The organism is Aeromicrobium sp. Leaf291 (assembly GCF_001423365.1).
Lineage (GTDB): Bacteria > Actinomycetota > Actinomycetes > Propionibacteriales > Nocardioidaceae > Aeromicrobium.
Window position 1 is genome coordinate 1 of record NZ_LMNM01000001.1, and the last position, 113,416, is coordinate 113,416.

The following is a 113,416-nucleotide window of genomic DNA, read 5'->3' on the forward strand; positions in this document are numbered from 1 at the left end:
GAAATGCAGCGAGGCCGCTCCCTGAAGGGAGCGGCCTCGCGCTAATGATTGTCCGGCGGCGTCCTACTCTCCCACGCAGTCTCCCACGCAGTACCATCGGCGCTGAAGGGCTTGACTTCCGGGTTCGGAATGTCACCGGGTATTTCCCCTTCGCCATGGCCGCCGAAACTCTATGGAGATATCAATCGATCTACCCGAACAAGCCCCGGCGGGGACCTGATCGAGCATGTTCCCGACTCATATCTCGGGAACCTCACAGTGGACGCGCAGTAATCTTGTAAGAAACAAGCCCTCGGCCTATTAGTACCGGTCAGCTCCATGCATTGCTGCACTTCTACTTCCGGCCTATCAACCCAGTGGTCTGCTGGGGGCCTTACCTGGATAAACCAGTGGGAAACCTCATCTTGAAACGTGCTTCCCGCTTAGATGCTTTCAGCGGTTATCACTTCCGAACGTAGCCAACCAGCCGTGCTCTTGGCAGAACAACTGGCACACCAGAGGTTCGTCCATCCCGGTCCTCTCGTACTAGGGACAGCCTTTCTCAAGTTTCCTACGCGCGCGGCGGATAGGGACCGAACTGTCTCACGACGTTCTAAACCCAGCTCGCGTGCCGCTTTAATGGGCGAACAGCCCAACCCTTGGGACCTGCTACGGCCCCAGGATGCGACGAGCCGACATCGAGGTGCCAAACCATCCCGTCGATATGGACTCTTGGGGAAGATCAGCCTGTTATCCCCGGGGTACCTTTTATCCGTTGAGCGACGCCGCTTCCACATGCCAGCGCCGGATCACTAGTCCCGACTTTCGTCCCTGCTCGACTTGTCAGTCTCACAGTCAAGCTCCCTTGTGCACTTACACTCGAAACCTGATTGCCAACCAGGCTGAGGGAACCTTTGGGCGCCTCCGTTACATTTTAGGAGGCAACCGCCCCAGTTAAACTACCCATCAGGCACTGTCCCTGATCCAGATAATGGACCTAGGTTAGATATCTAGTTCAATCAGAGTGGTATTTCAACGATGACTCCACCCGAACTGGCGTCCGGGCTTCACAGTCTCCCACCTATCCTACACAAATTGAACCAAACACCAATACCAAACTATAGTAAAGGTCCCGGGGTCTTTCCGTCCTGCCGCGCGTAACGAGCATCTTTACTCGTAGTGCAATTTCGCCGAGTTCATGGTTGAGACAGCGCCCAAGTCGTTACTCCATTCGTGCAGGTCGGAACTTACCCGACAAGGAATTTCGCTACCTTAGGATGGTTATAGTTACCACCGCCGTTTACTGGGGCTTAAGTTCTGTGCTTCGCTTGCGCTAACACGTCCCCTTAACCTTCCAGCACCGGGCAGGAGTCAGTCCGTATACGGCGTCTTTCGACTTAGCACGGACCTGTGTTTTTAGTAAACAGTCGCTTGGGCCTGGTCTCTGCGGCCTTCAACGCTTCGTGGAGCAAGTCCACTCACGAATCCGGCCCCCCTTCTCCCGAAGTTACGGGGGCATTTTGCCGAGTTCCTTAACCATGATTCACTCGATCACCTTAGTATTCTCTACCTGACCACCTGAGTCGGTTTGGGGTACGGGCGGCTCTGAAACATCGCTAGATGCTTTTCTCGGCAGCATAGGATCACTCACTTCGACTAAATCGTCTCCCCATCAGCTCTCAGGCACATGAACGGCGGATTTGCCTACCGTTCGCCCTACGACCTTGGCCGCGGTCTACCATCGCCGCGGTTGAGCTACCTTCCTGCGTCACACCATTGCTTGCCTAGTACCAGTTCGGGTCATGCGCTCTGCTAGCCAATGCTCCCGAAGGAGCTGGAGGCTAGTTTCGGGCACTTAGCATCACTGGATTCAGCAGGGTCGCTTCAGTGCCGGTACGGGAATATCAGCCCGTTGTCCATCGACTACGCCTGTCGGCCTCGCCTTAGGTCCCGACTTACCCAGGGAAGATTAGCTTGACCCTGGAACCCTTGGTCATTCGGTGGAGGAGTTTCTCACTCCTCATTCGCTACTCATGCCTGCATTCTCACTCGTGTGGCGTCCACGGCTGGGTCACCCCGCCGCTTCGCTCGCCACACGACGCTCCCCTACCCATCCGCACACCTGGACCCCAAAGGGCCGGGTACATGTACGAATGCCATAGCTTCGGTGGATTGCTTGAGCCCCGCTAAATTGTCGGCGCGAAATCACTTGACCAGTGAGCTATTACGCACTCTTTCAAGGGTGGCTGCTTCTAAGCCAACCTCCTGGTTGTCTCTGCGACTTCACATCCTTTTCCACTTAGCAATCTCTTTGGGACCTTAGCTGATGGTCTGGGCTGTTTCCCTCTCGACTACGGAGCTTATCCCCCGCAGTCTCACTGCTGCGCTCTCACTTACCGGCATTCGGAGTTTGGCTGAGTTCAGTAAGCTTGTAGGCCCCCTAGCCCATCCAGTGCTCTACCTCCGGCAAGAAACACGCAACGCTGCACCTAAATGCATTTCGGGGAGAACCAGCTATCACGGAGTTTGATTGGCCTTTCACCCCTATCCACAGGTCATCCCCCCAGTTTTTAACCTAGGTGGGTTCGGTCCTCCACGCGGTCTTACCCGCGCTTCAACCTGCCCATGGATAGATCACTCCGCTTCGGGTCTAGATGGTGCAACTCAAACGCCCTATTCGGACTCGCTTTCGCTACGGCTACGGCCCTCGCCTTAACCTCGCTACACCACGCTAACTCGCAGGCTCATTCTTCAAAAGGCACGCTGTCACCCTTCACAAGGAAGAGCTCCAACGGATTGTATGCACATGGTTTCAGGTACTCTTTCACTCCCCTCCCGGGGTACTTTTCACCTTTCCCTCACGGTACTAGTCCGCTATCGGTCATCGAGGAGTATTTAGGCTTAACGGGTGGTCCCGCTAGATTCACACCGAATTTCAGGGGTTCGGTGTTACTCGGGGTAACGCAAAAGAGCCATGAGCTTACGTGTACGGGGGTCTCACCCTCTACGCCACGACTTTCCAGTCGGTTTCCACTTCACTCATGGTTTGTGACTCTTCGCTGATTCGGCAGAACCAGCATTGCGGCCCCACGACCCCCCAGTGACAACGCCTGCCGGCTATCACATCACTGAGGTTTAGCCTCTTCCGGTTTCGCTCGCCACTACTTCCGGAATCACGGTTGTTTTCTCTTCCTGCGGGTACTGAGATGTTTCACTTCCCCGCGTTCCCTCCAGCTGCCCTATGTGTTCAGGCAGAGGTACCTGGACTTTCCTCCAGGTGGGTTTCCCCATTCGGACATCCCCGGATCACAGGTCGGTTGTCACCTTCCCGGGGCTTTTCGCAGACTCCAACGTCCTTCATCGGCTCTCGATGCCAAGGCATCCACCATGTGCACTTAGTAGCTTGTTGTTGCTACAAGATGCTCGCGTCCACTGTGAAGTTCTCAAGATACGTTCGGTCCCGCACCCGANTGCCAAGGCATCCACCATGTGCACTTAGTAGCTTGTTGTTGCTACAAGATGCTCGCGTCCACTGTGAAGTTCTCAAGATACGTTCGGTCCCGCACCCGATCCGACGCCTACCCGCCCCAAGAGGCGAATGGTTCATCGGGATGTGCGGTCCAAGAGGTCAAGCCGAAGCCTGATCCCTCAGGACCCAACAGTGCGCCAAGCCAAACTGCGTCCTCACGTCGAGGTTCCGTTCTCCCAAGGGAGATGTACTGACGACGATCGATCCACAGCCGGCCAAATAGTCGACGTCCACTAGTGAGCTGCACTGCGCAGAACATTCGCCTGCGAACAGTGCAATGGACTCCCCGGACAAGCCGGACAGCCAAATGCTCCTTAGAAAGGAGGTGATCCAGCCGCACCTTCCGGTACGGCTACCTTGTTACGACTTCGTCCCAATCGCCAGCCCCACCTTCGACGGCTCCCTCCACAAGGGTTGGCCACCGGCTTCGGGTGTTGCCGACTTTCATGACGTGACGGGCGGNTGCTCCTTAGAAAGGAGGTGATCCAGCCGCACCTTCCGGTACGGCTACCTTGTTACGACTTCGTCCCAATCGCCAGCCCCACCTTCGACGGCTCCCTCCACAAGGGTTGGGCCACCGGCTTCGGGTGTTGCCGACTTTCATGACGTGACGGGCGGTGTGTACAAGGCCCGGGAACGTATTCACCGCAGCGTTGCTGATCTGCGATTACTAGCGACTCCGACTTCATGGGGTCGAGTTGCAGACCCCAATCCGAACTGAGACCGGCTTTTTGGGATTCGCTCCACCTTACGGTTTCGCAGCCCTTTGTACCGGCCATTGTAGCATGCTTGAAGCCCTGGACATAAGGGGCATGAAGACTTGACGTCATCCCCACCTTCCTCCGAGTTGACCCCGGCAGTCTCCTATGAGTCCCCACCATRACGTGCTGGCAACATAGGACGAGGGTTGCGCTCGTTGCGGGACTTAACCCAACATCTCACGACACGAGCTGACGACAGCCATGCACCACCTGTATACCGACCACAAGGGGGGCTACATCTCTGCAGCTTTCCGGTATATGTCAAACCCAGGTAAGGTTCTTCGCGTTGCATCGAATTAATCAGCATGCTCCGCCGCTTGTGCGGGCCCCCGTCAATTCCTTTGAGTTTTAGCCTTGCGGCCGTACTCCCCAGGCGGGGCGCTTAATGCGTTAGCTGCGGCACGGAGACCGTGGAAGGTCCCCACACCTAGCGCCCAACGTTTACGGCATGGACTACCAGGGTATCTAATCCTGTTCGCTCCCCATGCTTTCGCTCCTCAGCGTCAGGTAATGCCCAGAGAACCGCCTTCGCCACCGGTGTTCCTCCTGATATCTGCGCATTCCACCGCTACACCAGGAATTCCGTTCTCCCCTGCATACCTCTAGTCTGCCCGTATCGGAAGCACGCTCAGGGTTGAGCCCTGAGTTTTCACTCCCGACGCGACAGACCGCCTACGAGCCCTTTACGCCCAATAATTCCGGACAACGCTCGGACCCTACGTATTACCGCGGCTGCTGGCACGTAGTTGGCCGGTCCTTCTTCTGCGGGTACCGTCACTTTCGCTTCGTCCCCGCTGAAAGAGGTTTACAACCCGAAGGCCGTCATCCCTCACGCGGCGTTGCTGGATCAGGCTTTCGCCCATTGTCCAATATTCCCCACTGCTGCCTCCCGTAGGAGTCTGGGCCGTGTCTCAGTCCCAGTGTGGCCGGTCACCCTCTCAGGCCGGCTACCCGTCGTCGCCTTGGTGGGCCATTACCCACACCAACTAGCTGATAGGCCGCGAGCCCATCCCTCTCCGCCGGAGCTTTCCACTTCCAATCATGCAAAAGGAAGTCATATTCGGCATTAGACGTCGTTTCCAACGCTTATTCCGAAGAGAAGGGCAGGTTGCTCACGTGTTACTCACCCGTTCGCCGCTCGTGTACCACCGAAGTGGCCTTACCGCTCGACTTGCATGTGTTAAGCACGCCGCCAGCGTTCGTCCTGAGCCAGGATCAAACTCTCCGTTGAAAATGCACCCNGTTCGCCGCTCGTGTACCACCGAAGTGGCCTTACCGCTCGACTTGCATGTGTTAAGCACGCCGCCAGCGTTCGTCCTGAGCCAGGATCAAACTCTCCGTTGAAAATGCACCCGTAAGACGGGCTACATCACTACATGGTTTGATTCCTGAGAACTGACTGCTGACAGTCAATTGTCGGAATTTCAAAACTCGCCACAGCATCAAGACCACAAGGGCCCCGACACCACAGACGAGGGTTACTACTGATTATCTCGTCGACTTTTGGCACACTGTTGAGTTCTCAAGGATCAGACGCACATCTGTCACGACACACCGTGAGGTGGGCCNCAAAACTCGCCACAGCATCAAGACCACAAGGGCCCCGACACCACAGACGAGGGTTACTACTGATTATCTCGTCGACTTTTGGCACACTGTTGAGTTCTCAAGGATCAGACGCACATCTGTCACGACCACACCGTGAGGTGGGCCAGCCAGAGGCTTCCTGGTGGACGGAGAAGCGATGCTGCTGCTGTCTCCATCCGACGCCTGCCGTTGTCAGCGGTCCGTCTCCGGGCGAAAGCCCTGGCGTTGACCGTTTCGGTACAAGCTCTGCGCGCTCCGATCACGCGGCCTTTCGGCCTCGTGCTCCGGCGAGCGGCGCAACAAGAAGAACATTACAGACCCCTCCCCGGTCCGGTCAAACCGCCCCCCTCGTGACGTCTCGACCGCGGGCCAGTTCCCTGCAATTGCAGGGCTCGGCACGTCGGGGCATTCGATCCGGCGCCCGTCGGGGGCTTCTCAGAGCTCGCCGACGTCGCGCAACCACACCTCTGTCCGGCGCATCCCCTCGTCCAGGTCGACGGCGGGGTCGTAGCCGAGCATCGACCGAGCCTTGTCGATCGAGTAGGTGCCCGTCCGGCAGAAGTAGCGGACCGCGGTCGTGTTCGTCTCGTCGTCGGCACGACGGACCCGGTTCACCTTGGCCGCGGCCGATGCCAGCGCCAGGGCCGCCGCCGTGGGCATCACGACGGGGCCCCGCCTGCCCAGCATCCGGTAGTAGTGGCCGAAGAACTCCCGGCACTCCACGCCCACGCCACCGCTGAGCGTGAACACCTGGCCGGCCGCCTCCCCACGGTCGGCGGCCAGCACCAGCCCCGAGACCAGGTCGTCGACGAAGACCGGGCTGAAGATCCCTCGCCCCATCGCGGGAAGCAGGAACCGGTTGGCCTTGATCATCCGCACGGGCAGCAGGGTCCACGGGCGCGACCCCGGACCGTACACGTCGCCGGGGCGGACGACCGTCACCTCGATCTCGCCCGCCGCGTGCGCCTGCATCGCCGCCTGCTCCGCGGCGATGCGCGTGTCGACGTAGGGGTTGCCGTCGGGCCTCAGGGGATGGTCCTCGGTGACGCCGTCGGGGAAGCCGAGGTCCGAGAACGCGCGGACCGACGAGAGGTAGACGACGCGCGCGGCCCCACGCGAGACCGCCGCGTCGAGGACCCGCCGCGTGCCGAGCGTGTTGACCCGCCACGCCTCCTCCAGCGTCGGCAGGTTGGACACGAGCGCGGCCGTGTGCACGACCGTCGCCCCCGGGGTGATCACGTCGCTCCACGACTCCGGGTCCGTGACGTCCCCGGCGACCACGTCGTGCGCGGGGTCGGCGTGCAGGTCCATGCCACGCACGGCGTCGCCCCGGGCACGCAGTCGCTCCGTGAGCGAACGGCCGATGAAGCCGGACGCGCCGGTGATGACGTAGTCGGCCATCGGTACGTGCTCCTCCGCGATCGGTGACCCAGGGTGTTCGCACCCTCGCACATCGGGAGGTCGAGCGGCAGCGCTACGCGGACTCCCACGGGTAGGCGTGCGCGAGGAAGGCCTCGCGCACCTGGTCCCGCGGCGCCTCGAGGGTCTCGTCGAACAGCACCCGACCGTGGTCGCCGTCGATCACGAGGCGCTTGCCGTCGCGGTGGACGCCGACGACCTGCTCGCGGCGCAGGATGCGCTGATCGCTGCCGTGCACGACGACGAGCTGGTCGTCGCCCAGGAGGATCCGGTGCTCGTCGGCGATCGCGAACGCCGCCAGCGCCGAGCCGAGCAGACCGCCGACGGCGAGCCGCGCCGCCCACGCCCAGGGCTCGTCGAAGCCGGCCACCCACTCCGCCACCGCTTCGAACGGCACGAGGGGGAACCCGCTGACCAGGTCCAGCAGCCAGGGCAGCACGAGCAGCAGCGCCCCGCCGCCACCCCCGAGCAACACGAACGTCCACACGCGGTCGGTGTCGGTCATGCGCAGCTCGGTGACGGACGGATCAGTCATGACTGCACGCTAGGCGCGGGCAGAGGCTGCCACGTCGGCCGAAAGGCTCGACCCCTCGGCCGAAGGTCGCGGCTCAGCCGGGCTGTCGGGCGCTCCTCACCGCGACCACCGACTCGTGGCTGACGAGCAGCTCGCACCGCCCGGAGCAGGCCAGCTGGTGATCGAGACGCCCGGTGGCGATGAGCCGGTGGACCTCGGCCGTCGAGACCTCGAGCAGGCCGGCGGCCTCGGCGACGGTCAGCTGCGACGACATGCCCGAAGCCTAGCCGCGGCGCCCTGTGCCGCGGCGCCGACGAGCACGGTCAGCCCATCGACCTGCGACCGTCGATGCTCTCGCGCAGGACGTCGGCGTGACCGGCGTGCTGGGAGGTCTCGGCGACCAGGTGCAGGAACACCCGGCGTGCCGTCCACGACGCGCCCGCCTCGAACCACGGGGCGTCGGGCAAGGGCTGCCGCGCGTCGAGGTCGACGGAGGCGACCAGATCGTCGGTGGCGAGCGCCGTGCGCTCGTAGAGCGCGACGACGCCGGCCAGGGTCTCGTGCTCGAGCAGTCGGAACTCGTCCTGCCGGTCGAGCACGGCCTGCGGCGGGTCGCTCCAGTCGATGCTGTCCCAGTCGACGTCGGGCTGGGGCGCGGGGCCGTCGACCACGAAGCGCGCCCACTCCCCCTCCGTGGCGGCCACGTGCTTGACCAGCCCGCCGAGGCACAGCTCGCTGGCCGTGGGCGTGAGACGGGCCTGCTCGTCGGACAGCCCGGCGACGGTGCCGAGGAACAGTGCCCGGTGCTTGCGCAGCGAGTCGAGCAGGTCGGCGCGTTCGCCCCCAGGTGCGTCCATGCCGTCACGGTAGGGCGGCGTGCCGACACTTCGGCACCGCCGAGCCGGGCCTCCGGGCGACCGTCGGCCCGCGTACGTCGGTCATCTCACGTGCCCTCGCCCTGCGGACCTTCCCGCGCCTGCCTAGCGTGGACTCCATGACCACCACCGTTGCCGCACTGTCCGTCCCCGAGGCCGGGAAGCCGTTCGAGACCGTCGACCTCGAGCGCCGCGACCTCAAGCCGAACGACGTCCGGATCAAGATCCGCTACGCCGGCATCTGCCACTCCGACATCCACCAGGCCCGCGACGAGTGGGGCGGCGGGATCTTCCCCATGACGCCCGGGCACGAGATCATCGGCACCGTCGAGGAGACCGGCTCCGACGTCACCGCGCACGCCGTCGGCGACACCGTGGGCGTCGGCTGCTTCGTCGACTCCTGCCTCGACTGCGACGCCTGCCGCGACGGCGAGGAGCAGTTCTGCAGCCGCGGCGTCGTGCAGACGTACTCCGCGAAGGACTACGACGGCGCCATCACGTACGGCGGCTACAGCGAGCAGGTCGTCGTGCGCGACCACTTCGCCGTGAAGATCCCCGACGGCGTCGACCTCGCCGCCACCACCCCGCTGCTGTGCGCGGGCATCACCACCTACGCGCCGCTCGTGCGGCACGGTGTCACCGAGGGCACCCGCGTCGGCGTGATCGGCATGGGCGGTCTCGGCCACGTGGCCGTCAAGATCGCCGCCGCCCTCGGTGCCGACGTGACCGTCCTCAGCCGCACCGACGCGAAGAAGGACGACGGCCTCGAGTTCGGCGCCAAGGCCTACGTCGCCACCGAGGAGAAGGGCGCGCTGCGGAAGCTGCGCGGCTCCTTCGACGTCATCCTCAACACCGTCGGCGCGGCCGTCCCGCTCGATCAGTACCTGGGTCTGCTCGACCGCGGTGGCCGCATGGTCAACCTCGGCGCCCCGACCGAGAGCCTGGAGATGGGCGCGTTCTCGCTGCTCTCGTTCCGCCGTGCGCTCGAGGGCTCGATGGTCGGCGGCCTCCCCCAGACCCAGGAGATGCTCGACTTCTGCGCCGAGCACGGCATCACCGCCACCGTCGAGGTCATCGACGCCGACCAGGTGGGCGACTACTACGACAAGGTCGTCGACGGCAAGGTGCGCTACCGCGCCGTCATCGACGTCGCCTCGATCGCCCGGTGAACCGCACCAGCCTGCGGGTCGGTGACGAGGGCGTCCAGCCCTACCCGCTCATGACCGCGCTCGTCGTGCCCCGACCGATCGCGTGGATCAGCACCGTCGACGGCGAGGGCCGGGGGAACCTGGCCCCGCACTCGTTCTTCACCGTCGCGTGCGCGAACCCGCCGATCCTGGCGTTCACCTCCGTCGGCCGCAAGGACACGCTGCGCAACGTCCTGGAGACGAAGGAGCTGGTGGTCAACCTGGCCACCCAGCCGCTCACCGAGGCGGTCAACGGCAGCAGTGCGCCCTACGAGCACGGGGTCGACGAGGCCGAGGCGCTGGGCCTGGAGACGGAGCCGAGCGAGCTCGTGACGCCGCGTCGGGTCCGCGACTCGCCCGCGGCGATCGAGTGCCGCCTGCACTCGACCACCGAGCTGGGTGACTCGACCCTCGTGCTGGCGGAGGTGCTGCTGTTCAGCGTCGCCGACCACGTGCTCGTCGAGGGCCACCCCGCCTTCGACCTGCTGGCGCCCATGACCCGACTCGGCAAGGAGGAGTGGGCGCCGCCCAGCGTGCCGTTCACCCTGCCCCGGCCGACCGAGGCGCCGTAGCGACCGACGATCGCCTAGCGGCTCGGGTCGACGAGGATCTTCGCGTGCTGCTCGGGGTCGGCGAGCCAGCCGAACGCGTCGGCGACCTCGTCGAGCCCGACCGTCCCGGTGATCAGGGGTGAGGGGTCGACCTTCCCGTCGGCGATCATCTGCAGCGTGGCGTGGAACTCGGCCGGGTCGTAGCAGAAGGCGAACCGCAGCTCGACCTCCTTGTTGATCGCCATCGAGGGGCGGAAGGTGTCGGGCTCCATGCACACGCCGACGACGACGATGCGCGACTGCAGCGGCGCCGCGGTGATGATCTGCTCGAGGATCCCGGGGACGCCCACGCACTCGAACACCACCGGTCCCGTGGGCAGGGCACCCAGCTTCTCGGCGGCCTGGAACACCCGGGGCCAGGGCAGGAACGGGACAGCGCGCAGCTTCTTCATGGTGCTCAGGCCGAGGTCCATGAAGTCCGGGGCCGACGTGAGGTAGCGCTTGTCGGACTCGAAGCGGTCCCACGGCGACTCGACGGCGGGGTCGACCACCACGTCGGCGCCGCAGCGCTCGGCGAGCGCACGGCGTCCGGCGGAGAAGTCGCTGGCCACCACGGTCCGCACGCCGGAGGCCTTGAGCATGAGGATGACCGCGAGGCCGATGGGCCCGCAGCCGATGACGACGGCCACGTCCTTGCGGCCGACCTGGCCCTTGCGCACGGCGTGCCAGGCCACGGCGAGCGGCTCGGTCGTGGCGGCGTGCTCGACGTCGACACCGTCGGGCACCTCGAAGGTGACGGCCTCGGACACGAGGATCTGCTCGGCGTAGCCTCCCGGGGCGTGCTCGCTCAGGCCGGTCATGTGCAGGCCGTCGACGGTCTCCAGCAGTGGCAGCGCGACGACGCGCGTCCCGGGCTTCCAGCGCCCGTGGGTGCGCGGGCCGTACGAGACGACCTCGCCGACGAACTCGTGGCCCATGACCACCGACGACGTGGACCGCATGAAGTGGTCGTACCCCACCTCCCCGGCCATGTCGGCGGTCGCGTCGCCGTGCACGCGGGCGTGCAGGTCGGAACCGCAGATGCCGGACCGGAGCACCTTCAGGAGCACCTGGCCGGGACCGGGGACGGGATCGGGGACGTCGGTGAGCTGGAGCTGCTGCTGGTGGCAGACGACGGCACGCATGAGCACAGTGTGCTGCCTCGACGGGGTCGACGTGTGCACCCACGACAGGCGCACACTGAGTAGACACAGGGGGATCAGTGAAACCGGGAGGAGTGGAGAGCATGCAGCACGGAGACCTGAGGCCGATCGACGCGGCGGAGTGCCTCGAGCTGCTGGCGGTGCGCACGGTGGGCATGGTCGCGTTCGTGGACGACGACGGGCAGCAGCTGGTGCCCGTCAACTACGTGGTGCGCGACGGTGACGTCATCTTCCGCACGTCCGCCGACAGCTTCCTCGCCCAGCTGGCCGACGGTCACGAGGACGTCGCGTTCGCCACGTCGCACCAGGCCGAGCTGGACCAGCACGGCTGGAACGTGACCGTGCGGGGCCGCACGAGCCCGCAGGACGCCACCGACCTGGTGGGCGCGCCCCCACGCACCTGGGCCGGCGGCGTGCGCGACGTGCTGGTGCGGCTGCACCCCGAGCACGTGTCCGGCCGCCGGGTGCACCTGCACTGAGCCGCGGTCAGCGGGGGCGGTCGATCCGCAGCACCACGTGGTCGGGCGGGTCCACCGGGTTGTCGGGCTCGAGCCGCGCCGTGCCCACGTGGCGGAAGCCGGCCTTCTCCAGTGCCCGCCACGACGGCCGGTTGCCCGCGGCGACCGGCACGACCACGGCGGGGCAGTCCGCGTACGAGGCCCACGTGTCGGCGACGAGCGCCGCGATCACGGCAGGCCCGATGCCGCGTCCGGTGTCGGCGGGGTCGCCGATGAGGTAGTCGACGGTCACGGCGCCGGACGGGAGGTCGAGGAACGGCGCGAGCTCGGCCTCGTCGTCGGGGTAGTCGTCCCAGCGGGCGCGCTGGCAGAGGCCGACGTCACGTCCGTCGACGGTGGCCACGAGGTCCTCGGCCGGCTCCTCGCCGCGCATGACCGCACCGAAGTCGCGCTCCAGCGCCTCGGGCGTGGACTCCTGGAACCACCACCGGTGCACGTGCGGGGCAGCGAGCCAGCGCGCGAGAACCGGCAGGTCGCCCGGCTGGAGCCTGCGGAACGTGACCTGCATGGCCCGACCCTAGAACGTGCGCCTCTAGGCTGTGCTGCGATGCGCACTCCTGGGCTGCTGGTCGCCGGCACGACGTCCGACGCCGGCAAGAGCGTGGTGACGACGGGGATCTGCCGGGCCTTCGCGCGGCGCGGTCTGCGCGTGGCGCCCTACAAGGCGCAGAACATGTCGAACAACTCGATGGTCGTGCCGCTGGGCGGCGAGTCCACCGACGGGTTCGGGGAGATCGGTCGGGCGCAGTGGGTGCAGGCGCTCGCGGCCCGGGCGACGCCCGAGGTCGCGATGAACCCGGTGCTGCTGAAGCCGGGCAGCGACCGGCGCAGCCACGCCGTGGTCATGGGGCGTCCCGGCGGCACCGTCGACGCGACGGACTTCGTGGAGGGGCGGCGGCACCTCGCCGCGGCCGCGCACGCGGCGTTCGACGACCTGGCGGGGCGGTTCGACGTCGTGGTGGCCGAGGGTGCGGGCTCCCCCACCGAGATCAACCTCCGGTCGTCGGACTACGTGAACCTGGGGCTCGCGCAGCACGCGGAGCTGCCGGTGGTGGTCGTGGGCGACATCGACCGCGGCGGCCTGTTCGCCGCCCTGCACGGCACCGTCGCACTGCTCGACGCCGACGACCAGCGGCTGGTGGCCGGCTACGTCGTCAACAAGTTCCGCGGCGAGGTCTCGCTGCTCGATCCGGGCCTCGAGCGGCTGACCTCGCTGACCGGGCGCCCGTTCTACGGCGTGCTGCCCTGGGACCCGTCGCTGTGGCTCGACTCCGAGGACGCGCTCGACCTGGACGGACGGCGATCGGGAGCCGCAGGCGCGCTGCGCGTGGCCGTGGTGCGCCTGCCCCGCATCAGCAACTTCACCGACGTCGACGCACTGGGGGTCGAGCCCGGCGTCGACGTCGTGTTCGTCTCCGACCCGCGCGACGTCGCCGACGCCGACCTGGTCGTCCTGCCCGGTACCCGGGCCACGATCGACGACCTGGTGTGGCTGCGGTCCCGCGGGCTCGACCGGGCCGTGGTGGCGCACGCCCGCGCGGGCCGGCCCGTGCTCGGCATCTGCGGTGGCTTCCAGATGCTGGGCCGCCACGTGCACGACCCCGACGCGGTGGAGGCGTCGACGGCGCGCAGCGTCGAGGGCCTGGGCCTGCTCGACGTCGAGACGACGTTCGGCGCCGAGAAGGTGCTGCGCCTGCCGACCGGCGAGGCGCTGGGGGCGCCGACGTCGGGCTACGAGATCCACCATGGACGGATCGCCCGGGGGACGGGCGAGGAGTTCCTGGGCGGCGCACGCAGCGGCGCGGTGATGGGCACGATGTGGCACGGCAGCCTGGAGGGCGACGCGTTCCGCCGGGCGCTGCTGGCCGACGTAGCAGCTGCGGCGGGCACGGTGCTGCCGCCGTCGGACGTGTCGTTCGGGGGCCTGCGCGAGGCGCGGCTCGACCGACTGGGCGACCTGGTGGAGACCCACCTCGACGTCGACGCCCTGGAGCGGCTGGCCCGCGACGGCGCCCCGTCCGACCTGCCCCTGCTCCCGCCGGGGGCGGGCGCATGATCCTGTTGCTCGGCGGCACCGCGGAGGCGCGCGCCCTCGCGGCACGACTGGACGACGCCGGCGTCACGCTCACGTCGTCGCTGGCCGGACGGGTGGCCCGACCACGGCTGCCCGTCGGCGAGACACGGATCGGCGGGTTCGGTGGCGTGACCGGCCTCCGGTCCTACCTGCGCGAGGAGCGGGTGAGGGCGGTGGTCGACGCGACCCACCCCTTCGCGGCGGGCATCAGCGCGAACGCGGCGGCGGCGTGCGACGCCGAAGGCGTCCCGCTGCTGCGGCTCGCGCGGCCGGGCTGGGGCGAGCACCCCGACGCCGACCGGTGGCACTGGGTGGACTCCCACGCGGACGCCGCGGCGCTGACCGTCGGACTCGGCAGCCGCCCCTTCCTCAGCATCGGGCGGCAGGGACTCGCGCCGTTCGTGGAGCCGCTGCGCGAGGTCCCCGCGCTCGTGCGGGTGGTCGACGAGCCGGAGGTCGAGCTGCCGCCGGGCTGGACGCTGCTGCACAGCCGCGGCCCCTACGACCTGGCGTCGGAGCGGGCGCTGCTGTCCGAGCACGGTGTGGACGTGGTGGTCACGAAGGACTCCGGCGGCAGCCACACGGTCGCCAAGCTCGACGCGGCGGGCGAGCGGGGCGCGGCCGTGGTGGTCGTGCGCCGGCCCCCGAGCCCGCCCGGGGTGGAGACGGTCAGCGACGTCCGCACTGCCGCCGAGTGGGCAGCCGACCGCGCCGCCGACCGGGCGTGAGGGACCTGGGTCCCAGCACGCAGACGAGCAGCGCGCCCACGTCGACCGCACGCGCCAGCCTCGTCGCGCGGGCGACGTCGTCGGGGTGGACGGGTCGGCCGTCACCGAGCGTGTGACGGTCCTCGGTGCGTCCGGCGTAGACGTTCACGCCGCCGAGCCGCACCCCGAGCGCACCGGCGAAGGCGGCCTCGACCGGCCCGGCGTTGGGGCTGGGGTGATGGCGGGCGTCGCGGCGCCACGCGCGAGCGGCCGCGACGGGGCTCCCGTCGACGAGCGGGGCGGTGACGACGGCCAGGGTCGCGGAAAGTCGCGCGGGGACGAGGTTGAGCACGTCGTCGAGGCGGGCGGCGGCCCAGCCGAAGCGTTCGAGTCGAGGGGTGCGATGGCCCACCATGGCGTCGAGGGTGTTGGCGGCGCGGTAGGCCAGGAGCCCGGGAACCCCCGCGACGGCACCGGCCACCAGGGGCGCGACGACGGCGTCGGACGTGTTCTCGGCGACGGACTCGACCGTCGCACGGGCCACGCCCTCGACGTCGAGGGTGCTGGGGTCGCGGCCCACGAGATGGGTCACGCGGCGTCGGGCGCCGTCCAGGTCGTCGGCGTCGAGCAGGGCGTGCACGGCGAGCGCCTCGCGCTCCAGCGAACGCCCCCCGAGCACGGCCCACGTGCATGCCGCGGTCAGCACCGCCTCGGCCACGGGTCCTCGGCGGCGCGCGACGGAGCGGGCGACCACACCGACCGCGCCCGCGCCCCCGACGAGCGCGCCCACGTGGAGCACGCCCGCACCACGTCGGTCGGCGTACGTGCGGCGCTCGAGCGCCGCGGCCACCTGCCCGAAGCCCGCCACCGGGTGCAGCCGGCGGGGGTCACCGAGGAGGCGGTCGGCCACGAACCCGAGCACCAGACCTGCAGAGGCCGGTCTCACGAGAGGACCACGAGCACGGTGGCGAGGGTGAGCTCGATGCCGGCGCCCATCACGTCGCCCGTCACGCCCCCGATGCGACGGTGGGCGCGACGCAGCAGCAGGCCGAGGACGACCAGGGCGGCCGCCGCTGCGGCCAGCCCGTGCCACCACGGCACGTCCGCGAGCACGCAGGCCCCGACGAGCAGCACGCACCAGCCCGCGTGGGCGACGACCGCGACGGGCAGCGGGACGCTCCGCGCCACGGTGGCGCCCAGGCCCGAGCCGTCCCCGGCAGGCACCGCTCGTGAGCACACGACCACCAGGCCGGACCGCGACAGCAGGACCGCGGCACCGACCAGCACCGCGTCGCCCGCGGCCACGAGCGAGGCCGCCCCCGCGGCCTGGAGGCCGAGCACGAGCACGAGGGCCGCCGCGCCGGCCGGCCCCACGTCACCCGATCGCATGACTGCCAGCGTGCGGTCGCGGTCGTAGGAGGAGGTGAGTCCGTCCGCGGTGTCGGCCAGGCCGTCGAGGTGGAAGGCCCGGGTGCCGAGCGCGAGCAGGCCGACGACGAGCAGGCCCGTGGCCAGCGGCGAGAGCCCCAGCTCCTGGCCCCCCAGCGCAAGGGCGGTCGCCCCGATCGCGAGCGGCAGCACGGCGACGGGAGCGAGCACCATGGCCCGGCCGGCCGTCAGGTGGTCGACCGTCCGGGGCGGCCGCACCGGCCACGCGGTGAGCGTGCCCACGGCGAGCCGCCAGGCGTCGACGGTCGAGGCGGCGGTCATGGACGCATCATCGCGGATCGGGACGGGCTCAGAGCGCCGCGGCTCGAGCTCGACGCAGCTCGTCGGCCTGGCGGGCCCGCCACGTGCGAGCGGTGAGGCCGGTGAGCACGAGCGCCACCCCCGCCCACATCGCCGTCGACGTGGCGAGCGCGCCGACCCGGAAGGAGTAGAGCGTGTTCGCCGGGAAGCTGTCGGGCACCTCGTCGATCGGCGCGAGCACCACGGCCGCCACGCCGACGACCACGAGGTAGAGCGCGACGCCGGAGACCACGGCGAGCCACGGTCCGCGCGCCAGGAGAGCCCGCACCAGCAGGACGGCCGCCACCACGGCGAGCAACGACACGGCCACGAAGCCGAAGTAGAGCGCGGTCCGCTCCCCGATCGTGTCGCCCGAGCCGACCGCGGGCGGGTTCGGCGGGTACTTCACCCACGGGACGACGGTGTAGGCGAGGTAGGCCAAGGCCACGACGACACCGGTCGACGCGACGGGGCGCAGCCCGCCGAGCCGCCCGACCGCGAAGGCCGAGGCGATGCCGGCGACGCCACCGGCCACGAGGCCGAACAGGACCGTCGCCGTGAGCAGGCCGGGCCCGGCCTGCTGGCCTCGGGTGATGCCGCCCGCCTCGTCGTCACCGTGCGAGTGCGCCGCGCCTTCCTCCTCGCCGTGCGAGTGCGCCGCGCCTTCCTCGTGGGAGTGCGCGCCGGCCTCGGCCGGGGCGGACGCGGACTCCTCGAGGGCGATCGCGTCGTCGATGGGCGGCTCGCCGACGGCGAACGCGACGACGAAGGCCAGGATGCCGCCGACGAGGCCGGCGACGAGGCCGTGGACCAGGAAGGTGCGGGGGGTCAGGGACGTGGACATGCAGGGTTCCGTTCTCGCGTGGGGGCCGCGCCGGGCGCAGGCAGGGAGGACGGGTCGCGCACCGGGGCTCGGTGCGGCGCCGTCAGACGTCGGGCTGGTCAGCGACAGGGCTGATCAGTAACAGTGCTGATCAGTGGCAGGGGAAGCCGAGCAGGTGGCGTCCGTCGTGGACCCACTCGTGCACGGTGTCGCCCGCGAGCAGGGAGGTCGCTCCCTGCTCGGCACCGACGAAGTACAGCGCCAGGACGGCGAACAGGGCGACGAACAGCGCCCAGGGGGCGAGCTCGCGCACGGAGATGGGCGTGGCCACACCGACGAGGTCGACGGAGCGGGCTGGGGAGAGCTGCGACATGGCAGGCCTTTCCTGAGGGATGAGTGCGTCCCGTGGATGGATGGCTGTCGTCGGCTTGGGTCTGGCTCCGCCCCGTCGTGCTGAGGCGTCACAGTAGCGCTACTGCGCCGGATTCCCACCGGCTTCCGCACCGTCGATCGTTCGTCATCGTAGGGCAGTCGAGGGGTCCTGCGCGAGGGTCTCCCACGATCGATTCCTACGACTGCGTCACGCGGACCTCGGCGTTGGCGGGCAGGGACGGTGCCGTGCCGTCGAGAGCCGCGACGACGTAGGCGATCACGTCGCCGTGGGTCACCACGAGCGTGTCGTCGGCCGGGCCCGACGCCAGGAAGTCCGCGAGGCGCCCGAGCACGTCGTCGAGCGTCTCGTCGTGACCGCGCTCGACCAGCCGCGTGTCCTCCACGACCTCGAGCCCGAGCCGCGCCGCCACCAGGTCGGCACTCTGGCGGGCACGGACCAGGGGCGAGCACACCACGGCGGCGACGTCGGCGTCGGCCAGCTGATCGGCGGCAGCGAGCACCTGGCGCCGCCCCAGGTCCGTGAGCGGCGGGTGGGCCGTGCGGCCCTGCTCGCGGCCGGCGACGTTCCAGGTGGACTCGCCGTGGCGCATCCACAGCAGACGGGTCACCGGCTCACACCACTGGTGCCGGCTCGAGCGGCAGCGCCTCGACCACGCGGCCGACGACCGTGACCGCCGGAGCGCCGATGCCGGCGTCGGCAGCGACGCGCGCGATCGTGGCGACGGTGCCGTCGACCCGACGCTGGCTGGGCAGGCCGGCGTCGGCGACCACCGCGGCCGGCGTGTCGGGGTCGAGGCCACCGCCCACCAGCGCCTCGGCGATGGCGGCGAGGGTGCGCACGCCCATGAGCACGACGATCGTGGTGCCCGTCGACGCGAGCGCCTTCCAGTCGACCGTGGAGTCTGGGTGGTCGGGCGGCACGTGGCCCGAGACCACGGTGAAGCCCTGCGTGAGCCCCCGGTGGGTGACCGGGATGCCCGCGAGGGCCGGGCCGGAGACCGACGACGTGACGCCGGGCAGCACCCGCACCGGCACACCCGCGCGGGCGCAGGCGATCGCCTCCTCGCCGCCGCGGCCGAACACGAACGGGTCGCCTCCCTTCAGCCGGACCACGCGCCGGCCGGCCAGGGCGTGCTCCACGAGCAGCGCGTCGATCGCGTCCTGTCCGGTGGACCGGCCGCCCGGGATCTTCGCGACGTCGACGACCTGGGCGTCGGGCCGCACCGCGTCGAGCGCGGCGAGCGGGACGAGCCGATCGGTCACCACGACGTCGGCCTCGGCCAGGGCGCGCAGGCCACCCACGGTCATGAGGTCGGGGTCGCCCGGCCCGGCGCCGACGAGGACGACGTCACCCGGGGCACCGGCGGGGGTGCCGGGCGACGGGCGGCGATGGGCACCGTCGGCCGGCACCCGCAGCACCACGTCGGCCGCGAGCACGTCGTCGAGCGACAGCTCGCCGCGCCGCCAGGAGACGAGGCCGCGGTGGACGAGGTCCTCGAGCGTGGCCACGAGGTCGGGAGCCACGACCGTGACGGTGTCGCCCTCGGCCAGGGCCGACGACGCTGCCGCTGCGGCGCGCAGGCCGCCGCCGGCCACGAGCACGCGCCGACTCACGACCGCACCTGCGCGAGCGCGGCGAGGAAGCGACGGGTGACGTCAGGGGCGCGCACGGCGACGCGGATCCAGGCGTCGTCGAGTCCCGGGAAGGTGTCGGCGCGCCGCACCGCCCACCCGGCGTCGCGCAGCGCACCGTGGACCCCTGGCCCCACCCGAGCCAGGACGAACGGCGCGGACGACGGCAGATGGTGGACGCCCAGCTCGTCGAGGCCGTCGGTGAGCACGGCGCGGTGCCGGCCCACGTCGGCGGCACGACGGGTCGCCTCGGCACGGGCGTCGTCGGACGTGCACGCGACGATGGCGGCGGCGGCGTGGGTCGACACCGACCACGGCGGCTGCTGGGCGCGCAGGTCGGCCAGCAGGTCGGGGTCGCCGAGGACGTAGCCCGCGCGCACGCCGGGGATGCTCCAGAGCTTCGTCAGGCTGCGCACGACCAGCACCCCGGGAAGGGGCGAGCCTGCGAACGAGTGCTGCTCCCCGGGCACGGCGTCCATGAACGCCTCGTCGACCACGACCACGCGGCCGGGCCGCGCGAGGGCACGGATCGCCCAGGCGGGGTGCAGCACACCGGTGGGGTTGGTGGGGTTGCCGACGACCACGAGGTCGGCGTCGTCGGGGACGCGGTCGGGCTCGAGCGCGAAGTCGTGGCCGAGCCGCACGTGCTGCGGGTCGTGGCCGGCCTGGCGCAGCGCGACGTCGGGCTCGGTGAACTGCGGGTGCACCACCACGGGGTGCTGCCAGTCGCGGGCGCGGGCCAGCAGCGTGAACGCCTCCGCCGCACCGGCGGTCGCGAGGACCTCGTCGTCGGCGCGCAGGTGACGACGAGCCACGGCCGCCTCGGCCTCGCGGGCGTCGGGGTAGCGGCCGACGTCGTCGAGCGCGGAGCTCAGGGCATGGTCGAGCCACGTCGGACGCGGCCCGTCGTGCACGTTGACCGCGAGGTCGACGAGCCCGTCGGTGGCCTCCGCGTCGCCGTGGTGGCGGAGCGGGTCGGGCGGGGAGACGGCCTCGACACGCGGCCGGCGGTTGTCACCCGCCGCTGGTCGCGTGGCCGCCGAGGCGACGAAGGAGCTCTCGGGGGCGGATCGAGACCGCTCGGGCGCGGCGTGGACCGCCGCGGCGAAGCGCGCCGCCATGCGGGGGTGACCCGCCCAGTGCGTGTGCAGGTACGAGGCGTGGAGCGTCGCGCTCGCGAAGCCGGCCTCGCCGTGGGCGCTCGTCCAGGCGACACCGAGCGCGTCGTCGGCGCCGGCCGACGGCGTGACGTGGGTGCGGTGGAACTCGTGGCCGGTCACGCGGCCGCCGACGGGGGCGAGCAGGTGCTCGACCGGGGCCACCGCCGTGCGGTAGCCGAGGGTCAGGCGCGGTGTCATGGCGGCGTCGGCCGGGAGCGCACCCACCATGGGCGCGCCGTCGAGCGAGCGGCAGAGGTACAGCAGGCCCGCGCACTCGGCCACGGTCGGCACCCCGGCGGCCACGGCGTCCGCGATGGCGTGGCGCAGGGGCTCGTTGGCCGAGATCGTCGCCGCGTGCACCTCGGGGAAGCCGCCACCCAGGTAGAGCCCCGACGTGCCCTCCGGCAGGGACTCGTCGTGCAGGGGGTCGAACACCCGCACGTCGCAGCCGAGGGCGTCGAGCAGCTCGACCGTCTCGGCGTAGCGGAACGTGAACGAGCGGCCGCCGGCCACGGCGACCACCCGCCGCGGCCCGGCGGGCGGAGGGCCGACCTCGTCGGCGGCGTTCCATGCCGCGCCCTGCAGGGTCGGCGCCGACCGGGCGATGCGCACGACCTCCTCCAGGTCGACGGCCTTCGCGACCCGGGTGGCGAGCCGGTCGAGCGCGGCCGCCGCGTCCTCCCGCTCGGCCGCGGGCACCAGGCCCAGGTGGCGCGACGGGGCCACGACGCCGTCGTCGCGGTGCACGATGCCGAGCACCGGCACCCCGGTGCTCTCGAGCGCGCGCACCACCTCGTCGGCGTGCCGCGTGGACCCGACCTTGTTGAGGACGACGCCGGCCACCCGCACCGACGTGTCGAAGGCGACCATGCCCTGGACGAGCGCCGCGATGGAGCGCGACGCCGAGGACACGTCGACCACGAGCACCACCGGGCTGTCGGTCACGCGGGCCACGTGGGCGGTGGAGGCGTAGCCGTCGGTGCCGAGCATGCCGTCGTGCAGACCCATGACGCCCTCGACGACCGCGAGGTCCGCACCGGCAGAACCGTGCAGCAGCAGCGGGACGAGACGCTCCTCCCCCACCAGGTGGGGGTCGAGGTTGCGGCCGGGCAGACCGGTGGCCAGCGCGTGGTAGCCGGGGTCGATGTAGTCCGGTCCCACCTTGTGGCCCGAGACCCGCAGCCCGGTGCGGGCGAGCGCCGCCATGAGGCCCGTGGCGATCGTCGTCTTGCCGTGGCCCGACGCGGGCGCGGCGACGACCAGGCGCGGGATGGTCACCACTCGATCCCTCGCTGACCCTTCTGGCCGGCGTCCATGGGGTGCTTGACCTTCGTCATCTCCGTGACGAGGTCGGCCACCTCCAGGAGCCGGGGGGCGGCATCGCGTCCGGTGATCACCACGTGCTGGCGACCGGGCCGCGACGCGAGGGTGTCGGCGACGTCGTCGACGTCGACCCAGCCCCACTTCATGGGGTAGGTGAACTCGTCGAGCACGTAGAGGTCGTGGGTCTCGGCGGCGAGACGGCGCTTGATCTCGGCCCAGCCCTCGGCGGCCGCGACGGCGTGGTCGTCGTCGGTGCCGGACTTGCGCGACCACGACCAGCCCGAGCCCATCTTGTGCCACTCGACGGGCCCGCCGAGGCCCTCGGTCTCGTGCAGGCGGCCCAGGTGCTCGAGCACGGACTGCTCGCCGACGCGCCACTTGGCGGACTTGACGAACTGGAACACGCCGACCTTCCAGCCCTGGTTCCAGGCGCGCATGGCCAGGCCGAACGCGGCGGTGGACTTCCCCTTGCCGGGGCCGGTGTGCACCATGACGAGCGGACGGTTGCGGCGCTGGCGGGTGGTGAGGCCGTCGTCGGGGACGACCAGCGGCTGACCCTGGGGCATCAGGCCACCTCCCTCACCGTGCGGACGGCGGAGGTCAGGCTCTCGGCGCTCACCTCGCCGAGCGGGAGGTGCTGGGCGCCGAGCCGGTCGGCCAGCACCGACGCGAGCCCCAGCCGGAACCCGCCGGTCTCGCAGTCGACGACCACCGACGCCACGCCGGAGCGGTGGAGGTGGTCGGCCGCCCGGTGGGCGCGGGCCAGGGCGTCAGGGCCCGACGTGGCCCGACCGTCGGTGACGACCACGAGCAGCGGTCGGCGCAGCGGGTCGCGGATGCGCTCGAGACGCAGCGCGTCCGCGGCAGCGGCGAGGCCCTCGGCCAGCGGGGTGCGGCCGCCTGCCGGCAGCTCCTCGAGCCGGCGCGCGGCGACGTCGACCGACGACGTGGGTGGCAGGTCGAGCGTGGCGCCGGCGCCGCGGAAGGTGACCAGCCCGACCTTGTCGCGGCGCTGGTAGGCGTCGAGCAGCAGCGAGAGCACGGCGGTCTTGACCTGCTCCATCCGGCGCCGGGCCGCCATGGAGCCCGAGGCGTCGACGCAGAGCAGCACCAGGTTGGACTCGCGTCCCTCGCGCACGGCGACGCGCAGGTCGGCCGGACGCAGCAGCACGCGGCCTCCGTCGGCGCGTCCGCGCGCGTGCTGGTGCGGCGCGGCGGCACGGACCGTCTCGACGAGGTGCAAGGAGCCGCTGCGGCCGGCCGGGGTGCGCGCACCGATGCGTCGGCCGTCGTCGGTCACCGCGCGCGAGCGACGACCCGAGACGCCGGCACCCACGCCGTCGACCTGCAGCAGGCGGGCCCGCACCGGCTGTCCGGCGCCGACCGTGGACTCCGCGGCCTGGCCGGAGCCCTCGCCGCTGTCGCCGCCGGACGGAGCGGGCGCCTCACCGGGCGCGGGAGCGTCGGCCGGGGTGTCGCTGCCGCCGCCGGGGCCACCACCGTCGGGACCCCCGTCGTCAGGGCCCTCGTCGTCAGGACCGTCGGAGCCCCCGTCGTCGGGGCCGCCCGCGGGCGGCTCGTCCGGGCCGAGCAGGTCGTCGAGCTCGGACTCGTCGAGCCCGGTCTCGTCGAAGGGGTTGCGCCGACGACGGTGCGGCAGCGCGAGGCGGGCGGCCGCGCGCACGTCGTCACGGGTGATGGTGGTGCGCCCGTGCCACGCCGCGTGGGCGGCAGCGGTGCGTGCCGTCACGATGTCGGCACGCAGGCCGTCGACCCCGAACGCCGAGCACAGCTCCGCGATGGAGACCAGGGTCGCGTCGTCGAGCGGCACCTGGGTCACGAGGTCCTGCGCGGCACTGATCCTGGCGGTGAGCGCAGCCTCGGCGTCGGCGAAGCGCGCCGCGAAGCCGGTCGGGTCGGCGTCGAAGGCCAGCCGGCGACGCACGACCTCGGCGCGGGTGGCCGGCTCGCGCGGCGCGGCCACCTCCACGGCGAGGCCGAAGCGGTCCAGCAGCTGGGGCCGCAGCTCGCCCTCCTCGGGGTTCATCGTGCCGATCAGGACGAACCGGGCAGCGTGCTCCACGGACACGCCGTCGCGCTCCACCGTGGAGCGGCCCATCGCGGCCGCGTCGAGCAGGAGGTCGACCAGGTGGTCGTGCAGCAGGTTGACCTCGTCCACGTAGAGCACGCCGCGGTGCGCGCGAGCCAGCAGGCCGGGCTCGTAGCGGGTGACGCCGCTGCCGAGGGCCTGCTCGAGGTCGAGGGAGCCGAGCACGCGGTCCTCGGTGGCGCCGACGGGCAGCTCGACGAGCCGCACGGGGCGGGACTCGACCGGTGCGTCCGGCCGGAACGGACCGTCGGGCGACAGGGCGGAGTCGGCAGGATCGCTGGAGAACCGGTCGCCCGCGACCACCTCGATCGGCGGCAGCACGGCCGCGAGGGCACGCACGAGGGTCGACTTGGCCGTGCCCTTCTCCCCTCGTACGAGCACGCCGCCGATGGCGGGCGAGATCGTCGTGAGGACGAGGGCGAGGGCCATGTCGTCGAGCTGGTCGGGCTCGGCTCCGACGACGGCCGTGAAGGGGTAGTGCTGTGGCATGAGGGCTCCCGCTCGATCGCCATGGCTGGTTTGAGCGCGAGGCCGGTCTTCGGACTTCCACCCTCAGGTGGTCACCGCAGCGGACCCTGTGCCGGACTTGCACCGGCTTCCCGATTCTCCCCAGGTTCTGGGGCACCTCGCGTCATGTGAAGTTTGGTCGGGCGCCAGGCTACCGGGGCGCCGCCGTGCTGCGGCAACCCACTAGCCTCGCGAGACATGACCTCCGCTCGCTCCCCCCTCCTCGTCGTCGGGATCGGTGCCGATGGCTGGCCCGGGCTCGATGCCGCCCGCCGGGCCGTGGTCGAGTCGGCCGACGTCCTCCTGGGGGGCGAGCGGCACTTGGCGATGGTCCCCGTGGACGTGCCGGCCGAGCGCGTGCCGTGGCCGTCGCCCCTGCGCGACGGGCTTCCGGACCTGGTCTCCGGGTTCGAGGGGCGGCGCGTGGTCGCGCTCGCGTCGGGCGACCCGCTGGTCTCAGGCATCGGCACCACGCTCGTCGGCCTGCTCGGTGCCGACGCCGTCGAGGTGCTGCCGGGCGTCTCGTCCGTCGCCCTGGCGCGGGCACGGATGCGCTGGTCCGCGGAGTCGTCGGACGTCGTGACCGTGGTGGGCCGCGACGTGCACCGACTCGTGACCGCCTTCGCCCCGGGGGCCCGTCTGCTGGTGCTGTGCTCGGACGCGTCGACGCCCGCGGCCGTGGCCGCGCTGCTCGCGTCGCACGGCTACGGCATGAGCACGCTGACCGCACTCACCGACCTGGGTGCGGAGACCGAGTCCCGCACCGAGGGTGTCGCGACCACCTGGACGGACGACGTCGGCGCGCTGACCGTGCTGGCCGTCGAGGTCCGCGACGCGGGTGCGCGTGCGCTGCCGCTCGTGCCCGGCCTGCCCGACGACGCCTTCGAGCACGACGGCCAGGTCACCAAGCGCGACGTGCGGGCCAGCGCCCTCGCGCGCCTGGCCCCGACGCCCGGCGCCCTGCTGTGGGACGTCGGCGCGGGCGCCGGGTCGGTGTCAGTGGAGTGGGCGCGCACCCACCCGAGGTGCCGGGCCGTCGCCGTCGAGCGGGACGCCGAGCGTGCCGAGCGGATCGTCCGCAACACCCGCACCCTCGGCGTGCCCGAGGTGCAGGTGGTCACGGGCGCAGCGCCCGATGCGCTCGCCGACCTGGACACCCCCGACGCGGTGTTCGTCGGTGGCGGTGCGACGGTCCGCGGCGTGCTCGACGCCTGCTGGGGGGCGCTGCGCCCGGGTGGACGCCTGGTGGTGCACGGCGTCACGCTCGAGACCGAGCAGCTGCTCGTCGCGTGGCACGCCGAGCACGGCGGCGAGCTGGTGCGGCTGCTCGTCGAGACGGCCGCACCCCTCGGGTCGTTCACGTCGTGGACCCCGGCCCGTGCGGTGACGCAGTGGTCGGTCGTGAAGGAAGGACGCGCATGACCGTGCACGTGGTGGGCGCCGGACCCGGTGCCGCGGACCTCCTGACGGTGCGGGCCGTCCGGCTCCTCGAGCACGCCGACGTCGTGCTGTACGCCGGCACCTACGTCGACGCCGTGCTCGAGCACTGCCGACCCGACGCACGCCTCGTCGACACCCAGGACCTCGACCTCGACGCGATCACGGCCACGTGCGTCGACGGGCACGCGGCGGGACTCGAGGTGGTGCGGCTGTCGTCGGGCGACCCGTCGGTGTACTCGGCGCTGCACGAGCTGACGCGTCGGCTCGACGCCGCCGGCGTGCCGTGGGACGTCACCCCTGGAGTACCCGCCTACGCCGCGGCCGCGGCCCGCTTGGGGGTCGAGCTGACCGTGCCCGAGGTGGTGCAGTCGGTGGTTCTCACCCGCACCCAGGCGCGCTCCACCGCGATGCCGTCGAGCGAGGAGCTGGAGACCTTCGCGGCGACGGGTGCCACGTTGTGCCTGCACCTGGCCATCACCCGCACCCGTGACCTGGCCGACCGGCTCGCGGCCGTGCTCGGTGCCGAGACGCCCGTGGCGGTCGTCGCGAACGCGTCGCAGGACGCCGAGGTGGTGCTGCGCGGCACCCTCGCCGACGTGGCGGACCAGGTGGAGGCCGCGGGCCTGCGCCAGGCCGCCGTCATCCTCGTCGGGCCGGCGGTCTCGCGACCGGAGGGCGCTGAGTCCTACCTCTACTCCCCCACCCGCGACCGGTCCACCAAGCGCGGCTAGTCACTCCGTTTCGGACAGTGGGGACTAGGCGGGAACCTCGTCGAGCAGACGGGTCAGCACGTCGGCGAGGGTCACCACACCGACACCCCGCGCCGTGCGGACCACCGCGAGATGCTGGCTGGTGTCCCGCATCGCGGTCAACGCCTCGTGCACCGGGGTGGCTGCGTCGAGGAAGAACGGATCGCGCACCAGGTCGGCCACGCCCTCGTCACGGTCGCGCACGAGCGTCTCGCGCACGTGCACCACCCCGTGCACCTCGTCTCCGTCGACCACGAGGATCCGCAGGTGCCCGCTGCGCTCGGCCGCGGCCTGCACGTCGGCCACGGTGACCCCCGGAGCCACTGACGTCGGCCCGGCCCCGGGTCGCAGCAGGTCGCCGACGGTGAGGTCGCGCAGCGCGAGCACCCGCGACAGCGACCTGGAGTACCCGGCCTCGAGCGCCCCGGCCTCGGCAGAGTGCTTCACGAGGTGACGCAGGTCGTCGGGGTCGGAGCCGGCGGCCACGGTGTCGACCGGATCGACGCCGACGATCACCAGGCACCGGTTCGCCGCGTTGTTGAGCAACGTGAGCACCGGACGCGTGAACCACATGAAGGCGCGCATCGGGATGGCGAGCAGGGTGGCGGAGCGCTCGGGGTGGGCGATCGCCCACGACTTCGGCATCATCTCGCCGACCACGAGGTGCAGGAACGTCATGACGACGAGCGCGAGCACGAAGCCCGTGGCGTCGGCCACCCAGTACGGCATGCCCCAGTCCTCGAAGACGGGCGTGAGGGCGTAGTGCACCGCGGGCTTGGCGGTGGCGCCGAGCGCGAGAACGCAGAGCGTGATGCCCAGCTGGGAACCAGCCAGCAGCACGGTGAGCTCCGACGACGAGCGCAGGGCGGCGCGCGCGGCCCGGCTGTGGGGTGCAGCGTCCTCGAGGCGGTGTCGCTTGGCCGCGAGCAGCGCGAACTCGACGGCGACGAAGAAGGCGCTCGCCGCGATGATGAGGACGGTGACCGCGAGGACCACCCAGGGGTTGCTCATCACTTCACCTCTCCGTCGTGCGTGGACTCGTCGCGGGAGGGCTCGGGCTCGTAGGGCCTGACCACCCAGCTCACCCGCACCGACGACGGCACGTAGTGCTCGACCTCGAGCACCTCGAGCCGCAGGCGTGGAGCGTCGGGCTGGTCGTCGAGCACGAGCGTGGCGGCGTCGGGCGGCAGGTCGACCTCGATGCTCGCGCCCACCTCGGGCAGGGCCCCGGCCTCCGCGATGACGAGGCCCGCCAGGGTCTCGACATCGTCGAGCTCGGGCAGGTCGTGCTCGAGCACGCGCTCCACCTCGTCGAGATGCGCGTCGCCGGAGAACAGCCACGCGTCGTCGCCCTGGGGCACGGCGAGGGGACGTTCGTCGTCGTGCTCGTCGGTGATCTCGCCGACCAGCTCCTCGGCCAGGTCCTCGAGGGTGAGGACCCCGGCCAGGCCACCGTGCTCGTCGATGACGCACGCCAGCTGCGACCGCGTCTCCTCCAACGTCCGGCGGGCGGCCGGCAGCAGCATGATGTCGGGCACCACGACGGCGTCCCGGGCGAGGTCGGCGGCGGTGCTGCTGGTCGGGCCGCTCGTGGCGGTCATGACGTCGATGAGGTGCACCACGCCGACGAGGCGCTCGTCGTCGTCGAGCACCGGGTAACGCGAGTGGCCGGTGGCCATCTCTTCGCGCAGGCGCGCGACCGTGTCGTCGGAGCGCACGACGTCGACACGGCTGCGCGGGATCATCGCGTGCTCGACGTCGCGCCGCGGGAAGTCGATCGCCCGGTCGAGCAGGAACGACAGGTCACGCGGCAGGTCGCCGCTGTCGCGCGACTCGGCCACGATGTGCTCGAGGTCGCGGGCGGTGGCGGTGCTGTCGACGTCGTGGACGGGCTCGATGCGCAGCGCGCGCAGCAGCACGTTGGCCGACTGGTCGAAGAACCAGATGAGCCAGCCGAAGAGCTTGAGGTACAGGGTGGTGGAGACGGCGAGCCAGCGGGCCACGGGCTCCGGGCGGGCGATGGCCAGGTTCTTCGGGAACAGCTCGCCGAAGATCATCTGCACGAAGGTGGCGAACACGAGCGCGAGCACCGTGCCGATGCCGATGCCGACGGCGGTCGGGACGCCGACCCCGCCGAGGATGTCCCCGAACGCCCGTCCGATGAGTGGTTCGGCGACGTAGCCCACGAGCAGTCCCGTGATCGTGATGCCCAGCTGGGCGCCGGACAGCATGAACGACGTCCGGTCGGTGACCGCGAGGGCACGTTGCGCGCCCTTGTCGCCCTGCGCCGCGCGGGCGTTGAGCCGCGACCGGTCGACGGTCATGTACGCGAACTCCTGGGCGACGAAGTAGCCCGTCGCGGCGGTGATGGCGAGCACCACCAGGAGGCCGAGGAGGAGGGAGAGGACCGTGATCACCGCACGCACCCTTCCGGGTCACGGGTGGTCACGGTCTGGGGACTTCGACTGGGGTCCATGGCTCTCTCGTCGAGGGTGGGGAACGTCAGGTCAACGTGCCACGGGTACGGAGAGTTCCACGCCGTTCATCGTCGGCCGTGGAGTCCCACCCTCTGCTCCCCCACCCGCGACCGGTCCACCAAGCGCCGCTAGGCCGTCCGTTGTGGACAGTTCCGGGGCACTGGAGACGTCCCGAGTGCCCCGGAAGTGTCCGAAACGTGGGGATCAGGCGGTCAGGGCTCGACGGAGCGGGGGGTCCAGACGGCGCCGGTGGGGCTGACGCGGGTGGTCGAGGAGCCGACGACCAGCAGGCACTTCATGTCGATCGACTCCGGGTCCAGCTCGTGCAGGGTGGTCACGACGAGGGACTCCTCGGCGCGGCCGACGTCGCGGCCCACGACCACCACGGTGCCGGGATCGCGGTGCTCGAGCAGGATGCGCCGCATGTCCGCGACCTGGGTGGTGCGCGAGCGGGACCGCGGGTTGTAGACGGCCAGCACGAGGTCGGCGTCGGCCACGGCGCGCAGCCGCCTCTCGACGACCGACCACGGCTTCAGCCGGTCCGACAGGCTCATGACCGCGAAGTCACCGCCGATCGGTGCCCCCGCCCGCGCCGCCACGGCCTGGACGGCGGAGACGCCCGGCACCACCCGGACCACGACGTCGTGCAGGTCCGAGCGCGCCTCCTGCGCCTCCAGCACCGCGGTGGCCATGCCGAACACGCCCGCGTCGCCGCCCGACACGACGGCCACCCGCTCACCCGCCCGAGCGAGCTCCAGCGCGTGGGTGGCGCGGTCGATCTCGACCGTGTTCCCCGACGCGTGCCGGACGAGCCCGAGCCGCTGCGGCACCCTCGCCACGTACGGCGCGTAGCCCACCACGTGCCCCACGCGCGACAGCTCGTCGGACGCCTCGGGCGTGAGCCAGCCGTCGGGCCCGGGTCCCAGCCCGACCACGACGACCTCTCCCTGAGCGGCCTCGGCCGCACCCGCGGACGGCTCCGGGGCGTCGTAGCGCCGGCCGTGGCCGTCGCCCGGGACCACGACGAGCGAGAAGTACGGCACCGACGACGGGTCGACGTCGGCGACGGGCATCCACCGCTGCTCGGGCATGGAGGCGCGCTCGACGTAGAGCGCCGCGTCGAGCCGTCCGGCCTGCTCCAGCGCGGAGCGGACGGCCGGGAACGTGCGGCCGAGCTTCATGATGATCGCGCCGTCGGTGTCGGCGAGCCGTCGGGCCAGCTCGGCCTCCGGGAGCGTCCCGGGCAGCACGGTCAGCACGTCGGTCTGGCGCACCAACGGGGTGGCGGCCAGCGCCGTGGCGGCGGCGAACGCCGGGACCCCGGCCACCACCTCCGTCTCGAAGTCGCCGGACAGCCGGTCGTGCAGGTACATGAACGAGCCGTAGAACATCGGGTCGCCCTCGGCGAGCACCACGACGTCGCGGCCCGCAGCCAGGTGGGCACGCAGGCGCTCGGCGCACTCCTCGTAGAAGTCGGCCATCGCGCCCGCGTAGCCACCGGGGTGCTGCACCTCTCCCGTGGTGACCGGGTACTGCAGCACCTCCTCGGTGACGCCCTCGGGCACCAGGTCGTCGACGATCCGCCGCGCGTTCGAGCGCTTGCCGACGCCCTGGTGGTAGGCGACGACGTCCGCGTCGCGGATGAGCCGAGCGGTCTTGAGCGTCACCAGCTCCGGGTCGCCGGGACCGACCCCGACGCCGAACAGTCGTCCAGACATGGGCTACTCCTCCTCCTGCGCCAGCGCGTTGAGGGCCGACGCCGCCATGGCCGAGCCACCCCGACGCCCGCGCACGGTCACGAACGGCACGTCGATGCCGTGGGTGTCGGCGAACGACGCGAGCGCGTCCTTCGACTCGGCAGCACCGATGAAGCCCACTGGCACCCCCACGACGGCCGCCGGTCTGGGCGCACCGTCGGCCAGCAGCTCCAGCAGGTGGAACAGGGCCGTGGGCGCGTTGCCGATCGCCACGACCGCACCGTCGAGCCGGTCGCCCCACAACGAGAGCGCGGCCGCCGACCGGGTGGTCCCCCACTCCCGCGCCAGGTCCGGCACCCGCTCGTCGCGCAGCAGGCACAGCACGTCGTTGTCCTGCGGGAGCCGCGCCCGGGTGACTCCGGAGGCCACCATCGTCGCGTCGCACAGGATCGGTGCGCCCGACCGCAGCGCCGCTCGCGCCGACGACACCAGCCGCGGGTGGACCACGAGGTCGTCGACCAGGTCCGTCTGCCCGGTGCCGTGGATCATCCGCACCGCCACCTTCTCGGCGTCGGCGGGGATGCGCGACAGGTCGGTCTCCCGCCGGATCGTCGCGAAGGAGTCGACGTAGATGGCAGCGCCGCTGCCCTCGTAGTCGAAGCGTCGGGTGGGGGCTCTCATGCGGTCTCCGGAGGTCGTGCGGGCAGATCGGGCAGGACGACGCTGCGCCACGGCGTGACCACCAGCTCGGCGCCGGCGCGGGCGAGCAGCGCGTCGACGTCGGGACGGCGCAGCACGCCGCCGGGCACGGTGACGTGCTCGTAGGCGAGCCCGTCGTCCTGGCGGCCGACGCCCTCGGGCAGGGGCAGGGCGCGCACCTGGGTGCGCAGGTCGCGGGCGTGCAGGTCGCCCATGACCGCGGCGCCGTGCTCCGGCAGGTCGTCGACGTGCCAGGTGCCGACGTCCGGACGGACCCGCTGGAACCGGTGGGCCAGTGCCATGAGCACGTCCGGCAGGACGTCGAGCGGCACGACCTCGCCCCAGTGCCGACCGGCCCGGACCTGCGCGTGGCCTGCGTCGACCGCCACGGCTCCGAGGTCGAGGGTCCGGTCGACGAGGTCGCCGCGGCCGTCGTCGAGGACGACGAGGAACCGCGCGGACAGCTCGGCCAGGGCGTCGTCACCGCGCAGCAGCGCGTCGTACCGCTCGGCGACGGGGCGAAGGTCGGCGAGCCCGCCGCTGCGTCCCGACAGCGGGGACACCATGACGTTGCGCACCAGCTCGTGGGTGCGGCTCGGCAGGAGGCCGGTGGACTCGAGTTCGGCCACCACGACCGGGGGGACGAGACCGTCGGGGGCAGCCAGCCCACGGACCTGCAGGTTCGCCCGCCGGGTCAGCGCGACGGTCCCGTCGCCGTGCCGCTCGGCCACGTCGACGAGCCGCGCGAGCGCACGCGACGGCAGCCGCCCGCCGACCAGCCTGAGCCGCACGAGCGCGCCGTCGTCGGCGATCCAGGGACGCAGCACACCGGGGCATCGGTCGGCGCGGTCGCGAGCGCTGCCGTCAGGGCCGGGGCTCATGGCTCCATCCTCGTTCGACGATGGCGGGGAGTGACGTTCGTCGCCGATGCGTGGACGGACGGGTCGCGACGACCGCGACGTGGATCACCCCACACCAGGGGTGTCGTTTCGTCTTCAACCACGTTGTACGCAGTGACGGCGCGCGTGCACCACTCCCAACGCCGCGTGCCGGGTGGGCCGGGTCGACGCCTTCTCCCAGGGCGGTACGACCCGGCCCCACAGGGAAGCTCCCCGGACGTCATGCGCCGGTCACCCCGGTGAACCTCACGTGCGGCACCTCGTCCACGACGGTCACGACCGCCTGCACGTCGTAGACGTCGGCCACGAGCTCGGCGGTGAGCACCTCGGCGGGTGGCCCCGCGACCCGGACCCGACCGTCGGCCAGCACGACGAGGGCGTCGCAGTACGTGGCCGCCAGGTTGAGGTCGTGCAGCGCCATCACGGTGGTGGTGCGTGCCGCCCGCACCAGCTCCAGGAGCTCCAGCTGGTGGCGGACGTCGAGGTGGTTGGTGGGCTCGTCGAGCAGCAGCTCGGTCGGCTCCTGGGCCAGCGCCCTGGCGATCTGCACCCGCTGGCGCTCGCCCCCGGAGAGCGTCGAGTAGGCGCGGTCGAGCACGTGCGACGTGCGCGTGGTGCGGGCGGCCCGCTCGACGACGGCCCGGTCCGCGGCGGACGTGGGAGCCCACGTCGAGCGGTGCGGCAGCCGACCGAGACCGATGACGTCGCGCACGGTCGGCTGGGTGTCGGTGGTGACGTCCTGGTCGACCACGGCGAGACGACGCGCCACCTGCCGTCGGCTCAGCTGCGTCACGTCGTCCTCACCCAGACGCACGACCCCCGAGGAGGCCGGTCGCAGACCGGCGAGGAGTCGCAGCAGCGACGACTTGCCGGACCCGTTGGGACCGAGCAGGCCGACGGTGCTGCCGGGCCGGACGTCGAGGTCCACGCCGTCGACGATCAGCCGGTCGCGCACCCCCCACGAGACGGTGCGGGCGCTGATGCTCATGAGCGCTGCCTCCGCCGCAGGAGGATCACGACGAACGCCGGCACGCCCACGAGCGCCGTGGCCACGCCGACCGGCAGCTCCTGCGGAGCGATGACCGTGCGCGCGCCGACGTCGACCCACACCAGGAAGATCGCGCCCAGCACGGCGGAGACGGGCACGAGCACCCGGTGCCGCGCCCCCACCACGGCTCGTGCGGCGTGCGGCAGCACGAGCCCGACGAACCCGATGGCGCCGGACGTCGACACGATGACGGCGGTCATGAGGGCCGTGACCACGAGGAGCAGCAGCCGGATGCGCAGCACGGAGACCCCGAGCGCGGCCGCCGCGTCCTCGCCGAACGTGAACGCGTCGAGCGCCCCGGCCGCGAGCCAGCAGACCACCAGGCCCGCCAGCACCAGCCCCCCGCACACCAGGACGTCGCGCCACGACGCGGTGCCGAGCGAGCCGAGCAGCCAGAACAGCACGCCCCGGGTCTGCTCGGCGTCGGCGGCGGTGAACACGATGAACGAGGTGAGCGCGGCGAACAGCTGGGTGGCCGCGACGCCCGCGAGGATCATCCGGTCGGTCGTCCCGCCGGAGGCCATGCCCAGGACGAGCACGAGCCCGAAGGCCAGCAGCGCCCCGACGAACGCCCCGGAGGCCAGCGTGGCCGAGCCGGCTCCGACACCCAGCACCACGATGGCCACGGCACCGGTGGATGCGCCCGAGGAGATGCCGAGCACGAACGGGTCGGCCAGCGGGTTGCGCAGCAGCGACTGCAGCACCACGCCGCACAGGGCCAGCCCGGCGCCGCAGGCTGCGGCCAGCACCGCCCGCGGGAGGCGCAGGTCCCATACGATCGCCTCCTGGATGCCGGTGAGGCCCGACGACCCGAGCCCGACCTTGGCCAGCGCGACCGCCACGGCGTCGCGCGGGCCGAGGTCCGACGGCCCGATCGTGGTGGCGACCGCGATCGACACCGCGAGCGCGGCGAGGGTCACCACGCCCAGCACCAGACCGCGTCGGGAGCCCCGAGCCCCCCGGTCGGGCGGTGTCTCGGCGTCGCCCGGCGCCTCGCGCTCGTCGACCAGCAGGGAGGTCACGACGGCGAGATCCCCAGGTCGCGCAGGCCCGCGGCGACCTTCTCGACGGCGTCGACCGTGCGGATCGACGGGTTGAGCTCGGCGCCGGCCAGCAGCACGTAGCGCTTCTCCTTGACCGCGGTCATCTCCCGCGTGACCGGGTTGGACTCCAGGAACGCGATCTTGGCCTTGCCGCTCTCCGCGGTCTGGCTCCTGCGGGTCAGGTCCCCGATGACGAGGACGTCGGGATCGGTGGCCGCGATCGACTCCCACCCGATCTGCGGCCACTCGTCCTGCTCGCCCTCGAACACGTTGTCCAGGCCCAGCGCTCGCGTGATGATGCCCGGCCCCCCGCAGCAGCCCGCGGCGTAGGGCGCCTCGGAGTTGGCGAACCAGTAGAAGACCGACGTGCCGTCGAAGTCGGCCGCGGCGGCGTCGGCCATGCGCTCCTCGAGCGAGGCGACGAGGTCCTCGCCGGCCTGCTCCTCGCCCACGAGCGCGGCGAGGTCGCGGACCTCCGTGTAGATCGACTCCATCTCGAGCGGCTCGTCACGGGTGCCGTCACCGGCGCCGAAGTCGGACTTCTCGCACTCGACGGCCGACAGGTAGGCGGGGACGCCCAGGCCGGCCAGCTTCTCGGGCGTGGTCACGCCGCCCTCGCTGAGGGTGTTCGCGAACGACGCGGTCACGAGGTCGGGCTCGGTCGCGAGCAGGTCCTCGTACGACGGCGCCTGGTCCGCGAGACGCTCGACCGTCGCGTTCTCCTCGGCCAGCGACGGCAGGATCGGGTCGGTCCAGCCCGCGGCACCCGCCATGCGGTCGGCCACGCCGAGGCTCAGCAGGATCTCGGTGCTGCCCTGGTTCAGGGACACGATGCGCTGCGGCGGGCTCTCGACGGTGACGTCACGGTCGCAGCGTTCGACCGTGACCGGGAAGCCGCTCGTGGACGCGGCCGACGTCGAGGACCCTGAGTCGGTCGACGAGCCGCACGCGGCGAGGAGCGTAGCCGCCAGCAGGGCGGCGGAGAGGGAGGGGCTGAAGCGTGGTCGCATCGCGATCCTTCGCTCGGGGGTCCGTTGCGCGAGACCCGGTGGAGCCCCACGGCGAGTGCCGCGGGTCGCCAGCGGGTGTCGGACTCAGGCGTCGCCGCCCATACCGTTGCGCGTCAGTCCCGGACTCTCACCGGGTTCCCTCGCGTGGCAGCCGCACCGTAGCACTCCCGTTCGACGCCCGGCCGACTCAGCCGCCCAGGACCTCCGACAGCAGCGCGACGTCGCGCAGGAGCAGCGCCGCGGAGCGCACCAGCGGCACGGCGGCGACGGCGCCGCTGCCCTCACCGAGCCGCATACCGAGGTCGAGCAGGGGCTCCAGGCCGAGCTTCTCGAGGGCGAAGCCCTGCGCCGGCTCGGTGGAGCGGTGGCCGGCGGCGAACCAGGCGGCTGCACCGGGTGCGAGGTCGTCGGCGGTCAGGGCGCAGGCCACGGAGATGAGTCCGTCGAGCAGCACGGGGACACCCGCCTCGGCCGCGGCGACGAGGAAGCCGACGGTCGCGGCGAGGTCGGCACTGCCGAGCGCGGTGAGCCGGTCCACGGGGTCGGCCACACGCTCGCCGGCACGGTCCAGCGCGGTCTGGACGACCTCGGCCTTGCGGGCCAGACCTGCGTCGTCGATGCCGGTCCCGCGACCCACGACCTCGACGCCGGGGAGGCCGAGCGACGCGGCCACGAGCGCGGCCGACGGGGTCGTGTTGCCGATGCCCATGTCGCCGGTGACCAGCAGCTGCGCACCCGACGCGATCTCCTGCGCCGCGATCGTGCGACCGTGCTCGATCGCCAGACCCGTCTCCTCGGACGTGAGCGCGTCCTCGACGTCGATGGAGCCGCAGCCGCGCCGCACCTTGAAGACGCGGACCTCGTCGGGCAGGCCGTCGAGGTCGTCGTCAACGCCGAGGTCGAGCACGCGCAGGCTCACGCCGTGCTGGGCGGCGAGCACGCTCACGCCGGCCCGGCCGGACGCGAAGGTCCGGACCATGGCGGGGGTGACGGCGCTCGGGAACGCGGAGACGCCCGAGCCGACCACGCCGTGGTCGCCGGCGAGCACGACGGCCCGAACGTTCTCGACCGGACGCGGCGGCACCTCGCCCTGCGTGGCGGCGATCCAGCAGGCCAGGTCGCCGAGACGTCCGAGCGCGCCGGGGGGCGTGGCGAGGTCGGCCAGTCGGGCGGCGGCAGCGGCGTGGGCCGCGGCGTCCGGCGGGCGCACGGAGGTGGGGGACGTCAGGTCAGGCACGCTGTGGTCGGGCGCAGTGTGGTCAGGCACGGGGGAACCGTACCGAGTGCCCAGCGGACCTCATCAGTGCCAGCCGTGCTCGGCGAGACGTCGCGCGACCATCACCGGGACGCCGGGCAGCCGCGCCGAGAGGTTGCAGGCCTCCCCCACCGCATACCGAACGGGGTGCGACGCTCCCAGTACCAGCAGGTCCTGCCCCGACGACGGCGGCACCACGAGGTCGAAGGCCTGGACGGTGCCGCGAGCGGCCCAGAGCCGCAGCACCCGTCCGTCGAGGACCACGGCGACCTTCTCGTGGTCGTAGAGCTGGGTGTAGCCCATCGGGACGTGCCTCAGGACGGCCCCGTCGTGCGGGCGACCGGCCGTGTAGGCGTGGGTGAGACCGCGACTCGTGCGGTGGAACCGGGCGACGTCGTCGTGGTCGATGCCGAACAGGTCCACCCGGCCGGCCCCGATCTCGGCGTCCGGCGGGTGCGTGCACGTCGGCACCTCGACGGCGGGCAGGCGCGGCGGAGCCGGGTCGCGCCAGCTGGTGCTGTCGGTCACCTCGCGCAGGTCCATGGCGGTCATGCTGGCACGGGGGTGCGAGCCGCGTCACGACGTCGCACCTTCCCTCGGTGCGAGCACGTGCACGCGAGTAGCCTCCCCTGCATGTCCCGAGCCCTCACCGTCAGCGACACCGTGGTCGTCGGCGTCGACCCGGAGACCGCCTACGCCGCGGTCAGCGACGTGCGGCAGATGGGGCGCTGGAGTCCCGAGAACACCGGCGCGACGCTTGCCGATCCCGACGCTCCCGTGGTCAAGGGCACGGTGTTCGTCGGCGACAACAAGCGCGGTCGCGGCCGGTGGCGGACCCGCTGCGTCGTGACCATCGCCGAGCCCGGCCGACGGTTCGCCTTCGACGTGCGTGCGTGGGGCCTGGGCGAGCGGCTGCTGCCGGTGCGCGTCGCCACGTGGGAGTACGCCTTCGAGCCGGCCGTGGGAGGCACGCTCGTCACGGAGACCTGGGTCGACGGCCGCAAGGGCTGGCCCGACTGGACGGCCTCGGTGTTCGACCGCGTGGCCACCGGGCGGGACTCCTTCGCCACGTTCCAGCGCGGCAACATCCGGCGCACGCTCGACCGGCTCAAGCGCGAGCTGGAGGCGGACCGGGAGCGTGAGCCCGGGTCACCCGAGTGACCGCGCTCGCCCGGCTGGGCGAGTTCTTCGCCGTCGAGCAGACCGTGACGGGCGAGGGCTGGCACCCCCTCGCGGAGCTGCTCGACGGCCCGTTCCCGGACCACCGCGTCGTCGCGGCGCACCTGGTCCTCCGGTCCCGCTCGAATGCCGAGGTGGAACCCCGTGTGGCCGCCTCGATCGCGTCGCTCGGTCTCTTCGCCCGGCTGCTGTCGCCGACGATCGGGGCCCTGCTGCTCGACGTCGACGCCCCGGCCGACCTCCACTGGCGTGAGCAGCCCACCGGGACCTTCCCTCTCGCGGCCGGCGCCTGGGGTCCGGCCGACCTGCACGCCGTCCTGTCCGACGTGGTCGAGCCCCTCGCCCGTCGTCTGCACGCCGCCCATGGCCTGTCGGAGCAGGTGCTGGCGGGCAACGCGTCGTCCGCGGCGTTCGGTGCGCTGAGGATGGCCACGCTCGCCCGGCCCGACCTGCGCGACGCGGCGCTCGACGTCGGCGCCGCCGCGCTCACCCACCCCTACCTCGCGGGCACCGGCGACGTGGGACCGCCGTACGTGCGCCGCTCCTGCTGCCTCTACTACCGGATCCCCGGCGGCGGGTACTGCGGCGACTGCGTGATCCCGGCGCGAGGCCGCTAGGCTGACCGCGATCCGTCGCCGCGGATCAGGGAAGCCGGTGCGAGTCCGGCGCGGTTCCGCCACTGTGACGCCTGCCTGCAGGCCAGCCAGACACCTTCCGCGGCGACTCCCACCGCACGGGGCGAGAACCCCGAGGAGGAACCCTGATGACGCGTATCGCGCTGCTCTCGACGTCCGACACCGACCTGCTCTCGGCCCGCGCGAGCGGCGCCGACTACGTCTACGCCAACCCGGCGAAGCCCGGCCACCAGGACATGGCCGCCGCGATCGAGGCGGCCGACCTCGTGGTCGCGCGCATCCTCGGCTCGCCGCAGGACCTCTGCTCGGGCTTCGCGCGCATCCGCGCCACGGGCAAGCCGATGGTGGTGCTCGGCGGCGAGCAGTCGCCCAGCGCCGAGCTGATGGAGCAGTCGACCGTCCCGATCGGCGTCTGCGCCGACGCCCACGTGTACCTCGCGGAGGGCGGCCCCGAGAACCTCGCCCAGCTGCACGCCTTCCTCTCCGACACCGTGATGCTGACCGGCGAGGGGTTCGAGCCCCCGAAGGTCCTGCCGGAATGGGGTCTTGCTCCTCGCCCGCAGGGCGACGACGAGACGGGCAAGGCCAGGATCGGCGTGCTGTACTACCGCGCCCACGAGGCCAGCGGCAACGCCGGCTTCGCGCACGCGTTGGCCGACGCGATCGACGACACCGGCGACGCCGTCGGCGTCCCGATCTTCAGCTCGTCGCTGCGCGCCGCCCCCGACGCGCTGTTCGAGGAGATGGCGAACCTCGACGCCCTCATCGTCACGGTGCTCGCGGCCGGCGGCACGAAGCCGGGCACCGTCAGCGCCGGCGGCGACGACGAGTCGTGGGACGTCGCGCGTCTCAAGGCCCTCGACATCCCGATCCTCCAGGGCCTCAGCCTCACCTCGAGCCGCGCCGAGTGGGAGGCCTCCGACGACGGCGTCTCGCCGCTCGACTCGGCCAACCAGATCGCGATCCCGGAGTTCGACGGTCGGATCATCACCGCCCCGTTCTCCTTCAAGGAGGTCGACGAGGACGGTCTCCCCCGCTACGTGGCCGACCCCGAGCGCAGCGCGCGCGTGGCCGGCATCGCCGCCGCCCACGCCCGCCTGCGCCACACCCCGCCGGCCGAGCGCAAGGTCGTGCTCATGCTGTCGGCCTACCCGACGAAGCACAGCCGGGTGGGCAACGCCGTCGGCCTCGACACCCCCGCCTCCACCATCCGGCTGCTGCGCGCGATGCGCGACGCCGGCTACGACCTCGGCGAGCCCGGACAGATCCCCGGTCTGGAGCTCGACGACCTCACCGAGGCCGGCGACGCCCTCATCCACGCGCTCATCGACGCCGGCGGCCAGGACGAGGAGTGGCTCACGCACACCCAGCTCACCGAGAGCCACGTGCGCATCCCCGCCGCCCGGTACCGCGAGTGGTTCGACGGCTTCCACCCCGACCTGCGCGACGGCATGCTCGAGGCGTGGGGCCCGGCACCGGGCAAGCTGTTCGTCAACGGTGAGCAGGAGATCGTGCTCGCCACGATCCGCGCCGGCAACGTCGTGCTGATGATCCAGCCGCCCCGCGGCTACGGCGAGAACCCGGTCGCGATCTACCACGACCCCGACATGGCGCCCTCGCACCACTACCTCGCCGCGTACCGCTGGGTCGAGGAGGAGCTCGGGGCGCACGCCGTCGTGCACCTCGGCAAGCACGGCTCGATGGAGTGGCTGCCGGGCAAGAACGCGGCGCTGTCGGCGTCGTGCGGCACCGATGCCGCGATCGGCAACCTGCCCCTGATCTACCCGTTCCTCGTCAACGACCCGGGCGAGGGCGCGCAGGCCAAGCGTCGCGCCCACGCCACGATCGTCGACCACCTCATCCCGCCGATGGCGCGGGCCGAGAGCTACGGCGACATCGCCAAGCTGGAGCAGCTGCTCGACGAGTACGCCAACATCGCCGCGATGGACCCGGCCAAGCTGCCGGCCATCCGCTCGCAGATCTGGACGCACATGCGCGCGGCCGAGATGCACCGCGACCTCGGCCTGGACGACATCCCGGACGAGGACGACTTCGACGACTTCATCTTCAACGTCGACGGCTGGCTCTGCGAGATCAAGGACGCCCAGATCCGCGACGGCCTGCACGTCCTCGGTCAGGCTCCGGCGGGCGAGGCGCGCGTGAACCTCGTGCTCTCGATCCTGCGCGCCAGCCAGATCTGGGGCGGCGAGACCGGGGCCGTGCCCGGCCTGCGGTCGGCCCTGGGGCTCAAGGAGGGGGAGGACGCCCTGCGCGCCATCGACGAGATCGAGCAGCAGGCGCACGCCCTGGTGCAGGGCATGGAGGAGGCCGGTTGGGACCCCTCCGCCGTCGACGGCCTGCACGACGACCCCGTCGTCCGCGACGTCCTGCACTTCGCCGCCACGCAGGTGGTCCCGCGCCTCGCGCAGACCACCGACGAGCTCGACCACGTGCTGCACGCGCTCGACGGCGGCTTCATCCCCGCCGGTCCGTCCGGCTCCCCGCTGCGCGGACTCGTCAACGTGCTGCCGACCGGTCGCAACTTCTACACCGTCGACCCGAAGGCCGTCCCGTCGCGACTGGCCTGGGAGACCGGCCGCTCGATGGCCGAGTCGCTCGTGGAGCGGCACCTCGCCGACACCGACGAGTACCCGCGCTCCGTGGGCCTGTCGGTCTGGGGCACGTCGGCCATGCGCACGTCGGGCGACGACATCGCCGAGGTGCTGGCCCTCATCGGCGTCGAGCCCGAGTGGGACCCGGCCTCGCGCCGGGTCAACGGCCTGCGCGTCGTCCCGCTGGAGGAGCTGGGTCGTCCGCGCATCGACGTCACGGTCCGCATCTCCGGCTTCTTCCGCGACGCGTTCCCGCACGTCATCGGCATCCTCGACGACGCCATCCGCCAGGTGGCCGAGCTCGACGAGCCGCTCGAGCAGAACTTCGTGCGTGCCCACGCCCAGGCCGACCTCGCCGAGCACGGCGACGAGCGTCGGGCCACGACCCGGATCTACGGCTCGAAGCCGGGCTCCTACGGTGCCGGGATCCTGCAGGTCATCGAGGCCGGCAACTGGAAGACCGACGACGACCTCGCCGAGGTCTACACGGCGTGGGGCGGCTTCGCCTACGGACGCGACCTCGACGGCGCCCCGGCCTCGGAGGACATGCGCGCCAACTACCGCCGCATCGCGGTGGCGGCGAAGAACATCGACACCCGCGAGCACGACATCGCGGACTCCGACGACTACTTCCAGTACCACGGCGGCATGATCGCGACGGTCCGCGCGCTGACCGGCGCCGAGCCGAAGGCGTACGTCGGCGACTCGACGTCGCCCGACGCGGTGCGCACGCGCACGCTGCAGGAGGAGACCAACCGGGTGTTCCGCGCCCGCGTGGTCAACCCGCGCTGGATCGGCGCGATGCAGCGGCACGGCTACAAGGGTGCGTTCGAGCTGGCCGCCACGGTGGACTACCTGTTCGGCTTCGACGCCACCGCCGGCGTCGTGCACGACTGGATGTACGAGTCGCTCGCCAAGGAGTACGTCCTCGACGAGACCAACCAGGAGTTCATGCGGAAGTCGAACCCCTGGGCGCTGCGCGGCATCGTCGAGCGACTGGGCGAGGCGGCCGAGCGCGGCCTCTGGGCCGAGCCCGACCCCGAGGTCGTCGCCGCGATGCAGCAGGTCTACCTCGACCTCGAGGGAGACCTCGAGGACCGCCACGCGTGACGCGGCGAGTGACCCTGGTCGGGATCGGTCTCGGCCACCCCGACCACCTGACCGTCGAGGCGGTCGCGGCGCTGCGGTCGGCGTCGGTCGCGCTGGTGACGGTGAAGCGGGCCGGTGACCCGCTCGCCGCCGCGCGCCGGGAGCTGCTGGCCCACCACGCGCCCGACCTGCGGGTGGTCGAGGTCGTCGATCCACCGCGGGACAGGACAGCCCTCGACTACGAGTCCGCGGTCGGCGACTGGCACGAGGCACGGGCCGAGGCCTGGGAGTCGGCGCTCATCGCACATCCGGGCGACGCCGTCCTGCTCGTGTGGGGCGACCCCGCCTTCTACGACTCGACGATCCGCGTGGTCGAACGCGTGCTTGCGCGCGACAACCTGACGTTCGACTGGGACGTGCTGCCCGGCATCTCCGCGCTGCAGCTGCTCGCCGCCCGGCACCGGATCGTGCTGCACGAGGTCGGGCAGCCGATCCACGTGACCACCGAGCGCCGGCTCCGCGAGGCCCTCGAGCAGGGGCAGGACAACGTCGTCGTCTTCCTGACGTCGGGAACCGACCTGAGCGGCCTCGACGACTGGCACGTCTGGTGGGGCGCGAACCTCGGATCGCCGTCCGAACGCCTCGTCTCCGGTGCCGTCAAGGACGTCGCGGCCGAGATCACCGCGGAGCGTGCCGCAGCGAAGGCCGAGGCCGGCTGGGTGATGGATCTCTTCCTGCTCCGCCAGCTCTGATCCATCAGTGCTGAGCGATCCTCGTCCACCGGCGCAGCGACCCCGGTCATGCGGTCGCCGGCTCCTCCTCGGTGGCTCGGGAGTCCGTCAACGTGCTCGCCCCGTAGGCCGCGATCCCGCCGGCCAGCACGGCGAGCACCAGGAAGACGACCCGCTCCCCGTCGAAGTACGACTGCACGAGCTCGGCGCCCCACGCCCCGGTCGGCAGGACCTGCACCACCAGGGCGGCGAGCAGCGTGCCGACGAGGGCGGTGCCGAGACTGGTGCCGACCTCCTGCGCGGTGTCGTTCAGCGCGGCGCCGAGCGAGGTGCGGTTGCCGGGCATGGCCCCGATGAGCGCGACGGCGCAGGTCATCATCACCGTGCGCAGGCCGACGAACATCACGACCATGCCGACGACGATCGCCAGGTAGCCGTGCTCCACGGCGAACGCCATCCACACGAGGCCGGCGGCGAGCAGGCCGGCACCCACGAGGCAGGCGATGCGGTGGCCGAGCCGCCGGACCATCACCTCGGTGAGCGGGTTGGACGCGAGCATGGTGGCGATCATCGGCAGGTTCGCCAGACCGGCGCGCACCGGGCTCCAGCCGTAGGCGTACTGGAAGTGCAGCACGAGCGCGAACAGGACGCCCGTCATCGCGACCGACGTGCCCACCTGGGCGATCGTCGCGCCCCGCACCGTGCCACGCGAGAAGATCCGCAGATCGAGCATCGGTGACGTGGTACGGCGCTCGTGCCGGACGAACGTGGCCGCGGCGGCGAGCGATCCCAGGACGCAGGCGAGGGTGACGGCCGAGAGCCAGCCGCGCTCCACCCCGCTCGTCAGGGCGTAGGCCCCGAGGCCGATGGTCATCACGCTGAGGAACGCGCCGGGCAGGTCGAGGGCGTCGTCGGTGAGGTCGTCGGGGTGGTCGGCCGAGACTCCGATCCGGACACCGATCCATGCGACGAGGGCGATGGGGGCGTTCACGGCCAGCAGCCACTCCCACCCGACGTGCTCGAGCGCGGAGCCGCCCAGCACCGGTCCGAGGACGAACCCGGCCATGCCGACCATCATCATGAGCGGGAACGCGCGCCGCCGCAGGTCCTCGTCGTCGAACAGCCGGAACACGAGCGAGTTGGTGATCGGCGCCATCGCGGCGGCGCACAGGCCGAGCGCGGCACGCAGGGCGATCAGCTCGGCCGTCGACTCGACGAGCAGGGCGCCGAGGCTGATGGTGCCGAAGGCGACGAGGCCGACGAGCAGGACGCGGCGTCGACCGAAGCGGTCGGCCACCGAGCCCGCGGTGAGCATGAGCCCGCCGAAGGTGAGCGCGTAGGCGCCGGTGACCCACTGCAGGGACGTGGTGGTGCCGTGCAGGTCGCGGCCGATCGTGGGCAGCGCGATCGACAGCAGCGTGTTGTCGACCATCTCGACGAAGAAGGCGAGACAGAGGGCGGTCAGGGGTATCCAGGCGGCACGCAGCGAGGTGTAGGTGCGGGTCGTCGGGGACGCGGTGTCGTGGCTCATGGCGCACCTCCGGAGGCATCGAACGCCGTTCGGTTCTCGAACGACGTTCGATACGATAGAACAACGTTCGGTACGATGCAAGGCATGAGGAGACGCCGATCGTGACGCCGCCGCGCAACCGAGGTCCGGACGACCGCCTCAAGCAGCGCCGCCGCGCCTCGCACTCCATGGAGTCGGTCATGACCGAGGCCGTGCGACTGCTCGACGAGGCCGGCGACTCCGCCCTCACGTTCCGCGCCCTCGCCGCACGCATGGGCGGCGGCGTGGGCAGCATCTACTGGTACGTCTCTAGTCGCGACGAGCTGCTCGAGCGGGCCGCCGACTTCGTCCTCGAGGGCGTGCTCGAGGCCACCGAGGACTTCGTCGACGGCGACCCGATCGACGACCTGCGCAGCACGGCCATCGCGCTCTTCGAGGCCGTGGTCGACCGGCCGTGGCTCGGCGCCTACTTCATGCGCAACACCGGGTCCCAGCCCAACTCGCTCCGCTACTACGAGCGCGTGGGCCAGCAGGTCCTGCGGCTCGGACTGGGTCCCCTCGAGACCTTCAACGCGGCGTCGGCCGTGGTCGGCTACGTCGTCGGGATCGCCGCCGACCTCGGACAGCAGCCGCCCGAGGAGGTCATCGACGGCAGCACCACCCGCGCGGAGTACATGAGCCGCACGGTGGACGAGTGGAGAGGCCTCGATCCTGCGACGTGGCCGTTCCTCCACACGATCCTGGACGTGTTCGCCGACCACGACGACAGCGCACAGTTCGTCGCCGGCCTGGACCTCCTGCTCGCAGGCCTGCGCCTGCAGGCGGGCGACTAGGCCGGGACGAGGTCGGCGACGCTCGTCCGCGCCAGGGTCTCCTCGGTGGCGCGCGCGACCGCCGCGTCGACGTCGTGCAGGCCGTCCTGGATGCTGCGTCCGACGGGGCACCTCGGACTCGGCAGGTGGATCGCCAGCACCGGCTCGTCCCCGCGCACGAGGCGCCACACGGTGTCGAGCGTGATCCGCTCGGGCTCCACGAGCAGGCGCCAACCGCCGTGGGCGCCGGGCGTGGACGCCAGGATGCCGGCCTCCCTCAGGGGAGCGAGCACACGTCGCACGTGCACGGGCGTCACCTGCGTGCTGGCCGCGAGCTCCGTCGCACCCACGGTGCGAGGATGCGGCGACGACGGCCCCGCCCCGCTTCCTGCGAGGTAGGTGAGGACGTGCACGGCCACGGCGAACTGGGTGCTCTGCGGGCTGGCCATGCCCCCATGATGCCATACCGCCACCAGTGTGGTTATAGTTGTGACCAACAGCAACCAGACTGATGACAGTAAGGAACCTTCATGACCACCTACGGCATCACCGGCGCGACCGGACAGCTCGGCTCGCTCGCTGCGGAGCTCCTCCTCCAGAAGGTCGCCCCCGCCGACGTCGTCCTCCTCAGCCGCTCCCCCGAGAAGATCGCCGCCGCAGGCGCCACCACCCGCGCGGCCGACTTCGACAGCCCCGAGGGCCTCGTGGAGGCGTTCACCGGCATCGATGAGCTCCTCCTCGTCTCCACCGACGTCGTCGGCTCCCGACTGGAGGGCCAGCGCGCCGCCGTGGAGGCCGCCACGAAGGCCGGCGTCCGCCGCGTGCTCTACACGTCCGTGCCCGACCCGAGCGAGGACAACCCCGCGCTCGTGACGCCCGACCACCTCGGCACCGAGCAGGCACTGCGTGACAGCGGCCTGCGCTGGACCTTCCTGCGCAACAACCTCTACGCCGACATGCAGTCCGACGTGGTGGCGCAGGCCGCGGCGTCCGGCACCTACGTGACCAACACGGGCGAGGCCGGCGCCGCGTACGTGACGAGGGCCGACTGCGCGGCCGCCGCAGTGGGCGCCCTCCTGAGCACCGACGTCGACGACACGGCACTCGATGTCACGGGACCCACGTCGGTGACGGCCGCCGACATCGCCGCCCTCGCCGCCGAGCGCCGGGGTGAGCCGGTCCAGGTCGTCCAGGTCGACGACGCCGCCTACGTCGCAGGACTGGAGCAGGCCGGACTGCCCACCTTCGTGGCCGAGCTCCTCGCCTCGTTCGGCACCGCCATCCGCGAGGGTCGCCTCGCCGAGGTCACCTCCGCGGTGGAGGACCTCACCGGACGGCCCGCGACGCCGCTGGCGGCCGCGCTGGCCTGAGCGCCCGCACGACGACGTCGGGGCCCGCTGCGGTGCGGACCCCGACGTCGTGCCACCCCGATCAGCAGGGGCGGGTGAAGCTCGGCCCGGGCGTGGCCGGGTACGTGGCGGCGCGACCACCCATGACCGCCCGCTGCACCGCACCGTTGAGCTTCTGCTCGTAGTGCAGGTGGGAGGTGAAGTCCCCGCCGGAGCTGCCCACCTTGCCCACCTGCGTGGTCGCCGTCACCCGCTGACCCTCCGAGACGTTGATGCTGCCCTCCTGCAGGTGCGCGTAGAGCGTCGACCAGCCGCCGCCGTGGGAGATCTCGACGTAGTGGCCGTAGCTGGTCGTCAGCCGACGCACCTTCGTCACGGTGCCGGCCGCGCTCGCCACCGCGGGCAGTCCGAGGTCGTCGTTGCCACCACCACGGTTGAAGTCGATCGCGTACCTCGACGGGCTGTGCCCGTCGCGGGTGTCGGCTCGCCAGGTCTGGCCGCAGCGGAACGGCACCTTGAAGGCCGGACGGGCCTGAGCCGACGCCTCGGCCTCCGTCGAGACCGTGGAGGCGGTGGCCGTTCCGGTGGCCAGTGATCCGGCGAGCAGGGCGGCCGAGGCCATCGAGCTGGCCGCGGCGGCCACGAGGGTGCGTCGTGTGTTCATGGGTCCTCCGATGTCGGGGCGCAGCCTCTGCCGCGCCAACCCCACCAGGCTGTCGACCGGCGCTGCGATCCTGCTCCGCGTCGTTCGCAGCGTCCTCGCAGCGGCGTCCGCGACGATCGAGGACGTGGACGACCTAGGAGGAGCCGGACGGGACCGCACGAGGGGTCGGTCCCGTGGGATCCACCCGTGAACGGTGCAGGCGCGCCGCGGCGCGCGCCTCACGCTCGCGCCGCGACGCCTCCCCGGCGTCGTCGGGTCTGCCCATCAGCTCCAGCAGCACGGCGAGGTCGCGCAGCGACGCAGCGGCGCTGAGCGTCCGGCCGAGGGCGGTGAGCTCCTCCACGCTGGCCACCAGCTCGGACTCGGCCTCCTCGAGGCGGCCGAGCAGGCGCAGCGCGCCGGCGAGCGAGCGGCGCGACCGGGCCGCCAGGAAGGCGTCGCGAGCACGCCGGGCCCACGCCCGCGCCTCCTGCGCCCGCTCGAACGCCTCCGTCGCCTGGCCGTGGGCGACGGCGACCTCGGCGCGGGCGTCGACGACGTAGCCGTGGACGTGGTCGTCGACCCCGCCGTCGAAGAGCTCCAGCGCCTCGACGATCAGCGCCTCGGCGGCGTCGATCGAGCCCCGCCGCCGGCAGGTGCGCGACAGCTCGAGAGTGGCCTGGCGGAACGCGCCGCGCGCCGCGGTGGCGGCCAGGAGCTCGCGGGCGCGGGTGAAGGCACCCGCTGCGGCGTCGAGCTCGTCGTAGTCGTGGTGGACGGTGCCACGCATGATCTCGACCCAGCCCGCGAGCACCGCGTCGTCGAGGTGGTCCAGCGACTCGTCGGCCCCGGCGAGGTCGGCCTCCGCCAGGTCGCGCCGACCCACGGAGAGCGCCGACGACGCCGCCACGACGGCTGCGGCGGTCGCAGGTGCGTGCGCCCCCTGCTCGACGAGCCGCCGACGTGCGGCGTCGGCGAGTGCCCGCGCCGGCTCCGAGGAGGAGGCCCGGGACTGCAGGTGCCACGCACGGCACAGGTCGAGGTGGGCCGCACCGAGTCGACGGTCGCCGTCCATGGCGTCGAGGTGCTTCTCGACCACGTCGAGGGCGTCGAGCCAGTCGCCCTCGGACGGCGACACGTGGTGCGCCGGGGCCGTGATCGCCAGCAGCCTCCACGCGAGGTCGGCCCGCACCGGCGCGAGCGTCCTCGCGAGGGTCCGCGCCGTGGCGTTCTCCGTCGCGAAGAACGCCACGGCCGACTCGCGCTCCTGGAGGGCCGGCGTGCCCCGCCGAGGACCGTCGCCGACGGCCCGACCCGGTGCCGGCGGGACGGGGACGAGCTGGGTCGGATGGTCCCGGTACGGCACCACCGCACGCGCCAGCAGCTGCTCGGCGACGAGTGCCACGTCGGCCACGTCGACATCGTCGTCGTGCGAGCCCACGAGGAACCGGGCCACGACGTCGTGGAGCCGGAACTGGGGGGTCTGGCCGCTGCGGCGCACCGGCTCCACGAGGTGCGCCGCGCACAGCGCGTCGATCGCGTGCTCCCCTGCCGCGTCGTCGCCGAGCAGCGCGCCAGGGACCCAGGCGCTGAAGGTCGCCACCGGCAGTCGCGCGACCCGTCGGGCCACCTCCTGCACGCTCTCGGGCACGCGCTCCCACACGTCGGAGAGGCTCATCGCCAGTGCGGCGGCCACGTCGTCGGTGCCCAGTCCCCCGGACGACAGCCGTTCGGCCAGGCGTGAGAGCCCCACGTCCGGACGCTGCCGCGCGCGTCCGGCGGCGAGGCGCAGCGCGAGCGGCATGCCGCCCAGCGTGGAGACGAGCCGGTCGGCGCCGTCATGGTCCGCACGGACCCGGTCGTCCCCCAGCACCCCGGCCAGGAGCGCTCGGCCGGAGGTGCCGGACAGCGGCCCCACCTGCACGTGGAGGTCCGGCTGCAACCAGGCGAGGTCGTAGCGCGAGCACACGATCGCCATCGACCCCGGCGACGCCGGAAGCAGGAGCGACAGCTCGCTCGACGTCGCCCCGGCGTGTGCGTCGACGCCGTCGAGCACCACGAGGACGCGCCGCTCGTCGAGCAGCGACCGGTAGAGGGCGGCCCGTTCGGCGGTGCCGCCAGGGACGGCGTCGGGGTGCACCCCGAGCAGGCGCAGGAAGGTGGCGAGGACCGCACCGACCTCGAGCGCGGGCGCGCTGCCGGCCTCGAGGTGCAGAGAGCCGTCCGGGAAGTCGTCGCGCAGGCGCTGGCCGACCTCCACGGCCAGCGCGCTCTTGCCCATGCCGGCCAGACCGGTGAGGTGGACGACGAGGGGCGCGTCGTCGACCTGGGCGACGGCCCCGACGATGCGGTCGATCTCCTCGTCTCGACCGACGAAGCCGGGCGCCCGCCGCGGCAGGGTGCGCGGGACGTGGGCGACCCGACCGGCCGGCGCGGGCACCTGAGGCCCCCGCAGCACCTCGGCGTGCGCCTCCCGGAGCCGCGCGGAGGGCTCGACCCCGAGCTCGCTGTCGAGCCGGTCGTAGGCCTCGCGGTAGACCCCGAGAGCACGCTCCTGCTGCCCCGTCGACGCCAGGACGAGCACGTACTGGGCGAGCAACGCCTCGTGGAACGGGTGCCGGGCCGTCAGCGTGGCGAGGTCGGCGACCACCTGGTCGGCGCGGCCCAGCGCGAGCGCGGCGGCGGCGTGCTCCTCCCACAGGGCGAGCCGCTCGGCGTCGAGCCGGGACCGCTCGATCTCGACGGCGGCCGTGGACGGCACGTCCTGCAACGACTCGTCACCCAGGAGCGTCGACGCCTCGCGGAAGGACCGCAGGCAGGCCGGGTCCGCGACCGCCGCCAGCTCACGGGCGCGGTCCCGCAGCACCGCCAGCCGCTCGACGTCGACCTGCACGTCGGGGACGAGGCGGTACCCGCCCGGCGTGGTCTCGATCACCGGGGCAGAGCACTTGCGTCGGATCCCCGAGATCAACGCCTGCACGCGGTTCGGCGCCGACGCCGGCGGGTCCTCGCCGTACAGCCACGTCAGCAGGGAGGCGGCGGTGGCCGACCTCGTCAGGGCGATGCGCGCCAGGACCGCTCGCTCGAGACCGGACAGCCGGACGGGTTCGTCGTCGACGTGCAGGACAACGGTCGCGAGCACGGCCACCTCGACCCGACGCCCCCGTGTCACGCTGCCGACAGTAGTGCCTGTCCCGGGACCCGGCAGACCTCGCCCGGGCCGTCGTCCAGTCGGTGGACACGACGCTCCCAGTACCGACACAGCCCCTGTGGTACTGCGCCGGGTATCCTGGTGCGATGGTCCGTCCGACGAGCGTCGCCGCCCGCGACGACGCACGCCGCGGCGCCCTCCTCGACGAGCTCATCCCACTGTTCCACGCCGAGGGCTTCCTGGCCTTCAGCCTCGAGGACCTCGCCCGCCGTCTCGGCTGCTCCAAGTCCACGCTCTACGTGGTCGCCGCGAGCAAGGAGCAGATCATCCAGGCGACCGTGCGCGAGTCGTTCCGCCGCTCCACCGAGGCGGTCGAGCGTCGCGTGGCCGCCGAGCCCGACACCGGCCGGCGCATCAGCGTGTACCTCGACGCGATCGCCGAGGAGCTCGCCCCCGCCGGTCCCACCTACTTCGCCGACCTCGACGCCTACGAGCCCGCCCGCGACGTCTACCGCACCAACGTGCGCCTGGCGGCACAGCGGGTCAAGGAGCTCGTCGAGGCCTCGGGGCGGCGACGCCTCGACCCACGCTTCGTCGGCGCGGTCGCCGGGCTCGTGCTGGAGGCGATCCACCGCGGTGCCGTGGAGGCCGACACGGGCCTCGACGACGCGGCCGCCTTCCATCAGCTGGCCGTGCTGGTCGACCACGCCACCCGCTCCGACTGACCGCTCGTCCCCGCGTTTCGGACACTTCCGGGGCACCTCGACGCCCCGAACCGCCCCGGAAGTGTCCGAAACGGGGAGACGAGCCGGGTCGTCAGCGGACGCCGGTGAGGTCCGGGAGCAGGACGGGGCCGGTCTTGCGGTCGAGGTTGGCCGCGTGCTGCTCGATGCGGCCGATCGAGGCGACCAGCTGGTCGACGACGTCCACGAGCGACGCGATGGCCGTCGCCGCCGTGGTGAGCTGCTCGAGCTGGCCGGGGAGCGGCTCGGCCGACGCCGCGAGGGAGTCGAGCGGCTCACCGAGCGCCTCGAGCTTGCCCAGCTGCGTCTCCAGGCCGTCGAGCCGCTCCTGCAGCGCGCGGATGTCGGTGCCGACGGCGGCCAACGGTTCGGCCGCGGCGACGACGCCGTCGGCGGCGGACCCGAGGGAGCGTGCGACCCCGAGCAGCTCGGTGAGCTGCTCCCCGACCTCCGGCAGCACCGCCACGGCCTCGAGCACCGGGGGCACCACCTTCTCGACGTTGCCGTCGATGCGCTCCACCTGGTCGAGGGTCGTCGGCGACCGCTCGGCCGACTCGGTGATCTGGGGCAGCGCCGCGCCGGCAGCCGCGAGCCGCGGAAGGTAGGGCAGCAGGACGACCAGGCCGATCGCGATCATCGTCAGCACCGCGATGATCTGCACGGCGATGACGCGGGCGGCCCAGGTGGGCATGGCGGCGAGAGGGGACACGACGACCTCCGGGAGAGTGACTGCTACAGAACGTAACAGTTACACGTCGTCACAGCATCGCGAATAGGGTGTGTCCATGACCACGCCACCCGTCCCGCCCGACGGCCGCGCGAGCCGCTGGGTCGGGCACCGGGAGCGCCGGCGCGAGGAGATCACCGGGACGGCGATCGAGGTGCTTGATCGCGAGGGCCCCGACGCCCCCGTGGAGTCCATCGCCCGCGCCTGCGGCGTGACGCGGCAGGTGCTCTACCGCCAGTTCGAGAACCGGCACGACCTCGACGTCGCGATCGCCGACCGCGTGGTGTCGATGCTGCTCGAGCACGTGATCGCCCGCATGACCGCGGACCACGGCATCGAGGCGGGCCTGCGGGGGACGCTCGACGCCTACCTCGACTTCGTCCTCGAGCACCGCCCGCTCTACGACTTCGTGCGCGCGCTCCCGTCGGCTCCCGGGTCCGGCAGCCCGGTCGATCGCATCACCGACGTGGTCGTCACCGTCGTGGCGTCCATCGCCGGCGAGCTCCTCGGTCCCGACGCCTCCGGCCGGCTGCCCCTGCGCGACGTCTACGCCACCGGGCTCGTGGGACTCGCCGACGCTGTCGTGTCGCGCTGGCTCGCCGACCCGGGCGCGCGCTCCCGCGAGGACCTGGTCGACGCCCTGGTCGACGTGCTCCAGCTGTGCATCGAGCCCGTGCTCGGCGGGGCCGCCGCCGGCGGGGTCGTCAGCGACGGGGTGACAGGAACCGCGTGATCAGCGCAGCGCTCTCGGGCTCGGCCACCGAGGCCGCGATGGTGCGCGCCTCAACGTCGAGCCGGTCCGACAGCCCGGTGTCGTAGGAGCTGCGCAGCAGGCGTCGCGCCCGGCCGAACGCCGCGGCCGGACCGTCGGCCAGACGTCGAGCGAGCGCGTGCGCCTCGTCGGCCACCGCCTCGTCCTCCACGACGCGCCCGACGATGCCCCACTCCTGGGCCTCGTCGGCCGAGAGCCGACGCGGCGTGAGGGTGAGCTCGAGCGCACGCTGGAGCCCGACCACCCGGGGCAGCAGCCAAGACTGCCCTCCGTCGGGCGTCAGGCCGACCGACGTGTAGGCGGTGACGAAGGACGCCGACCGACCGGCCACGACCAGGTCGCCGCCGAGCACGAGCGACAGGCCCGCGCCCGCCGCAGCGCCGTGCACGCCGACGACCACCGGCTTGTCGAGGCCGTCGAGCAGACGCACCCCCACGTGCAGAGCGTCGGCCAGCTCCTGCAGGTACGCCGACCGGTCGGGCGCCGCGTCCATGGCGCCGAGGTCGCCCCCGGCGCAGAACATGCGGCCCCGACCGGTGAGCAGCACGACACGCACGGTGTCGTCGTCGCTCACCTGCTGCAGCGCGCTCGTGAACGCCTCGGTCCACGGCAGGTCGATCGTGTTCGAGGCGTCGGGCCGGTTCAGCTCGACGTGCGCGACGCCGTCGGCGACGCTCAGCAGGACGGGGGCCCCACCGTCCACGGCCCCACTCATCGCGGCGCCATCCGCAGTGAGCCGTCCATGCGGATGGTCTCGCCGTTCAGGTAGTCGTGCTCCACGATCATGCGCACCAGCTGGGCGTACTCCTCGGGACGACCGAGTCGCTGCGGGAAGGGGACGCCCTTGGCCAGCGCCGCGCGGATGTCGTCGCCCACCGAGGCGAGCATGGGGGTGTCGATGATGCCGGGGGCGATGGTGTTGACGCGGATCCCGTACTGCGCGAGGTCGCGCGCGACCGGCAGGGTCATGCCCACGACGCCGCCCTTGCTGGCGGAGTAGGCGGCCTGCCCGATCTGGCCGTCGAAGGCCGCGATCGACGCGGTGTTCACCACCACGCCACGCTGGCCGTGCTCGAGGGGTTCGGTGGCGGCCATCGCCTCGGCGGCGACGGCCAGCACGGTGAACGACCCGACGAGGTTGACGTTGATCGTCCGCGCGAACGCGGCGAGGTCGTGGATGCCCTGACCGCCCTTGCCGAGCACGCGCCCGGCGGTGCCGATGCCGGCGCAGTTGACGGCCACGCGCAGCGGACCGTGCTCACCGGCGGCGGCCACGGCGTTGCGCACCTGGCCCTCGTCGGTCACGTCGGCCTCGACGTAGACAACGCCGTCCACGTCGGGCGCCTTCTCGATGGACTGCGCCAGGTCGATCGCGACGACGGTGGCGCCGGCGGCGGCCAGCTCGGCGGCGGTGGCCGCGCCGAGGCCCGAGGCACCGCCGGTGACGACGGCAGACGTTCCGGTGAGCTGCATGGGGGTGTCCTTCTCTCTCTACTTCAGGTGACGACTGATGACGAGCCGCTGGATCTGGTTGGTGCCCTCGAAGATCTGCATGACCTTGGTCTCGCGCATGTAGCGCTCGACCGGGAAGTCCTTCGTGTAGCCGGCGCCGCCAAGCACCTGGACGGCGTCGGTGGTGACCTTCATGGCGTTGTCGGTGGCCACGAGCTTGGCCACCGACGCCGCGCGACCGTAGGGACGGCCGGCGTCCTTGAGGCGGGCGGCGTGCAGGTAGGTGGCACGGGCCGAGTCGACGGCCGCGGCCATGTCGGCCAGCACGAACCCGAGGCCCTGGTGGTCGATGATCGCCTTCCCGAAGGTCTCGCGCTCCTTGGCGTACGCGACGGCGGCGTCGAGCGCGCCCTGGGCCACCCCGACGGCCACGGCGGCGATCCCGAGGCGTCCGGCGTCGAGCCCCGCCAGCGCGATCGCCAGCCCCTGGCCCTCCGCCCCGAGGCGTCGCTCGGCCGGCACGCGCACCCCGTCGAACAGCATCGTGGCGGTGGTGGAGCCCATGAGGCCCATCTTCTGCTCGGGGACGTCGGCCGTGAGGCCCTCGGCGTCGGCCGGGACGAGGAAGCAGGAGATGCCCCTCCCGCCGTCGTCGGAGGTGCGGGCCATGACCTTGTAGAAGTCGGCCTGCCCGCCGTGGGTGGTCCAGGCCTTGGCGCCGCTGATGACGTAGTCGTCCCCCTCACGCACGGCCTTCGTGCGCATGGCGGCGGGGTCGGAGCCGGCGTGGGCCTCCGACAGGCAGTAGGCACCGAGCAGCTCACCGCCCAGCATGTCGGGCATCCACCGCTGCTTCTGCTCGTCCGTGCCGGCCTCGAACAGCCCGAAGCACGAGAGGGCGTGCACGCTGACGCCGACGCCGACGCTGGCCCAGGCGGAGGCGATCTCCTCGACCACCTGCAGGTAGACCTCGTACGGCTGGGCGCCGCCCCCCAGCTCCTCCGGGTACGGCAGCCCGAGCAGGCCGGCGCGACCGAGGGTGGCGAACACGTCGCGCGGGAACGTGGCGGTGGCCTCCGCCTCGGCCACGCGCGGTCGCAGCTTGTCGTCGACGAGCTCGCGGGTCAGCGCGACGAGGTCGGCCGACTCCTCGGTCGGCATGAGGCGTTCGACGGGCATGACGGCCTTCCCCTCCATGGTCTGGACGAGCCCGAGCGTACCAGGGTGAGTACCGTCGCTCCCGTTCTGGTACCGGCCACGTTCCGGTTCGCACCTCACGGCCACCGGGACCCGGGCAGGATGGGTGCATGACCACCCTCGACCTCCCGCCCGAAGGTTCCGACACGTTCAGCGCCGTCGCGAACCGGGTCGTGGCGTACCTGCGGAAGCACACCCCCATCAGCGACTGGTCCGTCAACCGGGTCGTCGGGGGCGAGCAGGTCCACCTGCACGTCGGCGGCGAGAGCCTCATCGCCGTCGGCGACCGGCGCGACTGGGCCGACAGCTTCTGCCGGCGGGTCGTCGACCTGGGCGCCGACCCGGTCGTCGAGGACGTGACGACCCACCCGGACTACCGCGACCTCACGATCGGGGCCACGCGCAGCTACGCGAGCCAGCCCATCATCGACGCCGAGGGCGAGATGTTCGGCATGCTCTGCGGTCTCGGAGTCGAACCGCTCCAGCAGTCGGCCGACGTCGACGTCGAGCTCCTGGGCCTGCTGAGCCACCTGCTCGGCGCCCACGTGTCCCTGGCGCGCCGGCTCGAGAGCGGCGACCGCGCGCGGCGCTCCGCGGAGGCGCTGGCCCAGACCGATGCGCTCACCGGCCTGGTCAACCGACGCGGCTGGGACGCCCTGCTGGCCGACGCGGCCGTGCGCACGAGCGCGTACGGCGATCTCGCCGCCGTGGTCGTCGCCGACGTCGACGGTCTCAAGGCGGTCAACGACGACCTCGGCCACACCGAGGGAGACGCCGTCCTGCGACGAGTCGCCGCCGCCCTGACCGCGGCACGACGCGACGGGGAGACCGCAGCCCGGTACGGCGGCGACGAGTTCGCCGTGCTGGTCGAGGACGTGTCCCCACGGTCGCTCGGGGAGATGCTGCGGCGCTATCGCGCGTCCTTCGCGCAGCACGACGTGGAGGTCTCCGTGGGGTGGTCGCTCGTGTACCCCGGCGACGAACCGGCCGACGCCGCGTTCCGGCGGGCCGACGTCTCGATGTACGAGGACAAGCGTTCCCGCCGCGTCGAGAACGGGGTCACCGACGACCCGCGCGACCTCGCCCCCGCGGGGTAGCCTGCGCCGATGAGCCTGCTCGAGACCGCTCGTGCGCCGTGGCGCGCGGCCACCCCGTTCGTCGCGGCCTTCCTCGGGGTGCTCGTCGTGCACCTCGTGCTGCTGGCCGCCGACGTGACCCCCTGGGACAGCGTCACCAAGTGCCTGCTCGCCCCCGTCCTCGTCGCCTGGGTGCTGACCTCCCGCGGTCCACGCCTGCTCGCCCTGGCACTCCTGCTCTGCCTCGGGGGCGACCTCCTCCTCGAGCTCGACGACCTGTTCGTCGCCGGGATGGCCTCGTTCGCCGCGGCCCACGTGTGCTTCGTGACGCTCTTCGTGCGCGCCGGGGCCCTGCGGGTGCACCGGCCGTCCGCCGCGCTGGTCGCGCTGTACCTCGTGGCCGGCGTCGTGGTCGTCGCGTGGGCGTGGGGCGGACTCGCCGCCGACCTGCGCCCGGTGATCCCCGTCTACGCGGCGCTCCTGCTGGCCACGGCGGTGACCGCCTCGACCGTCGACCGACTGGCGGGGATCGGTGGCGGGCTGTTCCTGGTCTCCGACGGCATCATCGCCCTCGGCGAGGCCGGTCGGGTCGATCCCGGGTCGGCCGTGGTGTCGGTGCCGATCATGGCGCTCTACGGCGCGGCGATCCTGCTGCTGGCGGCCGGGGGCCTGCGCACCGGTCACGTCGCGCGCGCCACGGACTGCTTCCCGTCCGAGACCCCGTCCGCGCCGAACCCCTGACGTGGCACGTGGCACCGGCGGACACCACCGCACCGATCGCACCTACCGGGTCGTGAACCGGCTGGGCGCCGTCGTGCTGCGCCTGTGGGGCGTCCGACTGCGAGGACGCGGTCTGGAGAACCTCCCCGCAGCGGGTCCCGTGGTGCTGGCGAGCAACCACACCGGCTTCCTCGACTTCGTGCTGGTCGGCTGGGCCGCGCGCGAGCGTGGCCGCCTGGTCCGCTTCATGAGCAAGGCCTCGGTGTTCGAGCTGCCGCTGGTCGGCCGGGCCATGCGGGCCATGGGCCACGTCCCGGTGGAGCGCTGGGCCGGGGCGAGCGCCTACCGACGCGCCCGGCGTCTCGTGGCCGACGGCGAGGCGGTGGGCGTGTTCCCGGAGGCCACGATCAGCCGCTCGTTCCGGGTCAAGGCGCTCAAGCCGGGCGCGGCCGGGCTCGCCCTCCACGGGGCGCGCGTGACGGGCGCCCCGGTGCCGCTCGTGCCGTGCGTCGTGTGGGGCGGACACCGGCTGCTCACCGTCGACGGCCGACGCACCCTGCGCCGCGGCGTGGTGGTGGACGTGGTCGTGGGCGAGGCCCTGCTGCCCCTCGAGGGTGAGAGCGTCCACGACCTGACGATGCGCCTGAGGACCGCCCTCGAGGACCTGCTCGACGACGCCGTCGCGCACTACCCCCAGGAGCCAGCCTCGGACGCGGACCGCTGGTGGGTGCACGCCGACCGCGGCGGCACCGCGCCCGACGTCGCCACCGGCGCCGCGCTCGACGCGGCGGCGCTCCAGCGCATCGGCGCCCCGCCCTCCTGACCGGCGGCCCCGCCGTGCGTGAGGATGGGTGCATGACGTTCGACGAGACCGAGCCCGTCCCCGTCCGCGACCTGACGTTCGACGTGCGCACGACCGGCCCCGACTCCGGCGAGCCCGTGGTGCTGCTGCACGGCTTCCCCGCGACCTCCCTGACGTGGTCGGAGGTGGCACCGGTGCTCGCCGAGGCCGGCCTGCGCGTCGTCGCGCCGGACCAGCGGGGCTACTCCCCCCACGCTCGACCCGACGCGGTCGAGGCCTACACGACGGCTGCGCTCGCCCAGGACGTGGTCGACCTCGCCGACGCGCTCGGCCTCGAGACCTTCCACCTCGTCGGCCACGACTGGGGTGCGGCGGTGGCCTGGTACGTCGCCGCCCACCACGGACACCGGCTGCGGACCCTGACCACGTTCTCGGTCCCCCACCTGGCCGCCTACAACGCCGCCCTGCGCGGCGACGAGGAGGCGAAGGACAAGGCCTCCTACATCGGGCTCCTGCGCCAGGAGGGCAAGGCCGAGACCCTCCTGCTGGAGGACGACGCCCGACGTCTGCGGGCGATGTACCAGGGCGCGGTCCCGGACCAGCTCGTCGACGCCTACGTCGCGCAGCTGCAGGAGCCGGGCGCGCTCACCGCGGCGCTGGCCTGGTACCGCGCCATGACGTCCGACCTGGGCGACCTGCCCGACGTCGAGGTGCCCACCACCTACGTGTGGAGCACCGACGACCTGGCCATCGGCCGGTCCGGTGCCGACGCGTGCGGCGAGCACGTGACGGCCGACTACCGCTACACGGTGCTCGAGGGCACGTCGCACTGGATCCCCGAGGAGGAGCCGGCGGCCGCAGCCGCCGCGATCCTCGCCCGGGTCCGCGGCACCGTCGTGGCGTAGGCGCCCGTCAGCCGACGAGCGGCCAGCCGGCGGGGTCGTCGAGGTCGCGCCCGGCCTTGCGGGCGTAGGCGTTCCAGTCCTCGGCACGCTCGGCGTACCACGATCGCTGGCTGGCCATGAGCGTGTCGAGGTCGAGGCCGCCTACGTGCGCGTGCCGGGCGGCCAGCTCGACCGCGACCTGCCGCGCGGCGACCGCGTCGCACGTGGCGTCGTGCGCACCGTCGAGCGTGACCCCGTAGTAGGCGGCGACGTCGCCGAGCCGCCGACGTCCGAGACCGCCTCGCTCGACGCCCCAGTCGACGACATAGGGATCGACGACGAGCAGCCGGTCCCAGTCCGGCTGGGTCAGCCCGTGCCGCACCGCCTCGGCGCGCAGCATGGACAGGTCGTAGCAGGCGTTGAAGACCACGAGACCGACCCGGCGCTCGACGAGCGTCTGCACCCAGTCGAGCACGACCGGCAGCGCCTCGGCGGGCGTGGGCGCGTCGGCCAGCATCGCGTCGGTGATGCCGTGCACCTGCGCCGCCGCCTCGGGCACGGGGACACCGGGCTGCACGAGCCCGGTGATCTCGAACCCGGGCTCGTCGAGCAGCGCGTAGCTGACGACCCGGTCGCGCAGGGGGTCGGTGCCGGTGGTCTCGAGGTCGAGCGAGGCCAGGGGCAGCCGGTGCCACCCGTCGTGGTCGCCGCGCTGCGGAGGCCGCGGCGAGCAGGCGACGCACCACGTGCGCCAGGCCCCGGGCGTGCCGGTGAGGTGCCCGGCCCCGGCGTGCACGTGCTGGGCGCACGCGGAGCAGAAGCCGTCGAACCGGTTGGCCCGCATCGCCCGACCACCTGCCTCTCCCTCGTCCTCGGGGATCACGCTAGGGGTCGAGGCGGACGCTTTCCGGCACCGACGCGCGGCCGGTCGCGTCCCTCCGATTCGGACACTTCCGGGGCGTTGGGACCGGGGTGACCGCCCCGGAACTGTCCGAAAAGTGGACCTGCGGCTGCGTCGGCGCGGCGGGATTCGAAGGTGGCCTCCGAAAGGGCCTCGACGGAGGAGGGGCACCGGACCCACCCGACCTCCCCGGCCCCGCCCCGCGTTCTGACGACTTGGTGTCGATTTCGGACGCACGAACCGACGTCACCGCGTCAAAACGCCGGGCCCGCGCCGATTCGGACACATTCGGGGCACTTCGACCCCGAAACGTGCCCCGGAAGTGTCCGAAACGGATGCCGCAGGTCGGGGGCTCGGGCGGGGCGCTGGTCCCGCTCCGGTCGAGGCCCTTTCGGAGGCCGCCGCGACGTCGACCGCAGCCGACGCAGCCGCAGGTCGAGGGCTCGCCATCGTTCGACCAGAACCGTCGCCCCACCCGACACCAACTGGTACGATCGCACTGGTTTCGTCGAGAGGAACGACCATGGCTCGCACCCGCACCTCCCTGGAGGGCAAGACCGTCGTGATCACCGGTGCCGCCAGCGGCATCGGTCGCGCCACGGCGCTGCGCCTGGCCCCGAGGGGCGGGCGCCTCGTGCTCACCGACGTCGCCGCCGACGGGCTCGACGAGACCGTCGCACTCGTGCACGCCGCCGGCGGTTCGGTGCTGCACCACGCGGCGTTCGACATCAGCGACCTCGATGCCGTGAGCGCGTTCGCCGACGAGGTGCACGGTCACGTCGGCGCGGTCGACGTGGTGCTGAACGTCGCCGGCATCTCCACCTGGGGACGTATCGAGGACCTGCGCCCCGAGCACTGGCGACGCACCGTCGAGATCGACCTCATGGGTCCCATCCACGTGCTCAGCTCCTTCGTGCCCCGCATGATCGAGGCCGGTCGCGGCGGGCACGTCGCCAACGTCTCGTCCGCGGCGGGCCTGTTCGGACTGCCCCTGCACGCGCCCTACAGCGCGGCCAAGTTCGGCCTGCGGGGGGTGAGCGAGGTCCTGCGCTTCGACCTCGAGCAGCACGGGATCGGCGTGACCCTGGTCTGCCCCGGCGCGGTCCGGACGCCGCTCGTCGGCACCGTCGACATCGTCGGCGTGGACCGCGACGACCCCCGGGTCGCCAAGGCCGTCGGACGGTTCGAGAAGCACGCCGTGTCCCCCGAGGAGGCAGCCGACGCCATGCTCCGCGGCATCGAGAAGGGGCGCTACCTCGTCTTCACGTCGCGCGACATCCAGGTCGGGCACCTGGCGCAGCGCTTCGCGCCGTTCGGCTACACGACCGCCATGCGCCTGCTCAACCGCAAGGCCTCCACGTTGCTGCGTCGCACCCGCGACGAGCCGCTCGTGCCGCGCTGACCCGCCTCAGGCCGACGCTGCAGGGCTCAGCGCGTCGACGACGAACGCACGGGCGGAGGTCGCACGGGGCGCCTGGCAGGTGAGCACGGCAGGGTCGCGGTGCACCGCGCGGACGTCGGCGACCACGGCCGACGGCAACGGACCGGAGCAGTCGAGCCGGACCCTCCAGCGTCCGTCACCGAGGTCGTCCACCTGCGCCGAGCGGACGTCACGCGGGCCCGCCGGGCCCCATCGCTCGTGCACCGCGACGGCCGCGGCCTGCGCAGCCGGCGGCAGGGCGCTGCTGCCACGCAGGAGCGCGGTCGTGACCCGCCCGGCCAGGTGCTCCTCGACGACGCCGACCGCGGTGTCGGCGTCGAGACCGCCGTAGAAGGTGCCGTCGGGCACCACCACGACGTTGGCCGCGAACCGGTCGCCACCGACGTGGCTGCACTCCCACACGACGTCGCCGAGCCGCTCGGCCAGCGCAGCGGCCACCGGGCGACCGCGCACGGCGCAGCACGTGTCGTGCCGTCCGTGCGCGCACACCAGCACCGCGGCCTCGTCGCTCCAGCCGGGTCCGCCCGAGTCCTCGCGCAGCACCGCGCACGCCTCGAGGAGGTCCGCGGCATCGGTCCAGGCGCCCCAGCGGATGCGGCCGTCCTCCACGTCCGCCACTGCCCACGCCCGGCGGCCCGACGCCTCGGACCGCCGACCCGGACGACGGATCAGGATCGTGCGCGCGCCCACCTCTCGCGTGGCGGCCACCAGCCGGGCGACCACGTCCGGGTCGAGACCCTCGGACTCGAGCGCGTGGAAGGGCCACGGTCCCTGGTGCTCCACGAGCAGGAACCGACGGACGTGCAGGGCCGTGCCGGTGAGCGGGTCGGACCGCTCACGGGCCCGCGCCGCGCACAGGTCATCGAGGTCGGCCACGAGCCGATCCTCTCGCAGCGCGGCAGGTCACGCGGGCACGACGACGCCGGCCGACACCAGCCGGCGGGCTGCGTCGAGACCCAGCGACCCGGCCGGGACGGCCTGGCCGTCGAGCAGGGCGGCGACCGCCCCGGGGTCGACGGCGGACACGTCGACCGCTCCGGCGCGGCCGGTGAGCGTGGTGCCGTCGAGGCGTGCGCCCAGCTGCTCACGCAGCCTCAGCGGCGTGGTGTCGTGGAGGCTCTGCGCCGTGCGCAGCTGGGCCAGCGGGCCCACCGGCTCAGGGCGCCCGGATGCGTCGTCGCGCGCCCCGAGAGCGGCCGCCAGGGTCTCGACGGGCACGGAGCGCAGCGCCGACAGCAGCCGGTCGCGCACCAGCTCGGCGTGCGCCTCGAGGTCGCCTGCCTCGGCGACGTCGACGCCCAGGGGCAGCGACGTACGAACATCGGGGTCGTCAGCGACCACCGCGAGCGCGGCCGTGACCAGCTCCTCGGCCACGTGGTGCCGGTGCCAGGTGTGGACGCCGAAGGTCAGGTGCGTGCTCACGTCGCCCAGCGCGGTGGCAGCGTGCAGCGTGCCGCGCGGCAGGTAGAGCACGTCGCCGGGCTCGAGCACGGCGTCGATGAGCGGCTCGCGCTCCGCCTCGACCCGCACCGCGTCACGACGGTCGGTCCAGGGCTGGTCACGCAGCGGCGCCTCGTGCACCGGGGCGTGGATCCGCCAGTGCTTGGCTCCGGAGATCTGCAGCACGAAGACGTCGTGCACGTCGTAGTGGTCGTCGAACCCGCGGGACTGCGGTGGCGTGACGTAGGCGTTGACCTGGACCGGGTGCCCGAGGTCGGCCACCAGGGCCTGGGAGAACGAGACGACGGCGGGCCACGTGCGGTGCAGCGCCTGCAGCACGAGCGTGGCGCCGTCGGCGAACAACGACGTGAGGCGGGTGTCGTCGACCTGGTCGGCGATGCCGGCCCCCACGCCACCGCCCGACGTGAACGCGCGCGTGTTCAGCGTCGTGCCGTCCTTGGCCACGCGCAGGAACGGTGTCCGCAGCCCGTGCGTCGACACGAGCTCGTCGACGGCGGACTCGCCGAACAGGTCGTCGAACCGCGCGGGCAGGTCGGCCGCGCGGGTGAGCAGCGGCGCCCGACCCCACGTGTCGGCGGCGAAGCCGACGGGGTCGACGACGAGACGACGCAGGGCAGGGTGACCGGTCCGCAGACCGGCCACCCCTCCCTGCTCGGTGGTGGTCACGACCTACTGGGCCGAACCGTCGGCGCCACCGTCGGCGCCACCGTCCTGGACGCCCGGGGTGCCCTCGGCGCCACCGTCGGCGGGACCCTCGGCGCCACCGTCGGCGCCACCGTCCTGCACGCCCGGCGTGCCCTCGGCGCCACCGTCGGCGGGACCCTCGGCGCCACCGTCAGCGCCACCGTCCTGCACGCCCGGCGTGCCCTCGGCGCCACCGTCAGCGGGACCTTCTGGGTTGAGCTCGCTCATGTGTTCCTCCTGGGGTCGACTGTGCGGCGGGTGCCGCGGTTCCCACATTGGCACCGTGGCCGCGGCTCGCAACTCGGCGTCAGGACCGGTCGGTGCGTCGCCCGGTGCCAGTCCCCGGGCCGGCGCCGGTGCCGTCGCGGGAACCGTCGACCGGGCCGCTCTCGCGCTCGTCGAGCCGGCCCTTCAGCGTGCGCACCTGCTTGCGTCGGTGGGTCGCGACGACGCCCGTCACGAGCAGCACCACCACCAGTCCGGCAGCACCCACGGCACCGATCGCCGTCGCGATCCGGAACCCAGGAGCCTCGACGTCCATGATGCGCTCGCCCGCGTGCGCCGCGTTGCCCGTGCCCAGCACGACCGCGAGGGTCAGCCAGTTCGGCACCGCCAGGACGATCGCCACGACCAGCAGGATGCCCCGCCACGTCCAGTTGAAGAACCGGCGACGCAGCTGCACGACGATCATCAGGGGGACGATCGTGAAGACGAACCCGTAGAACAGGCCCCACAGGATGCCGCTCGTGAGGTCGCCGTTCACCTGGTCGCCGATGCGCTGGGCCCACCACCGCGGGAAGAACGCCGACGCGACCAGGGCCCCGGCGTACACGACCGCGACGAGCACGAGGGCCCAGACGAGCCGCTTGACCCACCGCTGGGGGTCGACGTCGGACGGGACGTACCGGCGCTCGTCCTTGCCGTGGGTGCGATCGCGCTCGCCGGCGCGCTCGTCTGGCTGACGTCCCTCGTCTTCGCTCATGCCTCGATGATCCCGCGCACCGCCTCGCCGCACCACTCCAACGACGGGGCTGTCGGCCACGTCACGAGGCGAGGGCCGCCCAGTCGCCCTTCGTCCAGGTGCCGGTCTGGGAGCGGCCCATCGCCTTCTGCCGGGCCCGGACCGCCGCGACCGTGAGGGGTCCGTAGTACCCGTTGCGGTCCGCGCGCTTCATGCCGAGCGCGACCTGCAGCACCAGCACGGCCTTCCCGGTGGTCCGCTCGGGCAACGAGGAGGTGTAGCGCTCCGCACCGTAGGCCGCGGCCTCGGCGGCCGAGAGGCCCTTGGCCACGTCCGAGGTGACCTTCGCGGGCACGAGCGAGGCCCACGTCGGCTGGTCGATGGTCCCGGTCCAGGGCAGGTCGTGCTTCTTCTGGTACGCCTTGACGGCCTCGCGGGTGGCGGCGTCGAAGGTCCCGGTCTGCTTGACGCCGAGCGCCTTCTGGGCGGTCTTCACGGTGCCCGCGCGGGACCCGAGCGCGATCGTGGCCCACGACGTCCTCTTGACCAGGGGGACGGCCGCGTAGCAGCGGGTGGTGCGCGCCTTCGAGTTCATGACGGCCGGCTGCCCGGCGAAGCGGGAGCACGGCCCGTGGTCGACGGGGTGGACCTTCCCCGTCCAGAAGCTGGTGGTTCCTCGGGCGCCGTTCCAGCTGAACGACAGGTGGACGTGGTCGCGGTGGCCCGAGCTCGGGCGCCAGCCCTCCTTGGACCGGTAGACGGCCCAGATCTTCTCGTTGTAGATGACGTACATGATGCCGAGACGCCGGGCGTTGGTGCCGCCGTCCTTCGTCAGCCAGGCGAGGAAGTCGGCGGCGGCCTTCTTCTCCTCGGCGTCCTTCACGTCCACCATCCAGTCCCAGGCCCGCCCGTCGGCGTGCTCGGACACCCCCTCGGAGCAGCCTCGCGCCGTGTTGCCCTTCCCCCCGACGCCGTAGGTCTTCATGACGAGGTCGCGTGTCTTCGCGACACCGGCCGGCGTACCGGGCTGGCAGGCGACCTGCGGCGCGTACGCCGACGGGGGGTCGACGGCCGTGGGCAGCGCGACGGGGGCCTTGAGCCCCTTCGGCTTCGCGGGGAGCGGCACCGGTGTCGTCTGGGTCGCGGCTTGGGCCGCGGTCGACGTGCCACCGACGGCGGTGAGCGTGGCCGCGCACATGAGTGCGGCGGCGCACGCGAGCCCGAGCCTGCGCATGATGATCTCCCTCGCCCGTCGGGCTTCCCCACCCGGCGGACGACCATCGTGCGTCTCATCCGTCACACGTGTCACGGCTTCGCGTGAACTACAGGACTGTTCTTCGCGGGGCAGTGGGGTCAGGGCGGCCGAGATCAGGACTGGGTCGCGTCGGGACCGCAGGTGCAGGCCGCCAGCGCCGCCGCCACGTCGTCGATCGCGGCCTGAGTGACGAACGGGTTCACGCCCTCGGTGTCGTCGACCATGACCGCGAAGACGATCGGCACCCCTCTGGCGTCGGTGGCGTACCCGGCCAGCGAGTGCACTCCGGTGAGCGTGCCGGTCTTCGCGCGCACGAGACCCCGGCCCGCGGAGTCCTCGTCGAAGCGGTCCTCGAGGGTGCCGGTGAGTCCGCCGACCGGCAGGTCGGCGAGCAGCTCCGACGTGGAGGCGCGCGACGCCGCCACGCGCAGCACCCCGGCCAGGGTCTCGGGGGCGATCCGGTTCGACCGCGCCAGACCGCTGCCGTCGTCGAGCCGCAGGCCCTGGACGGGCACGCCCGCCTCGGTGAGCGTGGCCGCCACCGCGTCAGTGCCGCCCTCGAAGCTGCCCGGGCCGCCCGCCGCCAGTCCCACGTGGCGCAGGAGGACCTCGGCGGCCTCGTTGTCGCTGCGGACCAGCGTGGCGTCGACGATCTGGGCGACGGTGGCGCTCTGCACGGCGGCGAGCACCCGCTGCGGGTCCGGCGGCGCGTCGGCCCGGTCCGGGTCGCCGTCGACGTCGATGCCCTCGTCCTGCAGGTAGCCGGCGAACCGGTCGGCCGCGGCGCGGGCCGGGTCCCCGGACCGGATCCCGTCGCGCACCCCCTGGTCGGCCCACAGCGCACTCACTGGCGTGACGACCTGCCCGGGCACGTAGGAGTCCTCCCAGCCCGGACTCGCCGACGGACCCGTGAAGAGGCCGGCGTCGTAGCCGAGAGACACCTCACCGACGCCGGCGTCGTCGAGCGCCGCGGCGGTGCGCTCGGCCAACGTGCGCAGGTCGGCGCGGTCCACGCGCGTGGGCCGCTCGGGTCGGCTCGACGCCAGGTACGGGTCACCGCCGCCGACGAGCACGACCTCGTTGCCGTCGAGCACGGTCGAGGTGCTGAAGCGCGATCCGGGTTCGAGAAGGGAGAGCGCGGCGTACGCCGTGAGCAGCTTCGTCGTCGAGGCCGGCACGAACGCCTCGGCGGCGTCGCGGGCGAACACCGACGTGCCGTCGAGCCCCACCACGGCGACGCCGAGCCGGTCACCCAGCTCGGCGCGGCGGGCAGGGTCCTCGAGGAGCGGCTGGACGGCGGCACGCACGGCGTCGGGGTCGAGGGCACCGGTCATGACGGGATCGGGCTGGACGCGCTGCGGGGCGGCATCGAGGGTGAGCGCCTCCGGCGGGGCGACCGCCTCGGGCCCGCACGGGCCGCCGCACACGACGGGGTTGAGCCGGCCCGACGTCCAGCCGAGGCCGACTCCGGCGACGAGCACGACGGCGAGGAACAGCCCGCCCAGCGCCCACGGCAGAGCGACCCTGCCTCGATCTCGTCGCGTCACATGGGCCAGACTATGCACGAAGCGCCCATCCCTGCGGTCCCGCCCGACGGCGGTCGCCCGGTGCGCTCAGGCAACCAGCAGCGACGAGAGGCCCGACCCGTGATCTTCGATGTCACCGTGGAAATCCCCAAGGGTGAGCGCAACAAGTACGAGGTCGACCACAAGAGCCACCGCATCCGGCTCGACCGCACGCTGTTCACCGCCACGCAGTACCCCGCCGACTACGGCTTCATCGACGACACCCTCGGCCTCGACGGCGACCCGCTCGACGCCCTGGTGCTGCTGCCGTCGCCCACGTTCCCCGGGTGCGTCATCACGTGCCGCGCCATCGGCATGTTCCGCATGACCGACGAGGCCGGCGGCGACGACAAGGTCCTGTGCGTCCCGGCCACGGACCCGCGCCAGGAGCACCTGCGCGACATCCACCACGTGCCCGAGTTCGACCGCCTCGAGATCGAGCACTTCTTCACGGTCTACAAGGACCTCGAGCCCGGCAAGTCCGTCGAGGGCTCCACCTGGACCGGCCGCGTCGAGGCCGAGGCCGAGGTCAACCGCAGCTTCGACCGCTTCAAGGACAACGGCGGCTACTGATCTTCCTCCGGCGCGGCCCTGCGGCTGCGTCGGCTCGGGTCCGTCTCGAGGCGGCCTCCGAAAGGGCCTCGACCGGGACGCCACCAGCGCGCCGACCGGGCTCCCGGGCTGCGCCTCCCGTTTCGGCCACTTCCGGGGCACTGATGGGTCCCGAACCGCCCCGCAAGTGTCCGAAACGGACGTCTTGACGCGTTGAGGTCGGTCCGCGCCGTCAAGATCGACCTCAAAGCGTCATAACGCCTGGCGGGGGCCGGGGAGCTCGGCCGAGCCCGACGCACCCGCACCGTCGAGGCCCTTTCGGAGACCGCGCCCGGACCCACCCGCAGCAGCGCAGCCGCGGGCCACACGCTTCGGACAGGTACGGGGCACACGTGGGCCCCGGACCGCCCCGGAACTGTCCGAAACGGAGGGACTGAGCCTGGTCGCGCGTCAGGCCGACGTGGAGCCGCGGAGCAGGGCGCGCATGGTCTCGGCGAAGACGTCGACGTCGAGCTCGCCGTCGAGCGAGCGCATGGCGCCCAGACCGATGCCGAGGCTGAGCAGGGCGGTGGCGGCCTTGCGGGCCTCCATGCCGAGGGCGAGTCCGGCGTCGGCCATGACCCGCTCGATGAGGTCGGCGCTGGCGGCCACGAGCATGCGGTGCCGCTTGACCAGCTCGGTGGCGACCCAGGGGCTCTGCCGCGCGACGGCCGCGAACTCCACCTCGAGCGCGGTCCAGCGCGGGTGGCCCAGCTTCTCGCGGGCCCAGGAGGCGAAGGCGTCGATGCGGCCGTCGAGGTCGGCGTCGACCGTGAAGGCGGCGACGACCCCGGAGATCTGCTCCTCGTGGATCGTGTCGAGCACCGCCATGCAGAGCTCCTCCTTGCCGGAGAAGTTGGAGTACACCGCACCCTTGGAGAAGCCGGCCGCGACGGCCACCTTGTCGAGGGACGTGGCGTTGTAGCCGTCGGCGAGGAACAGCTCGCGGGCGACCTCGACGAGGCGTTCGCGGGTCTGCGCCTGACGTTGCGCCCGCGTGACGGTGCGCTCGCTCTCGACGGTCATCGCTGCCTCCCTCGACGTGTCCCGCACCACCTGGTCACGGGACTCAGATACCGATAGTATCCGAAACATGATCTCCACGGACATCCTGGTCATCGGCACCGGTTTCAGCGGCATGGGCATGGCCATGAAGCTGCGCGAGGCCGGACGCGACGACTTCGTCGTCATCGAGAAGGCCGACGACGTCGGCGGCACCTGGCGCGACAACACGTACCCCGGCGCCGAGTGCGACATCCAGTCCCACATGTACTCCTTCTCCTACGAGCTCAACCCCGGCTGGAGCCGCGAGTACTCCGGGCAGCAGGAGATCTGGCAGTACATGCGCGGCGTCGCGACGAAGCACGACCTCTACGACGTCATCCACTTCGGGACGGAGGTCACCGGCGCCGAGTGGGACGAGGAGCGGCTGCGCTGGACGGTCAGCACCTCCAAGGAGACCTACGACGCCCGGGTGGTCGTGTCCGGCATCGGCGGCCTGCACATCCCGAACATCCCCGACCTTCCGGGCGCCGAGAGCTTCGCGGGTGCGCGCTTCCACTCCGCGCAGTGGCAGCACGACGTCGACCTGACCGGCAAGAAGGTCGCCGTCGTCGGCACCGGCGCCAGCGCCATCCAGTTCATCCCGCAGATCGTCGGCGACGTCGCCCAGCTCGACGTCTACCAGCGCAGCGCCCCCTGGGTCGTCCCGAAGCACAACCACGACATCGAGGGCCGCAAGAAGGCCTTCATCAAGAAGCTGCCCGGCGGCACGCGCGCCTACCGCAACGCCATGTACTGGCTCAACGAGGCGCAGCAGCTGGGCTTCACCGGACCGCTGCAGAACATCACCAGCGTCATGGAGAAGAAGGTCTCGGGCTACATCCGCAGGACGGTGAAGGACCCCGCGGTGGCCGAGAAGCTCATCCCCGACTACCGCCTCGGCTGCAAGCGCGTGCTCAAGACCGACCACTACATCCCGGTCTACAACCGCGAGAACGTCGAGCTCGTCACCGACGGCATCGAGGAGATCACCGCCGACGGCATCCGCGCGAAGGACGGCACGTTCCGCGAGGCCGACGTGATCATCTACGGCACCGGCTTCCACGTGACCGACGCGTTCGAGTGGGTGCACGTCACCGGCAAGGGTGGCCGCGACCTGTCGAAGACGTTCAAGGAGAAGGGGATCGAGACCTACCTGGGCATCTCGGTCACCGACTTCCCGAACTTCTTCTTCCTGCTCGGCCCCAACACGGCCCTCGGCCACAACTCGGTCGTGTTCATGATCGAGCAGCAGACGAAGTGGATCCTGTCGATGCTCGACGAGATGGACGAGCGCGGCGCCCAGGCCGTGGAGCCCACGCCGCAGGCGCAGCGCCAGTTCAACGACGCCCTGCAGGAGAAGGTCAGCAAGGGCGTGTGGAGCCAGGGTGGCTGCACCAGCTGGTACCTCGACAGCCAGGGCAAGAACCGCACCATCTGGCCGGGCTTCACCTTCCGCTACTGGTGGGTGACCCGCAAGGTCGAGGCCCAGGACTTCGCGTGGGAGAAGGCGGCCTGACGTGACCGGCGGGGGTGCCGGGACCCCACGACCGGCCGGGGCGGCGGACCAGCAGAGCTACGACGTTCCTCCGGGTCCGCGCGGGAACCCGCTGCTCATGACCATGCGGTTCATGCGCAAGCGGGGGCCGCTGATCCGCGACGCCCACGCCACGTACGGCGACACGTTCTCGGTGCAGATCCTGCCCGGACCGCGCACCCTCGTGATCCACTCCGACCCCGCAGACGTGAAGGAGATCTTCGCCGCCGACCCGGCGCAGTTCCACGCCGGCGAGGGCAACGCGATCCTCAAGCCGGTGATGGGCGAGCACTCGCTCCTGCTCACCGACGACGCCGAGCACCAGCGCGGCCGCAAGCTGTTGATGCCGGCGTTCACGGGCCCGGCGATGCGCAGCTACCGACCGCTCGTGGAGGGTCTGGCCAAGGAGGCCGTCCAGGGCTGGCACGACGGGCAGCGGCTGGTCACGCTCGACGCGATGAACGCGATCACCCTCGAGGTCATCCTCCAGGTGGTCTTCGGCGTGACCGACGAGGAGCGGCTCTCGGTGCTGCGTCCCAAGGTCACACGGATCGTCGACATCGACGCGGGCATCCTGCTGTCGTGGATCTTCCCGCGGCTGCGCAGGATCCCGCCGTGGCGCGGCTTCTTCACCAACCTGCGCGAGGTCGACGACCTGCTGTACGCCGAGATCCGGGAGCGTCGCGCCGAGCACGAACGGGGCGACCTCGAGGGTCGCGACGACGTGCTGTCGCGGCTGCTGCGCGCCGGTGACGACCCCGAGGCCGCCCCCGGCGGGGGTGCCGGGCCACGCGCGGCGGACGGCACCGACGGGCTGAGCGACGAGGAGCTGCGCGACCAGCTCGTCACACTCCTGCTGGCCGGGCACGAGACGACGGCGTCGGCGCTGTCGTGGACGCTGCACGAGCTGGGCCAGGACCCGGTGCTGCTGGCCCGGGCCACGCGGGCCGCCGACGAGGGCGACGAGACCTTCCTGGAGGCGTGCCTGAAGGAGGCGATGCGCCTGCACCCGATCATCGACTTCGTGGCGCGGTCCCTGCAGAGCGACCAGGTCGTCGCGGGCCGACGGCTCCCGAGGGGCACCACGGTCACCCCGTCGATCATGCTGTCGCACAGCCGCGAGTCCTCGTTCGCCGACGCCCACGCGTTCCGTCCCGACCGGTTCCTCGACGGCGAGGTCACGGCCGGCACCTGGATCCCCTTCGGCGGTGGAGTGCGGCGCTGCATCGGCGCCGCGTTCTCGCTCATGGAGGGCACGGTGGTGCTGCGCGAGGTGCTGCAGCGCTTCGAGGTGCACACCGAGAAGCCCACCGGGCCGCGCCTGCGCAACATCACGAACGTCCCGGACGACAAGGCGCCGGTCGTGCTCCGCGCGCGATGACACCGTGCTGCGCTCCCGCTGACCCGCATCCCTGACAGACCACTGCGTCGGAGGACCCATGTCCACGAACCCTGCCCCCGCGACCGTCGACCGGTCGGTGCTCACCGCGCCGCTCACGCTGCCCAACGGCTCGACCCTGCCCAACCGGCTGGTCAAGGCCGCCCTGAGCGAGGGGCTCGCCCGCCGCGACCACTCGCCGGGCAGCCGGCTGCGTCGCCTCTACGCCCGCTGGGCCCACAGCGGCACGGGGCTCATGATCACCGGCAACGTCATGGTCGACCGCCGCGCGATCGGCGAGCCCGGCAACGTCGTCGTCGAGGACGACCGCGACGCCGCCGACCTCGCCGCGTGGGCGCAGGTCATGAAGTCCGGCGGCAGCGCGGCGTGGGTGCAGCTCAACCACCCCGGCCGCCAGGTCCCACGCTCGCTGTCCGCGCACCCGGTCGCCCCGTCGGACGTCGCGGTGCCCGGCACGGCGGGCGTCTTCGCGGAGCCGCGCGCGCTGACGAGCGCCGAGATCGAGGACGTCGTCGCCCGGTTCGCCACCGCTGCCCGCGTCGTCACCCAGGCCGGGTTCGACGGCGTGCAGATCCACGGCGCGCACGGCTACCTCGTCAGCCAGTTCCTGTCGCCGCTGTCGAACCGCCGCACCGACGCGTGGGGCGGGACGCCCGAGAAGCGCCGTCGCTTCCTGCTGGAGGTCGTCCGCGCCGTGCGCGCCGCCGTCGGTCCCGACGTCCCGGTCTCGGTCAAGCTCAACTCCGCCGACTTCCAGAAGGGCGGCTTCGACGAGGCCGAGTCGCTCGCCGTCGTCCACGCGCTCGCCGCGGAGGGCATCGACCTGCTCGAGGTCTCCGGCGGCACGTACGCCTCGGCCGCGATGCTCGGCGTCGACCCCAGCCTCAAGGACTCCACCCGACGGCGCGAGGCCTACTTCCTCGCGTTCGCCGAGCAGGTCCGCGCCGAGCTCCCCGACCTCCCGCTCATGGTCACCGGTGGGTTCCGCACCGTCGAGGGCATGGCCGACGCCCTCGGCGACGGCGGCATCGACCTCGTGGGGCTCGGCCGCCCGCTCACCGTGGAGCCCGACGTCCCCGGCCGGCTGCTCGACGGACGGGCTGACGCGAGCACGGTCCGCCCCCGGCGCAGCGGGATCCGCATGCTCGACAACCTCACCGAGCTGACCTACTACACCGTCCAGATGTGGCGGATGGCCGACGGCAAGGAGCCCGCACCCGACCGGCACGCGCTGCTCAACGTCACCCGGTATCTCGCGACCAACGGCCGCGACAGCATCCGTCTGCGTCGCGGGCACTGACCCCGAACGATTCCGGCGCGACGCCACGAACTCTCACTAAGCGCTTGCTTAGCGGTGCTCCGCGGCCCTAGGGTCGGGCCATGCGTGCCGTGCAGATCACGACGCTCGACGGGCCTTCGGCCGTCGAGGTCACCGAGCTCCCCGACCCCACCGCCGCCGACGGGCAGGTGCTCGTGCGGGTGCGGGCCGCCGGCGTCTCGTTCCCCGAGGTGCTGCAGACCCGCGGGCTGTACCAGCTCAAGCCGGAGCTGCCGTTCGTGCCGGGCTCGGAGGTCGCGGGCGAGGTCGTCACCGCCCCCGAGGGGTCCGGCTTCTCCCCCGGCGACCGGGTGGCCGGGTTCTGCATGCTCGGCGGGTTCGCCGAGTACGCCGTCACCCAGCCCGACATGACGTTCCACCTCCCCGACGCCGTCTCCTTCGAGCAGGGCGCGTCGGTGCCGCTCAACTACCTCACGGCCTACTTCGCCCTCGTCGAGCGCGGGCGGATCGCACCGGGTGAGCGCGTGCTCGTGCACGGGGCCGCCGGAGGCGTCGGCACGGCATCCATCCAGGTGGCCAAGGCGTTCGGCGCCGGCCACGTCATCGCCGTCACGTCGACCGCCGAGAAGGGCGCCGTGGCCATCGACGCCGGCGCCGACGAGTTCGTGCTGGCCGACGGCTTCCTCGACGCGGTCAAGGCGTCCGGCAAGGTCGACCTCGTCGTCGACCCGGTGGGCGGCGACCGCTTCACCGACTCCCTGCGCAGCCTCCGCGAGGACGGCCGGCTGCTCGTCATCGGCTTCACCGCCGGCGACATCCCCGAGGTGAAGGTCAACCGGCTGCTGCTCAACAACCTCAGCGTCGTGGGCGTCGGCTGGGGCGCCTACGCGCTCGCCCGTCCCGGGCACGTCGCCCAGGAGTGGGCGGCCATCGCCCCGCACCTGGAGTCGGGTGCGCTCACGCCGCCGATCGGCGCCACGTTCGGCCTCGACGAGGCGGCTCAGGCACTCGCCACCATCGACGAGCGACGCGCCACCGGCAAGGTGCTGCTCACCCCGTGACGCACTCCGCCCGACGCCGCTGGTTCGCGCTGCTCACTCCTGGGCAGACCACCGGGATCATGCTCGCGGGCCTCGACGTCGTCGGCGGTCCGGTCGTGCCGCTCGCGGAGGCCACCTACGCCGACGCCGACGCGGCACGGGCGGCGTTCGGCCACCCCGCGCCGGCTCCGGGCGCGGGTCGGTTCGTCGACTTCCTCGTGGTCCCGGAGCTGCCGGGGGTCGAGGTGCGCGACGGCGTGCTCACCGAGACGCGCGCGCCGTCGGGCACCGAGCTCTGGCGGCTCGAGGCCGACGGTCGACGTCGAGTCGTCTCGTACTACGACACCCCCGCCTACGGCTGGCGCAACGGCCGCGGCGACGTGCGGCCCGCGCAGCACGTCGGCCTGCGGGCCCGCTACGCGGGTGGAGGTGACTACGTGGCCGCGTTCGAGGACGGTGTCGACGGCGTGCACCTGGTCGCCGTCGGCGAGGACCCGCCGGAGGGCTTCGCCTGGACGAAGGTCGGCGTCTCCCGCCGCACCGTCCCGCTGTCGGACGTCGAGCTCTACGACGCGGCCACCGGGGACCCGTTCGCCCACACGCCCTAGCGGGGACGCGGGAGGAACGCGAGCTGCGCCGTCTTGTGCCCGAGGTCGACCACGGGACCGACCTCGAAGCCCTCACGACGGAACCGGGCCACCGACCGCTCGTTGAGCACGTCTGGCTCCACGACGATGCGCCGCACCGACGGGTCCTCGAGCACCACGCCGAGCAGGTACCTCGCGAGCGAGCCGGTGAAGCCCGGCCGACGCTCCCCGGGGCCCACGAACAGGTGCACCCCCAGGTCACCCGGCTGCACGTCGTAGGCCTCCCCCACCGGGTCGTGCTCGGGCTCGTAGGTCTGGAAGACGGCGACCGGGACGGTGTCGGCCCGGTGCTCGTGGACCAGGTAGGCGTGGTGCGTCCCGAGGGAGTCGAGGTAGGCGTAGACCTCGCCGACCTCGTCGCGGGTGTGGTCGGTCATGCCCCAGAACCGGGCACGCTCCTGCGTCACCCAGCCGTGCAGCAGGTCGAGGTCGCCCACGGGGTCGACGGGTCTGTGCGTGAAGGGGGGCGTGAAGGGGGGCGTGTCCGCCATGTCAGGGCTCCTCGTGGTCGGGCTGCATCGGCGACGTGGACCCGGCGGCCCACACCTCCAGGTCGTCGGGGACGGTCCACCGGCTGCGGGACCGGTCGGCCAGGCACCACACGAGGCGCGCGACCGGCCCCCGCCACACGCGGTCGTCGACGCCCGGCACCGACGACGTCGACAGCACGCACCCCTCGTCACCGCCCAGTCGAAGGGCCGGCCCGCCGAGCGGGGTGAAGGTGTGCACGTCGCCCCACGCCGTCGGCGCCGACAGCTGCGGAGCCGCCTCGCGCAGTGCCAGGCGCAGGACCTCCTCCAGGTCCACTCCCGGCACCGGCACACCGGCGGGCTCCAGCCATCGATCCAGGGCCAGCGCCACCCGCGGCTCGGGGCGCAGCCAGGGGGCGAACAGCTCGCCGGGCCCGGTCCACGGGTCCGCCGACGGCTCCCGCAGCGGGGCGAGCGCCGCGTGCTCGACGAGGCGACGCACCACGGTCGAGCGCAGCGCGGCGAAGAGTGCGGCGTCCACCGAGTCGGCGTCCATGCGCCGGTCCCACGTGACGATCCGGTCACGCAGCTCGCGCACCTGCTGGGGCTCGCCTGCGAGGTCCAGGCCGGCGAGCCGTCGCTGCCAGTGCTCGGCCGGCAGCAGCAGCGTGTCGGCGTGCAGGGCTGCGGCCTGCTCCACGTCGAGCACGGGGCGCTCGTCGATCAGCTGCTCGAGCCGGCGCGCACGGTGCGGCGGGGCGAGCTCGTCGGCGAGCGCCGCGCTGTGCTCGCCCTGGCGGTGGTTGGCCGTCACCTGGTGCTCGTCGGCCCCGACCTCGCGGCGGTGCGGCACGACCCATCCGGCCCACTCCCCCGAGGCAGCGCGCCAAGGAACCCGGCCGGCCACGCGGTGCAGGACCGCACCCTCGACGTCGGCCACCAGCACGTCGTTGACCGGCTCCACCCAGTGGTCGAGCGCGGCGTCGACGTCGGCCACCGACCGGGCCCGCAGCAGCGGCAGCAGCGCGGCGAGGCCGAGGTCGTCGACGAGCCAGGGCACGGTGCGCACGGCCACGCCGGAGCCGTCCGGGTGCTCGAGGACCAGCGGACCGTGCGCCGTCACCGGCACGCCGTCGACCACGTCGCGCGGCTCCTGCGCCGACACGTCGGTGAGCTGCTGGGTGTCGGCCATCGCGTTGGTGATGGCCCACGCCACCGTGCCGGTGTGCCCGAAGTGCTGCACGCCCGGCACCCCCGGGAAGGTGAGGCCGACGACGTCGACGTCCTCGTCCCTGGCGACGAGCCGCACCTGCTGGTAGACGCCCGGCACGGTGACGATGCGGTGCGGGTCGGCACCGACGAGCGGCAGCCCGTCGGCCGAGCGCCGCCCACCGACGACCCAGGCGTTGCTGCCCGACAGGGCCGGCACCTCCTGCGCGAGCGTCGCGACGGCATCGGGTCCGAGCACCCGCGCGACGTGCCGACGCCAGAGGTGGTGGCCGAGGCTGCCGAACAGTGCGTGGTGCACGGCCATCACACCGAGCGACGTCCAGTCACGCCAGGCGTCTAGCCCACCCGCGCGGACGCCCGCGGCGTAGGCGTCGACGAACGCCCGCGTCTCGTCGTCGAGCCGCTCGTGGGCGCGCCGGGCCGTTCGCGCCAGCAGCGACCGCGCGCAGAACGCGTCCCACGGCGTGCTCGTGGTCGACTCCACGTGCGCGAGGTCCTCGAGCAGACGCTCCCGCGACACCTCGGCCGTCGCCCGACCCTGCGCGAACGCCAGCCCCTCCAGCGACGTCGCCTCGACCCTCAGCACCGTCACGACGAACCCCCGACCCGCGTCCCGAAGGGTTGCCGACGGTTCCCGCCCGAGAGATCCGTCGACAACCCTTCGGGACGCGGGGTGGGGGCCGGGGTCATCGGCCGTGGAGGGGGTTGGCCAGGCGTCCGACGAGCTGCAGCGACTGCGCCTGGTCGGCGAGGTCGACCATCTCGAGGGTGTTGCGCAGCTGCAGCCGGTTCAGGCACGAGTGCTCGAAGTCGGGTGCCAGCAGGTCGTACCGCGCGTGCTGGGCGGCCAGCTCGGGGTGGTCGGCCTGCAGGTCGCGCAGGCACGCGGCCGCCACGGTCCAGAACTCCTCTCCCGACAGCACCCCGTCGTCGGCGAGGATCGCCGCGAGGAACCTCAGGAAGCCGTCGAGCACGTCGGTGAGCACGGCCAGCGCCTGCTGGCCCTCCGGCACCCGGGCCCGGATCCGCTGCACGGCCTCGGGCAGGGAGTCGAGCGGGTGTGCCTCGGGTCCGTCGGCCGCGAGCAGCGCGACCTCCTCGCCCACGTCCTTCATGACCGCGCGCACGGGCACGTGGTCCCGCAGCACGAGGATCAGGTTCTCCCCGTGCGGCATGAAGGCCAGGTCGTGCGCCCACAGGCAGTGCGCGACCGGCCGCAGGTAGGCGTCGAGGTAGCGGCGCACCCAGTCCGCGGGCGCCAGCCCCGACGCCCGGATCGTCGCTGCGGCCAGGCTCCGCCCCTCGCGGTCGCGGTGCAGGAGCGACGCCATGGTCGCGGCCCGCTCCCCTGCCCCGAGCCGCGGCGTCTCGCGCCACAGCGCGGCGAACATCTTCTGGTACGGCCCGCGGCGTGCACCGGCCACGCGCTGGTAGACCCCACCGGTGTAGCCGACGGCGGCCCGCTCGCGCAGCACCGTGAACCCGCACCGACGCAGCTCGGCGTCGTCCCCGACGAGGGCGTGCACCCAGTCGTTGATGGCGGGCGTGCCGCGCATGTAGTGCGGCGACAGCCCCCGCATGAAGCCCATGTTCTGCACCGACAGCGCCGTCTTGACGTACATGCGCGACGGGTCGGACACGTTGAGGAACGTCCGCACCGACTGCTGCGCACGGTAGGCGTCGCGGCTCGTGCCGAGCGGCACCACGTCACGTCGGGCGACGTCGGCCGCGAAGGTCACGGCCAGCTTGTTCGTCCACTGCCAGGGGTGCGCCGGCACCAGGAGGTAGTCGCGGGGATCGAGACCGAGGTCGCGCAGCCGCGTGTCGAAGGCGTCGCGCTGGTCCGCGTCGAGCTCGTCGGCGTAGAGCGCGTCCTCGTCGAGGCCCTCCCCCAGGGCCAGCACGGCGTGCTCGCGGCGGACGCCCAGCCACACCAGCTGCACGTCGCTGCCGGTCTCGGGCGCGAACGCGCGGTAGTCGTCGAGCCCGTACCCGATCCGACCGTTCGTGGCGAGGAACGCGGGATGCCCCTCGTGCATGGCGGCCTCGACCGTGGCGAGGTCCGCGTCGAGCAGGTCCTCGACGGTGTGCGCGTGGTGGGTGTCGGCCCAGCACGCCGCCGCGAGCGTGGCACTCAGCTCCTCCAGGTACACCGCCACCAGGTGGTCGGGGATGCCGAGCTCGTCGTGCAGCTCGGCCACCAGCTCGAGCACGTCGACCGGCAGCGTCGCCTCGCCCCCCTCGGTGTCGCTGGAGTCGTCGGACCGCAGCACCGACCACGGGTCGACCGACCAGTGCTCCGGCTCGTGCACGTGGGCGTGGAACCGCCACGTCGAGGAGGTGGTGCGCACCTCCCACCAGCCCCCCGCATCGGCCACCGGCTCGGGCGACAGGAGGCGCTCGTGCGTGAGCTCGCCCAGGGCCTTCGCGACGAGCCGACGCTGGGCGCGCTCGAGCGTCACCGGCTCCAGGTGGTCGGCGGTGTCCAGGGCCTGGGGGTCGAGGATGTGTGGCGTCCCCAGCAGGGCGGTGGGGGTCATGCGACGTCTCCCGTCGGGTCGTCGGTCGCGCCGAGCTCGCTGGCGGCGAAGCCCTCCGCCGTGCAGGTGCTCAGCAGCGCCCGCTTGTCGGGCAGGTCGATCTCGCGCTCGGCCACGAAGCCGGCTCGGGCGTTGAGGTCGTGGATGGCGGTGTTGCGGGCGTCGGGCTCCACCACCACCCGGCGGGTCGTGACGCCGTCGTGGCCCGGGAGCGTGAAGCAGTGCCGCACGACGGCCGCGAAGACGGCGGATGTGAAGCCGTGCACCGGCGTGTCCGTCGGCGCCACCAGCACGTGCATGCCGAGGTCGCCCGGCTGCGTCCTGTGGATCGACGCCAGGGGAGAGTGCGCCGGGTCGTAGGTCTCGGCCAGGAACGAGGGGGTACCTTCTGCCGGCCACGCCCCGGCACCCCCGCCGGGGCCGGTCCGGCCCAGCCAGGCGTCGTGGTGGGGGCTCGCGACGATGTCGGCGTACTCGCGTCGCACGTCGTCGACGCTCGCGCCCTGCATCATCCAGAACACCGACCGCGGGTGGGTCACCCACGCGTGCAGCAGCGGGGCGTGGCGGTCGACGTCGAGCGGCTCCAGCACGATCCTCATCGATCCGGGCCTCATTGATCCGGGCCTCATCGACCCGGGCCTCATCGGTCCACCCCCGACAGGGCGCGGTCGTCGGCGGGTGCCCCGAACGTCTGGAAGGCGATGCGCTCCTCCACCGGGTACACCTCCCGGCCCGCCATCGCGTTGACGATCACCGACGACCGGAAGGCCCCCATGCCCAGGTCGGGGGCGACGAAGCCGTGCGTGTGCTCCTCGGCGTTCTGCACGAAGACCCGGTGGTCGGCGTCGATCGTGTAGTCCGACGCGACGGCGTACCGGCCGCGCTCGTCCCACCTGACGTGGTCGTGCAGCGGTTCCACCAGGTCGGGCAGGCCGGCCCGATACCCGGTGGCCAGCACGAGCGACGCCGTGGTGGTGCGGAACGGCACGTCGGTCTCGTCGTGGCGCAGCTCCAGGCCGACCCGACCCGCCTGCGTGTCCCACGACGCCGACGTGAGCGTGGTGCCGGCCAGCAGGTCGGTCGTGACCGGGCCGTCGACGCTCAACCGGTAGAGCGTGTCGTAGATGTCGTCGACGAGATCGCCGCTGATGCCCTTGTAGAGCGGCTTGTGCTCGCCGACCAGCCGGTCGCGGACCTGCGTCGGCAGCGCCTGGAAGTACGCCGTGTACTCCGGCGACGTCATCTCCAGCGTCAGCTTCGTGTACTCCATCGGGAAGAAGCGCGGCGACCTGGTCACCCACGTGAGGTGGTAGCCGCACCGCCCGGCGTCCTCCAGCAGGTCGCGGTACACCTCGGCGGCGCTCTGCCCGCTGCCGACGACCGTGATGGAGTCGGTGGCCTGGAGCGCCTCCTTGCGCGGCAGGTAGTCGGCGGTGTGGACGACGGTCCCACCGTGCCCACCCTCGAGCAGCGCGCGCGCCGCGTCGGGCACGTGCGGACGCGTGCCCACGCCGAGCACCACGTGGCGGGCCGTCAGCGTGGTGGGGCCGTCGGCCGTCAAGGCGGTCACCGTGAACAGCTCGCCGTCGCGGCGGACCGACTGGACGTGGTGACCCACGCGCACGGGCAGCCGCTCGGCGGCCCAGCGCAGGTAGCGGTCGTACTCGCGGCGGAGCGGGTAGAAGCTCTCGCGGATGTAGAACGGGTACAGCCGCCCGACCTGCTTGAGGTAGGCCAGGAACGAGTAGGGCGACGTCGGGTCGGCCATGGTCACGAGGTCGGCCATGAACGGCACCTGCAGCGTGGCCTCGGGCAGCATCATGCCCGCGTGCCACGACACGTCGTCGCGGGACTCCAGCACCACGCCCCGCAGGCCGGTGGGCTCGGCGAGGGCGGCCAGTCCGAGGTTGAACGGTCCGGCGCCGACGGCCACGAAGTCGAGGACCTCCTGCCGGCCCCGCCCGGCGGGGGTGCCGGGCCGTGGGCGGCGATCAGGCACAGTCATGCGTCGACCTCCTCGCGGTCGCGCTCGAGCAGGTCCTCACCGGTCGAGCGCACCCGCTCGAGCACGGCCACGACGTCCTCGAGCGTGGCGGCCGGGTTGAGCAGGGTGAGCTTGAGCCACGCCCGCCCGTCGACCTTCGTGCCGGCGACGACCGCGCGACCGTCGCCCCAGAGGGTGCGCCGGATCCGGGGGTTGAGGTCGTCGGCGAGGTCGTCGGCGAGGCCGTCGGGCCGGTAGCGGAACACGACGGTGCTCAGCTCGGGCTCGGCCCGCAGCTGCAGGTCGTCCTGCTCGCGGACCCAGTCCGCCGTCGCGTGGGCGAGGTCGATCGCGGTGTCGAAGCCCTGCCCGATCGCGTCGGCACCCATGACGCGCAGCGTGAGCCAGAGCTTGAGCGCGTCGAACCGGCGGGTGGTCTGCAGGCTCTTGTCGACCTGGTTCGGCAGGTCGGCCGTCCGCGGGTTGAGGTACTCGGCGTGGTAGGTCACGTGCCGCAGGACCCCCGTGTCGCGCACCAGGACGGCGCTCGCGCTCACGGGCTGGAAGAACGTCTTGTGGAAGTCGACGGTGACCGAGTCGGCCCGCTCGATGCCGTCGAGCCGGTGCCGACGTCGAGGCGACGCGAGCAGCCCACCCCCGTACGCGGCGTCGACGTGCATCCACACGCCGTGCTCGGTGCACAGGTCTGCGACGGCACCGAGCGGGTCGATCGCACCCAGGTCGGTCGTGCCGGCCGTGGCGACCACGGCCATGGGGACGAGGCCGCGGGCGAGGCAGTCGTGCAGCGCCCGCTCCAGGGCGACGGGGTCCATCCGATGCCGGGCGTCGACGTCGACGGGCACCACCGCGTCGGCGTCGAGGCCGAGGATCGTGGCCGACTTCTGCACGCTGAAGTGCGCGTCGGCCGAGCAGAACACCCGGAAGCGAGCGAGCGAGTCGGCATAGGCGAGCCCCGGGTCGACGTGGCCGCGCAGGAAGGTCTCGCCGCGTGCCATGAGCAGCGCCTGCAGGTTCGACTGCGTGCCGCCCGACGTGAACACGCCATCGGCGGTCCCGCCCTCGGCGGGGACGGCGAACCCGATGCGTCCGGCGGTCCAGTCCACCAGCCGGCGCTCGATGAGCGTGCCGCCCGCGCTCTGGTCCCAGGTGTCGAGCGAGGAGTTCACGGCCGAGACGAAGAGCTCGGCCAGCAGCGCCGGGACGACCACGGGGCAGTTCAGGTGGGCGGCGTATCCGGGGTCGTGGAACCAGACTGCGTCGTCGAGGTACACGTCGCGGAGCTCGGCGAGCGCGGCGTCGACGTCGACGGGCCGGTCCAGGTCGACGGCGTCGACGGCGCGTGCGACGTCGGTGACCGAGCGTCCGCTGAAGGGCGTCCGGACGCTGCTGAGGTGCTCGGTGAGCACGTCGAGCCCGGCGCGCATGGTCGTGGCATAGTGCTCGGCGTTGGCCGGGCTGAACAGGTGGTCGTCCACCATGCTCCTTCCCCCGAAGATTGTGTAGGCAAGCCTTACCTAAGCAAACCCGGACCGCCCCGGCAACCTGCTGGGAGCCACGTCACACCTCACCCCTCGGAGACGCCCGTGCACCCGCTCACCGGTTTCTGGCGCTCGATCGAGGCCCTGCACTCCGTGGTCTACTTCGCCCCCGATGCCCAGTCCCGCTACGAGTCCCTGGGGCTGAAGGGCTACTGGATGGGCTACGCCGCCTCGCGCGCCGGCGCCCTCGGCACTCCCGCCGCGGCAGTGGTCGTGGCCACCTTCCACGGCTTCGCCCCGCGACTCGTCGAGCGGGCCGTCCCCGACGCGTGGCGGATGGCCGACCCGCAGGCGGTGCTGGCGGAGCGGCTCGCGATCGCCCGTGACGTGCTCGGTCCCGCCCTCGCCGAGCACGACGTCGAGCGTCTGGCCGCGCGCCTCGCGCAGGTGGTCGGTCGCGCCGACCTCGCGGGGAAGCCGCTGGCCGCGGCCGAGTCGTCGCTGGCCGTGCCCGACGACGCGGTCGGTGCCCTGTGGCGCCACGCGAGCGTGCTGCGCGAGCTGCGCGGCGACGCCCACGTGTCGGTGCTCGTCACCGCCGGTCTCGGCGGGGCCGCCTCGAACGCCCTGCAGGTGGCGCTCGGCCGGGCTCCGGAGCGTCAGCGCTCGGTCCGAGGCTGGACCGAGGACGAGTGGGCCGAGGCGCTGGAGGACCTGCGCCGTCGCGGCTGGGTCGACGCCGACGGCGCACCCACCGACACCGGCCGGGCCGCCCGCGAGCGACTCGAGGACGCCACGGACCGTGCCGTCGACGCCGCCCTCGACACCGAGGCCACGGCGCACGCGGTGTCGGTGGAGTCCGACCTGGTCGCCGCCGCCCGCGCCGTGGTCGCCGCCGGTGCCATCACCTACCCCAACCCCATCGGCGCCCAGGCCCCCTAGTCACCGCGTCTCGGACGTCCTGCGCGTCAGGGTCAGCACGACGGCGGCCGCGAAGGCGCTCACCGAGCACACGGCCCACACGGTCAGGTAGCCCGAGAGGGGCGCGGTGCCGAGCGTCGGGTCGTCGATCGACCCGGTCGACGCCAGGGCGATGGCGAACACGGCTGACGCGATCGCGCCACCCACCGTCTTGGTCGCGTTGGTCATGCCGGTCGCGAAGCCGGTGGCCTCCGGCGGCGCGGCTGCAGCGGCCGCGGCCGGGAGCGCCGCCACGAGCAGCCCGGACCCGACGCCGGCGACGCCCATGTTGGTGAGCGTCTGGGTGGTCGTGTCGTGCAGCGGCAGGAACAGTCCGTAGCCGACACCGACGACGGTGCAGCCCGCCACCATCGCCCCGCGCGGGCCGAGCGTGCGCGAGAGCACCGGCAGGAGCAGGGCACCCACCACCATCGTCACGACGTAGACGCCGATGAGCGTGGACACGAAGGCCGCGGACGCACCGAGGCCGAAGCCCGCGACGTCGGGATCGGTCCGCGCGAAGGTGGACAGCGGGATCTGCGCGCCCAGCACCGACATGCCGAACAGGAACGCGGTCAGCTGCACCGGCCACTGGGCCGCGCGGACGAACGTGTGAACGTCGATGAGCGGAGCGACCCCGTCCTCGGGTCGGGCGGCCAGCCCTCGCTCGTACCGGACGAGCACGGAGAGCGCCGCGAACGAGAGCAGGACGAGCGACCACGGGACCGGGGAGCCGACGCCCATCAGCCGGATGGCGATGAGCCCGCCCATGAGCAGCCCGAGGGTCACCGTGAGCCACGCGAGCCCGCCGTAGTCGTACCCGCCCGACGCCTGTCCGCGGTCACGCTCGATGCCGAACCACACGATCGCGAGGCACAGCGTCACGGCCACGGCGGGCAGCGACAGCAGCACCGTCATCGACGTCGACTCCACCAGGGCGCCCGACGTGAGCGCACCGACGATCACGCCGGTCTCGAGCGCCGCCACCAGGAAGGCGGCCGACCGACGGGTGAGGCGGTGCTGGTCGGGCGAGCCGGCCGTGCGGCGGTGGATGATCGCCACCTCCACGGGCAGCCACACCACGTACGCACCCTGCAGCGCCCAGCCGACGAGGAACGTGGAGAAGCCGGGCGCGAAGGCCAGGGCCCAGGAGCCGACCGCCGTGACCGCCGTCGACACGAGCAGGACGTTGCGGTGGCCCCACAGGTCGCCCAGCCGCGACAGCAGCGGCACCGCGAGCGCCGACAGCACCAGCTGCGCGGCCTCGAACCAGTTCACGTCGGCGTCGCGGATGCCCAGGTGACGCGCGATGTCGGAGAAGATCGGCGTGTAGAAGCCCTGCAGGATGCCGCTCACGACCTCGACGGCCACGAGGAAGCCGACCACCGCCCACAGGCCGGTGTTGACCTGCCGCCCGCGGCCCGGCGCCCCCGCCGGAGTGCTCTGCCGCCCACGGCCCGGCACCCCCGCCGGGGTGCTCACAGCGACCTCAGCAGCGCGACGTACCAGTCGACGCCCTCGAGCCAGGCGGCCACGTGCACGTGCTCGTCGAAGGAGTGGATGGAGGCGCGCTGCTCCTTGCTCATCCGCAGCGGGGCGAACCGGTAGACGCGGGGGCAGATGTCGCAGAAGAAGCGGCTGTCGGTGCCGGCCATCATCACGTAGGGCGTCACGATCGCGTCGGGGAAGACGTCGGCGATCGTGCGCTCCAGCAGCGCGAACGCACCCAGGGCCTCGGGCTCGGTCGTGGGCGAGAGGGGACTCGGCTCGTTGGCCTCGACCACGTCGACCGCCACCTGCCGGTCGCCGACGGCGTCGCGCACGTGGTCGAGCGCCGACGCCACGCTCTCCCCCGGCATGATCCGCAGGTTCACCTCGGCCCGCGCCCGGGCGGCGATGACGTTGTGGGCGGGCGCACCGGACAGCGTGGTGGCCACCATGGTCGTCCGCACCATGGCGGCGGTCTCGGGCCCGGCCGCGACGAGCGCACGACCGAGCACGCCGGGCGGGGTCCGGGTGGCGCCGGTCAGGAGAGCACGCAGCGGCAGCGGCAGGTGGCCGGCCAGCCGACGCAGCAGGTCGACCGTGGGGCCCGGGACGTTGATCGGGAACTGCTTCTGGTCGAGGCGCCACAGCGCGCGTCCGAGGCGGGCGGTCGGGCCCTTGGGCGCGGGCGTGGACGAGTGACCCCCGCGCCCGGTGACGGTGAGCGAGAGCGTGGTGGTGCCCTTCTCCGTGGCGCCGACGACGGCGACCGGGGCACCCACGCCGGGAAAGGCCTGGCCCGCCACGGCACCGCCCTCGTCGAGGACGAACCACGGCTCGACGCCGCGTCGCCGCAGCTCGTCGACCGCCGCGGGTGCCGACGGTCCGGACACCTCCTCGTCGGCACCGAAGGACAGCCACACGTCCTGCGCCGGCGTGAGACCGTCGGCGAGCAGACGCTCGACGGCGGTGCAGATCGCCACCAGCTGCCCCTTGTCGTCGAGGGTGCCTCGGCCCCAGATCGCCGGTCCCTCGGGGGTCTCGACGACGTCGGCGGCGAAGGCGGGGTGCGTCCACGGGTCGTCGGGCGTCACCGGCACCACGTCCTGGTGGGCCATGAGCACGACCGGACGGTCCGAGGACGTCCCGGCCCACCGCCACAGCAGCGCGCGCGGTGCGGCCTCGCCCAGGTCGACCCGCTCGAGCCGCTCGTGCAGCAGCGGGAAGTGCTCGGCGAGGAGCGCGTGCAGCTGGTCGAAGGGCGCCGGGTCGGTCAGGTCAGGGTCACGCTCGGCGACGGTGGGCACGCGGATCGTCGCGCGCAGGACCTCGACGTCAGGATGCACTCCCCGACGCTAGCCCGCGGCCGGGGTCACCCGCCCCGCGAGCCGGACGGCGTCAGAGGGTGATGACCCGGCCGGCCACGACGAGCAGCACCTCGTCGCACTCGGCGGCGAAGCGCTGGTTCACGACACCGAGCAGGTCGCGGAAGATCCGGCCGGACCGGTGCTCGGGCACCACGCCGAGCCCCACCTCGTTCGTCACGAGCACCACCGTGCGCTGCGTCCGGGCGAGGGCCTCGACCGCGGCGTCGACGCGGTCGAGCAGCACCTGCTCCCACTCCTCGCGGATGGCGTCCCAGCCGTCGAGCTCGTCGATCTGGCTCGTGAGCCAGGTGCCGAGGCAGTCGATGAGCACCGCCGTGTCGGCGTCGGCGTCACCGCCCTCGATCGCGCCGACGAGCTCGGTGGTCTCGACGGTCGTCCAGTGCGAGGGCCGTCGCTCCTGGTGCCGAGCCACCCGCTGCGCCCACTCGGGGTCCTCGTCGGGGTCGGCCGCCGGGCCGGGCGCCACGTAGACGACCCGTTCGTGCGCGACCACCAGCGACTCCGCGTGGAACGACTTGCCCGACCGCACCCCACCTGTGACCAGAGCCTTCATGCCGCGACCCTACTCCCGCGCGGTCCCGCCGAACCTGGAAGTTCTTCGTGCGTTCGGCGGACGCCGGGAGCCTCGGTTCCCTAGGCTTCGAGCGACCGGTCGAGCACCCGGCCGGCGTCTGCCTCGTCCCTGGAGACTCCGTGTCGTTCCTGCGTGCCCTCGTCCTCGTCGTCCTGACCGGTCTCGTGATGGTCGCCGTCCCGGCCGTGACCTCGGCCGCCACCGCTCCCGACGACGGGTCCGCCCCGAGGGCGGCCGTCGCGTCGGCGAGCTCGTCCCCCACCACGACGGCACCCCTGCCCGCACAGGCGAGCCTGGACGCGCGCACGCCGGACGGCCTCACCCGCTACCGGTACCTCGGCGTCCCGGTGTCGGCCTCCGACGTCCGGGCGGAGTCCGTGGAGCTGAGGCTCGACGGCACCGCGGTCGAGACGTTCGGCGTCACGGGAGGCGGGTTCGACGAGTACGTCACCTTCCCGACCATCAGCGTCGGAACCCACCGCCTGACCCTCCACGACGGCGACGCGCAGCTGGCGGCGCAGACCATCGAGGTGCTGCCCGACCCCTTCGTCGTGACGGCCTCCCCGGCCTGGGTCACCGCCGACAAGCTCGCCGCCGACGGGGTCCGCCTCTCGGCCCAGGGCCTGCCGGCCGCGATCGGCGCGAGCGGCTACCTGGGTGACAACGTCGCCCGAGGGACGGCCGGTGGCGATGGACGGGTCGACGTCACGGTCCGCAACGACGGCGACGAGTTCCTCGCCCAGCCCGGCGTGAACCGCGCGATCCTCGAGCTCGAGAACGGCGCCGTGGGATCGACCGAGGTGCGCACCACCGTGCTCGGCCTGACCGTGCGCGAGGGTGGTGGCGCCGTGGTGGGCACCGGGTTCGAGCCGGGCACCGACGTGACGCTGGTCGACGGCAGCACCCGGCGCGGCGCGCAGTCCGACAGCTCGGGTCGGGTCGAGTTCAGCGCCCTGGCGGGCAGCCGTGCCCTCACCCTCACCGGCACGGCAGGCAGCATCACCCGCACCCTCGACCCCGGGGGATCCGGCGGCACCGATCCCGCGGGGCCGGGCCTCAGCGAGTCGCAGGTGCGCCGCCTCGAGCAGGTGGGGCAGGCCACCCAGGACGCCGAGCAGGCGGCGCAGGACGTGCAGGAGCAGCTCGCGAGACTGGCGGCGAGTCCCGGCCCCCGGCTGGCAGACGAGCTCAAGAAGTCCATCGACGCGCAGCTCGAGCTCACCGAGCAGGTCGTCGGCGCGAAGATGCCCACCCGGGCGCCGATCGGCTCGCGCCCCGGCGGCTCGATCGGCTTCGATCCCCGGCCCGTGGAGGATGAACGTGACGCGCAGCTCGAGGAGGCCAAGGCCGCCTACGAGCAGCAGCTGGGGGACGCGACCAAGGAGCAGCAGCAGGCGCTGGAGGAGATGATGCGGCAGATCATCGGCTTCATCACGGAGATGCAGCAAGCCCAGCAGGACCAGCTCCGCGTGATCGTCCGCGCCTCGACGATCGAGGTCGTCTTCACCGGCCCGCTGCCGTCCGGCGCCGTCAGCGTCGACGTGCCCACCGGCTTCTCGGGTCGGCATCACGTCGGAGCGATCGACCCGTCCACCGGCATCGTGACGGCCTGGCAGCCCTTCGACGTCGTCGCCGCGGGCTCGGACGGGTCCGGCCCGGGTGGGTCCGGCTCGGCCCTGCCGGACACCGGCGCGCCCGTGCAGCCGGCACTCCTCGCCCTCGGCGCCGGCCTGCTCCTCGCCGGCGGTGCCACCTTCGTCGCGCGTCGACGCCGCAGCGCCTGACCCTGCGCCCCCGACGCCAGCTGTTGCGGATCCACCGATGGGGGCCGCTCGCCGCGGGGACGGTGCCGCTCGGCGCGACGCAACGTACGCAACTGGCGTGAGCGGCGTCACCCGTGGTCGGATGGGTCGGCGCGGTGGTCCTGCGCGCCGTCACGCGTCCTGAGGGGGAACCCATGAGCACCCGAGCTCCGTCCGCACCGAGCCCCGCCGACACCGGCGGCAGCCGGGTCCGCACGATCGTCGTCTGGTCGGCCGTCGCCCTCGTGGGAGCGGTCTGCTGGGCCGTCCTCGCGCTCTCGCGCGGCGAGGACGTGTCGGCCCTGTGGATCCTGTTCGCCGCACTGTCGTCGTACGCCATCGCCTACCGCTTCTACTCCCGCTTCATCGCGAGGAAGGTGCTCGAGGTCGACGACACCCGCGCCACGCCGGCGGAGCGCCTCGACAACGGCGTCGACTACGAGGTCACCGACCGACGCGTGCTGTTCGGCCACCACTTCGCGGCCATCGCCGGCGCCGGGCCGCTCGTCGGGCCCGTGCTCGCCGCGCAGATGGGCTACCTGCCCGGCACGATCTGGATCATCGTCGGCGTGATCCTGGCCGGCGCCGTCCAGGACATGGTCGTCCTGTTCCTCTCGATGCGGCGCGACGGCAAGAGCCTCGGCCAGATGGTGCGCGAGGAGATCGGCGTGATCGGCGGAACGGCCGCGCTCATCGCCGTCTTCGCGATCATGATCATCATCCTCGCGGTCCTCGCCCTGGTGGTCGTCAACGCGCTCGCCGAGTCGCCGTGGGGCGTGTTCTCCATCGGCCTGACCATCCCGATCGCCCTGTTCATGGGCTTCTACCTGCGCTACATCCGGCCCGGGCGCGTCCTCGAGGTCACGGTCATCGGTGTCGTCCTGCTCCTGCTCGCGATCATCGGCGGCGGCTGGATCGACCAGACCGGCCTGGCGGACACGCTGACCCTGAGCAAGGAGAGCCTCGTCGTCGCGCTGGTCGTGTACGGCTTCGTCGCCTCGATCCTGCCGGTGTGGATGCTCCTGACGCCCCGCGACTACCTGTCGACGTTCATGAAGATCGGCGTCATCGTCCTGCTGGCCGTCGGCCTCGTCATCGCCGCACCCACCCTGCAGGCAGACGCGATCACGAGCTTCGCCACCGACGGCGACGGCCCGGTGTTCGCGGGCAAGGTGTTCCCGTTCGTGTTCATCACGATCGCCTGCGGCGCGCTGTCGGGCTTCCACGCACTGATCGCCTCCGGCACGACGCCGAAGATGATCCAGAAGGAGAGCCACGTCCGGATGATCGGCTACGGCGGCATGCTGATGGAGTCGTTCGTCGCCATCAGCGCGCTCATCGCCGCGGTCGTCATCGACCAGGGCTTCTACTACGCCATGAACGCTCCGGCCGGCGCGACCGGCGGCACGCCCGAGGGGGCCGCGGCGTTCGTCAGCCAGCTCGGCTTCACGCTCTCCCCGGGCGACCTCACCGCGGCCGCGGCCTCGATCGAGGAGTCGACCATCATCTCGCGCACCGGCGGCGCCCCGACCCTCGCCTTCGGTCTCTCGCAGATCTTCTCCGACGCGTTCGGCGGCGGGCTCCGGGCGTTCTGGTACCACTTCGCGATCATGTTCGAGGCGCTGTTCATCCTCACCGCGGTCGACGCCGGCACCCGCGTGGGTCGGTTCATGCTGCAGGACACGATCGGCAACGTGTGGACCCGCTTCGGCGACGTCTCCTGGCGTCCCGCCGCCTGGGCGGCCAGCGCGGTCACGGTGGGCGCCTGGGGCTACTTCCTCTGGATCGGCATCAGCGACCCCCTCGGCGGCATCAACCAGCTGTTCCCGCTGTTCGGCATCGCCAACCAGCTGCTCGCCGCGATCGCGCTCACGCTGTGCGTCACGCTGTTCATCAAGCACGGCAAGGTGAAGTACGCCTGGGTCCCGGGCATCCCGCTCGCGTGGGACCTGATCGTGACGATGACGGCCAGCTGGCAGAAGGTGTTCAGCGACAACCCCGCCATCGGCTACTTCGCCCAGGCCGACCGCTACCGCACCGCACGCGACTCCGGCGAGGTGCTGGCCCCGGCCGCCGACGCGAGCCAGATGGACCAGATCATCCGCAACTCCACGACCAACGGCGTCATCCAGGCCACCTTCGCCCTGCTGGTGATCGTGATCGTGGCCAACGCGGTGGTCATCTGGGTGCGGGCGATCAAGGCCGGGTCGCTGCCCACGACGGAGGTGCCGCACACCCCGTCGCAGATCGTCGCACCGGCCGACTTCATCGCCACCCGCGAGGAGAAGGAGGCCGTGGCCGCCTGGGAGAAGGAGCGCGACCCCTCCCGCGTGGGAGGCCGACGATGAGCCGCCTGGGCGAGCGGCTCGCGGGCCTGCGCCGCCTCGTCCGCGAGTTCACCGGCGAGGCGGCGTGGGACGACTACCTCGACGCGTGCGAGCGCGACGGGGTCGAGCCCACCACCCGGCGGGCGTTCGAGCGGCACCGTGCCGACCAGGTGGAGCACGCCCCCATGGCGCGCTGCTGCTGATTCGGCCGCGGCTGGGGTTGCGGACCCGCACGGGTGGGGCCACGATCATCGGAACACGCGATGCGGGAGGGGCGTCATGTCCGAGCGGACCGACACCACGCCGGGGGGCCAGCAGGAGGAGCTCAAGCGCTCCATCTCCGGCCGCCTGCTGTTCTTCTACGTGCTGGGCGACGTGCTCGGCTCCGGGATCTACGCGCTCATCGGCGTCATGGCGTTCACCGTCGGTGGTGCGTTCTGGCTCTCGTTCGTCGTCGGCGTCACCGTCGCCCTGCTGACGGGGTTCGCCTACGCGGAGCTGATCACCAAGTACCCGCAGGCCGCCGGCGCCGCTCTCTACACGCACAAGGCGTTCGGCAACCGGTTCCTCACCTTCATGGTCACGTTCTCGCTGCTCGCGGCCACGATCGCCGCGGCGGGCACCCTCGCGCGGGTGTTCGGCGGGACCTACTTCACGTCGTTCGTCGAGGGCGTGCCGGTCACGCTCGTGGCCATCCTGTTCATCGTCGCGCTGTCGCTGCTGAACTTCCGCGGCATCACCGAGTCCGTGTGGACCAACATGATCATGACGATCATCGAGACCGCCGGCCTGCTCATCATCCTGGCCGTCGGTGCCGTCGTGGTGGCCGAGGGCGACGCGAACCTCGAGCAGCCGTTCCAGCTCAACGACGGCAACCCCGCGATCGTCGTGCTCAGCGGCGTGGCCCTGGCCTTCTTCGCGATGACCGGCTTCGAGAACGCCGCCAACATCGCCGAGGAGACTCAGGACCCGAGCCGGACGTTCCCCAAGGCGCTCCTCGGCGGCATGACGCTCGCCGGCGTCCTCTACATGGTCATCGCGTTCATCGCCTCGATGGTGGCGCCGATCGACGAGCTGGCCGCCAACGGAGGCGAGGACGGCAGCCTTCTCACCGTCGTGCAGGCCGGGCCGATCCCCGTGCCCGAGATGGTGTTCTCGGCCATCGCCCTGGTGGCGGTCACCAACACGACGCTCGTCTCGCTGGTCGCGCAGTCCCGCATCATGTACGGCATGGCCCGCCAGGGCATCGTGCCGCGCGTCTTCGCCCGCACGCACGCCACGCGGCGCACCCCGTGGGTCTCGATCATCTTCACCGCCGCGCTGGTCTGCCTGCTGCTGGCCATCGCCGACGTCGACCGCCTGGCCACGGTGACGGTGCTGTTCCTCATCGTCGTCTACGGCATGGTGTGCCTGGCGGCGCTCAAGCTCCGCGGCACCGCCGTCGACCACGACCACTACTCCGCGCCGACCCTGATCCTGTACGCCGGCGTCGTCGCCAACCTCGGCATCCTGATCCACACGATGATCGACGACCCCGGGTCGATCGTGTGGTGCGCCGCCATCCTCGCGATCGGCGTGGCCATGTACTTCGTCAACGCCTTCGCCATGAAGGCCGATCCACGTTCTGTCGATCCCGAGCCCCTCGACCCCAGCGACCTCGCCGGATAGTCTCCCCGCACCGACCCACTCAGGAGTAGCCATGCACGTGCTCGTCGCCACCGACGGCTCGAAGCAGTCCCTCGAGTCCGCCAAGTACCTGCGCAACCTCGTCGACCACGAGGCCGTCACGAAGGTCAGCGTGGTCGCGGTCGTGAGCCCGCTCGCGGCCGTCCCGTTCGCCACCGAGGGCAGCAAGGACGGCGGCGGCGTGGAGATGTCGTTCCGCCGCGAGGCCGAGCAGGCCACTCTCAAGGTCGCCGAGGCGCTCGACGGCTGGGGCCCGACGGTCACCACCCACGTCTACAGCGGCTCCCCGGCCAACGAGATCATCAAGGCCGCCAAGCGCTTCGACTCCGGCCTGATCGTGCTGGCCAGCCAGAGCACCCGCACCCAGGCCGTGCTCATGGGCTCGGTGTCGCACAAGGTGCTCAACCAGGCCACCTGCCCGGTGCTCGTGCACCGTCCCGGACCCAAGCCCGCCCGACGCACCAAGAAGAAGGCGTAGCGCCTCAGGTCCGGTGCAGCCAGGGCGCCAGCAGCCGGGTGATCCACGGCAGCAGCACGTAGGTCATGAGCGGCGTCATGACGCACACGGTGAGCAGCACGCGCCACGGCAGCCACAGGTCCGGCACGAAGTGCGCGCCCAGCGCGTTGGCCGCCAGGCTCAGCGGGAAGAAGACCAGGAAGATGGAGACCATCTGCTTCCAGCGCGGCGGTGCGGAGACGGGCGGGCGCAGGTCCTCGACGTCGACCCCCGACGGCTCGTCGAACCAGCCCTCGATGCCGGTGCGCTTCTCCAGGCGCGACTCGTCGACGATGCCCTGGGCGCTGTCGAGCCACCAGCGACGCTGACTCGACGACATCCACACCTCCAGGTCGTCGGCGCTGGCGAAGCGGAACAGCATGTGCCACTCGCTCGACGTGGGCGCCGGCCGCACCCAGCCCGAGCCCAGGAACCCGTCGAAGCGCTCGGCGAGCTCCGAGCCGGCGCGCAGCCAGGCGAGCATCTGGTCCTCGTGCGCCGGGTCGACGTGGCGCGTGACGGACACGGTGACGGGGACGCTCATGCACCCCAGCCTAGGAAGTCGCTGACTCCACGCGTTCGCCGACCGCCCCGCGCCGAAGCACCACGATCTCCACGACGACCCAGGCCACGGCGACGACCGCCCAGCCCGCCACGACGTCGAGCACCCAGTGGTTGCCGGTGGCGACCACCACGAACGCCGTGACGAGGGCGTAGACCACGCCGACGGCCCGCCAGGCGCGGTGCACCCCGGCGTTCGCGACCACGATCGCCACCCACAGCGCCCAGCCCGCGTGCAGCGACGGGAACGCGGCGAGCTGGTTGGTGATGTCGCCCAGTCCCTTGGGCGCCGATGCGTCGCCGCCCCACCACCCGGCCTGGGAGTGCAGCGCGAGCACGTCGGAGTAGCCCTCGACGAACCGCGGCGGCGCCATCGGCATGGTGAGGTAGCACGCCAGGCCGGCCAGCGAGGCCACGACCAGGGCCGTCCGGGCGCGCGGATAGAGCCCCGGGCGACGCACGAACAACCACACGAGCACGGCCGCGGTGACCACGTAGTGCGCCGTGGCGTACCAGTAGCTCGAGGCGACGGCGAGGAGGTCGTGCTGCGCGAGCCAGGTGTTGAGCTCCCGCTCGAGGTCGAGGTGCCACGTCTGCTCGAGCCCCAGCAGGGCGCGCGCCCGGTCGAGCGCCTCGGCCCGGTCGTCCGACGCCAGCAGCCGCGACGCGCTGTAGCCGACGTAGAGCACGGCCAGCAGGGACACCTCGAGCACCACGAAGCGTGGCGTCACCCGCGATCCACGGGCGAGTCGCGTCCTGTTCACCGCTCCAGCATGGCGCGACCGTCCACGATCGCACCTCGGGGACGACCCCCGATCCACCACCGACACCGACCCCGGGACGCCTCAGGGTCCGTCGGGGTCGAGGCCGCAGCAACGGCGCAGGGAGGTCAGCGCCGACGACCGAAGATCCGCTTGCCGATCTCGCGGGCGATCACGCGGGACGCCTCGTCGAGGGCGGACTGACCGGGCTCGGACCGCCTCGAGCGGGTCGTGCGCCGGGACCGCGGTGCACGACCTCCCGACTCCCGTGCGATCCGGTCGGCCTCGCGCGCGACCCGCTCGGCCTCCTTCGACGCCTGCTCGGCCCGGGCGTCGGCATCGGCCTGGGCTCCTGCGGCGGCGCGGGCGGCGTCGATGGACTCCGACGCGGACGGTGGGTCGACGGGCGTGCCGTAGCGGGCCATGAGCGAGGAGGCCTGCACCGCGGCGGCGACGTGAGCGGCCGGCGCCGGATCCATCGAGCCCTGCGGTGCCCGCACCCGGGTCCACGCGACCGGCGTGGGTGCCCCCTTCTCGTTCATGACCGTGACGATGGCCTCGCCGATGGCGAGCTGGGTGAGCACCTCCTCCAGGTCGTACGTCGACGTCGGGTAGGTCGACACGGTGGAGCGCAGGGCCTTGGCGTCGTCGGGGGTGTGCGCCCGCAGCTGGTGCTGGATGCGCGATCCGAGCTGGGCGAGCACGTCGGACGGGACGTCCTTCGGGGTCTGGGTCACGAACACCACGCCGACGCCCTTGGACCGGATCAGCCGCACGGTCTGCGTGACCTGGTCGAGGAAGTCCTTCGAGGCGTCCTTGAACAGCAGGTGGGCCTCGTCGAAGAAGAACACCAGACGCGGCTTGTCGGCGTCGCCGACCTCGGGCAGGGTCTCGAACAGCGTGCTCAGCAGGTACAGCAGGAAGGTCGAGAACAGGGCCGGCTTGTCCTGGACCGACGGGACCTCGAGCAGCGAGACGATCCCCCTGCCGTCGGGCGCGGTGCGCAGGAAGTCGGACACGTCGATCTCGGGTCGACCGAAGAACACGTCGGCGCCCTGGTCGGAGAAGGCGATGAGCTCGCGGAGGATCACCCCGGCGGTGGAGGCCGAGAGCCCTCCCAGCTCCTTGAGCTCCGGCTTGCCGTCGCCGGTGAGCCAGGTGAGCACCGACCGGAGGTCGCCGAGATCGACCAGGGCGTGCCCCTTGTTCCTGGCGTAGTGGAAGACGAGCGCCAGCGACGACTCCTGGGTGGCGTTCAGACCCAGCACCTTCGACAGCAGCAGCGGCCCGAACGAGTCGATGCTCGCGCGGATCGGGACCCCCGTGCCGAGGCCGCCGAGGGTGAAGAACTCGGTGGCCGAGGCGGTCGGCTGCCAGGTCTGACCGATGCTCTCGCACCGTGCGGCCAGCTTCTCGTTCGGCGTGCCCGGGACGGCGATGCCCGAGAGGTCGCCCTTGATGTCGGCGGCGAACACCGGCACGCCCTGGGCGGCCACCTGCTCGGCGAGCACCTGGAGGGTCTTGGTCTTGCCGGTGCCGGTGGCTCCGGCGACCAGGCCGTGCCGGTTGAGCATGCCGAGCGGGATCCGGACCTGGGCTCCCGGCACGGCGACGTCGGCCTCCACGAGGGCGCCGATCTCCAGCACCGAGCCCTCGAAGGCGTAGCCGCTGCGCACGAGCTCCGCGTGCTCGCTCAGGTCGCCGGCGACGGCCGGCGCGGTCTGGGCCGGCGCGGTCTGGGCCCGCTGCTGCTCCTGCTCCGCGGCGGCGCGAGCGAGCTCGTCGGCGCGGCGCCTGGCCTCCGCGGCTGCGGTCTCGGCGGCGGCAGCGGCCTGCGCGGCCTCCTCGGCGGCCTGCTGCGCCGACTTCGGGGCTCCGACCTCGTCCGGGCTGCTCATGCCGGTCAGGCTACCGCTCGGCGACGGCACACCTGTCTACACTGACGAGGTGATCTTCCGGAGGGTGAACGACGGGCGGCCGTACCCCGACCACGGCCTGTCGCAGCGTGAGTGGGCCGACGTCTCGCCCAGCCAGGTCCGGCTCGCCGACCTCACCACCACCAAGACGCAGCTCGACCTCGAGAACCTGCTCGACGAGGACTCCACCTACTTCGGCGACCTGTTCGCGCACGTCGTGGCCTGGAAGGGCGAGCTGTTCCTCGAGGACGGCCTGCACCGTGCGGTCCGCGCAGCGCTCCAGCAGCGCGCCATGCTCCACGCCCGCGTCTACACCCTGAGCGGGTCCCGATGAACGCCCGCAGCGGTGCCGCCGGACCGCTCGTGCTGCTCGGCAGCGTCGTGGTGCTCGTCGCCGGGCTCTTCGTGGGCTTCCGCCTGCTGACCGCGTCGGCCGAGACGATCGACGCCGGGCCCACGTGCGAGACGCGCGTGGTCGCGGCCGAGGACGAGGTCACGAGCAACCTGATCACCGTCGACGTCTACAACGCCAGCTCCCGCGCAGGCCTGGCCAACCGGGTCAGCATCAACCTCCAGCGTCGCGGGTTCCTGGCCGGCGAGATCGGCAACTCCACGAGCAAGGTCGACGCCGACGTCGCCGTGGTGCTCACCAACGACCGCGACGACCCGCGGGTCCGGCTGGTGGCCGCGCAGTTCGGCTCCAAGGTCCAGTACGCCGAGCCCGACATCGAGGTCGACGGCGACTCCGTGACGGTGATCGTCGGCGACGACTTCAAGAAGCTCGGCAAGGACGTGCGCACGACGAAGAACGACCGCCGCTTCACGGTCTGCCTGCCCACCGTCCCAGCTGTCTGACCCAGCCGTCTGACCCAGCCGTCTGACCCAGGCGTCGTGCCCGCCGCCCGAGCCGGTCAGGGTTCCTCGCGGTCCCAGCCCGCGAGCCGACCGTGGCGCCCGACGGCGAGCAGCCGCTGCTCCGTGGCCTCGCGCACGTCACGCGTGGCCACGACCAGCAGGTCGTCGCCCCGGACCAGGCGGGTGGTGCGGTGCGGCACGAACGGCTCACCGTCGCGGACGACGAGCGAGACCGACGCGCCCTGCGGCAGCCGCAGCTCGCCCACCTCGACGCCGGCGAGCCGCGACTTCCTCGGGACGTGCACCTGCAGCAGGTCGGCCGAGATCCGTTCGAGCGGTGCCGCCTCCACCTCGACGTCGCGCACCTCGTCGTGGAGCACCCCGCACCAGCGGGCCAGCCGCGACAGGGGTGCGGCCTGGACGAGCGTGTAGACCACGACGGCCACGAACACGATGTCGAACAGGTCGCGCGAGCCGGGCACGTCGGCGGCGAGCGGGATGGTGGCCAGGATGATCGGCACCGCGCCACGCAGGCCGGCCCACCCCACGAACAGCTGCTCGCGCCAGCCCACGCGGAACCAGACCGCACAGCTGGCGACCGAGAGCGGCCGGGCCACGAAGGTGAGCACGGCGCCGACGACCAGACCGGTCCAGATGTGCCACAGGGTGAACTCCGAGGGGCTAGCGAGCAGGCCGAGCATGACGAACAGCCCGATCTGGGCGAGCCAGCCGACGCCCTCCACGAAGGAGCGGGTCGCCACGCGGTGCGGCAGCTCGGTGTTGCCGAGCACGAGGGCACACAGGTAGACCGCCGCGAAGCCGCTGGCGTGGCCCAGCACCGCGAGCCCGTACGCCAGGACGGTGAACGCGAGCACGATGAGCGGGTAGAGGCCCGAGGCGGGCAGCGCCATGCTGCGCAGCAGCCGGCCCGCGCCGAAGCCGACGACCAGGCCGACGATGCCGCCGACGACGATCTCGAACACGATCAGTCCCGCGAACGACGCGATGCCCCCGTCGGCGATCTGGCCTGCACTGATCGCGGTGACGAGCACGACGATGGGAGCGTCGTTGAGGCCGGACTCCGCCTCCAGCACCCCCTTGACGCGCGGGGTGAGCGGCACGGCTCGCAGCACCGAGAAGACCGCGGCCGCGTCGGTGGGGGTGAGGACGGCGGCGAGGAGCACCGCGATCTCCCAGCGCAGGTCGAGCACGTAGTGGGCCGCCAGGGCGACCACCAGCACGCTGACCACGGAGCCGAGCGTGGCCAGCAGCAGGCCCAGGCCGATCGACGGGCGCACGTGCTCCCAGCGGGTGGTGAGACCGCCCTCGGCGAGGATCAGGACGAGCGCGCCGAAGCCCATGGCCAGGGCCAGGTCGGCGTCGTCGAACTGCACGCCGAGACCTTCCTCGCCGATGAGCAGGCCGATGCCCAGGTACACCAGGAGCGAGGGGAGGCCGGCGGTGACCGAGAGCCGCACGGCGAGGATCGCGGCGATGAGGACGGCCGACCCGACGAGCAGGAACGCGTCGAGGTCGTGGATGTCCATCTCCGGGCCTCCCGCGCTCGCCGAGTGCTGATCCTATCGGCCGCCGACCGCCCGTTGACCTGCAGGGACGAGCTGCGTGCGGTGGGATGGACGGATGCGTCGACGTCGGTTCCTGTCCCTCGGCTCCGCGGTCGTCGGCTCGACGGTGCTGGGCGGAGGCGTGCTCGCGGCCTGCTCGTCCGGAGGCGGCCCCAGCGGTGGGGACGGCGGTGCGACGATGGGCTCCGTGGAGCGCATCACCTACGGCACCGACCCCGCGCAGTTCGCGGAGCTGACCCGGCCGACCGGCGAGTCACGAGGCGTCGTCGTCGTGATCCACGGCGGCTTCTGGCGGGCGGAGTACGACCTGTCCCTCGGACGTCCGCTCGCCGCGTCGCTGGCGGCGCAGGGGTGGACGGCGTGGAACCTGGAGTACCGACGGGTCGGGAGCGGGAAGGGTTCCGGCGGTGGCTGGCCGCAGACGCCCGACGACGTGAGCGCCGGCATCGACGCGCTGGCCGACGTCGAGGACCTCGACCTCAGCCGGGTGGTCACCCTCGGGCACTCGGCCGGCGGGCACCTCGCGGTGTGGGCCGCGGGACGTCAGCGCCTCGACCGCTGGCGCGACGCGCGCGTGCCGGTGACGGCGGCCGTCTCGCAGGCGGGCGTGCTCGACCTCGTGGGAGCGGTCCGCGAGGACCTGGGGGCCGGAGCGGTCGAGGCCTTCCTCGGTGCACCGGTCGCCGACGTCCCCGACGCCGATCCCCTGCAGCAGGTCCCGCTCGACGTGCCGGTGTGGTGCGTGCACGGTCGCGCCGACACGAACGTGCCGTACTCGCAGTCGCGCACCTACGTCGACGCGGCGCGGGCCGCCGGTGCCGACGCGAACCTCGCGCCGGTCGACGGCGACCACTTCGTCGTCATCGACCCGCAGAGCGAGGCGTGGGCGTCGACGCTGACCGTGCTCGAGGGGCTGTAGCGACCACGAGCCACGTCCAGCCCGCGGCGAGCAGCACCATGGAGAGCACGCCCCACGGACGGTAGACGTGCTCCTGCCAGAACATGACCGACCCGACGAGCACCAGGACGGCACCGGGCAGCGCCCGCACGACCCCGGCCCGGCTGGCCACCCCGACGGCCAGCGCGGTGGCGCCGATGTAGGCGTAGGACCCGATGGCCCCCAGGTCACCCGCCACAGGGAACACGATGCCCAGTCCGCCGGCCTCCGCGTCCTTGATGGCACCGCCGGCGATGCCGGCCAGCACGTCGAGGCTCGTGTAGAAGCAGGCGTAGACGTAGGCGAGCACGCCCACGACCACTCCGACCACGCGATCGTGGGTGCGCGCCACCAGCCATGGTCCGAGGGCGAGCAGCGGGAAGACCGGCAGCAGCACGGTGTGCATCATCTGCCAGTGCCCGGCGTCCTCGACGGTGAGCACGGCCGGGTGGGTCAGCCCCAGGACCGCCGTGAACAACGGCGGCACGGCCACGGCGACGATCATCAGGTAGCGGCTCATCCGCCCACGGTAGGCAGGATCGGCCCCTCCCGCCGAACGAGCGGGCCGGACCTGCGGCTGCGCCGCCTCCACTCGGGCTCGACCTGCAGCTGCGCTGGCTCCCCTCGGGCTGGACCTGCGGCTGCGCTGCCTCCGCTCCGTGCGGGCTCGGTTCCCCGAGAGGCCTCGACGGAACAGGGGCGCCTGGTGCGGCCGAGCACGCCGTCCATCGGTGGATCCTCCACCTCAGGACGGCTTCTGCGGTTGACGATCGACCGATGACTCCCCCGAGCGGTGACTTCTCCACCGAGTCACCGCCCGAGCGGTGCGTCCTCCACCGTCTCAGCGCTCAGACGGTGGAGAAGTCACCGGCGGTCCGCGGCATTGCCGTCATTCGGTGGAGAAGTCACCGCCCGGGACGGGACAGCGCGGCGGCAGCCCGCGAACCCTGCCCGATGAGCGAGGTGCCGCCCGGTCGAGGCCTTTTCGGAGACCGACCTGACGACGAGCCGCAGCAGCGCAGCCCCGACCCAGGACGCCCGGCCCGACCGAGCACGCCGCCCACCCGCCATCGGTGGATCCTCAACCTCAGGACGGCTTCTGCGGTTGACGATCCACCGATGCACCCCCGAGCGGTGACCTCGGGCGCAGCGCAGCCCCGGCGCGGGGAGCGACGTCGGTCAGGACTGGTCGTCGACCCAGCCGTGGGTGCGGGAGTGCAGCTCCGCGCAGACCGCCCGGTAGAAGCGCTCGACCTCGGGGCCGGAGAAGTCCGTGGCCCCGGAGAAGGTGTCGGATCGGGCCTGGAACCACAGCGCCGCACGCAGCAGCGCGATGCCCAGGGAGCCGTCGAGGTCCTCGCCGCGCTCCACCGCGTCGAAGGCGGGCCGGTACGCGGTCTGCACGATCGTCGCGGTCGAGGAGGACAGGAAGAACGCCGCGTCGAAGGTCTGGGCGAACCCGTGCAGCGCCGACCATTCCGCGTCGGGGCCGGGCACCCGCACCCGCCGCGAGACCGCCAGCTGCTTCTTGTGCGGGACGTTGCGCGGGCCGCTCACCGGGACTCCAGCTGCGCCACGAGCTCGCGCACGGCGCGGGCGTAGCCGTCGACCCCTTCGCCCACCACGGTCAGGGCGGCGACGTCGGTCAGGTACGAGAAGTGGCGGAACTCCTCGCGGGCGTGCACGTCGGACACGTGCACCTCGGCGAACGGGAGCGCCACTCCGGTGAGCGCGTCACGCAGCGCCACCGACGTGTGCGTCAGGCCACCGGGGTTGATGACGATGCCGGCGCAGGTGCCTCGCGCGTCGTGGACGGCGTCGATGAGCACACCCTCGTGGTTGCTCTGCAGCGCGCTCACCGCGTACCCGAGCTCGTCGGCCGTGCGCTCCACGAGCGCGACGACGTCCGCAAGCGTGGCGCTGCCGTAGACCTCGGGCTCGCGGGTGCCGAGCAGGTTGAGGTTGGGACCGTTGACCAGGAGCAGGCGGCGCGCAGACACGTCGTTCACGTGGTCACGCTATCGGGCCCTGCTCACCTCACTGCCAGACCCGCACGTGGTCGACCTCCATCGTCGCAGGGAGCTGCGTGTCCGACGTGGGCGCATTGGCTCCCGAGCCCAGCATCTGGGTGAGGTTGATCGTGTAGTCCTGGTCGAAGGGCTGGCCCTGGAGGAGCTGGCCCACGAGCGTGATCTTGTGGTCGAGGCAGACCGCGCCGTCGTACTCGACCCGGATCCGGTCGCGGTCCCACTCCAGCGAGTAGGTGTGCCACTGGGTGGGGTCCTGGACCATGCAGTAGTAGTTCGTGTAGCCGGGCGACGTCGTGGCGTAGTGCATGGTCGGGATGAGCCGGTCCGGGTACTGCGAGTAGAACTCGGCGATGTCCATCTCGCCCGAGCCGGCGACGTCCCAGTACTTCATCGTCTCCGGGAAGAGCCAGAGCGCGCTCTGCACGCCGGACTCCGTGGTGGTGGGCATCTTGGCCCGGATCTCGACGCGTCCGCGGTCGAGCGTGTACCGGCCCCAGGTGGTGACCGAGCCCGACGTGTAGCGGGTGGTCACGGTCTTGCCCTCGGCGGTGCACGTGACCGGCTCGTCCTCCATCCGCGTGGTCAGGCGCAGGCTGCCGTCCGCGACGCTCAGGTTCTCCGGGCGGTCGACCCAGCAGTCGCCGTAGGTGAGGCCGGTGGCCTCGCTCGTGGCGACGAGCCACTTGCTGCTGTCGAGGGCGTCGCCGTCGAAGTCGTCGCTGAAGGTGCAGCTCCAGGCCGAGCCGTCGGTCTTGAGCCGCGTGGGGCCGCAGGCGTCGGCGGACGCGTCGGACCCGGTGGTCGGGACAGGCGTCGGCGTCGGCGTCGGGGTCGGCGTCGGGGTCGGCGTCGGGGTCGGGGTCGGCGTCGGGGTCGGGGTCGGCGTGGGGGTCGGCGTCGGAGTGGGGGTCGGCGAGGCAGAAGGCTTCGGCGCGGGCTTGGCCTTCGCAGCGGCCACGGCGCGCGACCGCGCGAGCGAGGTGGCCGCTGCACTGGCGCTGGCGGTGGCCCGCTTCCTGGCCGTGACCCGTGCCCGCGAGAGAGCCCGCGACCGGGCCAAGGACGTGGCCTTCTTCTTGCTCGTGCTGGTCGCCTTGGCGGCTGCGACCGCGCGGGCGGTCCGTCGGATCGTCGCCGTGCCCCGGTACCCGTCGTGGACGGCCGACCGGGTCACGGTCGAGGTGGCGGTGGCGCTCTTCTTCGCCGTCACCGTGTACCGACGGGCGGCGTCGGCACTCGGCGCCACGAGCGTGGACATCAACAAGGCGCCGACGACGAGCAGGACGACACGTGTCGCCCCGCCCGCGCAGCGCCGCCTGACGGCGGTCTGCATGGTGTTCTCCCTCTGTTGCGGAACAACGCCCAACGCTCTGCGCGTCACTCGTGCCCTATGGCGGCCTCCCAACCACCACATGCGGACGTTGTCCCGGTTTCAATCGGGACTTTAGTCCTTTTCGGCCCCATCTCGCATCCCGATCGCGGAAGACGTTCGACCGGTACCGTGGAGGCAGCGCGAAGGAGGAGCGAATGACCACGATCGTCGTCGGATACGTCACCACGCCCGAGGGTGAGGCCGCCTGGACCTGGGGTGTCGAGCACGCTGCCGCCGTGGGCGCGAAGGTGGTGGTGATCGCCTCGGACACGCCCCACCCCGACGTCACGCCCGAGTCGGTCGTCGAGCAGCTCGAGTCGCGCCTGGCCGACGCCGGCGTCGAGCACGAGGTGGTGCACTTCGTGGGCTCCAGCGGTGCCGCGGACTCGATCCTCGACAACGCCCACCGCCACGACGCCTCGCTCGTCGTGATCGGTCAGCGACGCCGCTCGCCCGTGGGCAAGCTCGTGCTCGGCTCCACGTCGCAGCGGATCCTCCTCGAGGCCGAGTGCCCCGTCGTGGCGGTCAAGGCACCACGCTGACCTCCGCGCTCGGCCGCCTGCCCGCCGAGGTGGTGCAGACCGACCCCGACGTCGTGGCCGGGTTCGCGCACGACGAGGCCCAGCTGGTCGAGCGCGCGATGCCGGTGGCGGTGCTGTCGCCACGCACGACCCGCGAGGTCGCGGCCTGCGTGGTCGCGGCCGACGAGGCAGGGCTGGCGGTCGTCACCCGCGGGGCCGGCACCGGACTGGCCGGCGGCGCCAACGCGCCCGCCGGGTCGGTGGTCCTCAGCACCCGTCGGCTCGACCGGATCCTCTCGATCGACGTCGAGGAGCGCGTCGCGGTGGTGCAGCCCGGCGTGATCACCGCCGACCTGCGCACGGCCGTGGCCGAGGTCGGCCTGTTCTACCCACCCGACCCGGGCAGCGTCGCGATCTCCACCATCGGCGGCAACGTGGCCACGAACGCCGGCGGCATGTGCTGCGTGAAGTACGGGGTGACCGGTGACTACGTGCTCGGCCTGGAGGCGGTCCTCGCCGACGGACGCGTGATGCGCACCGGGCGACGCACCGTGAAGGGGGTCGCCGGCTACGACCTGACCAGCCTGCTCGTCGGCTCCGAGGGCACGCTGGGCGTGATCACCGAGGTCACGCTCCGCCTGCGACCCGCTCCCCCTCCGCCCTCGACCGTCGTCGCGACCTTCGCCGACCTGCAGGACGCCGGCCGGGCGGTGGAACGGCTCTCCGCCGACGCCATCGACCTCTCGATGCTCGAGCTCCTCGACGCCACCACGCTCGCGGCCGTCGACGCACACACCCACATGGGCATCGACGCCGCCGCGATGCTGCTGGTGCAGACCGACCTGCCCGAGGCGCAGACCACCGTGGAGGCCGTGCGCCGCATCTGCGACGCCTCCGGAGCGGTCGACGTGGCGCTCACCTCGGATGCCGCCGAGGGTGCGCAGCTGCTCGAGGCCAGACGCCAGGCGCTCCCTGCTCTCGAGCGCCTGGGCGACTGGCTGCTCGACGACGTGTGCGTCCCGCGGCGGGCCGTCGTCGACCTGGTCACCGGCATCCAGCGGGTCGCCGCGGACGAGGACCTGAGGATCGGGGTGTTCGGGCACGCCGGCGACGGCAACATGCACCCCACGATCATCTTCGACCGGCGCGACCCGGCCGACGTGGCGGCGGCGCACCGCGCCTTCGACGCGATCACCGCCCTGGCCCTCGAGCTGGGTGGGACGGTCACCGGCGAGCACGGCGTGGGCCGGCTCAAGTCCGGCTGGCTCACGCGCGAGCTCGACCCCGTGGCCCTCGACGTGCACCACGCCGTGAAGGCCGCGTTCGACCCCGCCGGGCGCCTCAACCCCGGCAACGTCCTGTCGCCACGCCCCGAGGGCTGAGCCGCGGCCACCGCCGCCCGGCCGACGTGGGAGGGCTCAGGAGGCGTCGGGGAGCGCGCGCTCGAGGATCGCGGCCGTGTCGACCCCGACGTCGAGCGTCCCGAAGGCCAGCCCGCCCTGCCCGCCGAGGCGCGACGAGCAGAAGGCGTCGGCCACGGCCGGCGTGGAGTGCCGCACGAGCAGCGAGCCCTGGAGTGCCAGTGCCATCTGCTCCACGAGCCGACGCGCACGGAACTCGATGCTCGAGAGGTCGGCCGTTGCCGCGGTGAGGTCGGCGCCCAGTCGGTCGGCCGCGGCATCGAGGTGGCGGTTCGCACCCTTCCCGAGCCCGATCTCGTGCATGAGCACGTCGGCCACGACCGGCTCCCGTCCGAGCGCGCGCAGGACGTCGAGCGCGTTCACGTTGCCCGAGCCCTCCCAGATGGAGTTGAGCGGGGCCTCGCGGTAGAGCCGCGGCATGCCCGACTCCTCGACGTACCCGTTGCCTCCGAGGCACTCCATGGCCTCGGCGGTGAAGGCCGGGCCACGCTTGGTGATCCAGTACTTGCCGAGGGCGGTGCCGATGCGCCGGAACGCCTGCTCCTGCTCGTCGCCCCGGAGCGCCCGGTCGGTGGCACCCGCCAGCCGCATGGTCAGCGACGTCGCAGCCTCGGACTCGACGGCGAGGTCGGCCAGGACGTTGCGCATGAGGGGCTGGTCGACGAGCAGCGCGCCGAAGGCGGAGCGGTGCGACACGTGGTGCCCGGCCTCCACCAGCGCCTTGCGCATGAGGGTGCTGGTGCCGGCCGCGCAGTCCAGACGGGTGCAGCCGACCATGTCGATGATGGTGCGGACACCACGCCCCTCGTCGCCCACGAGCCAGGCGACCGTGCCGTCGAACTCCGGCTCCGACGACGCGTTGGACCGGTTGCCCAGCTTGTCCTTGAGGCGGACGATGTGGAACGGGTTGCGCGTGCCGTCGGGCAGGATCCGCGGCACCAGGAAGCAGGACAGGCCGCCGGGCGACTGCGCGAGCACGAGGAAGACGTCGCACATCGGGGCCGACGTGAACCACTTCGCGCCGTGCAGCGTGAAGACACCCGGCTCGCCGGTGGGTCGGGCGACCGTGGAGTTGGTGCGCACGTCGGACCCGCCCTGGCGCTCCGTCATGCCCATGCCGGCGAGCAGGCCGCGCTTCGTCGAGGGGGTCCGCAGCCCCGGGTCGTAGATGCGCGACGTGAGCAGCGGCTCGTACACGGCGGCGAGCTCGGGCTGGTGGCGCAGCGCCGGCACGACCGCGTACGTCATGGTCACGGGGCAGCCGTGCCCCGCCTCCGTGTGACCCCACACGAGCCCCCTCGCGGTGCGGGCCGCGTGGGCGCCGGGCCGGTCGTCGACCCAGGCCGCGCCGCCCATCCCCTCGGCGATCGAGGTGCGCATGAGGTGGTGCCAGGCCGGGTGGAACTCGACCTCGTCCACGCGGTTCCCGTAGCGGTCGACGGTGCGCAGCTCCGGGTCGAACCGGTTGGCGTCCTCGGCCCACTGCTGGGCCTCGACCCCGCCCGCCAGCTGCCCGACGCGCCGGACGTCGGCCTCGTTCCAGCCGGCTCCCTCGCGGTGCAGGGCCTCCAGGAGTGCCACATCGGCGGAGGCGTCGTAGGGCGCGAGGGGCGGGGCCTGGTTGGCGTCCTGCACACCGGTCGGAGCAGTAGCGTGGCCGTCGGCGGCGGGGTACGGCGTGGTGGTCATGCACCAAGCATTGCATCATCGCTACAGTTGTCAAGAAAGTGCAATGTCCAGTCGCTCGACCGAGGGGGGAGACCGATGGAGGTCCGCCCCCTCAGCGCGCGGTCGATCGTGCTCAGCCTGCTGCTCGCCGTACACCCTCCCGAGCTGACGGCCGCCCAGCTCGTCGCCCTCGGCGAGGTCTTCGACGTCCCCGAGTCCACGGTGCGGGCGGCACTCACCCGGCTGGTGGCGGCCGGCGACCTCGAGCGCACCGACGGGGTGCACAGGATCGGCGAACGGCTCCGGGCGCGCCAACGGTTCCAGGACGCCGCGCTCGACCCGCCCTACCGCTCGTGGGACGGCACCTGGGAGACCGTCGTCGTGGTCGCCACGGGCCGCGCGGCCAGCGACCGGGTGGCGTTCCGCCTGGAGATGGAGCAGCTGCGGCTGGCGGAGCTGCGCGAGGGCGTGTGGACGCGGCCGGCGAACCTGGACCGCCCCCTGCCCGACTGGTCGGCGGACCTGGCCGTGGTCGCGACGTCGAACCCGTCCGACGTCCGCGCGCTCGTCGGCCGGCTGTGGGACCTCGACTCCTGGACGCGCACCGGCGATGCACTGCTCGCGGCGCTCGCAGAGGACCTCTCGCCCGCCGACCGGCTCGCCGTCGCTGCCGCGCTGGTTCGGCACCTGCGGACCGACCCCGCCCTGCCCCCGTCGCTGCGACCGAAGACCTGGAACGGTCCGGCCCTAGCGACCGCCTACGCCGCCTACCAGGCGGAGCTGGCAGCGGTGCTGGCCCCGGTCAGCGAGCCTCCCGCCACGCGTCAGGGCAGCGGAACCCGCAGGAACCGCGGCCGGTAGAGGAACGGGTCCTCGGCCACGACCGCGGGATCGGTGTCGTTCTGGCTGTAGGAGACGACCACGCTGCCCTCCTCGGGCAGCAGGTCCGGGTGCGCCAACGGCATGTAGCGCAGCCGCCCCTTCGACGACGACGGGATCGACGCCAGCGGCGGCCCCGCCGTGAAGGGACCGGTCGGCGAGGGCGCGGACCAGATCACGAGGTCGGTGCCCAGGAACTCGTCGCGCTTGCTCACGGCGTACCACCGGCCGGCGCGCTCGAACACGCTCAACGTCTGCGACACCCCACCCTCCGCAGGAACCAGCACCGCGGCGTCCTCGGCTCTGCGGCTCCACGACTCGCCGTCCCAGTAGCGCCACCGACCGACGTCGAGGATGTCGTCGGGACGCACCCTCGCCACGCGGAGGTCGAAGCCGAACACCAGCCGCTCGCCCGGGTTCGCGGTGCCGTAGAGGTAGACCCAGCCGTCGTGGACCGTCGCGGCGGCACCCCACGTGGGCCGCTCGGTGCCGGACCGGTCCGCGCCGACGTCGCGGACCGACAGCAGCTGCGGCGTGCGGCCGCGCGGCACGATGAACAGGGCGATCGCGGGGCCGAGGTTGTCGAACGCGAGCTCACCGTCCGGGGCGGAGGCGCCCTGGACCCGTTGGGCGCTCACGCCGACCAGGTCGTAGCCGGTGCGCTCGACCTTCGCTATCGACATCGGCCAGTAGCCCACGCCGTCGGCGCGGTCCGGGATCAGCGCGCCCTTGTCGGGCGGCAGCACCACCTCGGCGCACTCATCGTCGAAGACCAGCATGGAGTTGCGCACGAAGCGTTGTCCGACGAAGTCGGCCGACCGGAGGGTGTCGCCGAAGATCCAGAGCCGTCGGCCGTCCTGCAGCGTGACGTCCGCGCCGACGTCGGCGCCCTCGAACTCCCCGCGTCCCCGCACCTTCGTGACCAGGTCGTTGAGGTCCGCGACCGAGCGGATCGGCTCGATCGGCAGGCACCGGGTCTGCTCGGCCGCGCCCACGCGCGGCGGTTCCTCGACGTCGGGGGCGGCGAGCGAGGCGAGGGCCAGCATGGCCACCAGGGCGGGAACCGTGACGGCGAGGACCCGTACGCGCCACGGGGCACGCGGCAGGACCATGCCGTCACGATCTCACGTCGGTAGGGTCCAGCCATGTCCGGACGACGCTGGGTGCCGCTCGTCCTCGTCGTGGTGACCCAGGTGGTCGGCCTGGTCCTCGTCTCGACGCTCGTGGTCGGCGACGCCCCCCACGAGGCGCCGGTGACGATCGTCGCGCCGGCCGTCGTGGGGCAGGCCCTCGCCGACCGCGCCGACGCCGCGGGCACCCTCGACGCGTCCACCACGCAGGACCGTCGCGAGGGCGTGGACCGACTGGAGTCGGGTGCAGCCACGGCCGTGGTGGTCGTGGACCTGGCGACCGAGCGCGACCTCGTGCTGGTCCCTGGGTCGCAGGATCCTCAGCTGACCGCTGCCGTGGTGGCGCACGTGCGAGCCCTCTCCGCGTCCCTGGGTCGAACCCTCGACGTCGAGGAGGTGCCACCGAGGGCCTCCGTGCTCGATCGACGCGTGGTCGACCTCGCCCCGCTGGCGGCGGTGGCGGCGGGGATGCTCGGCGTCGCGGCCCTCGCCTGGTGGCGCGGACCGCAGGCGCGCACCGCGCAGGACGGGGTCCGTCGGGCCGCGGCCTCGGTGGTGCTCAGCGCCGTGGTCGGGCTCGCGCTCGCCATCGCCGCGGCCACGGCCACGTCCAGCCCTTGGCTCGGATGGTGGCTGGTGCTGGGTGCCACGACGCTGGCAGCCTGCGCAGTGACGCAGGCCCTGCTCAGCGTGCTCGACGTCTGGGGCCTGGCCCTCGCGGTCGCCGTGCTGCTCCTGACCGCGCTGCCCGCACTGGCCGGTACCGACCCGTGGCAGCAACCCGTCGCCTGGCGCTCGGTGACGTCGTGGCTGCCGCACGCGGCCGGCCTCGACGCTGCCCGCGCCGTGGCCTTCCGCCAGGGATCGGGGGTCGCGACGTCGCTCGGCGTGCTCGTCGCCTGGGTGGCGGCCTCATTCGCCACGTCGGCCCTGGCGCGGCGGGAGCGTCGGCGGGACGAGGAGTCGTCCAGGTCCGACGACCGCGGGGACGGCCGCGTCGAGCACCGCCGGACCCGGTAGCCGCACCGTCACACCGATGCGACCAGCTGCCGGAGGGCGGTGACCACGGCCCCGGCCGCGAGCACCCCGGTGACCCCGGCCCGCACCCGCTCCGTCACGGAGTCGGCCAGCACCTCGACGGCGGCGTCGGCGCGGTCGCGCACGTCCTGGGACGGCGGACCGTCCTCGTCCTTCTCCTCACGCAGCATCACGGCGACCGCCTCCATGGCCTCGGCCGCGGGCTGCCGCAGACGCGGACCGAGCGCGACGTCCTCGCGGTCGGCGTGCTCGGTCATCGCCAGCAGGCCGGCGAGGTCGTCGACCACCAGCGAGAGGCGCTCGAGCGCCCGTGCGTGCTCGACCTGGCGGTCGGCCCACTCCTGCCACCGGCGGGCGCGCCAGTTCACCCGACGCACCTGCGTGGCCTGGGTGACGAGCCGTCCCATGGCCTGCGCGCGCGGACGGATGTCGTGGTGCCGGGCGAGCCACTGCTCGCGGTCCAGCGGCGGGTCGCTGCGCAGTGCGTCGGCGAGGTCGTCGAGCTGCGCGGCGAGCGCCTCGCGGGCGACGATGATCTGACGGTCCCCCGGCGCCAGCGGCATCGGCGGAAGGGCTGCGTTCACCGCGACCCCGACGGCCGCGCCCAGCCCGGTGAGCAGCACGTAGCCGATGAGGTAGTCGACCAGGCCGCTGCTGCCGATGATGAGCACGAACAGGGCTGCGATCGGCACCCAGTCGCCCATCTCGCCGAAGCGCCACCACCCTGCCGCGAGCGTGCCGAGGAGCACCACGACGGCCAGGCCCGGCACCGTCGGCACCACGGCGGCAGCCACGACGGCGAGCGCGGCCCCGAGCAGGATGGCCATCACCCCCTGCACGGACGCCTTGACGGAGTCGGCCACCGTCGCGGAGACGGCGATGACCGCGCCCAGCGGGGCGTAGTACGGGTACTCGTCGGCAGCACCGCCGAGGGGCTGGACCGCGAGCCACGCCAGCACGGCGGCCACCGCCGCCTTGGCCGCTCTCGGTACGCGGGGGTGGCGCGCGACGCCGTCGCGGACCTGCGCGGCCAGTCGGCTTCGTCCAGCGGGAGAGCTGCTCATGTCACGGACGTTCCCCGCCGTCGGCCCGCGATGCGTCCGGGGTCACGGTCGACGTGCTGACCACCAGACGCGACCCGGGCGATCGCACGATCGAGGCTTGCTAGGTTCTCCTCGTGGCTCGCCTTCGTGGTGTCGGTGCGTGTTCACCACCGATGAGGACGCGGCGCTGCACGTCGACTGACGCGACGTCTCCGGCTTCCCATGACGGTGTTCGTCGATGACGGTCCTGACCGCTCGGCGATGGCGCGTCGCGAGCCTGGCGTTGGCGAGCCTGGTCCTCGCCCTGGCCGGCGGCAGCTCGCCGGACATGGCGACCAGACCGGGCACCGTCATCGACCTGCTGCAGGAGGACTGGCGGCACGTGCCCGGGATCGTCGAGGACACCGACGGTCTCCAGGTGACGGCGACGGGGAGGAGCATCGTCGAGCAGGACGGCGGGAGGAGGCAGGCGAACCCGCCGGTCGACCTGGGAACGCATCTGGCGACCGCGGACGACTTCACGCTCGGGGTGTCGTTCGCGGAGGTGACCGCCGATGCCACCCTGTCGCTCTACGACAGCCCACCGGTGATCGCCGACGAGTTCCGGATCGAGCCCGCGGGACTTCACCTCACGCTCCGCGGCGACGACCTGCGGATCGCACTCTTCGACGGCTCCCCCCAGCAGGACGTGGCCGACCCTCAGCCTGTGCGGGACGTGCGCGCCACGGTTCCCGACCCCGAGGCGGAGCTCTCCGTGCACCGTTCCGGCGACCGGCTCGACATCGCGAGCGGTGGGGACACGGTGTCCTCCCTGCCCCTCGGCGACGTCTTCGACTCTGGCGCGCTGTGGTTGGGCCTGTCGAGCGAGAAGGGGTCCTTCGCGGTCCGTTCGCTCACGGCCGCGGCGCCGCGTGGCGCCTCCCTGAGCACCGCAGCTCCCGTGGCGGCCGACGCGAGCGTGGCTCCCGACGGGCTGCAGGCTCGTGCCGCCCGTTCTCGTCCGGACTTCCTGATCGGCGCGGCCGTGGCACTGGGTCCGCTCGCCTCGGACGAGGACTACGCGAGCAGCTTCGTGGGCAACTTCGGCGCCCTCACCCCGGAGAACGCGATGAAGCCGCAGGCGCTCTCCCCGCGGCAGGGGGAGTACCGCTTCGAGGAGGCCGATGCCCTCCTCGACCTCGCGGAGAGCAAGGGAATCGCCGTGCACGGCCACACGATCGCCTTCACCGAGGCGATGCCCCGGTGGATGCGGGAGCTCCCCACCGGCTCCGAGGAGGAGCGCCAGGCCAGTGCCGAGGTCCTGCTCGACTACGTGACCACCGTCGTCACGCACTTCGAGGGTCGGCTCGAGTCGCTCGACGTCGTCAACGAACCGTTCGACGTCGACCAGGGAACCTTCCTGCAGGAGAACGTCTGGCACCGTGTCTTCGGACCGACCTACCCGGTGGTCGTCTCGCAGGCGGTTCACGACGCCGACCCGGACGTCAGGCAGTTCATCAACGAGAACGGCGCCGACGTGCCGGGTCCCCGCCAGGACGCCCTCCTCCAGCTGGCTCTCGACACGAACGCTCGGGGTGGACACATCGACGGCGTGGGCCTCCAGGCTCACGTCTACGACCTCGACACCGATGCGATCTCGGCCGATGACCTCGCCACGACGTTCGACAGCTTCGACGATGCCGGGCTGGACGTCCGGATCTCCGAGAACGACGTCACGGACAGCGAGGGGCAGGACGCCCAGGCGGAGCAGTACGCCACGGTCCTCGCCTCCTGCCTCCGATCGGACGCCTGCGTCTCCTACACGACATGGGGGGTGGACGATCGGTACGACTGGTACCTCGACGACGACGGCGTGCAGCAGGGCCACGACCTCCTGTTCGACGACGGAGAGCCGACGCCCGCGTACGACGCGGTCATGAGCGTCCTCGCCGACTGACCGTCGAGCAGTGCGGGCTGTCTCGGCGGGGGGACCGCACGGCGCCGGCCGTCTACAGCGCGAGAGTCGACCCGGTCTGCTCCAGCGCCAGTGCGATCGCCCGCCGCTGGAGGTCGAGGTCGAGCGCGTGGTCGCTGAGCCTGGCGTCGCCGATCGGGCCGCGGGTCTCCTTGAGCCGCTGCGGACCGCGGTAGGCGCCCGAGGGCGCCGTCGTGGCGGCGTCGAGGATCGCCGTCGCCCCCTGCGCCGACGACTGCAGGAAGACCGGTCCGGCCAGGCGGGCGGCGATGCGCACGGCGGCCCGCGCCCCCATGCCGTCGCGACTGGAGAACAGCCGCGTCGAGGAGACGCCCGGGTGGCACACCACCGACGCGAGCGGCGCCCCGGCCTCCGCGGCGAGGCGGTGCAGCTCGCGGCCGAGGAACACGTTGCCCAGCTTGCTGTTGCCGTACGCGCGCCGCGCGTCGTAGGACGCGGGATGGCCGGCCTCGAGGATGGAGCCGTCTCCTGCGTGGTGCGCCAGTGACGCGACCGTGACC

102 protein-coding genes, 3 rRNA genes and 4 riboswitches (1 of these 109 cut by a window edge) are annotated in these 113,416 nt (G+C 72.4%); of the genes, 40 read left to right on the plus strand and 65 right to left on the minus strand.

From position 1 onward, the window contains the following. Window positions 1-50: 50 nt before the first annotated feature. From rrf to ASF35_RS00035, 7 genes are all read right to left on the minus strand, one after another. A 5S ribosomal RNA gene (rrf, locus tag ASF35_RS00005) occupies window positions 51-167 on the minus strand. Window positions 168-280: 113 nt separating this feature from the next. Next, window positions 281-3,388: ribosomal RNA gene (locus tag ASF35_RS00010) — 23S ribosomal RNA — on the minus strand. 593 nt (window positions 3,389-3,981) lie between these two features. After that, window positions 3,982-5,500 (minus strand): 16S ribosomal RNA (locus ASF35_RS00015). Together the 16S, 23S and 5S rRNA genes form the textbook arrangement of a ribosomal RNA operon. A 791-nt stretch (window positions 5,501-6,291) precedes the next feature. Further along, complete coding sequence (locus ASF35_RS00020) at window positions 6,292-7,257, minus strand: NAD(P)-dependent oxidoreductase (protein ID WP_055960985.1); 966 nt, start codon at window positions 7,255-7,257, stop codon at window positions 6,292-6,294. Window positions 7,258-7,330: 73 nt separating this feature from the next. Continuing rightward, complete coding sequence (locus ASF35_RS00025) at window positions 7,331-7,810, minus strand: hypothetical protein (RefSeq protein WP_055960988.1); 480 nt, start codon at window positions 7,808-7,810, stop codon at window positions 7,331-7,333. Window positions 7,811-7,883: 73 nt separating this feature from the next. Next, a complete protein-coding gene (locus tag ASF35_RS00030) occupies window positions 7,884-8,063 on the minus strand; it encodes a hypothetical protein (RefSeq protein WP_055960993.1) in 180 nt (59 codons plus the stop codon). A 49-nt stretch (window positions 8,064-8,112) separates the two neighbouring features. Continuing rightward, window positions 8,113-8,646: a DinB family protein gene (locus ASF35_RS00035; protein WP_055960996.1), complete on the minus strand. Its 534-nt coding sequence runs from the start codon at window positions 8,644-8,646 to the stop codon at window positions 8,113-8,115. A gap of 137 nt (window positions 8,647-8,783) precedes the next feature. On the opposite strand from ASF35_RS00035, the gene ASF35_RS00040 reads away from it, so the two are divergent. Further along, a complete protein-coding gene (locus ASF35_RS00040; protein WP_055960999.1) occupies window positions 8,784-9,833 on the plus strand; it encodes an NAD(P)-dependent alcohol dehydrogenase in 1,050 nt (349 codons plus the stop codon). Next, on the plus strand, window positions 9,830-10,423 hold the full coding sequence (locus tag ASF35_RS00045) for a flavin reductase family protein (protein WP_235492830.1): 594 nt from the start codon (window positions 9,830-9,832) through the stop codon (window positions 10,421-10,423). Before ASF35_RS00040 ends, ASF35_RS00045 begins: the two co-directional genes overlap by 4 nt. A 14-nt stretch (window positions 10,424-10,437) precedes the next feature. Here ASF35_RS00045 and ASF35_RS00050 read toward each other — a convergent pair whose 3' ends face one another. Further along, window positions 10,438-11,586 carry a zinc-binding dehydrogenase gene (locus ASF35_RS00050; protein ID WP_055965957.1) on the minus strand — a complete coding sequence of 383 codons (1,149 nt, stop codon included), beginning with the start codon at window positions 11,584-11,586 and terminating at the stop codon, window positions 10,438-10,440. Between the two features lie 101 nt (window positions 11,587-11,687). Between ASF35_RS00050 and ASF35_RS00055 the strand changes: the two genes are divergently transcribed. Further along, window positions 11,688-12,083, plus strand: coding sequence for a pyridoxamine 5'-phosphate oxidase family protein (locus ASF35_RS00055; RefSeq protein WP_055961001.1), 396 nt, complete (start codon window positions 11,688-11,690; stop codon window positions 12,081-12,083). 7 nt (window positions 12,084-12,090) lie between these two features. Here ASF35_RS00055 and ASF35_RS00060 read toward each other — a convergent pair whose 3' ends face one another. After that, window positions 12,091-12,630: a GNAT family N-acetyltransferase gene (locus ASF35_RS00060; RefSeq protein ID WP_055961004.1), complete on the minus strand. Its 540-nt coding sequence runs from the start codon at window positions 12,628-12,630 to the stop codon at window positions 12,091-12,093. A 39-nt stretch (window positions 12,631-12,669) separates the two neighbouring features. Between ASF35_RS00060 and ASF35_RS00065 the strand changes: the two genes are divergently transcribed. Together ASF35_RS00065 and ASF35_RS00070 are read left to right on the plus strand one after the other, a co-directional pair. Beyond that, entirely contained in the window at window positions 12,670-14,178 is a 1,509-nt protein-coding gene (locus tag ASF35_RS00065; RefSeq protein WP_055961008.1) for a cobyric acid synthase, read from the plus strand. After that, window positions 14,175-14,924 (plus strand): cobalt-precorrin-6A reductase, encoded by a 750-nt coding sequence (locus tag ASF35_RS00070; protein ID WP_055961011.1) that lies wholly within the window; start codon window positions 14,175-14,177, stop codon window positions 14,922-14,924. Before ASF35_RS00065 ends, ASF35_RS00070 begins: the two co-directional genes overlap by 4 nt. Here the strand turns inward: ASF35_RS00070 and ASF35_RS00075 are convergent. From ASF35_RS00075 to ASF35_RS00115, 9 genes are all read right to left on the minus strand, one after another. Continuing rightward, window positions 14,866-15,849 carry a cobalamin biosynthesis protein gene (locus tag ASF35_RS00075; protein WP_055961014.1) on the minus strand — a complete coding sequence of 328 codons (984 nt, stop codon included), beginning with the start codon at window positions 15,847-15,849 and terminating at the stop codon, window positions 14,866-14,868. The genes ASF35_RS00070 and ASF35_RS00075 overlap by 59 nt on opposite strands. Then, the gene (locus ASF35_RS00080) at window positions 15,846-16,613 is read right to left on the minus strand and encodes an adenosylcobinamide-GDP ribazoletransferase (protein WP_055961018.1); all 768 of its coding nucleotides are present in this window, start codon (window positions 16,611-16,613) and stop codon (window positions 15,846-15,848) included. Before ASF35_RS00080 ends, ASF35_RS00075 begins: the two co-directional genes overlap by 4 nt. Window positions 16,614-16,641: 28 nt before the next feature. Continuing rightward, complete coding sequence (locus ASF35_RS00085) at window positions 16,642-17,475, minus strand: CbtA family protein (RefSeq protein WP_055961023.1); 834 nt, start codon at window positions 17,473-17,475, stop codon at window positions 16,642-16,644. A 130-nt stretch (window positions 17,476-17,605) separates the two neighbouring features. Continuing rightward, window positions 17,606-17,827 (minus strand): CbtB-domain containing protein, encoded by a 222-nt coding sequence (locus tag ASF35_RS00090; protein ID WP_055961027.1) that lies wholly within the window; start codon window positions 17,825-17,827, stop codon window positions 17,606-17,608. Window positions 17,828-17,886: 59 nt separating this feature from the next. Next, window positions 17,887-17,954: riboswitch (cobalamin riboswitch) on the minus strand. Between the two features lie 69 nt (window positions 17,955-18,023). Continuing rightward, window positions 18,024-18,455 carry a histidine phosphatase family protein gene (locus ASF35_RS00095; RefSeq protein WP_055961030.1) on the minus strand — a complete coding sequence of 144 codons (432 nt, stop codon included), beginning with the start codon at window positions 18,453-18,455 and terminating at the stop codon, window positions 18,024-18,026. Between the two features lie 4 nt (window positions 18,456-18,459). Further along, a complete protein-coding gene (gene cobA, locus ASF35_RS00100) occupies window positions 18,460-19,461 on the minus strand; it encodes a uroporphyrinogen-III C-methyltransferase (protein WP_055961033.1) in 1,002 nt (333 codons plus the stop codon). After that, window positions 19,458-21,917 carry a cobyrinate a,c-diamide synthase gene (locus tag ASF35_RS00105; protein WP_055965958.1) on the minus strand — a complete coding sequence of 820 codons (2,460 nt, stop codon included), beginning with the start codon at window positions 21,915-21,917 and terminating at the stop codon, window positions 19,458-19,460. Before ASF35_RS00105 ends, cobA begins: the two co-directional genes overlap by 4 nt. Beyond that, window positions 21,914-22,528, minus strand: a complete 615-nt coding sequence (gene cobO / locus ASF35_RS00110) for a cob(I)yrinic acid a,c-diamide adenosyltransferase (protein WP_055961035.1) — start codon at window positions 22,526-22,528, stop codon at window positions 21,914-21,916. Before cobO ends, ASF35_RS00105 begins: the two co-directional genes overlap by 4 nt. Next, window positions 22,528-24,561, minus strand: a complete 2,034-nt coding sequence (locus ASF35_RS00115) for a VWA domain-containing protein (RefSeq protein WP_055961038.1) — start codon at window positions 24,559-24,561, stop codon at window positions 22,528-22,530. Before ASF35_RS00115 ends, cobO begins: the two co-directional genes overlap by 1 nt. A gap of 22 nt (window positions 24,562-24,583) precedes the next feature. Further along, window positions 24,584-24,716, minus strand: a riboswitch (cobalamin riboswitch). Window positions 24,717-24,777: 61 nt separating this feature from the next. Between ASF35_RS00115 and cbiE the strand changes: the two genes are divergently transcribed. Further along, a complete protein-coding gene (cbiE, locus tag ASF35_RS00120; protein WP_055961041.1) occupies window positions 24,778-26,001 on the plus strand; it encodes a precorrin-6y C5,15-methyltransferase (decarboxylating) subunit CbiE in 1,224 nt (407 codons plus the stop codon). Continuing rightward, entirely contained in the window at window positions 25,998-26,750 is a 753-nt protein-coding gene (locus ASF35_RS00125; RefSeq protein WP_055961043.1) for a cobalt-precorrin-4/precorrin-4 C(11)-methyltransferase, read from the plus strand. The genes cbiE and ASF35_RS00125 overlap by 4 nt, the downstream gene beginning before the upstream one ends. Window positions 26,751-26,774: 24 nt before the next feature. Here the strand turns inward: ASF35_RS00125 and ASF35_RS00130 are convergent, their stop codons facing one another. The 10 genes from ASF35_RS00130 to ASF35_RS00175 form a co-directional block, all read right to left on the minus strand. After that, a complete protein-coding gene (locus ASF35_RS00130; RefSeq protein WP_055961047.1) occupies window positions 26,775-27,779 on the minus strand; it encodes a hemolysin family protein in 1,005 nt (334 codons plus the stop codon). Continuing rightward, window positions 27,779-29,185, minus strand: a complete 1,407-nt coding sequence (locus ASF35_RS00135; RefSeq protein ID WP_055965960.1) for a hemolysin family protein — start codon at window positions 29,183-29,185, stop codon at window positions 27,779-27,781. The genes ASF35_RS00130 and ASF35_RS00135 overlap by 1 nt, the downstream gene beginning before the upstream one ends. 272 nt (window positions 29,186-29,457) lie before the next feature. Next, entirely contained in the window at window positions 29,458-30,963 is a 1,506-nt protein-coding gene (locus ASF35_RS00140; RefSeq protein WP_055961050.1) for a precorrin-2 C(20)-methyltransferase, read from the minus strand. Window positions 30,964-30,966: 3 nt separating this feature from the next. Beyond that, on the minus strand, window positions 30,967-31,623 hold the full coding sequence (locus ASF35_RS00145) for a precorrin-8X methylmutase (protein ID WP_055961054.1): 657 nt from the start codon (window positions 31,621-31,623) through the stop codon (window positions 30,967-30,969). Next, entirely contained in the window at window positions 31,620-32,522 is a 903-nt protein-coding gene (locus tag ASF35_RS00150; RefSeq protein ID WP_055961058.1) for a hypothetical protein, read from the minus strand. Before ASF35_RS00150 ends, ASF35_RS00145 begins: the two co-directional genes overlap by 4 nt. A 238-nt stretch (window positions 32,523-32,760) precedes the next feature. Beyond that, a complete protein-coding gene (locus tag ASF35_RS00155; protein ID WP_055961061.1) occupies window positions 32,761-33,528 on the minus strand; it encodes an ABC transporter ATP-binding protein in 768 nt (255 codons plus the stop codon). Continuing rightward, on the minus strand, window positions 33,525-34,610 hold the full coding sequence (locus ASF35_RS00160; RefSeq protein ID WP_235492831.1) for an iron ABC transporter permease: 1,086 nt from the start codon (window positions 34,608-34,610) through the stop codon (window positions 33,525-33,527). The genes ASF35_RS00155 and ASF35_RS00160 overlap by 4 nt, the downstream gene beginning before the upstream one ends. Continuing rightward, a complete protein-coding gene (locus ASF35_RS00165) occupies window positions 34,607-35,641 on the minus strand; it encodes an ABC transporter substrate-binding protein (protein WP_055961065.1) in 1,035 nt (344 codons plus the stop codon). The genes ASF35_RS00160 and ASF35_RS00165 overlap by 4 nt, the downstream gene beginning before the upstream one ends. Before the next feature lie 52 nt (window positions 35,642-35,693). After that, window positions 35,694-35,817: riboswitch (cobalamin riboswitch) on the minus strand. A gap of 11 nt (window positions 35,818-35,828) precedes the next feature. Then, window positions 35,829-36,908, minus strand: a complete 1,080-nt coding sequence (gene cobT / locus ASF35_RS00170; protein WP_235492832.1) for a nicotinate-nucleotide--dimethylbenzimidazole phosphoribosyltransferase — start codon at window positions 36,906-36,908, stop codon at window positions 35,829-35,831. 33 nt (window positions 36,909-36,941) lie between these two features. Continuing rightward, a complete protein-coding gene (locus ASF35_RS00175; protein ID WP_055961069.1) occupies window positions 36,942-37,448 on the minus strand; it encodes a hypothetical protein in 507 nt (168 codons plus the stop codon). A gap of 81 nt (window positions 37,449-37,529) precedes the next feature. Between ASF35_RS00175 and ASF35_RS00180 the strand changes: the two genes are divergently transcribed. From ASF35_RS00180 to cobF, 4 genes are all read left to right on the plus strand, one after another. Then, the gene (locus tag ASF35_RS00180) at window positions 37,530-38,057 is read left to right on the plus strand and encodes an SRPBCC family protein (protein WP_055961072.1); all 528 of its coding nucleotides are present in this window, start codon (window positions 37,530-37,532) and stop codon (window positions 38,055-38,057) included. Further along, window positions 38,054-38,692, plus strand: a complete 639-nt coding sequence (locus ASF35_RS00185) for a (2Fe-2S)-binding protein (protein ID WP_055961075.1) — start codon at window positions 38,054-38,056, stop codon at window positions 38,690-38,692. The genes ASF35_RS00180 and ASF35_RS00185 overlap by 4 nt, the downstream gene beginning before the upstream one ends. 4 nt (window positions 38,693-38,696) lie before the next feature. Beyond that, a riboswitch (cobalamin riboswitch) is annotated at window positions 38,697-38,809 on the plus strand. A gap of 29 nt (window positions 38,810-38,838) precedes the next feature. Further along, the gene (gene cobN / locus ASF35_RS00190) at window positions 38,839-42,432 is read left to right on the plus strand and encodes a cobaltochelatase subunit CobN (protein WP_055961078.1); all 3,594 of its coding nucleotides are present in this window, start codon (window positions 38,839-38,841) and stop codon (window positions 42,430-42,432) included. Further along, a complete protein-coding gene (gene cobF, locus ASF35_RS00195) occupies window positions 42,429-43,163 on the plus strand; it encodes a precorrin-6A synthase (deacetylating) (RefSeq protein WP_055961081.1) in 735 nt (244 codons plus the stop codon). The genes cobN and cobF overlap by 4 nt, the downstream gene beginning before the upstream one ends. Before the next feature lie 46 nt (window positions 43,164-43,209). On the opposite strand, the gene ASF35_RS00200 is transcribed toward cobF, so the two are convergent. After that, a complete protein-coding gene (locus ASF35_RS00200; protein WP_055961084.1) occupies window positions 43,210-44,673 on the minus strand; it encodes an MFS transporter in 1,464 nt (487 codons plus the stop codon). 101 nt (window positions 44,674-44,774) lie between these two features. Here ASF35_RS00200 and ASF35_RS00205 point away from each other — a divergent pair, with 101 nt between their 5' ends. Beyond that, window positions 44,775-45,485, plus strand: a complete 711-nt coding sequence (locus tag ASF35_RS00205; RefSeq protein ID WP_055961088.1) for a TetR/AcrR family transcriptional regulator — start codon at window positions 44,775-44,777, stop codon at window positions 45,483-45,485. Here the strand turns inward: ASF35_RS00205 and ASF35_RS00210 are convergent. Continuing rightward, window positions 45,482-45,913: an Rrf2 family transcriptional regulator gene (locus tag ASF35_RS00210; RefSeq protein WP_055961091.1), complete on the minus strand. Its 432-nt coding sequence runs from the start codon at window positions 45,911-45,913 to the stop codon at window positions 45,482-45,484. The two genes, ASF35_RS00205 and ASF35_RS00210, sit on opposite strands and share 4 nt — an antisense overlap. Window positions 45,914-45,994: 81 nt before the next feature. On the opposite strand from ASF35_RS00210, the gene ASF35_RS00215 reads away from it, so the two are divergent. Continuing rightward, window positions 45,995-46,834: an NAD(P)H-binding protein gene (locus tag ASF35_RS00215; RefSeq protein ID WP_055961094.1), complete on the plus strand. Its 840-nt coding sequence runs from the start codon at window positions 45,995-45,997 to the stop codon at window positions 46,832-46,834. Window positions 46,835-46,895: 61 nt separating this feature from the next. On the opposite strand, the gene ASF35_RS00220 is transcribed toward ASF35_RS00215, so the two are convergent. Continuing rightward, window positions 46,896-47,477 (minus strand): M23 family metallopeptidase, encoded by a 582-nt coding sequence (locus ASF35_RS00220; protein WP_055961097.1) that lies wholly within the window; start codon window positions 47,475-47,477, stop codon window positions 46,896-46,898. 133 nt (window positions 47,478-47,610) lie between these two features. Further along, the gene (locus ASF35_RS00225; protein WP_162239290.1) at window positions 47,611-50,628 is read right to left on the minus strand and encodes a BTAD domain-containing putative transcriptional regulator; all 3,018 of its coding nucleotides are present in this window, start codon (window positions 50,626-50,628) and stop codon (window positions 47,611-47,613) included. A gap of 125 nt (window positions 50,629-50,753) precedes the next feature. On the opposite strand from ASF35_RS00225, the gene ASF35_RS00230 reads away from it, so the two are divergent. Continuing rightward, window positions 50,754-51,332 (plus strand): TetR/AcrR family transcriptional regulator, encoded by a 579-nt coding sequence (locus ASF35_RS00230; protein ID WP_055961103.1) that lies wholly within the window; start codon window positions 50,754-50,756, stop codon window positions 51,330-51,332. 91 nt (window positions 51,333-51,423) lie between these two features. Here ASF35_RS00230 and ASF35_RS00235 read toward each other — a convergent pair whose 3' ends face one another. Beyond that, window positions 51,424-52,059, minus strand: coding sequence for a hypothetical protein (locus tag ASF35_RS00235; protein ID WP_156367904.1), 636 nt, complete (start codon window positions 52,057-52,059; stop codon window positions 51,424-51,426). Window positions 52,060-52,135: 76 nt separating this feature from the next. Between ASF35_RS00235 and ASF35_RS00240 the strand changes: the two genes are divergently transcribed. Beyond that, window positions 52,136-52,810, plus strand: a complete 675-nt coding sequence (locus ASF35_RS00240; protein WP_055961108.1) for a TetR/AcrR family transcriptional regulator — start codon at window positions 52,136-52,138, stop codon at window positions 52,808-52,810. On the opposite strand, the gene ASF35_RS00245 is transcribed toward ASF35_RS00240, so the two are convergent. Genes ASF35_RS00245 through ASF35_RS00255 form a run of 3 tightly spaced genes read right to left on the minus strand, consistent with a single transcriptional unit; the run spans window position 52,782 to window position 55,480 of the window. Then, window positions 52,782-53,564 carry an enoyl-CoA hydratase/isomerase family protein gene (locus ASF35_RS00245; protein ID WP_055961111.1) on the minus strand — a complete coding sequence of 261 codons (783 nt, stop codon included), beginning with the start codon at window positions 53,562-53,564 and terminating at the stop codon, window positions 52,782-52,784. The two genes, ASF35_RS00240 and ASF35_RS00245, sit on opposite strands and share 29 nt — an antisense overlap. Next, the gene (locus ASF35_RS00250) at window positions 53,561-54,322 is read right to left on the minus strand and encodes an SDR family NAD(P)-dependent oxidoreductase (RefSeq protein ID WP_055961114.1); all 762 of its coding nucleotides are present in this window, start codon (window positions 54,320-54,322) and stop codon (window positions 53,561-53,563) included. Before ASF35_RS00250 ends, ASF35_RS00245 begins: the two co-directional genes overlap by 4 nt. A gap of 18 nt (window positions 54,323-54,340) precedes the next feature. Then, complete coding sequence (locus ASF35_RS00255) at window positions 54,341-55,480, minus strand: acyl-CoA dehydrogenase family protein (protein WP_055965965.1); 1,140 nt, start codon at window positions 55,478-55,480, stop codon at window positions 54,341-54,343. 128 nt (window positions 55,481-55,608) lie between these two features. Here ASF35_RS00255 and ASF35_RS00260 point away from each other — a divergent pair, with 128 nt between their 5' ends. From ASF35_RS00260 to ASF35_RS00275, 4 genes are read left to right on the plus strand one after another with little or no spacing between them, the layout of a single operon-like run. Continuing rightward, window positions 55,609-56,595 carry a GGDEF domain-containing protein gene (locus ASF35_RS00260; protein ID WP_055961117.1) on the plus strand — a complete coding sequence of 329 codons (987 nt, stop codon included), beginning with the start codon at window positions 55,609-55,611 and terminating at the stop codon, window positions 56,593-56,595. 9 nt (window positions 56,596-56,604) lie between these two features. Then, window positions 56,605-57,315, plus strand: coding sequence for a lysoplasmalogenase family protein (locus ASF35_RS00265; protein WP_055961120.1), 711 nt, complete (start codon window positions 56,605-56,607; stop codon window positions 57,313-57,315). A 1-nt stretch (window position 57,316) separates the two neighbouring features. After that, complete coding sequence (locus tag ASF35_RS00270; protein WP_055961122.1) at window positions 57,317-58,117, plus strand: 1-acyl-sn-glycerol-3-phosphate acyltransferase; 801 nt, start codon at window positions 57,317-57,319, stop codon at window positions 58,115-58,117. Window positions 58,118-58,149: 32 nt separating this feature from the next. Further along, window positions 58,150-59,001: an alpha/beta fold hydrolase gene (locus tag ASF35_RS00275; protein ID WP_055961125.1), complete on the plus strand. Its 852-nt coding sequence runs from the start codon at window positions 58,150-58,152 to the stop codon at window positions 58,999-59,001. Between the two features lie 7 nt (window positions 59,002-59,008). Here the strand turns inward: ASF35_RS00275 and ASF35_RS00280 are convergent, their stop codons facing one another. Continuing rightward, window positions 59,009-59,863, minus strand: a complete 855-nt coding sequence (locus ASF35_RS00280; RefSeq protein WP_055961128.1) for an exonuclease domain-containing protein — start codon at window positions 59,861-59,863, stop codon at window positions 59,009-59,011. A 541-nt stretch (window positions 59,864-60,404) separates the two neighbouring features. Here ASF35_RS00280 and ASF35_RS00285 point away from each other — a divergent pair. After that, entirely contained in the window at window positions 60,405-61,283 is an 879-nt protein-coding gene (locus tag ASF35_RS00285) for an SDR family oxidoreductase (protein ID WP_055961131.1), read from the plus strand. A 6-nt stretch (window positions 61,284-61,289) separates the two neighbouring features. On the opposite strand, the gene ASF35_RS00290 is transcribed toward ASF35_RS00285, so the two are convergent. The 6 genes from ASF35_RS00290 to dacB all read right to left on the minus strand — a co-directional run bounded on the left by ASF35_RS00290 (window position 61,290) and on the right by dacB (window position 67,230). After that, a complete protein-coding gene (locus ASF35_RS00290) occupies window positions 61,290-62,198 on the minus strand; it encodes a sucrase ferredoxin (protein WP_055961134.1) in 909 nt (302 codons plus the stop codon). Between the two features lie 27 nt (window positions 62,199-62,225). Beyond that, window positions 62,226-63,449: a cupin domain-containing protein gene (locus ASF35_RS00295; RefSeq protein WP_082495268.1), complete on the minus strand. Its 1,224-nt coding sequence runs from the start codon at window positions 63,447-63,449 to the stop codon at window positions 62,226-62,228. 3 nt (window positions 63,450-63,452) lie between these two features. Continuing rightward, on the minus strand, window positions 63,453-63,695 hold the full coding sequence (locus ASF35_RS00300; protein WP_055961137.1) for a hypothetical protein: 243 nt from the start codon (window positions 63,693-63,695) through the stop codon (window positions 63,453-63,455). A 79-nt stretch (window positions 63,696-63,774) separates the two neighbouring features. Continuing rightward, the gene (locus tag ASF35_RS00305; RefSeq protein WP_055961140.1) at window positions 63,775-64,449 is read right to left on the minus strand and encodes a hypothetical protein; all 675 of its coding nucleotides are present in this window, start codon (window positions 64,447-64,449) and stop codon (window positions 63,775-63,777) included. A 61-nt stretch (window positions 64,450-64,510) separates the two neighbouring features. Continuing rightward, a complete protein-coding gene (locus ASF35_RS00310; RefSeq protein ID WP_055961143.1) occupies window positions 64,511-65,662 on the minus strand; it encodes a peptidoglycan-binding protein in 1,152 nt (383 codons plus the stop codon). Between the two features lie 134 nt (window positions 65,663-65,796). Next, window positions 65,797-67,230 carry a D-alanyl-D-alanine carboxypeptidase/D-alanyl-D-alanine-endopeptidase gene (gene dacB / locus ASF35_RS00315; protein ID WP_055961146.1) on the minus strand — a complete coding sequence of 478 codons (1,434 nt, stop codon included), beginning with the start codon at window positions 67,228-67,230 and terminating at the stop codon, window positions 65,797-65,799. A 99-nt stretch (window positions 67,231-67,329) separates the two neighbouring features. Between dacB and ASF35_RS00320 the strand changes: the two genes are divergently transcribed. Further along, entirely contained in the window at window positions 67,330-67,821 is a 492-nt protein-coding gene (locus ASF35_RS00320) for an inorganic diphosphatase (protein WP_055961150.1), read from the plus strand. Between the two features lie 429 nt (window positions 67,822-68,250). On the opposite strand, the gene ASF35_RS00325 is transcribed toward ASF35_RS00320, so the two are convergent. After that, the gene (locus tag ASF35_RS00325) at window positions 68,251-68,865 is read right to left on the minus strand and encodes a TetR/AcrR family transcriptional regulator (RefSeq protein ID WP_055961153.1); all 615 of its coding nucleotides are present in this window, start codon (window positions 68,863-68,865) and stop codon (window positions 68,251-68,253) included. 67 nt (window positions 68,866-68,932) lie between these two features. On the opposite strand from ASF35_RS00325, the gene ASF35_RS00330 reads away from it, so the two are divergent. The 5 genes from ASF35_RS00330 to ASF35_RS00350 all read left to right on the plus strand — a co-directional run bounded on the left by ASF35_RS00330 (window position 68,933) and on the right by ASF35_RS00350 (window position 74,743). Continuing rightward, complete coding sequence (locus ASF35_RS00330; protein WP_055961158.1) at window positions 68,933-70,399, plus strand: NAD(P)/FAD-dependent oxidoreductase; 1,467 nt, start codon at window positions 68,933-68,935, stop codon at window positions 70,397-70,399. A 1-nt stretch (window position 70,400) separates the two neighbouring features. Beyond that, window positions 70,401-71,798, plus strand: a complete 1,398-nt coding sequence (locus ASF35_RS00335; protein WP_235492836.1) for a cytochrome P450 — start codon at window positions 70,401-70,403, stop codon at window positions 71,796-71,798. 58 nt (window positions 71,799-71,856) lie between these two features. Continuing rightward, window positions 71,857-73,116: an NADH:flavin oxidoreductase/NADH oxidase family protein gene (locus ASF35_RS00340; protein ID WP_055961161.1), complete on the plus strand. Its 1,260-nt coding sequence runs from the start codon at window positions 71,857-71,859 to the stop codon at window positions 73,114-73,116. Window positions 73,117-73,196: 80 nt separating this feature from the next. Next, a complete protein-coding gene (locus ASF35_RS00345; protein ID WP_055961164.1) occupies window positions 73,197-74,156 on the plus strand; it encodes an NADPH:quinone oxidoreductase family protein in 960 nt (319 codons plus the stop codon). Beyond that, entirely contained in the window at window positions 74,153-74,743 is a 591-nt protein-coding gene (locus ASF35_RS00350; protein ID WP_055961166.1) for a hypothetical protein, read from the plus strand. Before ASF35_RS00345 ends, ASF35_RS00350 begins: the two co-directional genes overlap by 4 nt. Here the strand turns inward: ASF35_RS00350 and ASF35_RS00355 are convergent. The 6 genes from ASF35_RS00355 to ASF35_RS00380 form a co-directional block, all read right to left on the minus strand. Beyond that, window positions 74,740-75,273, minus strand: a complete 534-nt coding sequence (locus ASF35_RS00355) for a GNAT family N-acetyltransferase (protein WP_055961169.1) — start codon at window positions 75,271-75,273, stop codon at window positions 74,740-74,742. The genes ASF35_RS00350 and ASF35_RS00355 overlap by 4 nt on opposite strands. 1 nt (window position 75,274) lies before the next feature. Beyond that, window positions 75,275-77,074, minus strand: coding sequence for a penicillin acylase family protein (locus tag ASF35_RS00360; RefSeq protein ID WP_055961172.1), 1,800 nt, complete (start codon window positions 77,072-77,074; stop codon window positions 75,275-75,277). A gap of 94 nt (window positions 77,075-77,168) precedes the next feature. Next, window positions 77,169-79,022 (minus strand): IucA/IucC family siderophore biosynthesis protein, encoded by a 1,854-nt coding sequence (locus ASF35_RS00365; protein WP_055961175.1) that lies wholly within the window; start codon window positions 79,020-79,022, stop codon window positions 77,169-77,171. Next, window positions 79,019-79,621, minus strand: coding sequence for a GNAT family N-acetyltransferase (locus tag ASF35_RS00370; protein ID WP_055961178.1), 603 nt, complete (start codon window positions 79,619-79,621; stop codon window positions 79,019-79,021). The genes ASF35_RS00365 and ASF35_RS00370 overlap by 4 nt, the downstream gene beginning before the upstream one ends. Before the next feature lie 41 nt (window positions 79,622-79,662). Beyond that, window positions 79,663-81,027: a lysine N(6)-hydroxylase/L-ornithine N(5)-oxygenase family protein gene (locus ASF35_RS00375; RefSeq protein WP_082495271.1), complete on the minus strand. Its 1,365-nt coding sequence runs from the start codon at window positions 81,025-81,027 to the stop codon at window positions 79,663-79,665. Further along, window positions 81,024-82,505: an aspartate aminotransferase family protein gene (locus tag ASF35_RS00380; protein ID WP_055961184.1), complete on the minus strand. Its 1,482-nt coding sequence runs from the start codon at window positions 82,503-82,505 to the stop codon at window positions 81,024-81,026. Before ASF35_RS00380 ends, ASF35_RS00375 begins: the two co-directional genes overlap by 4 nt. 105 nt (window positions 82,506-82,610) lie before the next feature. On the opposite strand from ASF35_RS00380, the gene ASF35_RS00385 reads away from it, so the two are divergent. Continuing rightward, window positions 82,611-83,447 (plus strand): hypothetical protein, encoded by an 837-nt coding sequence (locus tag ASF35_RS00385; RefSeq protein WP_055961187.1) that lies wholly within the window; start codon window positions 82,611-82,613, stop codon window positions 83,445-83,447. Here ASF35_RS00385 and ASF35_RS00390 read toward each other — a convergent pair whose 3' ends face one another. Genes ASF35_RS00390 through cobU form a run of 3 tightly spaced genes read right to left on the minus strand, consistent with a single transcriptional unit; the run spans window position 83,448 to window position 86,891 of the window. Beyond that, window positions 83,448-84,947 (minus strand): MFS transporter, encoded by a 1,500-nt coding sequence (locus ASF35_RS00390; protein ID WP_235499082.1) that lies wholly within the window; start codon window positions 84,945-84,947, stop codon window positions 83,448-83,450. Then, on the minus strand, window positions 84,944-86,296 hold the full coding sequence (locus ASF35_RS00395) for a M20/M25/M40 family metallo-hydrolase (protein WP_055961191.1): 1,353 nt from the start codon (window positions 86,294-86,296) through the stop codon (window positions 84,944-84,946). The genes ASF35_RS00390 and ASF35_RS00395 overlap by 4 nt, the downstream gene beginning before the upstream one ends. A 52-nt stretch (window positions 86,297-86,348) precedes the next feature. Continuing rightward, on the minus strand, window positions 86,349-86,891 hold the full coding sequence (cobU, locus tag ASF35_RS00400; RefSeq protein ID WP_055961195.1) for a bifunctional adenosylcobinamide kinase/adenosylcobinamide-phosphate guanylyltransferase: 543 nt from the start codon (window positions 86,889-86,891) through the stop codon (window positions 86,349-86,351). A gap of 140 nt (window positions 86,892-87,031) precedes the next feature. On the opposite strand from cobU, the gene ASF35_RS00405 reads away from it, so the two are divergent. The 5 genes from ASF35_RS00405 to ASF35_RS00425 all read left to right on the plus strand — a co-directional run bounded on the left by ASF35_RS00405 (window position 87,032) and on the right by ASF35_RS00425 (window position 93,205). Beyond that, window positions 87,032-88,696, plus strand: a complete 1,665-nt coding sequence (locus tag ASF35_RS00405; protein WP_055961198.1) for an LPXTG cell wall anchor domain-containing protein — start codon at window positions 87,032-87,034, stop codon at window positions 88,694-88,696. Window positions 88,697-88,869: 173 nt separating this feature from the next. Beyond that, a complete protein-coding gene (locus tag ASF35_RS00410) occupies window positions 88,870-91,062 on the plus strand; it encodes a carbon starvation CstA family protein (protein WP_055965973.1) in 2,193 nt (730 codons plus the stop codon). After that, window positions 91,059-91,244, plus strand: coding sequence for a CstA-like transporter-associated (seleno)protein (locus ASF35_RS00415; protein WP_055961200.1), 186 nt, complete (start codon window positions 91,059-91,061; stop codon window positions 91,242-91,244). Before ASF35_RS00410 ends, ASF35_RS00415 begins: the two co-directional genes overlap by 4 nt. 76 nt (window positions 91,245-91,320) lie before the next feature. Then, a complete protein-coding gene (locus ASF35_RS00420; protein ID WP_082480862.1) occupies window positions 91,321-92,709 on the plus strand; it encodes an APC family permease in 1,389 nt (462 codons plus the stop codon). A gap of 31 nt (window positions 92,710-92,740) precedes the next feature. Further along, complete coding sequence (locus ASF35_RS00425) at window positions 92,741-93,205, plus strand: universal stress protein (RefSeq protein WP_055961205.1); 465 nt, start codon at window positions 92,741-92,743, stop codon at window positions 93,203-93,205. Between the two features lie 4 nt (window positions 93,206-93,209). Here the strand turns inward: ASF35_RS00425 and ASF35_RS00430 are convergent, their stop codons facing one another. The 3 genes from ASF35_RS00430 to ASF35_RS00440 form a co-directional block, all read right to left on the minus strand. Beyond that, the gene (locus tag ASF35_RS00430; protein ID WP_055961209.1) at window positions 93,210-93,767 is read right to left on the minus strand and encodes an antibiotic biosynthesis monooxygenase; all 558 of its coding nucleotides are present in this window, start codon (window positions 93,765-93,767) and stop codon (window positions 93,210-93,212) included. A gap of 10 nt (window positions 93,768-93,777) precedes the next feature. After that, complete coding sequence (locus ASF35_RS00435) at window positions 93,778-94,548, minus strand: phosphatase PAP2 family protein (protein WP_156364620.1); 771 nt, start codon at window positions 94,546-94,548, stop codon at window positions 93,778-93,780. Window positions 94,549-94,673: 125 nt separating this feature from the next. Beyond that, entirely contained in the window at window positions 94,674-96,443 is a 1,770-nt protein-coding gene (locus tag ASF35_RS00440) for a helicase HerA-like domain-containing protein (protein WP_055961215.1), read from the minus strand. 49 nt (window positions 96,444-96,492) lie between these two features. Here ASF35_RS00440 and ASF35_RS00445 point away from each other — a divergent pair, with 49 nt between their 5' ends. Then, the gene (locus ASF35_RS00445; protein ID WP_055961218.1) at window positions 96,493-96,795 is read left to right on the plus strand and encodes a type II toxin-antitoxin system VapB family antitoxin; all 303 of its coding nucleotides are present in this window, start codon (window positions 96,493-96,495) and stop codon (window positions 96,793-96,795) included. Then, window positions 96,792-97,316, plus strand: a complete 525-nt coding sequence (locus ASF35_RS00450; RefSeq protein ID WP_055961222.1) for a LytR C-terminal domain-containing protein — start codon at window positions 96,792-96,794, stop codon at window positions 97,314-97,316. Before ASF35_RS00445 ends, ASF35_RS00450 begins: the two co-directional genes overlap by 4 nt. Before the next feature lie 56 nt (window positions 97,317-97,372). Here ASF35_RS00450 and ASF35_RS00455 read toward each other — a convergent pair whose 3' ends face one another. Beyond that, the gene (locus tag ASF35_RS00455; RefSeq protein WP_055961225.1) at window positions 97,373-98,863 is read right to left on the minus strand and encodes a potassium/proton antiporter; all 1,491 of its coding nucleotides are present in this window, start codon (window positions 98,861-98,863) and stop codon (window positions 97,373-97,375) included. Between the two features lie 94 nt (window positions 98,864-98,957). Between ASF35_RS00455 and ASF35_RS00460 the strand changes: the two genes are divergently transcribed. Continuing rightward, window positions 98,958-99,821: a S9 family peptidase gene (locus tag ASF35_RS00460; RefSeq protein WP_055961228.1), complete on the plus strand. Its 864-nt coding sequence runs from the start codon at window positions 98,958-98,960 to the stop codon at window positions 99,819-99,821. Here the strand turns inward: ASF35_RS00460 and ASF35_RS00465 are convergent. From ASF35_RS00465 to ASF35_RS00480, 4 genes are all read right to left on the minus strand, one after another. Then, window positions 99,763-100,359 carry a hypothetical protein gene (locus ASF35_RS00465; protein WP_055961231.1) on the minus strand — a complete coding sequence of 199 codons (597 nt, stop codon included), beginning with the start codon at window positions 100,357-100,359 and terminating at the stop codon, window positions 99,763-99,765. The two genes, ASF35_RS00460 and ASF35_RS00465, sit on opposite strands and share 59 nt — an antisense overlap. A 659-nt stretch (window positions 100,360-101,018) precedes the next feature. Beyond that, a complete protein-coding gene (locus ASF35_RS00470) occupies window positions 101,019-101,396 on the minus strand; it encodes a hypothetical protein (RefSeq protein ID WP_055961233.1) in 378 nt (125 codons plus the stop codon). Beyond that, a complete protein-coding gene (gene aroQ / locus ASF35_RS00475) occupies window positions 101,393-101,848 on the minus strand; it encodes a type II 3-dehydroquinate dehydratase (RefSeq protein WP_082480578.1) in 456 nt (151 codons plus the stop codon). The genes ASF35_RS00470 and aroQ overlap by 4 nt, the downstream gene beginning before the upstream one ends. A 28-nt stretch (window positions 101,849-101,876) precedes the next feature. Further along, window positions 101,877-103,202: a family 16 glycosylhydrolase gene (locus ASF35_RS00480; protein WP_055961235.1), complete on the minus strand. Its 1,326-nt coding sequence runs from the start codon at window positions 103,200-103,202 to the stop codon at window positions 101,877-101,879. A 194-nt stretch (window positions 103,203-103,396) separates the two neighbouring features. Between ASF35_RS00480 and ASF35_RS00485 the strand changes: the two genes are divergently transcribed. Together ASF35_RS00485 and ASF35_RS00490 are read left to right on the plus strand one after the other, a co-directional pair. Continuing rightward, window positions 103,397-103,783: a universal stress protein gene (locus ASF35_RS00485; protein WP_055961239.1), complete on the plus strand. Its 387-nt coding sequence runs from the start codon at window positions 103,397-103,399 to the stop codon at window positions 103,781-103,783. Beyond that, window positions 103,750-105,144, plus strand: coding sequence for an FAD-binding oxidoreductase (locus ASF35_RS00490; RefSeq protein WP_235499083.1), 1,395 nt, complete (start codon window positions 103,750-103,752; stop codon window positions 105,142-105,144). Before ASF35_RS00485 ends, ASF35_RS00490 begins: the two co-directional genes overlap by 34 nt. 36 nt (window positions 105,145-105,180) lie before the next feature. Here the strand turns inward: ASF35_RS00490 and ASF35_RS00495 are convergent, their stop codons facing one another. Continuing rightward, on the minus strand, window positions 105,181-106,872 hold the full coding sequence (locus tag ASF35_RS00495; RefSeq protein ID WP_082495274.1) for an acyl-CoA dehydrogenase family protein: 1,692 nt from the start codon (window positions 106,870-106,872) through the stop codon (window positions 105,181-105,183). A gap of 75 nt (window positions 106,873-106,947) precedes the next feature. Here ASF35_RS00495 and ASF35_RS00500 point away from each other — a divergent pair, with 75 nt between their 5' ends. Then, complete coding sequence (locus ASF35_RS00500) at window positions 106,948-107,712, plus strand: hypothetical protein (RefSeq protein ID WP_055961242.1); 765 nt, start codon at window positions 106,948-106,950, stop codon at window positions 107,710-107,712. Here the strand turns inward: ASF35_RS00500 and ASF35_RS00505 are convergent. Beyond that, window positions 107,676-108,842, minus strand: coding sequence for a DUF4185 domain-containing protein (locus tag ASF35_RS00505; protein ID WP_055961245.1), 1,167 nt, complete (start codon window positions 108,840-108,842; stop codon window positions 107,676-107,678). The genes ASF35_RS00500 and ASF35_RS00505 overlap by 37 nt on opposite strands. Before the next feature lie 33 nt (window positions 108,843-108,875). Here ASF35_RS00505 and ASF35_RS00510 point away from each other — a divergent pair, with 33 nt between their 5' ends. Next, window positions 108,876-109,880 (plus strand): hypothetical protein, encoded by a 1,005-nt coding sequence (locus ASF35_RS00510; RefSeq protein ID WP_055961248.1) that lies wholly within the window; start codon window positions 108,876-108,878, stop codon window positions 109,878-109,880. 8 nt (window positions 109,881-109,888) lie between these two features. On the opposite strand, the gene ASF35_RS00515 is transcribed toward ASF35_RS00510, so the two are convergent. Next, window positions 109,889-110,962, minus strand: a complete 1,074-nt coding sequence (locus ASF35_RS00515; protein ID WP_156364622.1) for a hypothetical protein — start codon at window positions 110,960-110,962, stop codon at window positions 109,889-109,891. 217 nt (window positions 110,963-111,179) lie between these two features. Between ASF35_RS00515 and ASF35_RS00520 the strand changes: the two genes are divergently transcribed. Then, complete coding sequence (locus ASF35_RS00520) at window positions 111,180-112,877, plus strand: endo-1,4-beta-xylanase (protein WP_055961254.1); 1,698 nt, start codon at window positions 111,180-111,182, stop codon at window positions 112,875-112,877. 52 nt (window positions 112,878-112,929) lie between these two features. Here the strand turns inward: ASF35_RS00520 and ASF35_RS00525 are convergent, their stop codons facing one another. Beyond that, window positions 112,930-113,416 carry the 3' portion of an SDR family NAD(P)-dependent oxidoreductase gene (locus tag ASF35_RS00525; protein WP_082495424.1) on the minus strand. It continues 410 nt past the right edge of the window, so only the last 487 of its 897 coding nucleotides appear in the window; its start codon lies beyond the right edge, outside the window — the gene reads right to left on this strand; it ends in the stop codon at window positions 112,930-112,932.

Bases quoted from the DNA above. Each gene is read 5' to 3' on its own strand.
- ASF35_RS00020 (WP_055960985.1), bottom strand. From the start codon at position 7,257: ATGGCCGACTACGTCATCACCGGCGCGTCCGGCTTCATCGGCCGTTCG.
- ASF35_RS00025 (WP_055960988.1), bottom strand. From the start codon at position 7,810: ATGACTGATCCGTCCGTCACCGAGCTGCGCATGACCGACACCGACCGC.
- ASF35_RS00030 (WP_055960993.1), bottom strand. From the start codon at position 8,063: ATGTCGTCGCAGCTGACCGTCGCCGAGGCCGCCGGCCTGCTCGAGGTC.
- ASF35_RS00035 (WP_055960996.1), bottom strand. From the start codon at position 8,646: ATGGACGCACCTGGGGGCGAACGCGCCGACCTGCTCGACTCGCTGCGC.
- ASF35_RS00040 (WP_055960999.1), top strand. From the start codon at position 8,784: ATGACCACCACCGTTGCCGCACTGTCCGTCCCCGAGGCCGGGAAGCCG.
- ASF35_RS00050 (WP_055965957.1), bottom strand. From the start codon at position 11,586: ATGCGTGCCGTCGTCTGCCACCAGCAGCAGCTCCAGCTCACCGACGTC.
- ASF35_RS00055 (WP_055961001.1), top strand. From the start codon at position 11,688: ATGCAGCACGGAGACCTGAGGCCGATCGACGCGGCGGAGTGCCTCGAG.
- ASF35_RS00060 (WP_055961004.1), bottom strand. From the start codon at position 12,630: ATGCAGGTCACGTTCCGCAGGCTCCAGCCGGGCGACCTGCCGGTTCTC.
- ASF35_RS00065 (WP_055961008.1), top strand. From the start codon at position 12,670: ATGCGCACTCCTGGGCTGCTGGTCGCCGGCACGACGTCCGACGCCGGC.
- ASF35_RS00070 (WP_055961011.1), top strand. From the start codon at position 14,175: ATGATCCTGTTGCTCGGCGGCACCGCGGAGGCGCGCGCCCTCGCGGCA.
- ASF35_RS00080 (WP_055961018.1), bottom strand. From the start codon at position 16,613: ATGACCGCCGCCTCGACCGTCGACGCCTGGCGGCTCGCCGTGGGCACG.
- ASF35_RS00085 (WP_055961023.1), bottom strand. From the start codon at position 17,475: ATGTCCACGTCCCTGACCCCCCGCACCTTCCTGGTCCACGGCCTCGTC.
- ASF35_RS00090 (WP_055961027.1), bottom strand. From the start codon at position 17,827: ATGTCGCAGCTCTCCCCAGCCCGCTCCGTCGACCTCGTCGGTGTGGCC.
- cobO (WP_055961035.1), bottom strand. From the start codon at position 22,528: ATGCCCCAGGGTCAGCCGCTGGTCGTCCCCGACGACGGCCTCACCACC.
- ASF35_RS00115 (WP_055961038.1), bottom strand. From the start codon at position 24,561: ATGCCACAGCACTACCCCTTCACGGCCGTCGTCGGAGCCGAGCCCGAC.
- cbiE (WP_055961041.1), top strand. From the start codon at position 24,778: ATGACCTCCGCTCGCTCCCCCCTCCTCGTCGTCGGGATCGGTGCCGAT.
- ASF35_RS00125 (WP_055961043.1), top strand. From the start codon at position 25,998: ATGACCGTGCACGTGGTGGGCGCCGGACCCGGTGCCGCGGACCTCCTG.
- ASF35_RS00130 (WP_055961047.1), bottom strand. From the start codon at position 27,779: ATGAGCAACCCCTGGGTGGTCCTCGCGGTCACCGTCCTCATCATCGCG.
- ASF35_RS00140 (WP_055961050.1), bottom strand. From the start codon at position 30,963: ATGTCTGGACGACTGTTCGGCGTCGGGGTCGGTCCCGGCGACCCGGAG.
- ASF35_RS00145 (WP_055961054.1), bottom strand. From the start codon at position 31,623: ATGAGAGCCCCCACCCGACGCTTCGACTACGAGGGCAGCGGCGCTGCC.
- ASF35_RS00150 (WP_055961058.1), bottom strand. From the start codon at position 32,522: ATGAGCCCCGGCCCTGACGGCAGCGCTCGCGACCGCGCCGACCGATGC.
- ASF35_RS00155 (WP_055961061.1), bottom strand. From the start codon at position 33,528: ATGAGCATCAGCGCCCGCACCGTCTCGTGGGGGGTGCGCGACCGGCTG.
- ASF35_RS00165 (WP_055961065.1), bottom strand. From the start codon at position 35,641: ATGCGACCACGCTTCAGCCCCTCCCTCTCCGCCGCCCTGCTGGCGGCT.
- ASF35_RS00175 (WP_055961069.1), bottom strand. From the start codon at position 37,448: ATGACCGCCATGGACCTGCGCGAGGTGACCGACAGCACCAGCTGGCGC.
- ASF35_RS00180 (WP_055961072.1), top strand. From the start codon at position 37,530: ATGTCCCGAGCCCTCACCGTCAGCGACACCGTGGTCGTCGGCGTCGAC.
- cobN (WP_055961078.1), top strand. From the start codon at position 38,839: ATGACGCGTATCGCGCTGCTCTCGACGTCCGACACCGACCTGCTCTCG.
- ASF35_RS00200 (WP_055961084.1), bottom strand. From the start codon at position 44,673: ATGAGCCACGACACCGCGTCCCCGACGACCCGCACCTACACCTCGCTG.
- ASF35_RS00210 (WP_055961091.1), bottom strand. From the start codon at position 45,913: ATGGCCAGCCCGCAGAGCACCCAGTTCGCCGTGGCCGTGCACGTCCTC.
- ASF35_RS00215 (WP_055961094.1), top strand. From the start codon at position 45,995: ATGACCACCTACGGCATCACCGGCGCGACCGGACAGCTCGGCTCGCTC.
- ASF35_RS00220 (WP_055961097.1), bottom strand. From the start codon at position 47,477: ATGAACACACGACGCACCCTCGTGGCCGCCGCGGCCAGCTCGATGGCC.
- ASF35_RS00230 (WP_055961103.1), top strand. From the start codon at position 50,754: ATGGTCCGTCCGACGAGCGTCGCCGCCCGCGACGACGCACGCCGCGGC.
- ASF35_RS00240 (WP_055961108.1), top strand. From the start codon at position 52,136: ATGACCACGCCACCCGTCCCGCCCGACGGCCGCGCGAGCCGCTGGGTC.
- ASF35_RS00245 (WP_055961111.1), bottom strand. From the start codon at position 53,564: ATGAGTGGGGCCGTGGACGGTGGGGCCCCCGTCCTGCTGAGCGTCGCC.
- ASF35_RS00250 (WP_055961114.1), bottom strand. From the start codon at position 54,322: ATGCAGCTCACCGGAACGTCTGCCGTCGTCACCGGCGGTGCCTCGGGC.
- ASF35_RS00255 (WP_055965965.1), bottom strand. From the start codon at position 55,480: ATGCCCGTCGAACGCCTCATGCCGACCGAGGAGTCGGCCGACCTCGTC.
- ASF35_RS00260 (WP_055961117.1), top strand. From the start codon at position 55,609: ATGACCACCCTCGACCTCCCGCCCGAAGGTTCCGACACGTTCAGCGCC.
- ASF35_RS00265 (WP_055961120.1), top strand. From the start codon at position 56,605: ATGAGCCTGCTCGAGACCGCTCGTGCGCCGTGGCGCGCGGCCACCCCG.
- ASF35_RS00275 (WP_055961125.1), top strand. From the start codon at position 58,150: ATGACGTTCGACGAGACCGAGCCCGTCCCCGTCCGCGACCTGACGTTC.
- ASF35_RS00285 (WP_055961131.1), top strand. From the start codon at position 60,405: ATGGCTCGCACCCGCACCTCCCTGGAGGGCAAGACCGTCGTGATCACC.
- ASF35_RS00300 (WP_055961137.1), bottom strand. From the start codon at position 63,695: ATGAGCGAGCTCAACCCAGAAGGTCCCGCTGACGGTGGCGCCGAGGGC.
- ASF35_RS00305 (WP_055961140.1), bottom strand. From the start codon at position 64,449: ATGAGCGAAGACGAGGGACGTCAGCCAGACGAGCGCGCCGGCGAGCGC.
- ASF35_RS00310 (WP_055961143.1), bottom strand. From the start codon at position 65,662: ATGCGCAGGCTCGGGCTCGCGTGCGCCGCCGCACTCATGTGCGCGGCC.
- ASF35_RS00325 (WP_055961153.1), bottom strand. From the start codon at position 68,865: ATGACCGTCGAGAGCGAGCGCACCGTCACGCGGGCGCAACGTCAGGCG.
- ASF35_RS00330 (WP_055961158.1), top strand. From the start codon at position 68,933: ATGATCTCCACGGACATCCTGGTCATCGGCACCGGTTTCAGCGGCATG.
- ASF35_RS00340 (WP_055961161.1), top strand. From the start codon at position 71,857: ATGTCCACGAACCCTGCCCCCGCGACCGTCGACCGGTCGGTGCTCACC.
- ASF35_RS00345 (WP_055961164.1), top strand. From the start codon at position 73,197: ATGCGTGCCGTGCAGATCACGACGCTCGACGGGCCTTCGGCCGTCGAG.
- ASF35_RS00355 (WP_055961169.1), bottom strand. From the start codon at position 75,273: ATGGCGGACACGCCCCCCTTCACGCCCCCCTTCACGCACAGACCCGTC.
- ASF35_RS00365 (WP_055961175.1), bottom strand. From the start codon at position 79,022: ATGACCCCCACCGCCCTGCTGGGGACGCCACACATCCTCGACCCCCAG.
- ASF35_RS00370 (WP_055961178.1), bottom strand. From the start codon at position 79,621: ATGAGGATCGTGCTGGAGCCGCTCGACGTCGACCGCCACGCCCCGCTG.
- ASF35_RS00375 (WP_082495271.1), bottom strand. From the start codon at position 81,027: ATGACTGTGCCTGATCGCCGCCCACGGCCCGGCACCCCCGCCGGGCGG.
- ASF35_RS00380 (WP_055961184.1), bottom strand. From the start codon at position 82,505: ATGGTGGACGACCACCTGTTCAGCCCGGCCAACGCCGAGCACTATGCC.
- cobU (WP_055961195.1), bottom strand. From the start codon at position 86,891: ATGAAGGCTCTGGTCACAGGTGGGGTGCGGTCGGGCAAGTCGTTCCAC.
- ASF35_RS00410 (WP_055965973.1), top strand. From the start codon at position 88,870: ATGAGCACCCGAGCTCCGTCCGCACCGAGCCCCGCCGACACCGGCGGC.
- ASF35_RS00415 (WP_055961200.1), top strand. From the start codon at position 91,059: ATGAGCCGCCTGGGCGAGCGGCTCGCGGGCCTGCGCCGCCTCGTCCGC.
- ASF35_RS00420 (WP_082480862.1), top strand. From the start codon at position 91,321: ATGTCCGAGCGGACCGACACCACGCCGGGGGGCCAGCAGGAGGAGCTC.
- ASF35_RS00425 (WP_055961205.1), top strand. From the start codon at position 92,741: ATGCACGTGCTCGTCGCCACCGACGGCTCGAAGCAGTCCCTCGAGTCC.
- ASF35_RS00430 (WP_055961209.1), bottom strand. From the start codon at position 93,767: ATGAGCGTCCCCGTCACCGTGTCCGTCACGCGCCACGTCGACCCGGCG.
- ASF35_RS00440 (WP_055961215.1), bottom strand. From the start codon at position 96,443: ATGAGCAGCCCGGACGAGGTCGGAGCCCCGAAGTCGGCGCAGCAGGCC.
- ASF35_RS00450 (WP_055961222.1), top strand. From the start codon at position 96,792: ATGAACGCCCGCAGCGGTGCCGCCGGACCGCTCGTGCTGCTCGGCAGC.
- ASF35_RS00455 (WP_055961225.1), bottom strand. From the start codon at position 98,863: ATGGACATCCACGACCTCGACGCGTTCCTGCTCGTCGGGTCGGCCGTC.
- ASF35_RS00460 (WP_055961228.1), top strand. From the start codon at position 98,958: ATGCGTCGACGTCGGTTCCTGTCCCTCGGCTCCGCGGTCGTCGGCTCG.
- ASF35_RS00465 (WP_055961231.1), bottom strand. From the start codon at position 100,359: ATGAGCCGCTACCTGATGATCGTCGCCGTGGCCGTGCCGCCGTTGTTC.
- ASF35_RS00480 (WP_055961235.1), bottom strand. From the start codon at position 103,202: ATGCAGACCGCCGTCAGGCGGCGCTGCGCGGGCGGGGCGACACGTGTC.
- ASF35_RS00485 (WP_055961239.1), top strand. From the start codon at position 103,397: ATGACCACGATCGTCGTCGGATACGTCACCACGCCCGAGGGTGAGGCC.
- ASF35_RS00495 (WP_082495274.1), bottom strand. From the start codon at position 106,872: ATGACCACCACGCCGTACCCCGCCGCCGACGGCCACGCTACTGCTCCG.
- ASF35_RS00500 (WP_055961242.1), top strand. From the start codon at position 106,948: ATGGAGGTCCGCCCCCTCAGCGCGCGGTCGATCGTGCTCAGCCTGCTG.
- ASF35_RS00505 (WP_055961245.1), bottom strand. From the start codon at position 108,842: ATGGTCCTGCCGCGTGCCCCGTGGCGCGTACGGGTCCTCGCCGTCACG.
- ASF35_RS00510 (WP_055961248.1), top strand. From the start codon at position 108,876: ATGTCCGGACGACGCTGGGTGCCGCTCGTCCTCGTCGTGGTGACCCAG.
- ASF35_RS00515 (WP_156364622.1), bottom strand. From the start codon at position 110,962: ATGAGCAGCTCTCCCGCTGGACGAAGCCGACTGGCCGCGCAGGTCCGC.
- ASF35_RS00520 (WP_055961254.1), top strand. From the start codon at position 111,180: ATGACGGTCCTGACCGCTCGGCGATGGCGCGTCGCGAGCCTGGCGTTG.